General features: G+C 68.9%; 112 protein-coding genes and 9 pseudogenes (2 of these 121 running past the window's edge). 42 read left to right on the top strand and 79 right to left on the bottom strand.

Annotation, left to right across the window (positions count from 1 at the left end; translation table 11 throughout):
* The 4 genes from ACFWHU_RS24675 to ACFWHU_RS24660 all read left to right on the top strand — a co-directional run.
* Positions 1-466 carry the 3' portion of an SDR family NAD(P)-dependent oxidoreductase gene (locus ACFWHU_RS24675; protein ID WP_387227207.1) on the top strand. It extends 380 nt beyond the left edge of the window, so only the last 466 of its 846 coding nucleotides appear in the window; the start codon falls outside the window, past its left edge; it ends in the stop codon at positions 464-466.
* Positions 467-644: 178 nt separating this feature from the next.
* A complete protein-coding gene (locus ACFWHU_RS24670) occupies positions 645-1013 on the top strand; it encodes a CAP domain-containing protein (protein WP_387227205.1) in 369 nt (122 codons plus the stop codon).
* Positions 1014-1265: 252 nt separating this feature from the next.
* Positions 1266-2033, top strand: a complete 768-nt coding sequence (locus tag ACFWHU_RS24665) for an alpha/beta fold hydrolase (protein WP_387227203.1) — start codon at positions 1266-1268, stop codon at positions 2031-2033.
* A complete protein-coding gene (locus tag ACFWHU_RS24660) occupies positions 2026-2487 on the top strand; it encodes a MarR family winged helix-turn-helix transcriptional regulator (RefSeq protein ID WP_387227201.1) in 462 nt (153 codons plus the stop codon). The genes ACFWHU_RS24665 and ACFWHU_RS24660 overlap by 8 nt, the downstream gene beginning before the upstream one ends.
* Positions 2488-2696: 209 nt before the next feature.
* On the opposite strand, the gene ACFWHU_RS24655 is transcribed toward ACFWHU_RS24660, so the two are convergent.
* On the bottom strand, positions 2697-3113 hold the full coding sequence (locus ACFWHU_RS24655; RefSeq protein WP_387227199.1) for an SRPBCC domain-containing protein: 417 nt from the start codon (positions 3111-3113) through the stop codon (positions 2697-2699).
* Between the two features lie 308 nt (positions 3114-3421).
* Here ACFWHU_RS24655 and ACFWHU_RS24650 point away from each other — a divergent pair, with 308 nt between their 5' ends.
* The 3 genes from ACFWHU_RS24650 (at position 3422) to ACFWHU_RS24640 (ending at position 8319) form a co-directional block, all read left to right on the top strand.
* On the top strand, positions 3422-3808 hold the full coding sequence (locus tag ACFWHU_RS24650) for an SH3 domain-containing protein (protein ID WP_387227197.1): 387 nt from the start codon (positions 3422-3424) through the stop codon (positions 3806-3808).
* Between the two features lie 171 nt (positions 3809-3979).
* On the top strand, positions 3980-4396 hold the full coding sequence (locus tag ACFWHU_RS24645; RefSeq protein ID WP_387227195.1) for a hypothetical protein: 417 nt from the start codon (positions 3980-3982) through the stop codon (positions 4394-4396).
* Positions 4393-8319 (top strand): AAA family ATPase, encoded by a 3927-nt coding sequence (locus tag ACFWHU_RS24640; RefSeq protein ID WP_387227193.1) that lies wholly within the window; start codon positions 4393-4395, stop codon positions 8317-8319. Before ACFWHU_RS24645 ends, ACFWHU_RS24640 begins: the two co-directional genes overlap by 4 nt.
* A gap of 109 nt (positions 8320-8428) precedes the next feature.
* On the opposite strand, the gene ACFWHU_RS24635 is transcribed toward ACFWHU_RS24640, so the two are convergent.
* Positions 8429-9088, bottom strand: a complete 660-nt coding sequence (locus tag ACFWHU_RS24635; protein ID WP_387227191.1) for a class I SAM-dependent methyltransferase — start codon at positions 9086-9088, stop codon at positions 8429-8431.
* A gap of 152 nt (positions 9089-9240) precedes the next feature.
* On the opposite strand from ACFWHU_RS24635, the gene ACFWHU_RS24630 reads away from it, so the two are divergent.
* Positions 9241-9744 (top strand): GNAT family N-acetyltransferase, encoded by a 504-nt coding sequence (locus tag ACFWHU_RS24630; RefSeq protein ID WP_387227189.1) that lies wholly within the window; start codon positions 9241-9243, stop codon positions 9742-9744.
* A 63-nt stretch (positions 9745-9807) separates the two neighbouring features.
* Here the strand turns inward: ACFWHU_RS24630 and ACFWHU_RS24625 are convergent, their stop codons facing one another.
* Positions 9808-10980: an epoxide hydrolase family protein gene (locus ACFWHU_RS24625; protein ID WP_387227187.1), complete on the bottom strand. Its 1173-nt coding sequence runs from the start codon at positions 10978-10980 to the stop codon at positions 9808-9810.
* Between the two features lie 82 nt (positions 10981-11062).
* Between ACFWHU_RS24625 and ACFWHU_RS24620 the strand changes: the two genes are divergently transcribed.
* Positions 11063-11638, top strand: coding sequence for a CGNR zinc finger domain-containing protein (locus tag ACFWHU_RS24620; RefSeq protein WP_387227185.1), 576 nt, complete (start codon positions 11063-11065; stop codon positions 11636-11638).
* 76 nt (positions 11639-11714) lie between these two features.
* Here ACFWHU_RS24620 and ACFWHU_RS24615 read toward each other — a convergent pair whose 3' ends face one another.
* The 8 genes from ACFWHU_RS24615 to tal form a co-directional block, all read right to left on the bottom strand.
* Positions 11715-12461 (bottom strand): phosphotransferase family protein, encoded by a 747-nt coding sequence (locus ACFWHU_RS24615; RefSeq protein WP_387227183.1) that lies wholly within the window; start codon positions 12459-12461, stop codon positions 11715-11717.
* Positions 12462-12626: 165 nt separating this feature from the next.
* On the bottom strand, positions 12627-12842 hold the full coding sequence (locus ACFWHU_RS24610) for a DUF6243 family protein (protein WP_381802988.1): 216 nt from the start codon (positions 12840-12842) through the stop codon (positions 12627-12629).
* A 343-nt stretch (positions 12843-13185) separates the two neighbouring features.
* Positions 13186-13785 carry a MarR family winged helix-turn-helix transcriptional regulator gene (locus ACFWHU_RS24605; RefSeq protein ID WP_387227180.1) on the bottom strand — a complete coding sequence of 200 codons (600 nt, stop codon included), beginning with the start codon at positions 13783-13785 and terminating at the stop codon, positions 13186-13188.
* Positions 13786-13975: 190 nt separating this feature from the next.
* Positions 13976-14365 (bottom strand): nuclear transport factor 2 family protein, encoded by a 390-nt coding sequence (locus ACFWHU_RS24600; RefSeq protein WP_385792709.1) that lies wholly within the window; start codon positions 14363-14365, stop codon positions 13976-13978.
* Complete coding sequence (locus tag ACFWHU_RS24595; RefSeq protein ID WP_385792711.1) at positions 14362-14679, bottom strand: hypothetical protein; 318 nt, start codon at positions 14677-14679, stop codon at positions 14362-14364. The genes ACFWHU_RS24600 and ACFWHU_RS24595 overlap by 4 nt, the downstream gene beginning before the upstream one ends.
* Positions 14680-14760: 81 nt before the next feature.
* Positions 14761-15714, bottom strand: a complete 954-nt coding sequence (gene opcA / locus ACFWHU_RS24590; RefSeq protein ID WP_387227176.1) for a glucose-6-phosphate dehydrogenase assembly protein OpcA — start codon at positions 15712-15714, stop codon at positions 14761-14763.
* On the bottom strand, positions 15711-17255 hold the full coding sequence (zwf, locus tag ACFWHU_RS24585) for a glucose-6-phosphate dehydrogenase (protein ID WP_387227174.1): 1545 nt from the start codon (positions 17253-17255) through the stop codon (positions 15711-15713). Before zwf ends, opcA begins: the two co-directional genes overlap by 4 nt.
* 13 nt (positions 17256-17268) lie before the next feature.
* A complete protein-coding gene (gene tal / locus ACFWHU_RS24580) occupies positions 17269-18396 on the bottom strand; it encodes a transaldolase (RefSeq protein WP_387227172.1) in 1128 nt (375 codons plus the stop codon).
* A gap of 206 nt (positions 18397-18602) precedes the next feature.
* On the opposite strand from tal, the pseudogene ACFWHU_RS24575 reads away from it, so the two are divergent.
* A pseudogene (locus ACFWHU_RS24575) lies at positions 18603-19067 on the top strand (MarR family winged helix-turn-helix transcriptional regulator); the annotation flags it as partial.
* 63 nt (positions 19068-19130) lie between these two features.
* On the opposite strand, the gene ACFWHU_RS24570 reads toward ACFWHU_RS24575, so the two are convergent.
* Genes ACFWHU_RS24570 through ACFWHU_RS24560 form a run of 3 tightly spaced genes read right to left on the bottom strand, consistent with a single transcriptional unit; the run spans position 19131 to position 20919 of the window.
* Entirely contained in the window at positions 19131-20093 is a 963-nt protein-coding gene (locus tag ACFWHU_RS24570; RefSeq protein WP_387227170.1) for a pirin family protein, read from the bottom strand.
* A complete protein-coding gene (locus ACFWHU_RS24565) occupies positions 20090-20617 on the bottom strand; it encodes an OsmC family protein (protein WP_387227168.1) in 528 nt (175 codons plus the stop codon). Before ACFWHU_RS24565 ends, ACFWHU_RS24570 begins: the two co-directional genes overlap by 4 nt.
* Positions 20614-20919, bottom strand: a complete 306-nt coding sequence (locus ACFWHU_RS24560; protein ID WP_385792723.1) for a GNAT family N-acetyltransferase — start codon at positions 20917-20919, stop codon at positions 20614-20616. The genes ACFWHU_RS24565 and ACFWHU_RS24560 overlap by 4 nt, the downstream gene beginning before the upstream one ends.
* A gap of 211 nt (positions 20920-21130) precedes the next feature.
* Between ACFWHU_RS24560 and ACFWHU_RS24555 the strand changes: the two are divergent.
* Both ACFWHU_RS24555 and ACFWHU_RS24550 read left to right on the top strand, forming a co-directional pair.
* A pseudogene (locus tag ACFWHU_RS24555) lies at positions 21131-21293 on the top strand (5,10-methylene tetrahydromethanopterin reductase); the annotation flags it as partial.
* 65 nt (positions 21294-21358) lie between these two features.
* Positions 21359-22246 carry an alpha/beta fold hydrolase gene (locus tag ACFWHU_RS24550; RefSeq protein WP_387227165.1) on the top strand — a complete coding sequence of 296 codons (888 nt, stop codon included), beginning with the start codon at positions 21359-21361 and terminating at the stop codon, positions 22244-22246.
* A gap of 232 nt (positions 22247-22478) precedes the next feature.
* On the opposite strand, the gene ACFWHU_RS24545 is transcribed toward ACFWHU_RS24550, so the two are convergent.
* The 7 genes from ACFWHU_RS24545 to ACFWHU_RS24515 form a co-directional block, all read right to left on the bottom strand.
* A complete protein-coding gene (locus ACFWHU_RS24545; protein ID WP_387227163.1) occupies positions 22479-23711 on the bottom strand; it encodes a glutaminase in 1233 nt (410 codons plus the stop codon).
* A gap of 343 nt (positions 23712-24054) precedes the next feature.
* Positions 24055-24894, bottom strand: coding sequence for an alpha/beta fold hydrolase (locus tag ACFWHU_RS24540; RefSeq protein ID WP_387227161.1), 840 nt, complete (start codon positions 24892-24894; stop codon positions 24055-24057).
* 348 nt (positions 24895-25242) lie between these two features.
* Positions 25243-25497, bottom strand: a complete 255-nt coding sequence (locus ACFWHU_RS24535) for a (4Fe-4S)-binding protein (protein ID WP_387227159.1) — start codon at positions 25495-25497, stop codon at positions 25243-25245.
* Positions 25498-25537: 40 nt separating this feature from the next.
* The gene (locus ACFWHU_RS24530) at positions 25538-25846 is read right to left on the bottom strand and encodes a GNAT family N-acetyltransferase (RefSeq protein ID WP_385792733.1); all 309 of its coding nucleotides are present in this window, start codon (positions 25844-25846) and stop codon (positions 25538-25540) included.
* A 70-nt stretch (positions 25847-25916) separates the two neighbouring features.
* Positions 25917-26294, bottom strand: a complete 378-nt coding sequence (locus ACFWHU_RS24525) for an ABC transporter substrate-binding protein (RefSeq protein WP_387227157.1) — start codon at positions 26292-26294, stop codon at positions 25917-25919.
* Entirely contained in the window at positions 26236-26892 is a 657-nt protein-coding gene (locus ACFWHU_RS24520; RefSeq protein WP_385792734.1) for a hydrolase, read from the bottom strand. Before ACFWHU_RS24520 ends, ACFWHU_RS24525 begins: the two co-directional genes overlap by 59 nt.
* Before the next feature lie 281 nt (positions 26893-27173).
* Complete coding sequence (locus ACFWHU_RS24515; protein WP_387227155.1) at positions 27174-27407, bottom strand: transposase family protein; 234 nt, start codon at positions 27405-27407, stop codon at positions 27174-27176.
* A gap of 137 nt (positions 27408-27544) precedes the next feature.
* On the opposite strand from ACFWHU_RS24515, the gene ACFWHU_RS24510 reads away from it, so the two are divergent.
* The 3 genes from ACFWHU_RS24510 to ACFWHU_RS24500 all read left to right on the top strand — a co-directional run bounded on the left by ACFWHU_RS24510 (position 27545) and on the right by ACFWHU_RS24500 (position 29382).
* Complete coding sequence (locus ACFWHU_RS24510; protein WP_385792736.1) at positions 27545-28012, top strand: MarR family winged helix-turn-helix transcriptional regulator; 468 nt, start codon at positions 27545-27547, stop codon at positions 28010-28012.
* A gap of 144 nt (positions 28013-28156) precedes the next feature.
* On the top strand, positions 28157-28333 hold the full coding sequence (locus ACFWHU_RS24505) for a hypothetical protein (RefSeq protein ID WP_385792738.1): 177 nt from the start codon (positions 28157-28159) through the stop codon (positions 28331-28333).
* Positions 28334-28338: 5 nt separating this feature from the next.
* Positions 28339-29382, top strand: coding sequence for a hypothetical protein (locus tag ACFWHU_RS24500; RefSeq protein ID WP_387227152.1), 1044 nt, complete (start codon positions 28339-28341; stop codon positions 29380-29382).
* A 70-nt stretch (positions 29383-29452) separates the two neighbouring features.
* Here ACFWHU_RS24500 and ACFWHU_RS24495 read toward each other — a convergent pair whose 3' ends face one another.
* The gene (locus tag ACFWHU_RS24495; protein WP_387227150.1) at positions 29453-30259 is read right to left on the bottom strand and encodes an HAD-IIA family hydrolase; all 807 of its coding nucleotides are present in this window, start codon (positions 30257-30259) and stop codon (positions 29453-29455) included.
* Positions 30260-30423: 164 nt separating this feature from the next.
* Complete coding sequence (locus ACFWHU_RS24490; RefSeq protein ID WP_387227148.1) at positions 30424-34701, bottom strand: trypsin-like peptidase domain-containing protein; 4278 nt, start codon at positions 34699-34701, stop codon at positions 30424-30426.
* Positions 34702-34951: 250 nt separating this feature from the next.
* Here ACFWHU_RS24490 and ACFWHU_RS24485 point away from each other — a divergent pair, with 250 nt between their 5' ends.
* The 3 genes from ACFWHU_RS24485 (at position 34952) to ACFWHU_RS24475 (ending at position 37783) form a co-directional block, all read left to right on the top strand.
* Complete coding sequence (locus tag ACFWHU_RS24485; RefSeq protein ID WP_387227146.1) at positions 34952-35335, top strand: hypothetical protein; 384 nt, start codon at positions 34952-34954, stop codon at positions 35333-35335.
* A 108-nt stretch (positions 35336-35443) separates the two neighbouring features.
* Entirely contained in the window at positions 35444-36706 is a 1263-nt protein-coding gene (locus ACFWHU_RS24480; protein ID WP_387227144.1) for a DUF6357 family protein, read from the top strand.
* A 450-nt stretch (positions 36707-37156) separates the two neighbouring features.
* Complete coding sequence (locus ACFWHU_RS24475) at positions 37157-37783, top strand: LysE family translocator (protein ID WP_387227141.1); 627 nt, start codon at positions 37157-37159, stop codon at positions 37781-37783.
* A gap of 225 nt (positions 37784-38008) precedes the next feature.
* Here ACFWHU_RS24475 and ACFWHU_RS24470 read toward each other — a convergent pair whose 3' ends face one another.
* Positions 38009-38920, bottom strand: coding sequence for a LysR family transcriptional regulator (locus tag ACFWHU_RS24470; RefSeq protein WP_385792753.1), 912 nt, complete (start codon positions 38918-38920; stop codon positions 38009-38011).
* 181 nt (positions 38921-39101) lie between these two features.
* Here ACFWHU_RS24470 and ACFWHU_RS24465 point away from each other — a divergent pair, with 181 nt between their 5' ends.
* The 3 genes from ACFWHU_RS24465 to ACFWHU_RS24455 all read left to right on the top strand — a co-directional run bounded on the left by ACFWHU_RS24465 (position 39102) and on the right by ACFWHU_RS24455 (position 41499).
* Positions 39102-39734 carry an NADPH-dependent F420 reductase gene (locus tag ACFWHU_RS24465; protein ID WP_387227139.1) on the top strand — a complete coding sequence of 211 codons (633 nt, stop codon included), beginning with the start codon at positions 39102-39104 and terminating at the stop codon, positions 39732-39734.
* Between the two features lie 91 nt (positions 39735-39825).
* Complete coding sequence (locus ACFWHU_RS24460) at positions 39826-40761, top strand: SDR family oxidoreductase (RefSeq protein WP_387227137.1); 936 nt, start codon at positions 39826-39828, stop codon at positions 40759-40761.
* Positions 40762-40839: 78 nt separating this feature from the next.
* Positions 40840-41499 (top strand): NADPH-dependent F420 reductase, encoded by a 660-nt coding sequence (locus ACFWHU_RS24455; protein ID WP_387227283.1) that lies wholly within the window; start codon positions 40840-40842, stop codon positions 41497-41499.
* A 231-nt stretch (positions 41500-41730) separates the two neighbouring features.
* Here ACFWHU_RS24455 and ACFWHU_RS24450 read toward each other — a convergent pair whose 3' ends face one another.
* From ACFWHU_RS24450 to ACFWHU_RS24435, 4 genes are all read right to left on the bottom strand, one after another.
* Entirely contained in the window at positions 41731-42180 is a 450-nt protein-coding gene (locus ACFWHU_RS24450) for an SgcJ/EcaC family oxidoreductase (RefSeq protein WP_387227135.1), read from the bottom strand.
* A gap of 464 nt (positions 42181-42644) precedes the next feature.
* Complete coding sequence (locus ACFWHU_RS24445) at positions 42645-43145, bottom strand: hypothetical protein (protein ID WP_387227133.1); 501 nt, start codon at positions 43143-43145, stop codon at positions 42645-42647.
* A 48-nt stretch (positions 43146-43193) separates the two neighbouring features.
* Positions 43194-43844, bottom strand: a complete 651-nt coding sequence (locus ACFWHU_RS24440; protein WP_387227131.1) for a dihydrofolate reductase family protein — start codon at positions 43842-43844, stop codon at positions 43194-43196.
* 113 nt (positions 43845-43957) lie between these two features.
* A complete protein-coding gene (locus ACFWHU_RS24435; RefSeq protein ID WP_387227129.1) occupies positions 43958-44725 on the bottom strand; it encodes a helix-turn-helix domain-containing protein in 768 nt (255 codons plus the stop codon).
* A 476-nt stretch (positions 44726-45201) separates the two neighbouring features.
* On the opposite strand from ACFWHU_RS24435, the gene ACFWHU_RS24430 reads away from it, so the two are divergent.
* A complete protein-coding gene (locus ACFWHU_RS24430) occupies positions 45202-46245 on the top strand; it encodes an SGNH/GDSL hydrolase family protein (protein WP_387227126.1) in 1044 nt (347 codons plus the stop codon).
* Positions 46246-46453: 208 nt separating this feature from the next.
* On the opposite strand, the pseudogene ACFWHU_RS24425 reads toward ACFWHU_RS24430, so the two are convergent.
* Positions 46454-46648, bottom strand: a pseudogene (locus tag ACFWHU_RS24425) (GlcNAc-PI de-N-acetylase); the annotation flags it as partial.
* A 296-nt stretch (positions 46649-46944) separates the two neighbouring features.
* The gene (locus tag ACFWHU_RS24420) at positions 46945-48237 is read right to left on the bottom strand and encodes a vanadium-dependent haloperoxidase (RefSeq protein WP_387227124.1); all 1293 of its coding nucleotides are present in this window, start codon (positions 48235-48237) and stop codon (positions 46945-46947) included.
* A 278-nt stretch (positions 48238-48515) separates the two neighbouring features.
* On the opposite strand from ACFWHU_RS24420, the pseudogene ACFWHU_RS24415 reads away from it, so the two are divergent.
* Positions 48516-48736, top strand: a pseudogene (locus ACFWHU_RS24415) (transposase); the annotation flags it as partial.
* A gap of 109 nt (positions 48737-48845) precedes the next feature.
* Here the strand turns inward: ACFWHU_RS24415 and ACFWHU_RS24410 are convergent.
* The gene (locus ACFWHU_RS24410) at positions 48846-49442 is read right to left on the bottom strand and encodes a hypothetical protein (protein WP_387227121.1); all 597 of its coding nucleotides are present in this window, start codon (positions 49440-49442) and stop codon (positions 48846-48848) included.
* Between the two features lie 348 nt (positions 49443-49790).
* Positions 49791-50507, bottom strand: coding sequence for a TetR/AcrR family transcriptional regulator (locus tag ACFWHU_RS24405; RefSeq protein WP_387227119.1), 717 nt, complete (start codon positions 50505-50507; stop codon positions 49791-49793).
* A 110-nt stretch (positions 50508-50617) separates the two neighbouring features.
* Here ACFWHU_RS24405 and ACFWHU_RS24400 point away from each other — a divergent pair, with 110 nt between their 5' ends.
* The 3 genes from ACFWHU_RS24400 to ACFWHU_RS24390 all read left to right on the top strand — a co-directional run bounded on the left by ACFWHU_RS24400 (position 50618) and on the right by ACFWHU_RS24390 (position 55180).
* Positions 50618-52153, top strand: coding sequence for an MFS transporter (locus tag ACFWHU_RS24400; protein WP_387227117.1), 1536 nt, complete (start codon positions 50618-50620; stop codon positions 52151-52153).
* 39 nt (positions 52154-52192) lie between these two features.
* On the top strand, positions 52193-52801 hold the full coding sequence (locus ACFWHU_RS24395; RefSeq protein WP_387227115.1) for an NADPH-dependent FMN reductase: 609 nt from the start codon (positions 52193-52195) through the stop codon (positions 52799-52801).
* A 738-nt stretch (positions 52802-53539) separates the two neighbouring features.
* Positions 53540-55180 (top strand): hypothetical protein, encoded by a 1641-nt coding sequence (locus ACFWHU_RS24390; protein ID WP_387227113.1) that lies wholly within the window; start codon positions 53540-53542, stop codon positions 55178-55180.
* Positions 55181-55317: 137 nt separating this feature from the next.
* Here the strand turns inward: ACFWHU_RS24390 and ACFWHU_RS24385 are convergent, their stop codons facing one another.
* Positions 55318-56004, bottom strand: a complete 687-nt coding sequence (locus ACFWHU_RS24385) for a PP2C family protein-serine/threonine phosphatase (RefSeq protein ID WP_387227110.1) — start codon at positions 56002-56004, stop codon at positions 55318-55320.
* Between ACFWHU_RS24385 and ACFWHU_RS24380 the strand changes: the two genes are divergently transcribed.
* The 3 genes and pseudogenes from ACFWHU_RS24380 to ACFWHU_RS24370 all read left to right on the top strand — a co-directional run bounded on the left by ACFWHU_RS24380 (position 55993) and on the right by ACFWHU_RS24370 (position 58242).
* Positions 55993-56625 (top strand): hypothetical protein, encoded by a 633-nt coding sequence (locus ACFWHU_RS24380; protein ID WP_387227108.1) that lies wholly within the window; start codon positions 55993-55995, stop codon positions 56623-56625. The genes ACFWHU_RS24385 and ACFWHU_RS24380 overlap by 12 nt on opposite strands.
* 321 nt (positions 56626-56946) lie before the next feature.
* Positions 56947-57057, top strand: a pseudogene (locus ACFWHU_RS24375) (DUF6191 domain-containing protein); the annotation flags it as partial.
* Between the two features lie 87 nt (positions 57058-57144).
* Positions 57145-58242: an IS630 family transposase gene (locus ACFWHU_RS24370; protein ID WP_387227106.1), complete on the top strand. Its 1098-nt coding sequence runs from the start codon at positions 57145-57147 to the stop codon at positions 58240-58242.
* 251 nt (positions 58243-58493) lie between these two features.
* On the opposite strand, the gene ACFWHU_RS24365 is transcribed toward ACFWHU_RS24370, so the two are convergent.
* Positions 58494-59129: a DUF2238 domain-containing protein gene (locus tag ACFWHU_RS24365; RefSeq protein WP_387227280.1), complete on the bottom strand. Its 636-nt coding sequence runs from the start codon at positions 59127-59129 to the stop codon at positions 58494-58496.
* A 294-nt stretch (positions 59130-59423) separates the two neighbouring features.
* Positions 59424-59897 carry a hypothetical protein gene (locus ACFWHU_RS24360; protein ID WP_387227104.1) on the bottom strand — a complete coding sequence of 158 codons (474 nt, stop codon included), beginning with the start codon at positions 59895-59897 and terminating at the stop codon, positions 59424-59426.
* 455 nt (positions 59898-60352) lie between these two features.
* Here ACFWHU_RS24360 and ACFWHU_RS24355 point away from each other — a divergent pair, with 455 nt between their 5' ends.
* Positions 60353-60508: a hypothetical protein gene (locus ACFWHU_RS24355; RefSeq protein ID WP_387227101.1), complete on the top strand. Its 156-nt coding sequence runs from the start codon at positions 60353-60355 to the stop codon at positions 60506-60508.
* 137 nt (positions 60509-60645) lie between these two features.
* Here ACFWHU_RS24355 and ACFWHU_RS24350 read toward each other — a convergent pair whose 3' ends face one another.
* Entirely contained in the window at positions 60646-61404 is a 759-nt protein-coding gene (locus ACFWHU_RS24350; protein WP_387227099.1) for a hypothetical protein, read from the bottom strand.
* 588 nt (positions 61405-61992) lie between these two features.
* Between ACFWHU_RS24350 and ACFWHU_RS24345 the strand changes: the two are divergent.
* Positions 61993-62249, top strand: a pseudogene (locus ACFWHU_RS24345) (transposase); the annotation flags it as partial.
* A gap of 130 nt (positions 62250-62379) precedes the next feature.
* Here ACFWHU_RS24345 and ACFWHU_RS24340 read toward each other — a convergent pair.
* Positions 62380-63327 carry a lytic polysaccharide monooxygenase gene (locus tag ACFWHU_RS24340; protein ID WP_385792781.1) on the bottom strand — a complete coding sequence of 316 codons (948 nt, stop codon included), beginning with the start codon at positions 63325-63327 and terminating at the stop codon, positions 62380-62382.
* A 353-nt stretch (positions 63328-63680) separates the two neighbouring features.
* Here ACFWHU_RS24340 and ACFWHU_RS24335 point away from each other — a divergent pair, with 353 nt between their 5' ends.
* Together ACFWHU_RS24335 and ACFWHU_RS24330 are read left to right on the top strand one after the other, a co-directional pair.
* The gene (locus ACFWHU_RS24335; RefSeq protein WP_387227096.1) at positions 63681-65084 is read left to right on the top strand and encodes a glycoside hydrolase family 6 protein; all 1404 of its coding nucleotides are present in this window, start codon (positions 63681-63683) and stop codon (positions 65082-65084) included.
* Positions 65085-65300: 216 nt separating this feature from the next.
* Positions 65301-65600 (top strand): annotated as a pseudogene (locus tag ACFWHU_RS24330) (N-acetyltransferase); the annotation flags it as partial.
* Positions 65601-65906: 306 nt separating this feature from the next.
* Here the strand turns inward: ACFWHU_RS24330 and ACFWHU_RS24325 are convergent.
* Positions 65907-66476 carry a class I SAM-dependent methyltransferase gene (locus ACFWHU_RS24325; RefSeq protein WP_387227094.1) on the bottom strand — a complete coding sequence of 190 codons (570 nt, stop codon included), beginning with the start codon at positions 66474-66476 and terminating at the stop codon, positions 65907-65909.
* 116 nt (positions 66477-66592) lie between these two features.
* On the opposite strand from ACFWHU_RS24325, the gene ACFWHU_RS24320 reads away from it, so the two are divergent.
* The 3 genes and pseudogenes from ACFWHU_RS24320 to ACFWHU_RS24310 all read left to right on the top strand — a co-directional run bounded on the left by ACFWHU_RS24320 (position 66593) and on the right by ACFWHU_RS24310 (position 68398).
* Entirely contained in the window at positions 66593-67255 is a 663-nt protein-coding gene (locus ACFWHU_RS24320) for a TetR/AcrR family transcriptional regulator (protein WP_387227092.1), read from the top strand.
* 412 nt (positions 67256-67667) lie between these two features.
* A pseudogene (locus tag ACFWHU_RS24315) lies at positions 67668-67955 on the top strand (DUF1524 domain-containing protein); the annotation flags it as partial.
* A gap of 95 nt (positions 67956-68050) precedes the next feature.
* Positions 68051-68398, top strand: coding sequence for a hypothetical protein (locus tag ACFWHU_RS24310; RefSeq protein ID WP_385792786.1), 348 nt, complete (start codon positions 68051-68053; stop codon positions 68396-68398).
* Between the two features lie 50 nt (positions 68399-68448).
* Here the strand turns inward: ACFWHU_RS24310 and ACFWHU_RS24305 are convergent, their stop codons facing one another.
* The 5 genes from ACFWHU_RS24305 to uppS form a co-directional block, all read right to left on the bottom strand.
* The gene (locus ACFWHU_RS24305; RefSeq protein WP_387227090.1) at positions 68449-68655 is read right to left on the bottom strand and encodes a hypothetical protein; all 207 of its coding nucleotides are present in this window, start codon (positions 68653-68655) and stop codon (positions 68449-68451) included.
* Between the two features lie 23 nt (positions 68656-68678).
* Positions 68679-69011: a DUF6233 domain-containing protein gene (locus ACFWHU_RS24300; protein WP_387227088.1), complete on the bottom strand. Its 333-nt coding sequence runs from the start codon at positions 69009-69011 to the stop codon at positions 68679-68681.
* A gap of 114 nt (positions 69012-69125) precedes the next feature.
* Entirely contained in the window at positions 69126-69263 is a 138-nt protein-coding gene (locus ACFWHU_RS24295) for a hypothetical protein (RefSeq protein WP_385792790.1), read from the bottom strand.
* A 788-nt stretch (positions 69264-70051) separates the two neighbouring features.
* Positions 70052-71521, bottom strand: coding sequence for an oxygenase MpaB family protein (locus ACFWHU_RS24290; protein WP_387227086.1), 1470 nt, complete (start codon positions 71519-71521; stop codon positions 70052-70054).
* Positions 71518-72237 carry a polyprenyl diphosphate synthase gene (gene uppS / locus ACFWHU_RS24285; RefSeq protein WP_385792817.1) on the bottom strand — a complete coding sequence of 240 codons (720 nt, stop codon included), beginning with the start codon at positions 72235-72237 and terminating at the stop codon, positions 71518-71520. Before uppS ends, ACFWHU_RS24290 begins: the two co-directional genes overlap by 4 nt.
* A gap of 432 nt (positions 72238-72669) precedes the next feature.
* Between uppS and ACFWHU_RS24280 the strand changes: the two genes are divergently transcribed.
* Positions 72670-73200 (top strand): hypothetical protein, encoded by a 531-nt coding sequence (locus ACFWHU_RS24280; RefSeq protein WP_387227084.1) that lies wholly within the window; start codon positions 72670-72672, stop codon positions 73198-73200.
* 615 nt (positions 73201-73815) lie between these two features.
* Here ACFWHU_RS24280 and ACFWHU_RS24275 read toward each other — a convergent pair.
* Positions 73816-74655, bottom strand: a complete 840-nt coding sequence (locus ACFWHU_RS24275; protein ID WP_385792798.1) for an alpha/beta fold hydrolase — start codon at positions 74653-74655, stop codon at positions 73816-73818.
* A 582-nt stretch (positions 74656-75237) separates the two neighbouring features.
* Here ACFWHU_RS24275 and ACFWHU_RS24270 point away from each other — a divergent pair.
* Entirely contained in the window at positions 75238-75408 is a 171-nt protein-coding gene (locus ACFWHU_RS24270; RefSeq protein ID WP_385792799.1) for a hypothetical protein, read from the top strand.
* 256 nt (positions 75409-75664) lie between these two features.
* Here the strand turns inward: ACFWHU_RS24270 and ACFWHU_RS24265 are convergent.
* The 4 genes and pseudogenes from ACFWHU_RS24265 to ACFWHU_RS24250 form a co-directional block, all read right to left on the bottom strand.
* Positions 75665-75798: pseudogene (locus ACFWHU_RS24265) on the bottom strand (ATP-binding protein); the annotation flags it as partial.
* Positions 75799-75816: 18 nt separating this feature from the next.
* Positions 75817-77241, bottom strand: a complete 1425-nt coding sequence (locus ACFWHU_RS24260; RefSeq protein WP_387227082.1) for an MFS transporter — start codon at positions 77239-77241, stop codon at positions 75817-75819.
* Positions 77242-77374: 133 nt separating this feature from the next.
* Entirely contained in the window at positions 77375-77575 is a 201-nt protein-coding gene (locus ACFWHU_RS24255) for a hypothetical protein (protein ID WP_387227080.1), read from the bottom strand.
* Between the two features lie 216 nt (positions 77576-77791).
* A complete protein-coding gene (locus ACFWHU_RS24250; RefSeq protein WP_385792801.1) occupies positions 77792-77989 on the bottom strand; it encodes a hypothetical protein in 198 nt (65 codons plus the stop codon).
* A gap of 502 nt (positions 77990-78491) precedes the next feature.
* Here ACFWHU_RS24250 and ACFWHU_RS24245 point away from each other — a divergent pair.
* Together ACFWHU_RS24245 and ACFWHU_RS24240 are read left to right on the top strand one after the other, a co-directional pair.
* Entirely contained in the window at positions 78492-79004 is a 513-nt protein-coding gene (locus tag ACFWHU_RS24245; protein ID WP_387227078.1) for an SMI1/KNR4 family protein, read from the top strand.
* A 12-nt stretch (positions 79005-79016) separates the two neighbouring features.
* Positions 79017-79697: an SMI1/KNR4 family protein gene (locus ACFWHU_RS24240; protein ID WP_387227076.1), complete on the top strand. Its 681-nt coding sequence runs from the start codon at positions 79017-79019 to the stop codon at positions 79695-79697.
* A 70-nt stretch (positions 79698-79767) separates the two neighbouring features.
* On the opposite strand, the gene ACFWHU_RS24235 is transcribed toward ACFWHU_RS24240, so the two are convergent.
* Both ACFWHU_RS24235 and ACFWHU_RS24230 read right to left on the bottom strand, forming a co-directional pair.
* Positions 79768-80624 (bottom strand): IS5 family transposase gene (locus ACFWHU_RS24235; RefSeq protein ID WP_387227278.1). Its coding sequence is split into 2 segments (ribosomal slippage): positions 79768-80279 and positions 80279-80624, totalling 858 coding nucleotides; the frame shifts between segments, so codons are not numbered across the junction.
* A gap of 494 nt (positions 80625-81118) precedes the next feature.
* Entirely contained in the window at positions 81119-82066 is a 948-nt protein-coding gene (locus tag ACFWHU_RS24230; protein WP_385804354.1) for an SDR family NAD(P)-dependent oxidoreductase, read from the bottom strand.
* Between the two features lie 109 nt (positions 82067-82175).
* On the opposite strand from ACFWHU_RS24230, the gene ACFWHU_RS24225 reads away from it, so the two are divergent.
* The gene (locus ACFWHU_RS24225; RefSeq protein ID WP_385804366.1) at positions 82176-82841 is read left to right on the top strand and encodes a TetR/AcrR family transcriptional regulator; all 666 of its coding nucleotides are present in this window, start codon (positions 82176-82178) and stop codon (positions 82839-82841) included.
* A gap of 126 nt (positions 82842-82967) precedes the next feature.
* On the opposite strand, the gene ACFWHU_RS24220 is transcribed toward ACFWHU_RS24225, so the two are convergent.
* The 25 genes from ACFWHU_RS24220 to ACFWHU_RS24100 all read right to left on the bottom strand — a co-directional run bounded on the left by ACFWHU_RS24220 (position 82968) and on the right by ACFWHU_RS24100 (position 108113).
* Positions 82968-84065 carry a CapA family protein gene (locus ACFWHU_RS24220; protein ID WP_387227275.1) on the bottom strand — a complete coding sequence of 366 codons (1098 nt, stop codon included), beginning with the start codon at positions 84063-84065 and terminating at the stop codon, positions 82968-82970.
* 38 nt (positions 84066-84103) lie between these two features.
* The gene (locus ACFWHU_RS24215) at positions 84104-84934 is read right to left on the bottom strand and encodes a PP2C family protein-serine/threonine phosphatase (RefSeq protein WP_387227074.1); all 831 of its coding nucleotides are present in this window, start codon (positions 84932-84934) and stop codon (positions 84104-84106) included.
* A 70-nt stretch (positions 84935-85004) separates the two neighbouring features.
* Entirely contained in the window at positions 85005-85733 is a 729-nt protein-coding gene (locus ACFWHU_RS24210; protein ID WP_387227072.1) for an HAD hydrolase-like protein, read from the bottom strand.
* Positions 85734-85750: 17 nt separating this feature from the next.
* The gene (locus ACFWHU_RS24205; RefSeq protein ID WP_387227070.1) at positions 85751-86284 is read right to left on the bottom strand and encodes a hypothetical protein; all 534 of its coding nucleotides are present in this window, start codon (positions 86282-86284) and stop codon (positions 85751-85753) included.
* 267 nt (positions 86285-86551) lie between these two features.
* On the bottom strand, positions 86552-87307 hold the full coding sequence (locus ACFWHU_RS24200; protein WP_387227068.1) for a hypothetical protein: 756 nt from the start codon (positions 87305-87307) through the stop codon (positions 86552-86554).
* Between the two features lie 51 nt (positions 87308-87358).
* Positions 87359-88405, bottom strand: coding sequence for a helix-turn-helix domain-containing protein (locus tag ACFWHU_RS24195; protein WP_387227066.1), 1047 nt, complete (start codon positions 88403-88405; stop codon positions 87359-87361).
* Positions 88406-88469: 64 nt separating this feature from the next.
* Positions 88470-88715, bottom strand: coding sequence for a DnaJ C-terminal domain-containing protein (locus ACFWHU_RS24190; protein WP_387227064.1), 246 nt, complete (start codon positions 88713-88715; stop codon positions 88470-88472).
* Positions 88716-88945: 230 nt separating this feature from the next.
* Positions 88946-89161 (bottom strand): hypothetical protein, encoded by a 216-nt coding sequence (locus ACFWHU_RS24185; protein WP_387227061.1) that lies wholly within the window; start codon positions 89159-89161, stop codon positions 88946-88948.
* 41 nt (positions 89162-89202) lie between these two features.
* The gene (locus tag ACFWHU_RS24180; RefSeq protein ID WP_385804342.1) at positions 89203-90075 is read right to left on the bottom strand and encodes an HpcH/HpaI aldolase/citrate lyase family protein; all 873 of its coding nucleotides are present in this window, start codon (positions 90073-90075) and stop codon (positions 89203-89205) included.
* A 49-nt stretch (positions 90076-90124) separates the two neighbouring features.
* Positions 90125-91594 (bottom strand): dihydroorotase family protein, encoded by a 1470-nt coding sequence (locus ACFWHU_RS24175; protein ID WP_387227059.1) that lies wholly within the window; start codon positions 91592-91594, stop codon positions 90125-90127.
* A 1-nt stretch (position 91595) separates the two neighbouring features.
* Positions 91596-93032 carry an MmgE/PrpD family protein gene (locus ACFWHU_RS24170; protein WP_385804339.1) on the bottom strand — a complete coding sequence of 479 codons (1437 nt, stop codon included), beginning with the start codon at positions 93030-93032 and terminating at the stop codon, positions 91596-91598.
* The gene (locus ACFWHU_RS24165; protein WP_387227056.1) at positions 93025-93918 is read right to left on the bottom strand and encodes a cyclase family protein; all 894 of its coding nucleotides are present in this window, start codon (positions 93916-93918) and stop codon (positions 93025-93027) included. Before ACFWHU_RS24165 ends, ACFWHU_RS24170 begins: the two co-directional genes overlap by 8 nt.
* 95 nt (positions 93919-94013) lie before the next feature.
* Positions 94014-95264 (bottom strand): CaiB/BaiF CoA transferase family protein, encoded by a 1251-nt coding sequence (locus ACFWHU_RS24160; protein WP_385804335.1) that lies wholly within the window; start codon positions 95262-95264, stop codon positions 94014-94016.
* Entirely contained in the window at positions 95257-96135 is an 879-nt protein-coding gene (locus tag ACFWHU_RS24155) for an IclR family transcriptional regulator (protein ID WP_387227054.1), read from the bottom strand. The genes ACFWHU_RS24160 and ACFWHU_RS24155 overlap by 8 nt, the downstream gene beginning before the upstream one ends.
* A gap of 69 nt (positions 96136-96204) precedes the next feature.
* Positions 96205-97530 carry an Ohr family peroxiredoxin gene (locus tag ACFWHU_RS24150; protein ID WP_387227052.1) on the bottom strand — a complete coding sequence of 442 codons (1326 nt, stop codon included), beginning with the start codon at positions 97528-97530 and terminating at the stop codon, positions 96205-96207.
* Complete coding sequence (locus ACFWHU_RS24145; RefSeq protein ID WP_385804329.1) at positions 97527-98897, bottom strand: M20/M25/M40 family metallo-hydrolase; 1371 nt, start codon at positions 98895-98897, stop codon at positions 97527-97529. The genes ACFWHU_RS24150 and ACFWHU_RS24145 overlap by 4 nt, the downstream gene beginning before the upstream one ends.
* Positions 98898-98968: 71 nt before the next feature.
* Positions 98969-99721, bottom strand: a complete 753-nt coding sequence (locus ACFWHU_RS24140) for an SDR family NAD(P)-dependent oxidoreductase (protein ID WP_387227049.1) — start codon at positions 99719-99721, stop codon at positions 98969-98971.
* On the bottom strand, positions 99718-100587 hold the full coding sequence (locus tag ACFWHU_RS24135; protein ID WP_385804325.1) for an ABC transporter permease: 870 nt from the start codon (positions 100585-100587) through the stop codon (positions 99718-99720). Before ACFWHU_RS24135 ends, ACFWHU_RS24140 begins: the two co-directional genes overlap by 4 nt.
* Positions 100588-100598: 11 nt before the next feature.
* The gene (locus ACFWHU_RS24130; protein ID WP_385804323.1) at positions 100599-101429 is read right to left on the bottom strand and encodes an ABC transporter ATP-binding protein; all 831 of its coding nucleotides are present in this window, start codon (positions 101427-101429) and stop codon (positions 100599-100601) included.
* A 50-nt stretch (positions 101430-101479) separates the two neighbouring features.
* Complete coding sequence (locus ACFWHU_RS24125) at positions 101480-102601, bottom strand: ABC transporter substrate-binding protein (RefSeq protein ID WP_387227046.1); 1122 nt, start codon at positions 102599-102601, stop codon at positions 101480-101482.
* The gene (locus ACFWHU_RS24120) at positions 102598-103047 is read right to left on the bottom strand and encodes a nuclear transport factor 2 family protein (protein ID WP_385804319.1); all 450 of its coding nucleotides are present in this window, start codon (positions 103045-103047) and stop codon (positions 102598-102600) included. Before ACFWHU_RS24120 ends, ACFWHU_RS24125 begins: the two co-directional genes overlap by 4 nt.
* On the bottom strand, positions 103047-103358 hold the full coding sequence (locus ACFWHU_RS24115; RefSeq protein ID WP_387227044.1) for a hypothetical protein: 312 nt from the start codon (positions 103356-103358) through the stop codon (positions 103047-103049). Before ACFWHU_RS24115 ends, ACFWHU_RS24120 begins: the two co-directional genes overlap by 1 nt.
* Positions 103355-104437: a class I SAM-dependent methyltransferase gene (locus tag ACFWHU_RS24110; RefSeq protein ID WP_385804315.1), complete on the bottom strand. Its 1083-nt coding sequence runs from the start codon at positions 104435-104437 to the stop codon at positions 103355-103357. The genes ACFWHU_RS24115 and ACFWHU_RS24110 overlap by 4 nt, the downstream gene beginning before the upstream one ends.
* Before the next feature lie 93 nt (positions 104438-104530).
* Positions 104531-106594 (bottom strand): FAD-dependent oxidoreductase, encoded by a 2064-nt coding sequence (locus ACFWHU_RS24105; RefSeq protein ID WP_387227041.1) that lies wholly within the window; start codon positions 106592-106594, stop codon positions 104531-104533.
* Positions 106595-107147: 553 nt separating this feature from the next.
* Complete coding sequence (locus tag ACFWHU_RS24100) at positions 107148-108113, bottom strand: pirin family protein (protein WP_387227039.1); 966 nt, start codon at positions 108111-108113, stop codon at positions 107148-107150.
* Between the two features lie 148 nt (positions 108114-108261).
* Here ACFWHU_RS24100 and ACFWHU_RS24095 point away from each other — a divergent pair, with 148 nt between their 5' ends.
* Positions 108262-108615, top strand: coding sequence for a tetratricopeptide repeat protein (locus ACFWHU_RS24095; RefSeq protein ID WP_387227037.1), 354 nt, complete (start codon positions 108262-108264; stop codon positions 108613-108615).
* Between the two features lie 31 nt (positions 108616-108646).
* On the opposite strand, the gene ligD is transcribed toward ACFWHU_RS24095, so the two are convergent.
* The 4 genes from ligD to ACFWHU_RS24075 form a co-directional block, all read right to left on the bottom strand.
* On the bottom strand, positions 108647-109606 hold the full coding sequence (gene ligD / locus ACFWHU_RS24090) for a non-homologous end-joining DNA ligase (RefSeq protein ID WP_387227035.1): 960 nt from the start codon (positions 109604-109606) through the stop codon (positions 108647-108649).
* Between the two features lie 52 nt (positions 109607-109658).
* A complete protein-coding gene (locus ACFWHU_RS24085) occupies positions 109659-110018 on the bottom strand; it encodes a WhiB family transcriptional regulator (RefSeq protein WP_385800218.1) in 360 nt (119 codons plus the stop codon).
* A 17-nt stretch (positions 110019-110035) separates the two neighbouring features.
* Positions 110036-110212 (bottom strand): hypothetical protein, encoded by a 177-nt coding sequence (locus ACFWHU_RS24080; RefSeq protein WP_385800194.1) that lies wholly within the window; start codon positions 110210-110212, stop codon positions 110036-110038.
* Positions 110213-110456: 244 nt separating this feature from the next.
* Positions 110457-110810, bottom strand: the 3' portion of a protein-coding gene (locus ACFWHU_RS24075; protein WP_387227033.1) for an ATP-binding protein. It continues 144 nt past the right edge of the window; 354 of the gene's 498 nt are visible here — the last part of the coding sequence; its start codon lies beyond the right edge, outside the window; its stop codon occupies positions 110457-110459.

The following is a 110810-nucleotide window of genomic DNA, read 5'->3' as shown; positions in this document are numbered from 1 at the left end:
GCTCATCGAACCGCTGCGCTCCGCCGGCACCGACATCCTCGTCAATGTCGCGAGCATGGCGGCTTACACACCGGCCCCGGGCATGGCGGTCTACGCGGCGAGCAAGGCGTTCGTGCTCAACTTCACCGAGGCCCTGTGGTCCGAATCCCGCGGAACCGGCCTGCGGGTCCTCTGCCTCGCACCCGGCCTCACCCGCACCGAGTTCTTCGACTCTCTCAGCGGCGGCACCTACAAGGGCAGGTACCAGACCCCGGAGCAGGTGGTCAGGACCGCCATGCGGGTGCTCGACCGCGGCCGGCGTCCGAGCGTGGCGTCAGGGCGGCTCAACGCGTTCACCACGACGCTTCCCCGTCTCCTCACCCGACGGCGCTCAGCGATCATCAGCGGCGCGATCTCGGCCCGATCGGGCGCCGCACGGGTTACAGGCCGGGACTCGTCCGCATCGCCGGGGGCCCGGAGTCGTTGAGTTCGAGGGGGAGGGGGATGGCCGCCGGAGTACGTCTGCCGCACTCCGAACCGATGAGGAGAGAACCATTTCAATTCCCCGTTTCCTGGGCGCGGTTCTGGCCGCCGCCACCGTGACCCTCGCGTTGTCTGCCGCCCCTGCGGGGTCGGCGCGTTCACCGCGGGCCACCGTCATCAAGTTGACCAATGAAGAACGTGCCCGAGCCGGCTGTCCGAAACTGAACAGCGACGTCGCCCTCGGCAGGGCCGCCCAGCGGCACTCCATGGACATGGCCAAACATGACTTCGTCGGCCACACCGGTTCGCACGGCAGCACCATGGAGACCAGGGCGCAGGACGCCGGCTACTCCGGCTGGAGGTCGCTCGCGGAGAACGTCGCAGCGGGCCAGAGGAGCCCCGCGGCGGTGGTCCGGAGCTGGATGGACTCGCCGGACCACCGAGCCAACATGCTCAACTGCTCACTCACCCACATGGGCGTCGGCTACGTGAAGAAGGACGGCACCGCCCACGGCCGGTACTGGACACAGGACCTCGGCAAGAAGCCCTGACCACCGGACGGTGGAGTACGAACCCGCCGCGCAACCACCGCCGATCCGCCCCGGGCAGGCCGAGGCCCTCGCACTGGCCACTCATTCGGCCGGGACGCCTCGGCGGGGGTCGCGGAGCCGTTCGCTCTCTCGCTCAGCTCCCGGCCCTGGACCGCACGGGAGGCAGCCGCCTCACGCCGAGAACACTCTGGGGATCTCCGCGTGACCCAGGTCACATGTTACACGACATATATGTCGTGTAACTTATCTGGCATGAATACTGACGTGAATACTGCGGAGAGAAACCCGACCCTCGTCTTCATCCCCTGCCTTTCGGGCGCCCCGTGGAGTGCCGAACAGCTCGCCCCCTACGGCGAGGCGCCCAAGCGCGCGCTGCGCCTGCCCGAAGGCGTGAACGACATCGAGCGCTACGCCGACCACATCGAGACCGCGATCGCGGACCTCGACGACTACGTGCTGGTCGGCGACTCGTTCGGCGCGAACATCGCGCTCGCGCTGGCCACCCGCCGCCCGCAGGGCCTGCGCGCCCTGATCCTGTCCGGCGGATTCGCGGCCAACCCGGTCGACTCGAAGCCGTGGAAGGCCCTGATGCGGGCGATCGGCAAGGCCCGCGGGCCGTTCTACCGGCAGTTGGCGCTACGAGCCCATGCCCATCGCCTCGCCTCCCCGTTCGACGGCGAGGGACAGGTGCCCTGGAGCGAGGCGCGCAGCCGGGAACTGTTCCTCACCGGCACCCCCGCCGCCTCCTTCGGCGCGCGAGTGGAGGCCAGTCTTACCGCCGACTACGTCGACGTGCTCGGCCAGGTCCAGGTCCCAACCCTGATCCTGACCCCGTCGCACGACGTGCTGATCGGCGAGAACGCTTCCAAGATCATGCTCGCGGGCATCTCCGACGCCCGGGAGGTCGTGCTGCCACGCACCGGCCACATGTTCCGCTTCTCCCACCCGGCCACCTACGCCGCCGCGGTCAAGGGCTACCTCGCCGCCCTGCCGACCACCCGACAGAGCGCCGATGCGTAAGGCCGAACACCTGCGCTTCGCGATCCTGGCAGCCCAACGCGAAGGCAACCGGCTGCTGATCCAGGCCCTCAAACCCCACGGCATCACCCCGTCGCAGGCCGAGGTGCTGCGCCTGCTCCAGCAGCACGGCACCTTGAGCCTCAACGGGCTCGGACAGCTCCTGGTGTGCGAGAGCGGCACCAACCCCAGCCGGCTGGTCGATCGCGCCGTCGCGGCCGGGCTGGTCGAGCGCCGTACCGACGCCGAGGACCGCCGCTACCTCCAACTCAGCCTCACCCCCGAGGGCGAACGCCTGGCCATTGCGGTGGCCAGGATCGAAGAAGACCTCTACACGTCGATCGACGCCGCCTCCGAGGGCCTGGAGACCGACGCGCTCCTCGAGTTCCTGCACAACTTCGTCGACACCCTGCCTTCGGGCAAGGCCCTCAACAAACGCCTCAGCCTCGAAGGTTGACGGTCCCGACCGGGTCCTGAAGGCGGCGACGGTCCCAGCCGAAGGTGCCGGTCGGCTCGGACCGGTGGCGCCTGGGGGACTTCCGCAGCCGTCTGACGGGGCTCGACCCGGCCGGCCCGCCGGGGCGGGCGCGTTGTACATGCGCTGCGCCGGCGGACCGTTGTCGTCGTGCCCGGGTGTTCAAGCCGGCCTTCACTCACCGGTGGGCATCAGGCTGCTGCCAGGAAGGCGGTCAGGCCGTCCAGGAGCATGTTGCTGCCGAACTCGGACTGGTCACGCTCCTCGACGCTTCCGAGCGTCTGGGACAGGGTGATCCGGGTGTGGTCGCCGTCGGCGGCCAGGTCGACGGTCATCAGCACGAGCTCCTCGCTACCCGGAACACTCATGCCGACCACCAGTCGCTTGTTCTCCACGACCTCGGTGTAGCGGCCGGACAGCGGAACGCGGGTGCCGCCGGGGATGACCATGACGGAGCTCCAGGCACCGCCGGGCCGGACATCCAGGACGACCTCCTCGGCGCTTGCCCACTGCCCGTACTCCTCGGCGCGGGTCCAAGCGGCCCAGACCTGCCCGACCGGCGCCTCCAGGGTGCGGGTGATGACGTAGTCGAAACCGGCGGTGCTCATATCCGTCTCCTTCTGTTCGACCCCGCAAGTACGGGGCCAGGACTCTCTTTCAAAGAGAACGTCGGAGCCGACGGCACCTTCTCGACACCGCCCCGAAGAAACTTTTCCCAGTTGCCCGCCGCCGCCCGTCGCACGGCCCACCCGCCGACCGGTCAGCGGCGGGACAAACCCCCCGGCCTGCACACCCATCCGGGTGAGAGTCGGCGTTTCCTCCACAGGAACAAGGCCCCGTCGCGTCCCGCCTGTGCCATGAAGGTGTCAGAACCGGGGAGTCCCCGGATGCTCACCGACAACACGAGGAAATCACCATGAGCGCACCGCACGCCCGGCACGGAATCGTCTCCGTGCTCGCCGGGGTCCTGCTGGCCGGCACGGCCCTTGCCGCCCCCGCCGTCGCCGCCGACCAGGAGGCAGGCACGGGACCGGCCTCCTTCACCGCGCAGACGGACCAGGCCCCGGCGGCCGTCGTCTTCAGGGGCCGGGTCATCGCCCACCCGGCGCTCAACGTGCGCAAGACCCCGAACACGAAATACAAGCCGATCCGCTCGATCCCGTACGGCACCGTCGTCGACATCAAATGCAAGTCCAACGGCGAGGTCGTGGACGGCAATCCCCGCTGGTACCTGCTGAAGAACGGCGGCTGGGTCGCCGCCCGCTGGGTCGAGAACATCAACGGCACCCCTCCGTGGTGCTGAACACGACACACTGACCGCCACCCAAGAGCCCGGCGCTTCCCCCTGACCAGGTGCGGAGCGCCGGGCTCTTTCGTTGCCCCGGATCTTCGAGGTCCAGGGCACTTCTGTGCAGCCACCTGTCCTTTGGTGGTCCCTTTGAGATGATGGGCGGCCGACAGAGGTGAGGTTGACATGGACCCAATGGTCTTAGCCGCGGGGACGGCGTTGGTGAGCGCGATGGCCACGGATTCCTGGCAGCAGGTCCGAGACGCGACGGTGAGATGGTGGCGCGGGGCTGACGCGACGGACGCCGACGCTGTCGGGGCTCAGCTCGACGAGGTCAGGCCGCAGGTTCTGACGGCACGGCAGGCGGGCGACGAGGACAGCGAGCGGGTACTGGCGGAGGCCTGGCGGGTTCGGCTCCAGCAAGCGCTGCGTGACCGGCCGGACTTGGCCGCCGAACTGCGCGGCCTCCTGGACGAGCAGGTGATACCCGCGCTGCCGGACAGCGAGCGGCCTCAACTGGGTTCGCCGGTGATGAAGGCCACGGCATCGGGCAACGGGCGGGTGTACCAGGCGGGCCGAGACCAGCACATCACCGAACGTTGAGCGCGGAAGCCGACGAACCGAGGGACGACGGGCAGGACAGTGGCCCCCGACTGCGGGCCGAGGCGTCCGGCGAGGCCCGGATCTTCCAGGCGGCCAGAGACCAGGTCATCGCGGAGCAGGGCGACGTTCACCTGCACTATCTGGACGGTGTGCGCGAGACCCGGCGGGTCTCCGCGGGGACGACCGCTCCCCCGGACTGCCCCTACCCCGGCCTGGCGGCGTTCCAGCGGGACGACGCCCGGTGGTTCTTCGGCCGGGACTCCCTGATCGCCGATGTATTGACGGTTTTGGACGAACGGTCCGGCGGCGGTGGCCCGTTGGTGATCGTCGCCCCCTCGGGCGCCGGCAAGTCCTCCCTCCTGAGGGCCGGTGTACTGCCCGCTCTCGATCGCGGCATGGTGCCGGGCTCCGCCGGTTGGCCGCAGTTGCTGTTCACTCCCTCGGCGACTCCGCTCGCGGCCCTGGCCGGGCAACTGGCAGAGGTCACCGGCGTCGATACCGAACGAGCCGAAGCAGCCGTGGCCGCGGGGCCGGCGGCCTGTGCCGCCCTGGTGCGTGAAGCCTCTCCCCGCCGGTTCGTGGTCGTGGTCGACCAGCTAGAGGAGCTTTTCACGCTGTGTGAGAACGAACCCGAGCGGCGGACGTTCCTTGACGTACTGGCCTCGATGGCCGTCGGCCCCGACCCGGCGGCACTCGTTGTCTACGGATTGCGGTCGGACTTCTACACCCGCTGCACCGACTACCCACAGCTCCGGTCGGCCTTGCAGAACCGGCAGATCGTCGTCGGCCCGCTGTCGGCGACCGGCGTGCGAGAAGCAATCATCTTCCCCGCCCGGCAGGTTGGTCTGACGATCGAACCCGGGCTCGTCGAACTGCTCCTGACAGACCTGGGCGGTCCCACCTACGAGGCCGGGCGGCTGCCGCTGCTGGCCCATGCGCTGCGTACGACGTGGCAGCAGCGGCACGGCAGCACGCTGACCGTCGACGGCTACCGGGCGACCGGTGGCATCCGGCACGCGGTCGCCACCAGCGCGGAGCGGGTCTTCTCCGGTCTGGACCCGTCGGTCCAGCAGGGCGCGCGGGCCATGTTCCTGCGGCTGGTCAGAATCGGTGACAGCGCCGACGGTACGGACGACACCCGCCGCCGCCTTCCCGTGGGCGACGACCTGTCCCCCGCCGCACTGGAGGCGTTCACCGCCGGCCGTCAGCTGACCCGTGAAGGCGACACCGCCACCATCACTCACGAGGTCCTGATCCACGCCTGGCCCCGGCTGCGTACCTGGATCGAAAGGGACCGGGAAGAGCGCCTGGTCCGCCAGCGACTCGAAGAGGCGGCGGCCGCCTGGGAGAACAGCGCTCGCGACCCGGACATGCTGCACCGCGGCAGCCAGCTCGAGGCGGCCCGCGGGTGGGCCGGCCACACCAGTTCGGTCGCGGCCGCCTTCCTCGCAGCCTCTGTGCGACGCGCGCGCCGCACCACCCTGCTGGCCCGCGCCGTCATCGCCGCGCTGACCGCCCTGACCCTGATCGCCGGTGCCGCCGCCGTTGTCGCCTTCGCTCAGCGTGGAACCGCCGAGGCCGAACGGGACACCGCCCGCTTCCGCCAGCTCATGGCCACGGCCGAGGAACTCCGCGACAGCGATCCCTCCCTGGCGGCGCAATTCGACCTCGCGGCCCATCGCGCGAACCCGAACAATCCCGACGCCTACACACGGGTACTCAACGATGCCAACGCCACACTGTCCACCGCGCTCACAGGATTCCCCGATCCCGTGTACGAGGTGGCGTTCAGTCCGAACGGACGCACGCTGGCCGCCGTCGGTGGGAACGGGGCTATCCGCTTGTGGGACACGAGCGATCCGAAGCGCCCGGTGTCCTTGGGAGACCCGCTGCCCGGACGCGACAAAGGCATCACCGGGCTGGCGTTCAGCCCGCAAGGAGACAAGCTGGTCGCCGCCGGCAGTGAGGAGACGGGCTGGCTCTGGGACGTCACCGACCCGACCCGCCCGGTGCGCCTGGGCGCGCCCCTCACGGGACATTCCGGCGGTGTGTTCGCCATCGCGTTCAGCCCGGACGGCGACATGGTGGCGACCACCGATGAACTGACCATCCGGCTCTGGGACGTGAGCACTCCAAGCGGCCCCGAGCTCGTCGGCGGCCCGCTGACCGGGCACGGCGAAACCATCGCGTCGGCGGTGTTCACCCCGGACGGCAACACACTGATAACCGGTAGTTTCGACGGCACAGTACGGTTGTGGGACACCACGGAGCCGTCCGACGCGGCCCAGTTGGGACGCCCGCTACGGGGAGACGACCACTTCTACAGCTGGCTGAGCCAGAACGGCGAAACCCTGGCCGTTCCCGACAACGCCGGGAAAGTCTGGCTCTGGGACATCACCGAGCCGGCCAAGCCGAAACCGCTGGGCAAGTCCCTGCCGGGTCACGGCAAGAGCGCGACGTCGTTGGTCTTCAGCCCGGACGGCAACATACTCGCCGTGGCCGGAGACGACCGTACGATCCGGCTCTGGGACATCACCAATCCCGCCCGACCCAAACTGCGGGGTAACCCTCTGCCCGGCGCCGCTCTGGCCAACGGCGAACTGCCCAGCGAATCGTGGGGATACGGACATGAGCTGGTGTTCAGTCCGGACGGCAAGACGCTCGCCGCAGGCGGCAACGACGGAACCGTGCGTCTGTGGAACGTGGCGCTGCCGGACAAGACCACCCCGCTCGGCAACCTTCTGACCGGACACACCGACGACATCCGGTCGATGGCGTTCAATCCCAACGGCACCACACTGGCCACGGGCAGTACGGACGCCACAGTTCGGCTGTGGAGCGTTCCCGACCCCGGACTGACCGGACACGTCGGCTTCGGCGACTCCACCATGTTCAGCCACAGCGGAAAGACACTGGCTACTGACCACTTCGGCGACAACTGGGCTGTCTCCATGTGGGACGTCGACGATCCGGCAGCGCCTGAATCGCTGGACAACAGATTGACCGGCTACACCAAGGACGTCGGATCGGTACTCTTCAGCCCGGACGGCACCACGCTCGCCGCCGCGACCTATGAAGCGACAGTACAACTGTGGGACGCCCGCGACCCCGAGCACCCGAAACTCACCGGCGCCCCCCTGACCGGCCACACGAATCATGTGGCCTACATGGCATTCACTCCGGGCGGCACCACACTCGCCACGAGTGACGGTGCAACGGTGCGTCTGTGGGACACAAGCGAGCCGGCCCATCCCACGGCGCTCGACGAGATCGTCACCGAAGAGGAGTTGATCCATGTCAGTGACCTGTCGATCAGTCCGGACGGCGCCACCCTGGCCGTAGCGACCGAAAAGGCATGGGCCTCGCGAGTGCAGTTGTGGGACATCAGCAACCCTGCCCACCCGAAGCCCTTGAACGAGCCCGTCACACTGAACGACGCCAAGCCGGGCAACTCCGACGGATTCAGACGACTGTTGATCACCGGCAGCACGCTGGTGACCGGTGGCTCCGACGGGACCGTACGGTTGTGGGACATCAGCAACCCGGCCCGCCCGCAGGCGCTGGGTGATCCCCTGACCGGCCACGCGGACAAGGTGACGTCCATGGCCCTCAGTCCGGACGGCCGCACACTGGCCACCGCCGGCCAGGACCACACGGTACGGCTGTGGGACATCAGCGACCCGACCCACCCCGCAGCACACGGTGAACCCCTGAACGGCCACGCCGGCCCCGTGAGCTCGGTGGTGTTCAATCCCGACGGCAACCTCCTCGCCAGCACAAGCGAGGACGGGACGATCCGACTCTGGACGATGGACGCCGATCGAGCCACCGACCGGATCTGCAACGCCACCCGTGCCGCCCTCACCCCCGAGACATGGAAACGGCACCTGCCCGGGCTTTCCTACGAGCCTCCGTGCGACTGAGAAGGAGCACCACACGGCGGTATGCCCGCTCCCCCGTCCGCACATCCGCGCCCAGCGGGGGACGATGCCAAGCTCCACGATGCTCAACCGTTGACGGACATCAACAACCTCATGGCCGTTCGGGCTTGTGGGCAAGAAAGGTGGCGAAAAGCCTCTCAGTCCCTTCGACGGGTTCCTCCACCAGGCGTGCCGTGAGGACGAGCCCGGCCTGCTTCAGGAGTTCGGCGATCCGATCAGGCGGCAGCAGGTAGGACTCGTAAGACACGGGATGACCGCCGTACGCCTGTGTCGGACGGAGATGCAGGTCGGCACCGGCGTGACCGGCCAGCATCAGAGAGCCGCCGGGCGCGAGAGTGCGGTGGAACTCGCCGAACACCACCGGCAGCAGCGTCGGCGGTGTGTGGTGGGTGGAGTAGTACGCGAGGACGCCTCCGAGGCTGTTGTCCGCGATCGGGAGCGAGGTCATCGAGCCGACGCTGAAACGCAAGTTCGGGTACGCACTGCGAGCCAGCCCGACCATGGCGGGCGACAGGTCCATCCCGAACACGGGCAATTGCCGCTCGGCGAGGTACGCCGTGACTCTGCCGGGCCCACATCCCACGTCTGCGACGGGCCCGAGGCCGGCCGTTCGCACCACCTCCGTGAAGACGCCCAGCATCCCTCGTGACAGCGGATCCAACTCCGCCGGAGACTTGACCCGTTCGACGTAGTCGGAGGCGACCGTGTCGTACGACTCCCGGACAGCGGCGAGGTAGGAGAGATCAGGCATACGGGCGACTCTAGTGAGGGCCCGCGGCCCACGTGGCCTCCGGGACCGCCGACGGGCAGCCGAGAGGAGCCCCCCCCAACCACCCAAGCAGACCACCGGGTGCCTGCTGCTCCTGCTGTAGTTCGTGATGATCCGTGGGGCAGAGTGGAGGCATGACTACGTACGACACGATGCCCTTCCACCTTGAGACCGAGCGGCTGATACTGCGGCCGTGGAACGAGTCGGACGCCGCCGAGTTCTGCGCCCTCCTCTCCGAACGCGGCAAGGGAACTCCCACGGTTGAGCACATCCGTACGTCCATCACGGAGCTGCTCACCGCGACGGCGACAACGGGGATCGCTCTGCTGCCCATCCAGCGCCGTGACGAAGGCGACTTCATCGGCTACTGCGGGTTGATCACCGGCCGCTCCACGTTGGAGGAGCCCGAAATCGCGTATGAGCTGTTCCAGCGCGCGCATGGGCGTGGCTACGCCACCGAGGCGGCCGGCGCGGTGCTCGATGCCGCAATCGCGACCGGGCGGAAACGGCTCTGGTCGACCGTCGGCACGTGGAACACGCCGTCGCTCCGCGTCCTTGAGAAGCTCGGGTTCGAGCGGGATCACGTTTCCATGGAAGACAACGGTGAAGTGGTCTGGCTCACACGCTCGTTGCCGTGACTCGGGAGCACACCTCCGATGCTTCATGCCCGCATGATCGAGTGCCGGGTCGCCGAGCCGCGTTCACCGATTGGCGGCCAGCACCGCCGCGAGGCCCTCTTGTAGATCTTTGACGAAATACTCGGGAACCTCCAGCGACGGGAAATGTCCCCCGTTTTCGGGCGACCCCCATCGGACGATCTGTCGATATCGCTCCTGTGCCCAGGGGCGCGGACACTTCTCGACATCGCGGGGATACATACTGATCGCCGACGGGACGTCGACCCGAAGTTCGGGATCGAGCGAGTTGTGGCTTTCGTAGTAAATTCGAGCCGCCGACGCCCCGGTCCGGGTCAGCCAATACAGGGTGACATCGTCAAGAATGCGGTCTCTGGAAATCGTCTCGAACGGGCTGTCCTCGGTGTCCGACCACTCGGCGAACTTGTCGAGGATCCAGGCAAGAAGCCCGATCGGTGAGTCGACGAGCGAGTAGCCGATGGTCTGCGGTCGGGTCGCCTGCTGCTTCGCGTACGCCGCGCGGTGGTGCCAGAAATCGCGGGTCTCCTCGGTCCACTCTCGCTCATCCGCCGTCAGCCCGTCCGTCGTCAAACCGGGCGGTCCCTCCGCGAACGTTGTGTGGATGCCGAGAACGTGCTCCGGGAACCTGCCGCCGAGAACGGTGGTGATATTGCCTCCCCAGTCGCCGCCGTGGGCTGCGAACTTGCCGTAGCCGAGCCTTCCCATCAGTTCCACCCATGCGGCCGCGATCTTCTCGGTTCCCCACCCGGTGGTGGCCGGCTTGTCGCTGTAACCGAAGCCCGGTAGCGACGGGATCACGACGTGGAACGCCGGCGCGTCCGCATCTTTCGGATCTGCCAGCTCGTCCACCACATCGATGAACTCGGCAATGCTGCCCGGCCAGCCGTGCGTCAAGATCAGAGGAGTGGCATCCGCGCGCGCGGATCGGCGGTGCAGGAAGTGGATTCCCAGATCGTCAATGGTCGTGCGGAACTGGCCGATCCGGTTGATGCGATCTTCGAACGACCGCCAGTTGTACCCGGTGCGCCAGTAGTTCACGACGTCCACGAGGTCGGCGAGAGGAACGCCCTGCTCCCATCGGCGAGGGTCGGGCGCGGCGCGACAGACCGTCTCGGCCTCCGGCAGCCGCGCCGCGGCCAGTCGCGCGCGCAGATCGTCGAGGTCGGCGTCAGTTGCGTGGGCTTCAAATGCTTGTACGTCGCTGGTTGGACGGGGCATGAGACCTCCTGGCCATCGCGGAACCGGCTAAGACGGTTCTAACAGTTCCCCGAGCCACGCTGCAACCCCCTAAGGTGGTTCCATGCACGCTCGGTTCCCTGACTTCCGCCTCGGCAATGTGCTGGCGACCAGCTTCACGGGGACTCTGTCGGAGCGTCATGGCAGCGCTGTGGAGCGCATTCCCGTGCCGCACCGACTCGTCGACTGGCTGGCGGTGAACGGCCTCGCCGTGGACTCCTGTACCGCTGCCCAGCTCGACCTCGCCCGGGAACTGAGGGAGTCGATTCACGCCGCCGCGACGGCGGCCGCGATCCAGGACGCTCTCCCCGCGCCTGCTGTCCAAGTCATCAATGACCGCAGCGCTCAGGGTCGGGCCGCGGCCATCCTGACGCCCGAGGGCCAGCGGCGATGGCTACTTGGCTCGGCTTCCTGCGTGGAGGATGCCCTCAGCGTGATCGCCGCCGACGCGATCAGCATCATCGCAGGCGAACGAGACGGAAAATTGGCCCTGTGTGCATCACCAACCTGCCGAGCCGCCTTCTTCGACACCAGCCAAAGCCGCACCCGCAAATGGTGTGACATGAACACGTGCGGGAATCGTCAGAAGAAAGCACGCTTCAATGCCAACCAGCGCAAAAAGCCCAGATCAGCGGAGTGATCGTTACCTCGGTCCATCCAAGTGGGTGGCCTGCTCGATTTGCCAGAGCGCACTCACAGCAGTCAGGAGCGCAGCCTCACATCCGGGATCTCAGCACGTCGACCTCACAGCCCGGCGCGAACGGGTCGAAGCCGTGCTCGGCCAGCCAGCGAACCACCAGCAGGCTTCGCACCGACCACCACGCGTGGATCACGTCGAGGTCGACGTCGGTGCCGTAGCCGGCGATGACGTCGGCGAGGTGCTCCTCGTGTCCGAGCGTGAAGGTGGCGAGGTCGTACAGGGCGTCACCCCGGCCCGCCTCGGACCAGTCGATGATGCCGGTGACCTCGTCGCCGTCGACGAACACATGAGTGACCTGAAGGTCGCCGTGCGTGAACGCCGGAGTCCACGGCCGGAGCGCGGCCTCGGCAACCTGGCGGTTGCGGGTGACCAGGTCGGCGGGCAGGGAGCCGTTCGTCACGAGCCGCTCGCACTCGCTGTCGAGATCGGCCGCCAACTCGGCGAGGTCCCGGCCGGCCCCGCCGGTCCAGGGCGGCAACGGCGCGTCGTGCAACTTCCGGATGGCGGCACCTGCCGCGGCCCACGCCGCAGGCGGCGCGGTCGACGGCTCGCCGAGGCGGCCGAGCGCCGTCCCTGGGACAGCGGCGATCGCGAGCACAGGCGGCTTGCGCCAGAGAACCTCCGGAGTCGGGACCGGCACCAGGGCCATCGCCTGGACCTCGACGTCAATGCGTGCCTGATCGGCGTCCACCTTCAGGAACACGTCACCGACGCGCAGGGTCGCGCGCTCGGAATGGGCGACGACGAGTTCGACCTCATCCATGGTGACCAGTATTCCGGGGATGATTGCCGACGTCACCGGGTTTATCGCGTGCGATGGCGCGGCTGACCGCGTCCCGATACCCGGCAACCTCGTGCGCGACATCGCACTCTGCGCAGGTCAAGTCCACCACTGCCCCGTGCGGTGCCGCCCTGCTGCGGCGATGCGTCAGCTCTGTGCGGTGTCGTCGCCCGCCTGCCCGGCGCCCTCAGCTGTGCCCGTCTTCTCGCGCATCTTGCGCACCAGCTCCGCCTTTTGGTCGGCTGCACCCTTGCGGTCGAGGTTGCGGTGCGGGCCGTTGTTCTGCCGTTCGGCGCGGGACAGCCTCTTGCGCTGGCCGCCGCCCATGCCCACGGGGTTGTTGATGTTCTTGCTCACGGTCACGGGTTCTCCCGGTAATGATGTGAAGTGATCTACGGATTCATCGGCGGGGGACGGGCGGCGACGTCGAAGGATGTCAGCAGGGGCCCATCACGCTCTCACTCGGAAATCGGCGTCCGGAAGAACATGACAAAGACGTTACCCGGTTCCGCCGACCCTGCACACCAACCCTTTCGCCGCCCCGGCGTCGGCCGGGGCCTTCGGCGAGCGACCGGGGCAGGTCCAGATGGCGTTACCGGGCCGCCGCGGGCGTTGTCAGTGGTCGCGAGCACACCGCGTACTCAGCCGCGAGGCAAGACCGTGCCTGCTTCATCCCGCTGTTGCCGCCGGCACACCCCGACCAGGATCAGTCCTTGGCCGAGGTGTCCTGATCGTCGTCCAGGAGAGTGATGAGGCGGCCAGTGATGTCACCGAGCGCGAAGGTGCCGAGGGCGCCGAGGCCGTCGAAGATCGGGTCACGGATCTCGCGGCGCTGGGCGCGGAGCACGCGGACCACGAGCAGACGTCCATCGGGTGTGAGTGTGGCTTCGGAGGCGCGCCTGCCGCCTGTCGTGGGGCGGCGGGTGACAAGGCCTTGGGCCTCGAGGGTGGTGAGGGCGTGGCTGATGCGGCTCTGGGAGAACCGGAGGGTGTCGGCGAGGCTTTTCAGGGCGAGGGTCTGGTTTGCGGCTGCGCTGAGAAGGACGAGGAGCTTGAAGTGTCCGTGGGTGAGGCCGCCGTCGCGCTGGGCTTGCCGCTCGAGGGCTGTCTCGAGCAGGTGGGTGGCGAGGATCAGGTCTTGCCACACCGCAATACGGTCCAAGCGGTTGTCGTCCTCGGTTCCGGCATGCAGGCCACGCTCGGGGTCCGATGATCTCGTCATGCTTCTTGTCCTCCCCGGCGGATCCTCGGACACGTGTGGTGCCGCTGCGGTGAGCGCGACGATGCTGCCGGGCGCGCGGCGCATCGCCGCCAATCTATCCGGTGATCACCACGCGTCGTCGCGGAGCCGGCGGTCGGCAAGGCCCCCCTCGGCATGACGCGCCTTGCAGCGGTCCCCCCTCAGCGGCGCCACACAGCATCGCGAGACACCGAACGCCGTTCGGCAGGGAGGAACGGCGCTGGTGTGCCGTTCCTGCCTGCCTGCCTGCCTGGTGTCAGACCATCGGGTTGCCGTCGACGGTCGCCTCGGGGGAGGTGAGGTCCTGGATGACGTCCCAGTGCTCGACGATACGGCCGTTGTCCAGCCGGAATATGTCGACGATGACGACGGGGTTCGGTGCCCAGCCGTGGACGATGCTGTGGGTGAATACGAGGTCGCCCTGCGCGGCGATCCGCTGAGGCTCCCACGAGAAGCCCTCCAGGCCCGGCACCGCAGCACGGAGCGTGTCCAGACCGCTGGGCATCTGAGGACTGTGCTGTACGTAGGGCTCGGCCCAGTACCGGTCGAGCGCGGTGATGTCCTTCTCGGTGAAGAGCTCCCGCATGGCGGTGAGCACGATATCGGTGTTGCGCTGAGCCTGGTCGGCTGCGGTATTGCCAGTCACGGTCGTGCCTCCTCGATAGTTCCGACAAACCTGTGAAGAGTGCCGCCGACAGTCACGTTGGAATGCAGCGTCCCGTTGGCGAAGTCCTCGACGTGGGTGACGGTGGCGCCGCCGGCCTCGGTCCACGAGTTCAGGTAGACGCCGTCGCGGATCTTCTTCAGGTCGATCTTTACGGTCTCCGCGTGACCGTCGGGCGCGAGCCCGCCGCCCTCCTCGACGACGAAGCTGCCCTGCGTCTGCGAGTCGAAGGTGAACCGCACCTTCAGTGCGCCCAGGTCGAACTTGTAGCTCTTGCCGACCACCTGCTCGGTCATGGCGCTCCTTCCATCTTGTTGCCGGAACCCCCGACTATTGACTTGAACGTTCAAGTCATGAAATGCATTCCCGGACACGTGTCAGGGGCGCTCCGGCTCCTGACTCGTGCGCGGCGGCGATGGCGGTGTCACAGCGGTGCGCAGCGCCGCCGCGTACGCGTCGTCCGGGTCGAGACGGCGCAGTTCCTCGGCGATCAGCTCGGCCGTGCTCCGCACGCGCAGGGCGAGGGTGCGGGTGGGCCGGCCGGTGATGGAAAGGGTCGCCACCACTCCGACCGGGCGATCGATGTGGATCTCGCCCAACCCGGTGTACAGCCGGACCCCTGTCACCACGGGGCCGTCGGTGTCCAGCTGCTCGACCGGTACGCGGAGGCGGTCGGTGAGCCAGCGGGCCAGCAACTCGGCGCTGGGGTTGCCGGGTTCGCTCTCCACCACCGCCGAAGTGACGGTGGTGCGGACCTGGTCGAGGGCGGCGGCCAGCATGGAACGCCACGGGGTGAGGCGTGTCCAGGCCAGATCCGTGTCGCCGGGGGCGTAGGAGGCCGCACGCGCGGCCGGTTCCCGCAGCGGTTCCCCGACGGCGTGCATGTCGGTGATCCGGCGCTGCGCGAGCGCGCCCAGCGGGTCTTTGGCGGGCGCCGCCGGCGCGTCGGTCGGCCACCAGACGACGACGGGGGCGTCCGGCAACAGCAGCGGCAGGACCACCGACTCGGCGTGGTCGACCGCCTCGTCGTACAACCGGAGCAGCACGGTCTCACCGCTGCCGGCGTCGGCGCCGATACGGACCTCGGCGTCGACGCGGGGCTCGCTGCGGTGCCGGAAGCCGTGGGCCGGCCGCTTGATGACGGCCAGGATCCGGGAGGGATGTTCACGGGAAGCCTCGGTCGCGGCCTTCACCGCGTCATGTGCGTTCTCCTCGTCGGTGACGATGACGAGAGTGAGCACCATGCCGAAAGCGGCGGTGCCGTTGGCCCTGCCCTCGATCAGGGCCTTGTTGATCCGGCCGGCCGTCGTGTACGTGAGGTCGGTGATCATGGCCTGCGCCACCTCCGTCCGTCTCGTGCGAGCATCTGGTCGGCCTCGGCAGGGCCCCAGCCGCCCGAGGTATACTGCGCGGGCCTGGCGTGCGTCTCCCAGTGCTCCTCGATCGGGTCGAGGATCCGCCAGGACTCCTCGACCTCCTCGGTACGCGGGAAGAGGTTCGCGTCGCCGAGCAGGACGTCGAGGATCAGGCGCTCGTACGCCTCGGGGCTCTCCTCGGTGAAGGACTCGCCGTAGGTGAAGTCCATCGTCACGTCACGGATCTCCATCGAGGTGCCGGGCACCTTCGAACCGAATCGGATGGTCATGCCCTCGTCGGGCTGCACCCGGATGACCAGGACGTTCGTGCCGAGTTCCGCGGTCGCGGTCGAGTCGAACGGCGAGTGCGGGGCACGCTGGAAGACCACCGCGATCTCCGTGACCCGGCGGCCCAGTCGCTTGCCGGTGCGCAGGTAGAACGGGACACCCGCCCAGCGGCGGTTGTCCACCTCCAGCTTGACGGCCGCGTACGTGTCGGTCTTCGACGCGGGATCGATGCCGTCTTCCTGGAGATAGCCGAGGGCCTTCTCGCCGCCCTGCCAGCCGGCCGCGTACTGGCCGAACACGGTGTGCGCGCCGAGTTCTTCCGGCAGCCGCACGGACTTCAGGACCTTGAGCTTCTCGGTGAGCAGCGACTCGGCGTCGAAAGCGATGGGCTCCTCCATGGCGGTCAGGGCGAGGAGTTGGAGGAGGTGGTTCTGGATGACGTCACGCGCCGCGCCGATGCCGTCGTAGTAGCCGGCCCGGCCGCCGATGCCGATGTCCTCGGCCATCGTGATCTGCACGTGGTCGACGTACGACCGGTTCCAGATCGGCTCGTACATCTGGTTGGCGAAGCGCAGCGCCAGGATGTTCTGGACGGTCTCCTTGCCCAGGTAGTGGTCGATGCGGAACACCTGGTCCGGCTCGAACACGTCGTGCACGAGCGCGTTCAGCTCACGGGCGCTCCTCAGATCGTGTCCGAAGGGCTTCTCGATCACCGCCCGCCGCCAGGAGTCCTCGGGTGCGTCGGCCAGCCCGTGCTTCTTCAGCTGCCGGACGACGTCGGGGAAGAATTTCGGCGGCACGGACAGGTAGAAAGCGAAGTTGCCGCTGGTGCCCCGGGACGCGTCAAGGTCGTCGACGGTCTCCCGGAGCTTCTTGAACGCCTCGTCATCACCGAAGTCGCCCACGATGAAACGCATGCCCTCGGCGAGCTGCCGCCAGGTTTCCTCCCGGAACTCCGTACGGGCGTGCTCACGCACCGAGTCGTGGACCAACTGTGCGAAGTCCTCGTCCTCCCGGTCCCGCCGGGCGAAGCCGATGAGCGAGAAGCCCGGCGGCAGCAGCCCGCGGTTGGCGAGGTCGTACACGGCGGGCATCAGCTTCTTGCGGGACAGGTCACCGGTGACACCAAAAATGACCAGGCCCGACGGGCCCGCGATACGCGGCAGACGGCGGTCGGAGGCAGTGCGCAGAGGGTTCGTCCAACTGTCCGCCCCAGGCGTCGGGGTCATGTCCGGCATCGCGTCAATCCCCTTTCGCGGCAAGGCGCTTCAGCTCCTTCTCGGTGGACGCGAGCAGTTCGATCCAGGCCTCCTCGAACTTCGCGACGCCCTCGTCCTCCAGCGTCTGTACGACATCGGCGTAGGAGATACCGAGCCGCTCGACGGCATCGAGGGCGGCGCGGGCCTGGTCATAGGTGCCGGCGATGGTGTCGCCCGTGACCTCGCCATGGTGGGCGGTGGCGTGGAGCGTGGCCTCCGGCATCGTGTTGACCGTGTTCGGCGCGACCAGCTCGACGACGTAGAGAGTGTCCTTGTACGCGGGGTCCTTGACGCCGGTCGAAGCCCAGAGGGGGCGCTGCTTGTTGGCTCCCGCCTGCTCCAGGGCGGCCCAGCGCTCCTCCGCGAACGTCTCCTCGTAGGCCTGATGGGCGAGCCGGGCATTGGCCAGCGCGGCGGTGCCCTTGAGTGCCTTGGCCTCATGAGTGCCGAGCGTCTCCAGCCTCTTGTCGACCTCGCTGTCGACACGGGAGACGAAGAAGGAAGCGACGGAGTGGATGGCCGCGAGATTGGCGCCTGCGGCCCGCGCCTTCTCCAGGCCCGCCAGGTAGGCGTCCATGACCTCGCGGTAGCGCTCCAGGGAGAAGATCAGCGTGACGTTGACGCTGATGCCGCTACCGATGACCTCGGTGATCGCGGGCAGGCCCGCCTTGGTCGCCGGGATCTTGATGAGAGTGTTGGGGCGGTCCACCAGCCAGGCCAGCTGCTTGGCCTCGGCCACGGTCGCGGCGGTGTTGTGCGCCAGACGCGGGTCCACCTCGATGGAGACGCGGCCGTCCCGGCCCTGTGCCGAATCGTGGACCGGGCGCAGGATATCGGCGGCGTCGCGGACGTCCGCCGTGGTGATCATGCGGAGGGCTTCTTCGACGGTGACCTCGCGGGCAGCGAGGTCGGTGAGCTGCTGCTCGTAACCATCGCCGCCACTGATGGCCTTCTGGAAGATCGACGGGTTGGTGGTGACGCCCACGACGTACTGCCGGTCGATCAGTTCGGCGAGGCTGCCGGATGTGATTCGCCGGCGCGACAGGTCGTCCAACCAGATCGAGACGCCTTCCTCCGAGAGGCGCTTCAGTGCACTCACGTTGTCAGTCATCGAATAGAACTCCTGCTCGGCGTAAGGGGGTTCAGCGCGCGACGGCGAGGGGCTCGCGAGCAGCTTCGGCCACAGATCCGGGGTGAGGCCGAACTCGCGGAACAGCACCTGGCCCGGCTCAGAGATTAGATGACGCATCAACCGTTACCGAGGCTCAACCTACATGACTGGGTGACACGTCAACAAACCCCTCTACCCTTGCACGTATGAATGAGGAACCAAGCCGACTCACCCCGGCCGAGGAGCACGCCTGGCGCAACTTCGTCCGGCTGCAGAGCAAGCTCATCGGCCGGCTCTCCCGCGATCTGCAGACCGAGTCCAACCTGTCCGCCGCCGACTACACGGTCCTCGTCAATCTCACCGAGGTACCCGAGGGCCGACTCCGCTTCCTGGACCTGACCAGAGCGGTGGAATGGGAGAAGAGCCGTATGTCCCACCACATAGCCCGGATGACGAAACGTGGGCTGGTGGCTCGTGAGGCGTGCCCCGAGGACGGCCGCGGCGCTTATGTGGTCGCCACCCCGGCCGGCCGGGAGGCGATCGCGGCAGCGGCCCCACGTCACGCCGGAGCCGTGCGCCGCCTGTTCATCGCCCCCTTCACACCACAGGAGCTGAACACGTTCAGCGAACTCTCGAAGTGCCTTCTGGAGCAGCTGGAAAAGGATGACGACGACAGGGAATTCACCGCCGCCGGCGACGAGACCTCTGCGGAAAGAACGCCCCGCCGTGCGCGGTCAGCGAGTACGGCCGCGTGGCTTGAGCGGGGTCGCCGGCAGTTCGGGAGCGGGCAACGGCGAGCCGTCGTAGCCGCGGACCGTCCCGAAACGGTCACCTGACATCCAGGCCGCACGCCCCTCGGCGATCTCCTCCTGAGTTCGTCCGATGAGGTTCCACCACATGATGATCTTCTCCTGGAACGGCTCTCCCCCGATGAGCAGCAGCCCCGAGTCGTTGAGGGCGCGCAGCGGCAGCTCGGTACGTCCGGACCCCAGATAGAGCATGGAGCCGGGGTCGAGGCGCGCGCCGTCCACCTCGGTGGCTCCGGACATCGTCAGCACGGCGTACTCGAAGTCCGGCTCCACAGGCAGCCGTACGTCCGCGCCTTCGGCGAGCGCGAGGTCCGCGCCGACCAGCGGCGTATACGTCGTACCCGGCGATACCGCACCGTCCAGTCCGCCCAGGACGACGGTGGCTGTCAGCCCCGGACCCGTGACGACCGGCAGGTCGGCGTGGTGCTCGAAGGCGGGCGCGGTGTGCCGGTGGGCGTCGGGCAGCGCGACCCACAACTGGGCGCCGTGAAGCAGCCGGGGATGTGGCGCGGTGCTCTGCTCGGCGTGCGCGATGGCCCGCCCCGACGTCATCAGACCGAGTTGGCGAGGACGCAGGACCTGCACGCTGCCGACGCTGTCGCGGTGCAGGACCTCGCCCTCGTGCAGCCAGCTCACCGTCTGCAGGCCCATGTGCGGGTGGGGCGGTACCTGCATGCCGGGCTCGTCGGCGATGTCGTCGGGCCCGTAGTGGTCGACGAAGCACCAGGCGCCCACCATGCGCCGCCCCAGATTCGGCAGCAGTCTGCGCACGACCGTGGCGCCCACGCTTGCCTCGCGGGGGTTCAGCAGCTCCCTGACGGGCCGCCCTGACACATCGGCCCGGCCTCCGCACTCACGGAGGCTGGGCTGGAGGTCGAGGTCGCTCATGACGACTGCGTCCCTTCTGTTGCGGCGGGCCGCGGCACGGAGTTGTGCCGTCCCGGGCGTTCGGGCGCGGGCACGATGGGCACTTCACCCCGTACCGCCCGCGTGACGGGGGTCCGGTCGGCGATCTCCAGCAGCCGGGCGCGCCGGGCATCGTCGAGGTCGCCCGTCAGCTCGATGCGCCGGGTGATGCGGGCCGCCCGGTCCGGCCCTTTCTCGTACGCCAGGTGCACCCGGACTTCGGGCAGGGGCCACTGCTTGCGCTGGGCGTACATGCGCAGGGTGATGACCGTGCAGGAGCCCAGGGCCGACAACAGCAGGCCGACGGGAGTGGGCGCGGTGTCGGCCCCACCGACGGACTCCGGCTCATCGGCGGCGAGCGGGTGGCGACCCGCGCGTATGTCTACTCGGTAGTCCGACTCGGAACTGGTGGCGACCACGGCCGCGGCTCGTACGTAGACGGGCCGGCCGGCGTCGGTTGTCTCGGTCCGCTCCGCCTGCTCCGCCTGCGGCACGGTCCGGCTCACAGTCCGAACCGCGCCCGCTGCCCCTGCGGCACCAGGTCGGCGTACTCCAAGTGCTTGCCGATCCAGCCACGGATGAAAGGGCAGAAGGGAAGCACCCCGAGCCCTTGCTCCCTGGCCGCGCCGAGGGCCGCGCGGGCGAGTACGCCGCCGAGGCCGCGGCCCGCGAACCGCGGATCGATTTCCGTATGGATGAAGGCGATCTCGTCCTGGTACCGGTGGTACTCGGCAAAGCCGGCGAGTTCGTCGCCGTCGAAGACCTCGAAACGTGATCGGCCGGGGTTGTCCGCCACGCGGGATTCCATCGCTCCTCCTCGGGATGGTCGCTGCGCAGTCGCTCCTCCGCACGAGGAGGAGACTTCCGCGGCAAGACAACCACCAGGGTAGTTGATTAGTCAACCGAGTCCCATGGCGACGACCCGCGAGTCGCCAACGCGCCCGCCGGGCGGCGCAAATGGATACGCGACGACTCCTGTTGCGGCATGATGTTGACACATCCACCACATGAAGGTGACCATGCGGTTCGGGATCACCGCCGTCGGCGATGTCACGCCGGACCCGGTGACGGGCCGTTCGCCGACCGAGCGTGAGGCGGATCAAGGCCATGGCCGCTATCGCGCTGAAGGCCGAGGAGGTCGGGCTCGACGTGTTCGCGATCGGCCGGGCACGTGCCCGCCCGGTCACAGCGGCCGGTTGCGACCTGGCCCTTGCTCTATTCGATCTCAGAAGTTGACGGAGACTCCGATGCCACTGTTGCGGCTGCCCGACGGGCGCGATCTCGAGTACGAAGTCCGAGGACCGAGCACGGGACCGGTCGCCCTGTTCCATCACGGCATGCCGGGCTCGGCCGTCCCGATGGACACGGTCCTGGATTCGATGACAGCGCGCGGGTTCCGGGTGATCACGTACTCGAGGGCGGGTTACGGCGCATCAAGCCACGCCACCGGCAGGACTGTTGCCGATACGGCCGCCGACTGTGCCTTCCTGCTCGGCCGACTTGGCGTCGAGCGGTACCTCGTTGTCGGGTGGTCCGCCGGCGGACCACATGCGCTGGCCGGCGCGGCGGTGGCCCCTGAGAGCGTTGAAGGCGTACTGCTCGTCTCCTCGTTCGCGCCGTTCGACGCCGACGGCCTCGACTACACCGAGGGCATGGGCGCACAGAACGTCGCGCAGTTCGGGACGGTCGGACACGGCGAATCGGCTATGCGCGAGCTCGTGGCGCAGATGGCTTCGGCTGTCCGGGGCAACAAGTCGGCGGATGTCGCGACCGAGATGGCCTCCTTGCTTCCACCCGTGGACCTGGCGGTACTGACCGCCGAGTACGGTGCGGACAACGCGGCCAACATGGACCACGGTCTGTCCCGAGGGGACGAGGGGTGGGTCGCGGACCTGGCCGCGCTCACCAGCCCGTGGGGTTTCGACTTCGGTGGTGTCGTGGCGCCGATCGAGCTGTGGCACGGCGCCGTGGACCAGATGGTCCCTGTCACGCACGGCCAGTGGTTGGGCGAGCACCTGCCCACGGCTGAGGTTCATCTGGAACCCGGGCAGGGACACCTCTCCATTGCGATCGGCAGTCTGGGAGAGAAGCTCGAGGTTCTGCGAGGGCGCGTCGCCGACCACGCCACGTCCTGACCGACTCTTCCGGTACGGCGACGCCGACCGGGTCGACCGGGTCGACCGGCGTCGGCGGTCGACGGCACGGTCCTGGGTGGTGTGGCCACCGAGCAGTGCGAGTTGCTCGGCGGCCACAGCACCGGGCGCGGGTGTGAACCACTCGGGGTGAGCTCGCTTGCGGCGGCCTGTGCGGCACACCAGGCACACGACCGAGGCGGTCTTCCCCGGGGATCCAGAGGGATGGGGCCGGTCAGACCAAGTCCGGGTAACTGCCGTCTCCCAGATCGGGGTCCGGCAGCACGCCCGAGGGGTCGCGGACGGCGACCTTGCGTCCGTCCAGGCGCAGTCGGCGCAGCCCTTCGAGCGACATGCGACGGCCGAGATCGGAGAAGGAATGCACCCGGGTGACGTCCAGAACCACGTCGGCCGCGCCGTCCGAGTCGGCCATCAGATCCAAGAGCTCCGACGCGGCGGTGAGTTGGACGTTGCCTTGCAGGGCGAAGGTGACCGTGCCCCGTGTCTCGCTCACGTCGACGGCGTCGAGCCGGCCCCGGTCGGAGGAAAACAGGTGCATCCCCATGTCGCGGGAGAGCCGCTCGAAGACGAGACGCCCTCTCTTGCTGTTGCCGTAGGAGTCCAGGCGCGGGGAGAAAGTTCCGATGCCCACCATGTCGGGCAGGACGCCGACGATGCCCCCGGCGACCCCGCTCTTGGCGGGGATGCCCACGCGGGTGAGCCAGTCGCCTGCCGCGTCGTACATCCCGGCGGTGGCCATCACGGCCATGACGTGCCGGGCGATGGCGGGGTCCATCACCCGTTCGCCGGTGACGGGCTGGATTCCTCCGGTGGCGAGCGTCGCGGCCATCACGGAGAGGTCCCGGACGCTGACCAGGATCGAGCACTGGCGCGTATACCCCTCAACGACGGCGGGCACGTCCCCGTCGAGAATGCCGTAGGTGCGCAGCATGTAGGCGAGGGCAAGGTTGCGGTGCGCGGAGCCGAGCTCCGAGGCGCACACACGCTCGTCGACGCGCAGATCCCGGCCCGCGAGGCGGGAGAAGAACGTCACGGTACGGTCGACGCGATCGTCCTGGCCGGCCTCCGCGCCGACCAGGAGCGAATGCGCGGTGATGGCTCCGGCGTTGATCATGGGATTCTTGGGCCGGTGGGTGCCCCCTTCGAGGGAGAGCTCGTTGAAGGCCTCGCCGGACGGCTCGACCCCGACGGCATCCAGGACGCGGTCGAGGCCACGATCGATGATGGCGGCCGCATAGGCGAACGGCTTGGAGATCGACTGGATGGAGAACTCCGTGTCGGCGTCCCCGGCGGCGTAGGTGCGACCGAGCGTCGTGGTCAGCGCCATGCCGAAACGTTCCGGATCGGCTTCGGCGAGCTCGGGGATGTAGTCGGCGTTGGCGCCGCTGGTGTCGTCACGCAGGCTGTCGAGCACTTCGTCCAGGTAGTCGGGCACGGGAGTCTTCATAAGGCAGGTCCTTGGCTTCGGTGCGCGCTATTGCGGTTCAGCGCAGAGTCGCGGTGCGTGGAGAACTACTTCTTGACGTAGGGACGGACTGTCGCGCGCCGATACCGCTCCGAGGTCCTTCGCTCGTCCATGCGGGAACAACACATCGAAGGGGATGGCGAGTTGATCGATGGTTGGCGGTTCCAGGCAAGCGGCCCCCCGTAGCGGCGCTCCCCGGGCGAAGACGCGATACCCGAGACGCCCTCGACAAAGAAATGCCCAATAGCAAACCTGCCAACATTCGTTGCCCAACTGCCCCCGCTCCCATTGGAAGCGGGGGTAACCGTTCTCGTCACGGATGAATCTAGCCGAGGAAGGAGCGCAGGGCTGAATTGACCTCATCCGCGTGCGTCCAGAGCAACCCGTGCGGGGCACCCTCGATCTCCACATACTGCGCCTCGGGCAAGTCCCGTCGAAAGCGGCGGGCGGTAGCGTCGATGGGCAGGATCTTGTCGGCTGTGCCGTGCAAGATCAGAGCGGGCTTACCGCTGTCGCGGACCGCTTCGACGTCGGCGCGGAAGTCTTCGATCCAAGCGGAAACGACCGCGTAGGCCGCCACGGGGGCACTCGACGTCGCCACGTTCCAGCTCGCGGTGACGGCCTCCTGGCTGATCCGACTACCCAGGTTCTCCTCAAGATTGTAGAAGTTCGAGAAGAATTGCGTGTACCAGGCGTACCGATCGCCTTTCGCCGCCGCCTCGATTCCGTCGAAGACTTCCTGCGGTACACCCTCGGGGTTGTCGTCCCGGGCGACGAGGAAAGGCTCCAGCGAGGCCAGGAACGCGAGCTTGGCGACCCTCTCATGTCCGAATCTTGAGACGTAACGGGCGACCTCGCCGGTACCCATCGAGAAGCCCACCAGAACGACGTCGCGAAGGTCGAGCGTCTCCAGCACGGTGTTCAGGTCTGCGGCGAAGGTGTCGTAGTCATACCCGGAATTCACCTTCGACGACTTGCCGAAGCCCCGGCGGTCGTAGGTGATGACGCGATATCCGGCGGCCAGGAGATTCCGCGTCTGGCGCTCCCAGCTGTGACCGTTCAGTGGGTATCCGTGGATAAGGACGACGGCCTGACCCGCGCCCTGATCCTCGTAGTAGAGATCGACCGGAGTGCTGTTCTCATTCCCTACGGTGATGTACCCCATTTGCTTGTACCTTCCTAGTCGCTGTGGGCGTCAAGGCCCGGAGACGTGGGTGACGGTTGCACCGCCGGCCTTGGTCCGGACGCCGTCGCGGATCTTCAGGTCGCGCGCTCCACGGTGCCGCAACCCCCGACTGTTGACTTGAATGCTCAAGTCGGAGTGAGAGCGGTACGAGCTTGCCGCCCAGGTGCCCCGACCGGCCGACCTCCAGTGCGGCCGCCACCTCGCCGAGGGGGTACGTCCGCTGGACCGGCACCCGCAGCCGCACAGGAGGACCCTGGTCTCGACGCGCCGGCCTTCCGGCGTGCTCCGCGCTCAACTCGCCGCGCTCGATCAGCTGTTGCGCGCGATCTACGCGGGCCGGTCCGGGGTCTCCATCCCGCCGTCCGCGAGTTCGTACCGCAGCGCACCCGAGGGGCAGCGCCGCACCACTTCGGCCAGGCGCTCGGCCTCGGCACCGTCGGGCCGGATCCACGGGCGCTTGGCCGTGTCGAAGACCTCCGGCAGGCCGTTGACGCATTCGGCGGCGTGCAAGCAGCGCCTGGCTTCGAAGGTCACGGTGATCGACCGGCCCTCGTACGCCTTCTTCTCGGTTCCGCCGCCCATACCGGCCTCCGTCGATTCTGTCGCTTCCGTGCCCGGCTGTTCAGTCGCTGACCTTGCTGCGGGACTGGTACAGCAGGTCCTGATAGTCGGGGTGCCGGGCGATCCACCCCGCGAAGAACGGGCAGGTGGCCAGCACCCGCAGGTTCGCGGCGCGCGCCTCGTCGAGTGCGGTGCGGGCGAGCGCCGACCCGACTCCCCTGCCCTCGTACTCCGGCGAGACCTCGGTGTGTACGAACGCGACGAGTTCCGTCGTACGGATGTACTGCGCGACACCCGCGACCTCGGCCTTTCCGTCGACCCGGGCCTCGTACCGCTTGGCTTCGGGAACGTCACTCACTTCCACGGCCATGTCGTGTCCTCCACTACTTCCTCCGTATGAGCCGTGCTCCACACTAGCCCCATTCGGTTGACGCATCAACTTATTCATGCCGTGAGCGTCGAAGTAGGTACTCACGAAATGCCGGTGCACCTACTGCGCCGAAGAAGCGCTCCCGCTCCACCATCAACGGCATGGCCGGCAGCACGGTGTTGGTGCCGTATCCACCGATGACGAGATCCGCGTTCCCCTGATCGTCGTAGCAGACGAGTTCGACCGGGCGGCCGAGCAGGCCGCCCCGGCTGTTGATCGCTTCCCGCCAGATCTCATGGGCGAGACGGGCCGACCGGCTGTTGTCCGCGAGCGGACCGCTCAGCGACAGGCAGTACCCGATACGGATCGGTGCCGGGGCGGCAGCGTTGTCAGGCCCCGCTTCCGGTGGGCGTGGCCAGGAGCTGCATCTCCCAGGCGAAGGCCACACCGGTGGCACCGCCGTGCTGGAGCTGGACCTCGGCGGCGCCCGCCACGGTCTTCTCACGGGCCCAGTCGCGCTGCCACTCGCCCAGCACGGCCATCCAGGTGATCGGAACCACGCCCGCCTGGACCATGCGCCGCACGGCCATGTCGTGGGCCTCCTTCGAGACACCGCCCGAGGCATCGGTGACGGCAAAGACCTCGAAGCCCTCCCCCGCGGCCTGTATGGCCGGCATCGCCAGACAGATCTCCGTCCAGAGGCCGGCGAGGATCAGTTTCTTGCGCCCGGTCGCCTTGACGGCATCCACGACCCGCTCGTCCTCCCAGGTGTTGATGAAGGTCCTGTTGATCGGTTTCTGCTCCGGGAACACGTCCTGCAGACCCTGGACGAGCAGGCCGCCACGCTCCTCCAGGACGGTCGTCAGAATGGTCGGGACGTCGAACACCTTGGCGCTCTTGGCGAGTCCGACGACGTTGTTGACGACCATCGTCGGTTCGTGGCTGTTCAGGTTGGCGAACTGGAACGGCTGGTGGTCGATCAGTACGAGGACGCTCTCCTCGGGCGTCAGCAGTGCGTTGAGTCCGGCCTTGTTCTCAGTGCTCATGGGATCTCTCTCCGGGTGTTCGTGTCTGCGGGCATGGACGGGACACCGTCGATCTCACGCCGGCGATACAGCCGCACGCTGAATCGGTTCATACAGCCCACTACTTGGGCGGCCTCCGCATCAGTAGCGGTCTATCCCCATCCGATTAGGTGATGCGTCACCTAAATTAATGACGATGTGTTGATGTGTCAACCAGATGCCGACCTGCGGGCGTTCGGGCCCGCTGGGGCACTGACGCGTGGTGAAGGACGAGGACGGCTTTCACCACGTCGTTGACGCGGCTACCTGCGCCGACAAGGGCCCCGATGACCCCGCGCTGTCGCGCGGCGGTGTGGCTCCGAGCCGCCCGAACGGATCGGCGAGGCCTGGACGGCTTCGCGTATGCAGCGGCAGGCGGTCGCGGCCCCGATGCCGAATCCGGCGGCAAGCCGGGCGCAGGCATCCCGGCACCGCAGGTGGACCAGAGCGAGGAGGACCTGACGTACCGAGGAGAGACAGTCCGGAGCGGAGGACACCTTCCGTGACCGACCGCAAGCCGTGAGGCGTCAAGGATGCCGACGCTCGCAGAGCCCCCGGACATTCCGGGCATCGGTCGGAATCGGCCACGTCAACGGAATAGATGAGCTGTCAACGTTCTCGTTAGACTCTCTCCATGAACGCAACGCCTCGCTGGCTGACCTCGGAGCAGAAGGCCGCCTGGGACAGTTTCATCCGCATGCAGGAGACGCTCATCGGACGACTCTCCCGCCGGATCCAGGCCGACTCCCGTATGTCCGCCTCCGACTACATCGTGTTGGCGAGTCTCACCGAAAGGGGCGGCGGCCGGATGCGCTTCCTGGACCTCGCCAAGCTGGTGGAGTGGGAGAAGAGCCGCATGTCCCACCAGGTCGGGCGGATGACGAAGCGCGGGCTCCTGACCAGGGAGGAATGTCCCGACGACGGACGCGGAGCGTTCATCGTGGCCACCCCGGCCGGCTACAAGGCGATCGAAGACGCCGCACCCATGCACGTCGCACACGTCCGCCGACTGTTCGTCGACGCCCTCACCCAGCAAGAACTCGACACGCTCGCCCGGATCTCGAACCGCATCCTCGCGCATATGGAGAAGCAGCCCGACTGACCGATCAGAGTCCCGACGAGTTCACGGCCGGGCGAAGTCAGTCCCACACCGGCCCAGCCGCTTGCGCCCGCACGCCAGTAGAGGTGAACGACCGGACCCACCGGCTGAGTCCGATGTCAGAGGGGTCCCCTAGTGTCAGTCGGCATGAGGAAGATGACTTTCGCCGACGAGACGACCAGAGGTGGCCGCTCCGACGGCTGGGAGCTGGAGATCACCGAAGAGCGGCTGACCGTACGTGAGCTGATCCGGCGGCGGGTCTTCCAGAAGCCCGAGGACGCCGAGGTGACCCTTCCGAACCTGGTTCCGCTGGTGGGGGGTTGAGCGAGATGCAAGATGTTCCGAACCACATCGCCGCAGGTGACATCGGGCTCGCGGACAGGACTCTCAACGCCATGGGAGTCACCGACAGCGGCTATCGGGGCGTCGGCTGGTCGGTGCAGCTTCTGGACCAGCTGCGCGATCTCCCTCAAGAGCGTCGTCGCGGCCTCGCCCGTTCCCTGATCGAGCGTTACCACCGCCTCGATGAGGCCGCCGAGTTCAGGGCGCGGACACTGCTTCTGGCGGGGATCCTCGCCGCGGATCTCCCCGAGGACCCACTGTCCGCCGAGCGCATCGAGGTGCTCGACGACCTCGGCCAATGCCACTCCTTCTGGTACGAGGACCATTTCTCGGTTCTGGTGGAGGCGGAGCTGGCCGCCGGCCGTGCCCTCACGCCGGCCGCGATTGCCGCCTTCCGCCGCAGTGGCATGGAATACGGCTTCCCGGCCGCGCCGCTCGGCCGCGCTGGTGAGAAACCCACCGACCCGGTCCTCAACGTGGGTGAGAAGTGGGCCGAGCGTGCCCTGGAGCAGGTGGGTCCCGGTCCCGACGACCCGTGGCGGGCGCTGCTCGCGCACGCCCTCACCGCCACGTCCGCCAAGCCCAGCGCGAAGTGGGACAGGCTGGCCCGTCAGCTCGTCGAGCCGCTGGGCCCTGAGCAGGTGCGGGAGAAGGTGGTGTCCTGGCTCGCTCTGGTGGGCGTTCCGCGTACCTTCCGGGTGAGAGCCGTGTTCTGCGAAGACCGGAACTTCAACGAGGTCTTCGACCCCTACAACGCCCTCGCGCTGCGTGGCCTCGCCTGGCTGTTGTCGCTGCTGCCACCGCATTCCGACTCGGCTCGTGCGCTTGGGGCGCTGGTGGAGACCTCGCTGACGAAGGTGCCCGGGCGGGGCCCGCGCAGTGCGAAGGTGGCGCATGCGGGGGCTCTCGCCCTGGGCCGGGTCGACAGTGGGCCCGCGCTGGCCGAACTGGACCGCCTCGCCGCCCGGGTGACGCACAAGGCCACCGCGAAGGTGATCGCCACCGCTTTGGAAGCACACGCGACTGCCTGACGGCGGCGGCGTGGGAGACGGCCGCGTCGAGGCGGCGCTGCGCACGAGTCGCGTCGAGAGCCGTCCCGGCTCAGCCGGAGCCCGTGGCCAGGCTTTCCAGGAGGGCGGGCAGCGCGGCGAAGGAGTCGATGACGTGGTCGGGTGTGCCCGTGGCCGCCCGGTGGGTCTCGGGCGTGTACTTGCCGGTCTTGACGAGGACGCCGGTGATCCCGCCCCGCTGTGCGGCGAGTACGTCGGACTCGATGTCGTCCCCGACCATGACCGCCGTCGACGGCTCGGCGCCGAGGTGGTCGAGCGCGGCGGCGAAGAACGCCCCCGCCGGTTTGCCGGTGATCTCCGCCTCGACCCGGGCAGCCCGCTCCAGGCCCAGGAGAAAGGCTCCGCTGTCGAGGCTGAGGCCGTCGGCGGTGCGCCAGAAGAGGTTGCGGTGCATCGCCACGAGGCGGACTCCGCGCCGCAGGTGGCGGAACACGCGGTTGAGGGCCGGGTAACCGAACTCCTCGCCGGCCCCTCCGACGACGATCACGTCCACGTCGGCGTCCGGATCCGTGTCGTCGACGAGCGTCACACCCCGCAGATCGTCCCGGATGTCACCGGCGTTGAGCAGCAGACAACGAGCGCGCGGACAGTGCTCGCGCAGATACACGGCGGTGACGGCCGGCGCGGTGAGGATGTCGTCGACCGTGACAGGGAACCCCGCCCCGGCCAGACGCTCGGCAATCGAGGCACGAGTCCGCGAGGTCGTGTTCGTGACCAGTGCGAAGGGGCGCCCCGAGGCGCGCAGCCGCTCCATGGCCGCGACGGTGCCGGGCAGCGGCTCCCAGGACACCGTGAGTACTCCGTCGATGTCGATCAGGACCGCGCCGCCTCGTTCCATACGATCGACGGTAGCCACCCTCGTACGGCATCGCAGCGCGTACGGAACCCGCGGCACATTCCGCCCCGCGTTGCGGAACACCGCGAACAGAGTCAATGTCCCAGACCCCGGACAGGGCCTGGGCCCCTGACGAGCCCTGCACGTTGCCACCGGCGTCGCGACCGTCAGGAAGGGCAGATGTCGGTGGGCACGCTGAGGACGAGTCCGCGGCGCTCGTCCGCGGTGAGTTCCCGGCCGAGGACCTTGCACACATGGCGTTTCCAGAGGGCGGGGTCGAGGCGGAGCAGGTCGTGGGGTTCAAGGTTCGCGGGGTCGCGGAGTATCGCCTTGCCGTCACTGGTCGCTGCCGGGAAAGCTTGTTCTTCGCCGAATTCGTAGATGTCCTGGTATCCGGGTTCGTCCGCCTTGAGGAAGTGGATGGAGCCCTTGTAGGCGAGGAGGAATCCGGTTCCCTCGGTAGGGCGCAGCGACCACTCCTGTGACCACTCGTGGTCGGTGAGTGGCCCGAACGGCCCCACTACTCTCCTCGCCGGCTGCCCGGGGTGGACCGACCAGAGCTCCGCCATCTGGGCCGTGGTCAGGACGGTTACGTACTCCGGGTCAGCCAGGAAGGATGCCGAATAGAGGTCATCGGCGAGACGTACGCGGAGCTTTTTCTCGGGTTTTCCTGTACGGAGGTCGACGGCGTGCATGTACGGCTCACCGGCCACCGTTACGCTCACAAACCCCGGCTTGGGATGGTCTCGCACAGTGAAGGTGGACCGGTTCTTCTTGGTCAGGCGTACATCGCGCAGATCAATGGGCCGCGACAGACGTCGACCACTTCGGGCGTCCCAGCTTTCCACGACGGAACCGGACGTTGTAACGACCCGGTTGTCGCCATGGAAGCTGAGAAAGATCGCCTGCCGTTTCCGTGATTCCGGAGCGGGGGGCTTCGCGGTGCGAAACTCCGCCACCCGGCGTAGAGATGGAAGCGCACGGACCACGACCCGGTGCCTTTCCAAGACATCCGCCACTAGCGTCCCTGGCGCGTTTACTTCAAGGGGCACATATGGTTCTGGAACGGGGCTGGACTTGACCTCGGACAGAGTCCCCCCTTCGCCCTCGGTCTCCACGACCCGCAGCAGATCGGCTTCGTCTTTTCTTGCCCTTATGACCATCCTGCTGCCGTCGCCGAGCAGCTGCGGCTCCGGGTCCGTGCTGTCGTTGTACAGCGTTCGCGCCCACCCTTTGAGCGCGTTTCCTTCGTTCGTCACCAAGGTTGGTGTATGAGGAGTCCCGACAAGGAAGGGGGGAGCGTCGACGGTCGCGGAGTACTCGGCGCGGTTGGAGTAACTCAGCGGATCGGGGCCGAGGAAATACGTCCGCGTCGCGATACCGGGGTGAGTACCGACAAGGTCCCAGTAGTTGGAAGATTTGTTCACGACCGCGAAGTAGTCACCGGTGCCGTCGACAGCGATGTCGGAGAGCGTGCAGTCATACCTATATTTGTCCATGCTGACGGTTCTCAATACCTGTCCGTCCGATACACGAACAACGCGAAACCGTGCCTGCGGACCCGTACCCGTGCAGAAGACCGCCACGGCGGCGTTCCCCGAAACTGCGACTGCTGCTCCACGGGACAACTCGTGTATGGCGCCTGTGGCGATGTCGACCTTCACCAGCGAGGGGCGGGGAAGAAGTCGTTTGGCCACAACCGTGTTCTCGTCGGGCCCGAACCACACGCTGTCCAGGCCACGGAATTGCTTGGGCAGGGCCCGGGGCCGCCCGGTCGTCAGGTCCCACAGTCGCACGGGCCGTGTCGACACGGACGCGGCAACCAGGAAACGGGAGTCCCGAGAGAAGTCCATGGTGTTACGGCGGTCCGCGTCAGGCAGCGATTCGGGCTCCATGAGCGCGCCTCGGAGGACGCCCATCGGTCCCGCCAGTCGCTTTCCCGTGGGTGTCACGTCGTGCCAGACCACCACGCCGTCCTCGCCACGCACGTAGGCGATCCGGCTGCCGTCGGAGCTGACCACAGGGGACAGGAGGTCGTCCGCGAAACGGAGTTGCTCATGCCGGACGCTGCCGTCGGCCGTACGGACGAACAACGTCGCGCGGCCCGTCACGCTCGTCACGAGGGCCACCGTTCCCTCATCGCTGACGTCCGCCTCCACTATCTTTCCCTGAGTTCCCGCCAGCACCCACGCCGCACCCTTCAGCTCCGCGTACCGCCGCATCAGCGCGCTGCGGGCCTCCTGTGTGGGTGCGATGTCGTACGCCGCGAGAGCTGCCAGGCCTGCCTGAGCGGGGTTGCTGTCCGTCAGTTCGTCCGACTGAATCGCAAGAGACCTCGACTGGCCCTCCGCCGCCCGTTTCGCGCTCACCTGAGACTGTTGTATGAGGAATGTGCCGAGCCCGGCGATCAGCACGAGGGTCAACGCCACCACGATCCACCCCGTTCGCACCCGGGCGCGCCGCGCCTGCCGGCGTCGGCGGGCAAGCGCGAGGAAATCCCGTTGCTCCTCGGTCAGGTCCGCCTCGCGACCCCGTAACCTCACCTTCAGGGCGGCGAGTTGAAGGTCGCCGGGCAGCAGGTCCGCCGAGCTGTCCGCCTTCTTCCACCGCTCCAGGTCGTGCTGCACCTCCGCCCGGGAGGCGAGGAAGTCGGCGTCGGCACGGACCAGATCGGCCAGTGTCGGCCATGCGGTGATCAGTGCCTCGTGCGCCAACTCGGCGCTCTCCGGGCGCCCTTCGTCCCCGTGCAGGACCAGCAGGCGCCGCTCCGCCAGCGCCTGTGCCAGGCGCCAGCGTCCCTCTCCGGCCTCGTCGCGGGTCAGCCGGCGGCGCAGTGGAGCCTCGCCACCCGGCAGCACCCGCACCAGCCCGGTCAGCAGCGCCAGCGCCTCAGCCTCGTTCCCGGACGGGACGCAGTGCCGCCACGCCGTCTCCGCGTGGCGGCGCAGCGCACCGGACACCCCGCCGATGTCGTCGTACGTCGTGGCCAGAAGACGGCCGGCCACCTGGTGCTCCCACAACTGCTCCAGGACGAAGCCGAGCAGCGGGAGGACGCCTGGTTCGCCGCCTGTGTCGTTCAGTACGCGCCCGGCGAGCCCCGGGTCGTACTCCACCGCCGGTACGGTCTCGACCGGCTTGGTGATCACCTCTCGGAGCTGGTCACGGGACATCGGCGTGAGCGGCAGCGTGGTGCCACCACGCAGGACAGGTCCCAGGCGCGGGTGTTCGAGGGCGGCGTTCATGAAGTCCGCGCGGAGGGTGAGCAGCACTCGTCCGGCCGTGGCCGGCAGACGGTCGGGGAAGAGCAGTTCCACGAGTTCGCCGAGTTCGGCTTCCGTGCGGTCCAGGAGCGCCTCGGCCTGATCGAGGACGATCAGCAGCTTGCCGGCGGCCGTGCCGCGGAGCCGGTGGAGCGTGTCCGTGAGCCCCTTGTCCGCGAGCCACGCCTCCACCTGGTCCACGCTGTCCGCCCGCGCCGGCCCGAACCGGCCGGTACGGACGGCCTCGTGGAGTTCGGTGGCGAGCGCGGAACGAAGGGACGAGACCTGTCCGGCGTTCACCACGAACACCTCGTACCCGGCCCGCCGCATCCGCGGAGCCACCCCGGCCAGCGCCAGTGACGACTTCCCGCAGCCCGACGGCCCGTACAGGGTGACAGCGGTGTCGGCACCGTGCAGTGCGGTGACTACGCGCTCGATGTCGCCGTCACGGCCGAAGTAGACGTCCGCGTCGTGTTCCTGGAAGGGCGCCAGGCCGCGGAAAGGTGTGGGCGGACTCACGACGGCGGCGAGCGAGGGAACCTCCTGCAGCACGCTCCTGGTACGCAGCACGTACGCCTGCTGCGCGTCCTGCTGCGGCTGTGCGGCCACGAGCAGCCCGACCACCGCGCCCAGTTCGTTGTCCCAGACCGGGCTGCCGCTGAATCCGCGCTGGACGTACGCGGCCTGCCCGTCCGCCCGGGAGAGCTGGAGCCAGCCCTCGCTGGTGGCACCGCTGAGCTTTCCGCGGAACCAGGTCTCCCCGGGCTCGCCACCCGTGAACCCCACCGCACGCGCTCCGTGATCCCATACGCTCGCCGCGTCGACCATCGGCAGGGGACGGGCGGAGGGGATCGCCTCTCGAAGCCGCAGCACCGCGATGTCGCCCGCGTGGCCGGTCCTGATCGGCACCCACTGCTCGACCTCGGCCGGCCATACCCCGGGTCCGGCATCCTCCCGGCGCTCGGCCAGCGGCAGCTCGACGTTGACCACCCTCCCGGCGGGCACCGTCTCGTGACGGGGCTGGTCCAACGCGTCCGACACCACGTGGGCGCAGGTCAGCACCAGATCCGCGGCGACGAGGAAACCCGCGCCGCTCGGCGACCCGTTCTGCCCCGTGATCCGGACGACCGACGAGGCCAGGGCCTCGTCCGGACTCGACGACGCCCCGTACGCGGTCCCTGACATCGTGCCCCCGGTCTGGACGTCTCGGTCAACTCCTCCGAGGATCCTCTCCAGTTGATTCCTCGGTGTCACGGCGGCTCCAGCTCAGACTCACCGTGAAATTGGCCGTGGTCGCCGTGCGTACACCCGGTGCGCGGCGACCAGCAGGACCCGGTCCGACGCCGTGATCGCACCGGCCGTGCGGCAGATCATTTCAGTTGCCGGCGTGCTTCCTACGCCCGATCCTGGGCACCGGACGAACGGGGAGGGCAGGATGGGGATCGTGCTCTTCCCCGGAGACGGGGATGTGACCAGCCCCGACGTCTCGTGGTCCTACACAGGATTCGGCGTGTTCAGGGAGTGGCTGGCCCGGGCCGAGGGGTTCAGCCTCCCCAAGAAGTGCGGCTTCGGCGGAGACCGCCCGTGGAGCAGCGTCTCCACAACATTGGCTCCACTTCTCGACCATCCAGATGACGACGGTCCGGACCTTACGCCCGCTCAATGCGCGGCCATGCTGCCCCCGCTGGAAGCAATCATCTGCCGGCGGCAACACGATGACAGCGAACCCGTTCTCCAAGGACGCTTCGACGACACCCGCCGGCTGGTCACCGTCATGGAGTTCTGCTTGGACAGGGACGTTGAGCTCGTCTTCGGCTGACCATGACGAGCCCGCTCGCTCTGGACGGCGTGGGTGTACACGAAAGCGGCCGGTCAGATCGGGGCAGGCAGGACTCGCCGGTCTCGTCTGATGGGGAAGACTGAGTCCATGAGAGACATCGTTTTCACCCGTAGGAGCGGCTGGATCCCGAACGTGATCCGCGAGGACGGTGAGTTGAAGCTGATGCTCGGTGCCGGGGCCGACGCCAACCATGAGCCTCGCACGTTCACGTTCTCGATCGGGGAAGCCCATCTCGCGGTGATCCGGGAGGACCTGGCCAGACACCTGCTGCTGTGGAGTGCGGTCCTTCCGCTGTGCGACGACGCCGGAACCCGGGGCCGGCTCGACGAGAACGCCGCCGTCGCGCTCCTGGACCCGATCCTCATTGCCGCGCCCGCGGACGTCGACGCGCTCCTCCAACGCATCCGGTGGGACAGGGGCCGGCTCATCGCCCACGGCGCCGACATCGGTCTGCTCGAGCGCGGTCAGGTCTACGCGGCGATGCGCGCGGCGACAGAGACGTCCAACGGGAAACGAGCTCAGGAATACCAATCGAACCGCCGTCGCGCCGAGCGGGGAGCAGTACTCGGTCCACTCGACGCCGCGATTCTGAAGTACACGGGCCAGTACCTGCACGGCGCGACGGTTCCGAGGCGGATGCCCGATGCCGTCGACCCCGCGCTGCTGCCCGAGGTCATGCGGGTGATCGCCACCGCGGAGCAGGCGTGCGCCGGGATGCGGATCGGCCGCGATCCGCGACGGGGAAAGCGCGCCACGGACAAGCGCGACTGGGACCGGATGGCGACGACGGTCGACGCGGCCGTGCGCCGTGCACACCCTGAGCTCGTCGACGACGCGGTGCGTACCGTGAGCTTCCTGATGTGCTCGGAGGCCACGGACCGCTCCAGGAGCACACCCATGGAAGACGACGAGGAGGCCGGCGGCGACCGCGCCGGCTTCGGCGAGAGTGCGAGGAAGACGATCCTGTCGTTCACCGACGACAAGGGTGTCGAGAAGAAGTGGCTCTCGGACGGTCCCCGCACTGCCTCCGCGGAGTTCTGGGAGTTCGTCGGCGATCGCTCCGCCGGAGACAACGAAGTGTTCACCATCGAGGACGAGGAGATGGGCGAAGGGATCCAGCTCCACTTCTACGCGGACTCCATCGCCCGGATCACGACGGTGCACGAGGGTGAAGGCGGGTCGGATCCCGAGTACCGGGTCGAGTACAGCCTGGTCGACGGAATCGGCGGGTACCGGAACCTGGTGAGCACCTTCGTCCGCGGCGGCTGCGCCGCACTCGAACAGCACGGCCCCTGGATATCGGATGTCGATGAGTTCGAGCGCGCGCGCCGCCGGCGCGACGCCCAGTAGTCCCAGCGGGAGCCCGCGCACCTGTCGCTGTCCTGCATCAGGACATCGCGGGCAACTCCTGCCGCTGGAGACTCGAAGGCCGTACACCGGGAACTGCGGAGTCGCACGATCATGCCGGTGATCTCCCGGAGGGGCGCCCCGAACATCAAGGGCGTGGGGAAGCTCCACTACGTCGTCGAGCAGTCCCCCGCCCTGCTGCACCAGTTCAAGCGCCTGGCCGTGCGCTGGAGCGGCGCGCCTCGAACTCCACCAAACGTTCGCCTCGTTGGCCTGCAACATCATCTGCCGGCTGCGACTGAAGAAGCACCGATCGTGATCGTGTGGCGAGCTCTGAGGCTTGTCCCGTAATGAACTTCAAGTCGAGGTAGACGCCGCGGTCCCCCCGCCCAGGCTGGAAGAGCCGCCGGGGAAGGGGTGGTTGGGGGTGCTACCGCCGCCTATGCTCGTTGTGTGCAGTGGCAACAGGTACTCGGCTTCGTGGCCGCAGTCACACCTCTCACGTTGATTCCCGGCACCAGCTTCACCCTTGTCACACAGCGGGTGATCGCTGGCTCGCGGTCCGACGGTGTGCTCGTCACGTACGGCTCAGCGTGTGGGCTCCTGGTGCATGCAGCGTTCGCCGCAGTGGGCTTGTCGGCCCTTGTCATGTCGTCGGCGCACGCGTTGACGGTGGTGAAGATCCTGGGCGGGATCTATCTCATCTGGTTGGGCGTGACCACGTGGCGCTCAGCACGTCGAGGCATCGATGCAACGAGACGGGTGCGGTGGCACCTGCCGTGGGCTCGGTTTGGGGGCTTCGGGCAAGGTCTGTGGTCCAACGTCCTCAACCCGAAGGCGGCGTCGGTCTATCTCACCCTCGTTCCGCAGTTCCTCACGTCCAGCCGTCCCATCGCGCCGCAGATCGCGGCGCTTGCGATCGCACATGTGGTCGTCGTCGTTGTCTGGCTGCTGTTCTGGACGTCTGTGGTAGCCGCCGCGCGCTCGGCAATCGACACGCCCCGGTTCCGCCGTGGGATGAGTCGTCTGGCGGGAGCTGTGCTGGTCAGCTTGGGGATTCGAACCGCAACGGCAAGGTAAGCGCCCCGCACCCATTGCCTGCCCCGTAGAACCGACTCCCGACGCTACGAACAGCAGACCGTCGGTGAACGGCGCCGCTCCGACGACAGGGCGATCAGCCGACTTGAGCCGCGTCCGCAACACATACTTCGAGTCGGTCGCAGGTGCTTCCGGGCCCCTTCAGACAACTGCCGGCCGAAGAACGGAACCGTCTCGGCGCATGATGAACGGGGTCAGTCGAACCGCTCAAGCGTGCCTTGTGGCGGCATCGCCTCCAAGCTGCCACATCTCATAGTTCCCACATTCCGCCGTGATCTCGGCCGTCGACTGAGCCGCAGTGACGAAGTCATCCACTACCAGCGAGGTGTGCGATGCCGCCACCGCGAGGCACACCTGTTCGGGCACCAGATCCGGGATGGGCACATAGACGACATCTGGATGCGAGTAGAACACGGACGCCGAACGAGCCAGGAAGGAGATTCCCCGTCCGGCCCCGACATGCTCGAGCGTCTCGTCCACCCCGCGCACCGGGTACCCGGCATTGCGGAGCGGGCGCCTGGTGGGCTGCGTGCTCGGGTCACCGTGCCAGACCAGCGGTTCACCGGCCAGGTCGGCCTCGGTGACCTCCTCCTTGCCGGCCAACCGGTGACCGGCCGGCAGTACCGCTACCCGCGGCTCGGTGTACAGCGGGGTGACGCGCAGGCCGGCCTCGTCGATGGGCAGCCGCACATAGCCGACGTCGATGCGGCCGTCGAGCAGCATCGCAGCCTGGTCGTCCCCTTCGATCCGCTGCACGTCCACGACCACGTCCGGGTGCCGGTCCTCGAACGCACGGGCCGCCGGGGTGACGGCAATGCCGGCGCGGAAACCGACCATCAGCCGCCGCTTGCCGCTGGCGGCCGCGGACACCCGGCGGCGGACCGCGTGGGTCGAGGCGAGCAACGGACCGGCGTCGGCCAGCAGTTGCCGACCCGCGTCTGTCAGCTCTACGCCGTGGCGATCCCTGGTGAAAAGCGAGGCCCCGAGATCCTGCTCAAGCGCGCGGATCTGCCGGCTGAGCACCGGCTGCGCAATATGGAGCTCATCGGCGGCGCGGCCGAAATGCAGCCGGTCGGCCACGGTGACGAAGTAACGCAGTTTCCGCAGATCGAGATCCATGGCACCTCCCGGCCCGGTGATGCCTTCAGGGTATCACCGCAGCTTAAAGAGGTCTTGGACACCCACTCGGACTCGATGGCAGCCTGAAAACAAGCGCTAGAGGGCGCCGAAGTGAATTCGACCCAAGAATTCGACAGCGGAAGTTGACAGCAGGGGCCAAGCCCGGAAAGCAGGAACACCGATGAGCAGCATCAGCATTATCGGACTGGGAAACATGGCCAGTGCTTTGGCCGGCCGGGCGCTCGCCGGCGGCAACGCCGTCGAAATCATCGGCCGTGACCCGGCCAAGGCCAAGGAATTGGCCGCCACGCTCGGCGGCGCCACTGTCGGGACGGCCGGGGCCGCCCCGACCGGGGACATCGTTATCCTCGCCACGCCGTACGCCGGCGCGGCGGCGGTGGTGAGGGAGTACGGGAACGCGCTGCGCGGCAAGGTCATCGTCGACATCACCAACCCCGTAACCCCCGACTTGCAGCGCTTCGTCGTCCCCGACGGCAGTTCCGGCGCACAGGAGATCGCCAAGGCGGCTCCCGACGACGCGCATGTCGTCAAGGCGTTCAACACCGTGTTCTCCCACGTTCTGACGGCCGACCCGGCCGAGGACCGCCCTCTGGACGTGTTCATCGCCGGCGACGACGCGCAGGCGAAGGCACGCGTGTCGGCGTTCGTCGAGAGCCTGGGGCTACGCCCCTGGGACACCGGGAAGCTGAACATGGCGCGGGCACTGGAGAACGTCGGCCTGCTGGAGCTGGGCCTCATGAACCACTCCGTCAAGCACACCAATTTCTCCCTCGGCATCACCATTCTCGGCTGAGCACACCCCTACCGCTACCTCTCGTGCCGCATTACGCCATTTCACTTACGGCACGAAAAGACCCTGCACCTACGCTCACAAGGACAGTTAGATGCGCGTTTTCGTCGCTGGGGGGACCGGCCATTCCGGTTCGTACATCATCCCCGAGCTCATCGCCGCCGGGCACGAGGTCACCGGCCTGGCCCGGTCGGACGCTTCCGCGGCGGCCGTGTCCGCGCTCGGCGCGAAGGTGCGTCGGGGCGACCTCCAGGATCTCGACGAGCTCAAGGAGGCAGCCTCGGGCTCCGACGGCGTTATCCACGTCGCGCACAGGCAGGATCTGCTGTCCTCCGGCGGGATGGACGCCGTGGCCGCTGCGGAGCTCCCGATCATGCTCGCGTACGGCGAGGCACTCGCGGGAACTGGAAAGCCGCTGATCACGGCGGGAAGCATCGGCTCGCCCGGGAACCTGGAGCGGCCGGCCACCGAGGAGGACCCGGCCCTCCCCGTCGGCGAGGAGCACAAGGGCACCCTGCTGGCCCGCAACATCGTGGAAAGGGCCGTTGTGGACCTCGCCGAGCAGGGGGTGCGGTCTTCGGTCGTGCGGATCGCCAACATCGCGCACAGCACGACCGATCGCGCCGGCTTCCTCCCCACGCTGATCGCGCTCGCGAAGGAAAAGGGGTTCGTCGGCTACCACGGCGACGGCGCGAACCTGTGGAACGCCGTGCACATCCGCGATGCCGCCGCCTTGTTCCGCCTGGCGCTGGAGAAGGGGCCCGCCGGCAAATACTGGCACGCGGTCGACGACGGGGGCATCACGTTCCGCGACATCGCCGAGGCCATCGCCAGCCGCCTGGGCCTGCCCGCCGTGAGCGTTCCCAACGATGCCCTGATGACGCCGGGGCACTTCGGGTTCCTCACGAACATCGTCACGCGGAGCTACCCGGCGTCCAACCTCATCACTCGCCGGACCCTCGGCTGGGAACCCGCCGGGCCCGGCCTGCTCGCCGATCTGGACAACGGCTATTACTTCCCCACCGGCTGACGACGGGAACCCGGATCGTAACGAGACCGGCAATCGGCAAGTTCGGCTCTTCTGAAGGACGTTGAGATTATGACGACTGTGGGATTCATCGGAAGCGGAAGCATCGGCAGGACCCTCGCGCGACTCGCTGTCGGGGCCGGGCACCAGGTGGTGCTCAGCAACTCGCGCGGTCCCGAAACGCTCGTGGACACGGCCGGGGAACTGGGACCGCGGGCGTCCGCGGCGACGAGCGAAGAGGCCGCGGCGGCCGGTGACATTGTCGTGGTCACGGTGCCGGTCAGCGCCTTCCCCCACGTGCCCGCCGCGCCACTGGCCGGGAAGACGGTCATCGACACCTGCAACTACGGCCCCGAGCGTGACGGGCACATCCCCGAGCTCGACAGCAAGTCCCTCACCTCGAGCGAGCTGCTTCTGCGGTACGTCCCGGACGCCCTGCTCATAAAGGCGTTCAACAACATCTTCTTCAAGCACCTGCTGTCACTCGCACGCCCGGCTGGGGCCGCCGACCGCTCCTACCTGCCGATCGCCGGTGACTCCGCACCGGCGAAGGCGGCGGTGACCGAATTCATCGACTCCATCGGCTACAGCGTGGTGGACGCGGGAACGCTGGCCGACAGCTGGCGGCAGGCGACGGGCACGCCGGTGTGGGGAACCCCGTACGGGCCGTTCTCGAACGAGAAGGGCCGGCCGGTCGGCGAGGACGCCATCCGCGCGGCACTGGCCACCGCAACGCGGTAACCGTCAACTATCGCGGACCGTGATGCGGTCCGGCCGTGCCAGGCCCCCGCCCGGTGGATACCGGGCGGGGGCATGTCTCGCACGCAAGGCGTCGAATCCGACGACGGGTTGCCCCTGCGTCTCGTCGCGCGGAGTCGGGTTCGACCTCGCAGGGTCAGGTCGCGACTGCTCCCTGGGGAGATTGCTTGACAAACGTGTCTTGGACCTAATCTCCAGCGAGTTGTGGCGGTCTCACCTCCTGGATCCGAAGACGGGACGATCCGGCGACATCAACTCGTCGTCGGGCACGCCGATGTTCTGGCAAGCCGTCAGGAGCCACCGTCCGTCTTCCTTCGCCATGATCCACAGCGGAGAGCCCACGTCCGGTCCTTCCGGTGTCTGGTACATCTGGCGCAGCTTGACTGCGGCGACGTCGGGGCGGATGAACAGCACGTGTTCCAACTCGAACGTCATCGTCAGGCCCTGCATCCCGCCAGGAAGCACCTGGTGCGTGAAGGCCGAGATCGCATCGTGGCCGAAGAGGCGCTTGCCATCGCCCGTTGTCCAGATCGCGTCGGCCCGGAACAGGCTGAGGAACTCGTCAGGGAGCTCGTTGTTCTGGGCGTGTTCGACCGTGGCGACGACCTGCTTGATCGCTTCGATCTCGGCCTCGCGTGTCCGTGCATCGATGTCTGTACTCATGGGGCAACGGTGAAGCGTTAACCTCACTTGAGGTCAAGGCTTCTCAGCGGCCTCAAGCAAACTGGCTCCGCGTCAGTCTCGGCGACTTCCTTACCCAGTTGACCGGACCGGACGGGCAGCGCCACCCGCCGCTCCATGCGGACCGCTACTCGGCAAACCCTGGTATTCAGTCGGTTGCGGCGACGCCCACTCCGATGGCGACTGAAGAGCCACCGGTGGTCACGTCCCACCGGTGCCCAAACACCGGTCGGCTCAACAGGACGCGCAGTCTGCCCGCGACGCTCACCAGAGCAAGCCGGTAGACGACGCCGATCAGTACATCCAGCGCCCCTGGATAGCGCCGTTCACCGGGCTGAGCCCGCGTGGTTTTCCGTTGGCGGTTCTAAGTGGCGATGGTCAGTTCGGGCCGGCGTAAGCCCCGGCAGAGCCAGATCAGCGCAGAACGGCCGCCGTTCGCCGAACGATCAGTCTTCCCCCGGATAGAAGGTGCGGTTCCCGGGGCGATACACGCCGACCTCATCACCGTTGGCAGAGCCCCAGTCGCCAGCGATAGGTACGTCCCCTCTGTTGCCGAAGGCGAGGGAGACGACACTGCCGTTGTCGCGGCGGAGGTGGAAAGTGCTGTCACTGGGCCGGTAGACGCCGACCTCATCACCCCTGCTGTTGTCCCAGCTCCCGGTGATGAGCACATCGCCGGTGTTGCCGAAGGCGATGGTGAACGTGGCGTCGGCGTCGACACGTTCATAGAAGGTGCTCGTACTCGGCCGATACACACCGATCTCGTCGCCACCGTTGCCGTCCCAGTCGCCGGCAAGGGGCACATCGCCGGGATTGCCGAAGGCGACATTCGTGAGGAGGTCGGCGCTCGCCGGCCCGGTGGACATGATGACGCCAGCCGTGATGCCGAGCGCGAAGACCGTCAGGCGTCGCGTTGCACGCAGTCTGGGCATGGTGCCTCCTTCCATCGCGGACAGTTGTCCGTCTTGCCCGAGAAGCAGTTTCTTTTTCCCGGATCATTCGGGTCCGCGGTCTGTGATGAGGGCCCTGCTCATGTGCGGGAGACGTCGTAGAGCAGGTGCGTCACCCGGTCGCCCTGGACCACGCGGGCGGGGTTTGTCCAGCGGGACGGCGGCTCCGGTATCCCTCTCACCGAAGAACGGGCGGCCCGATCCGAACACGACCGGGACGACGTTCACCACGACCTGGTCGACCAGCCCGAGCCGCAGCGCCTGGCCACCGACATGGCCGGCGGCGAGATCGACGATCCGGTCGGGCCCCGCGAACGCCCGCGCCCGTTCGATCGCCGACTCGATCCCGTCCGTGACGAACGTGAACGGGGCGGTCCCGGCGTGTTTCCAGTTCGTCGGCGGCTCGTGCGTCACGACGAAGACATGCTCACCGGCGGCCGGTGCCCCGCCCCAGCCGTCCGTGAGGTCGAACAGGCGGCGGCCGATCACCACACAGCCGATGCGCGGGTAGACGGCTCGGATGAACTCGATGGAGCTGCGAGTACTGCGCATTGGATGTTCTTCCGGGTCACCGGTCCAGGTCCACTCGGTGTCGCCGTTCCCCGCCCAGTCGAACATCGGGCCGACCGAGTCGTTCTCGTCGGCGATGAAACCGTCCACCGAGACGGCGGCACAGCCCATGATTACCTTGCTCACGGAGTCTCCTCGCGTCGTGATGTGCCGATTCTGCGGGCGAGGCCGGCCCGCGCTCTTGTAAGAAATCGAACGCCCGCGAGGGATCGAACGACCGGGCGGTGTCCGTCGTCCGATCAGGGTTTGGCGGCCTCAAGGGACCAATCGCCCGGCAGCAGCCCAACGTCCAGCGCGTTCCCCGGATGTTCCGCCAGGAACCGGCGCCGCAGCGCCAGATACTCCGTCGGCGTGCAGCCGGTGAAGGTCTGGAATTCCTTGATGAAGTGCGACTGGTCGAAGTAGCCCGCGCGAAGCGCCAGATCGGTCCAGCCGACCGCCGTCACGGTGATGTCGAGGCTCAGCGCGACCCTCGCGAACCGATAGGTGCGTGCCAGCCGCTTCGGTGTGATGCCGACGATCCGTCGGAAGCCGCGGGCCAGGTGTGTGGTGCTCACTCCGGCGTCCTCGCTCAGGCCCCGGATCGGCACCGCGCCCCAGGCGGCGGCGATTCTGCTGCTCGTGTGCCGCACCAGCCCCAGGTCCGGCACGCCCGCACCCGCGTCCCGGAACCGCCGCCGAAGTTCCCGCTCCAGCAGGGCGAGCATGTGCGCGGGGGTGGATGCCGCGTCGAGCCGGTCGCGCAGCTCGTTGCCGCGGCCTCCCCATGTCTGTTCCAGGGTCAGCTGGAGATCACGGACCTCCGAGCCCGGTATCCCGACGAACGGTGCCCAGCCCCACGGCTTGAAATGCACCCCGACCGAGCGCGTGACCGCCGGGTACGAGAAGGCGAGCCGGCGGGTGCCCGTGGTCAACAGGCATCCGTCGGTGAACTCCGCCGGCCGCGCTCCCGGTTCACCGATCAGCAAGCGGTCGCCGAGATTGAGGATCAGTACTGCGGACGGCATGGGGGGCAACGTCAGGAATGCGTAGGGCGGGGGGCCTTCGAGGTAGTAGAGGTCGTGGATCAGCTTGTCCAGCGGGGGCCTGGGACTCGCGACACGTACTTCACGGGAGCCAGTGTCCCCGGTCAGGTGAGAAAGTTGGCGGGGTTCGATGACGATCCCGGATGCGAGGTGACCCGGGTCGGGAACCGGTGCCGCGGCCTGCTCACCCAGATCCACTCGCTGGCTGGACCTAGGCCGTGTGTCGGAAGTGTTCTGAGAACGGCTACCGGCGCGAGTTTCTGGGATTGACCGCCCAGGGTGGGGTGTCGGCAGGCGGCATGTGACGGCGCGAAAGATCTGATCATTTAGCTCGATCGGGGATGGTAGATCCGATTCTCCAATCGGGCAGGCCGATGACGTGAATTCTTGGCCGAGGTGCCTTCCGCCCTGGGCCACGTTCCGGCCCTGGGGCGTCTTTTGCTGATCCTGGAGGATCCATGCGACACCCTGTCTCCCGTCTGCGCACGCGCGCGCTTGCCGTCGGGCTCGCGCTGGCGGCGTCCACGCTTGTGCCCGTGGGTTCCGCCGGCGCGGCCGATCAGTACGAGTGGGCCGCGCTGGGCGACTCGTACACCGCCGGCGTCTTCGTCGGTGACCCGCAGCCCGCACTCGGTGACGCGTCGCGCGACGGCTGCGACCGCACCACCAACGCCTACCCCGACGTCGTCGAGCGGGAGCTCGCCGAGTTCCCGCCGGGCAGGTTCGTCAGCCTGACCAACGTCAGCTGCGGCGCCGCCACCATCGCCGACATCGCCACGGCGAAGCAGACGCCGATCAGCCCTGTCCAGCCCCCGGAGGGCGGCTGGCCGGCGGTGGCCCCGCAGACCGAGCGGGCCGGCCTGGGCGACCAGACCGACGTCGTCACCATCGGCGTCGGCGGCAACAGCCTGCCCTTCGGCGGCATTCTCCTGAAGTGCCTCGAACAGGGCGTGGCCGGCAAGTCCTGCCGCGACCACTACACCAACCCGCCCGAGGGGGAGGAGAGCATCGAGGACAAGCTCGCCCGGGTCCAGGACGAGTACATCGAGATGCTGGCCAACGTGCACCAGGCCGCGCCCAACGCCAAGGTGATCACGGTGGGCTACCCGGCCGTCCTGCCGGACAGCGGCAGCGCCTGCAACCGCCTCTCCCTCACCGAAGTCGGCTCGATCACCCACGCCGACGTCGACTGGCTCCGTGACGACGTCCTCAAGAAGCTGAACAGCACGATCCGGCAGGTCACGGACTTCTTCGGTGACCGCTACGTCGACGTCTACTCCTCCAGCGTGGGCCACGACGCCTGCCAGCCCGCGGACACCAAGTGGGTCGAGGGCATCTGCGGCGACGCCGAGAACTACTGGCCCTCCAAGCTCCCCGGCACCCTGCTGAACTGCGCGATCATCGGCAAGCGCGCCACCCTGGTCCACCCCAACGCCGCTGGCCACGCCAACACCGCCGCCCACGTCGAACGGGCCATCCGCATCGCCCTCCTCGAACGCTGACCGACCGGCCCGAACCCCGGCACCGGAGCCCCGGCACCCGCGCGCAAGCGCGGCCCGGGGCATCCCGCCCGGCGAACGCGAGGGGCCGCCGCCCTTCGGCGGACGGCATCTGCCGGGCGCGCGCGCCGAGCACACCCGGCGCGCGGCGTACCCCGAAGCCCGGGCAGGCCGCGGCACGCCGACTTCGCCGCCCTCACCGGCGGCGAACGGGGTGGCCGTAGAAGCCGTTCTCGTCGTAGGTGGCGACCACATCGGGCCGGTAGTGCCGCATGAGTTCCGCGAGCCGGGTGGCGCCTTCCTCTACGAGGGTCTGCCAGAAGGACCCGGGGGCGTCGTTGCTCGGCCAGAGCGCCATCCCGGAGTCTGCATGGTCCAGCATCTCCAGATCGCTGATCTTCAGGACGCTGATCTTCAGGAGGTCACAGCTCTTGACGGCGCATCAAGGCGACGGCCGCGAACATCGTGTCCACCGGGAGACCGCGTCCCGCCACGGTGAAGGCAGATCATGTTGACGTTCTCGTGGCACTTGGCGAGGACGCCCGCCCCCGGAGTGTGTGAACCGGAGGCGGGCGTCTGTGCAGCAGGAGTGTGTGTTGGAAGTTCATCTTCGAAGGGTCGAACTGTCCGACGCTGCCACCGAGCAGCTCGACGGCCGATCACGCGGGGATGGTCCCGCTGCGGAGATCTTGAGAACGGGCGTCAGGACGTGCTGCTCTGTTCGCCCTGCCGGCACGACGGCTGGGTGAGTGGTGAGGTTTGGGGGCGTGCCGGGCGTAGTGGCTGGAAGTAGTGGGTGAGCGTCCAGGCGCCGACGTCGCTGCCGGCGTGGCACCCGTTGACGTCCGCTGTGCGGGAGTGGATTCCGGCCCAGACGCGGGCGTTGATCATGTCCTCGTTGAGCTGGTCGGCGTATTCGTAGTGCCGTGTGGTGCCGGTGGCATCGGAGGGGATGGTGAGGTCGAGGCGGGTGGTGCCGAGGATCCCGGTCAGGGTCCGGGTCACGGCGCCGGTGACCGCGGCGTGGCCGCTGAGGTAGTCGGGGTGTGGTGGCGTGACGAGCAGCGGCTCCCAGCGCGGGTCGGCTTCGGTGGCGGGGTTGCCGTCGGTGTCGGCCAGGTGGATGGCGGTGATCGGCCGCCAGAATCCGTAGTGGAGTTTGGCGTCCCATGCGGTGACAACGGCGTCACTCGCCGACGCGTTCGCGGCGGCGAACATCCGTGCTGTCTCGGCGATGCGGAAGTGGTGACGGGCGGTGTAGTCCTGGAACGCCGTCTGGAGCTGCACCACGAGGTTGCCCCCGAAGAACAGGGCGGTCTCGGTCTGATGCGCGGTACGGGCCGAGCCGGTCTTCGCCCCCATTGTCTTCACCTCGTTCACATCCTGGGCATAGCGGGCCGAGGACAGGGCGGGCGGCTTGCCGGGACGGAACTGGTCCGGTGAGGTGAGTGTCAGGGGGCGCAGTCTGGCGAGCCAGGTGTCCACGAAGGGCAGGTGTGCGGGCGGGGTGGGCCGCCAGACTCCGGGCGCGGGCGCGGCGGTGAACTCCACCGGCGCGAACCGGCCGTCTCCCTCGCGCAGCTCGATGAGGTGGTCGGCGGCGCGTTTGCCGAAGGTCACGCCTTGGGTCTTCGCGCTGCCGTCGGGGATCTTGGCGAGGGAGTCGGCGTACGCGGCGTCGAGCGGGGCCCGGGAGGCGGGAAAGTAGGTGAGCAGTACGCGGTGTGCGGCGGTCACGGCCGCCGCCTCGGGCGATGCGGTGGAGGGCCCGCGCGCCCGCCACTTGTACGGGGCGTAGTGGCCCTGGATGCCGACCACGGCGTTGTAGACGGCGGCCGAGACGAAGCCGTGCCAGATGGCGGCCTGCCCGGAGGGGTGGGTGGCGCCGAGGTTGGTGTTGATGGTGTCGGTGGCGATGGTGTTCCAGTCGCGGATTGCCTGGGGGTCGGCTGAGGGCGACGGGCGGTTGTCGGCGGTGGCTGTGGGGCCTGCCACGGCGGTGAGGGCGAGCAGTAGGAGTGATGTGACAGCGCCGATGACGGCCCGTCTGCTCGGGCGAAAAGTACGCATAATTGACTTAACAGTCAATTGGGTAGATGGTCAAGCCGATTCGCCCGGGAGCCGTGCGTGCACCGGCTGAGTGGACGAACAGCTCATCCGGTGCACGCACATGACTGAGATTGGCAAGTCTGCGCAACCGACCCTGCTGGGCGCGGACCTCGACCCGGCGACCCGATTCACGGGCACGCTTAGGGGCCCCGTACCGGTGTGACACGCCCGCCCGAGTCCGGAGGGGGTTCAGAAACCTGCGCGCGAGGACCGGCTCCCCGGCCGGTGCACCGAAACCGGCCCGCCCCGGCCAAGGCCGGGCGCTCGGCACGAAGAACCACCGCACGGCACCCGTCGCGGCGTGGGCCGAGTCCTCGCCACCGGCCAGGCATACACCCGCCCCGCCCACCACAAGAAGGGCACCGAACCACGGCGCTCTACATAAACGACGACAAGCAGAGTATGAGGTGAAGCAGGCGGCTCTCGTCGCGCCGACGACATCCGTGAGCGGCGTTTCGTCGGTGCGGAATCAGCCATGAGCATGCCGTCTTCGGTCACCAGCCGCCTATGGTGACGACGCCGTGGCCGCCGGCGGCGGCCCGCTCGAGCAGTGTGATGTGCGAGAGCGTGAATTGGTGGAAGTCGTCAAACCACAGCACCGCTCCGTGCGGTGGTTCGCGCCGCTCCAGCGGTATCGCGTCGCATTCCTCACCGAGACGGGTCAGGAGATCCCATGGCAGCCGGTGGGCCGCGTCGAGCAACTCGCGCACACCGGCGGGGCGCAAGGTGTAGTTCAGCAGGTATCGCCAGTCCTCCGGCTCCGGCTGAGCGTGAGGTCCCGCGTCTGACGCCAGGTCATCGCGGCGCTTCGGTTCCCACTCTTCGCCGAAGACATAGCCGGTGGTCAGCGTGCCGAGCACGGTATCGGTGAGTGTGCGGGCCTCTGGGGTGAGCTGTGGGCGCAGGCAGTCGCCGTAGTACCAGAGGCTGTTCCAATGGCCTTTGGTGCCGGGCATGTCCTCCACGGACAGGAACGGAGCCATCGGCTCGCACGTCTCGTCCCACAGCCACACCTTCCCCCACTCGGGTTCACGGGTGAGGGCGATCAATGGATCCCACTCGACCACCGCTCCATAGGCGTTGTATCCCATGTGGTGAGTATCGCCGAACCACTGCGCTCTACATAAAGCGGCGTTCGTCGTCTTTTCTCATGGGGTTGCGTGAGTGGGATTCCGGGCGCTGCCTGCGGCGAGCTGGACCGGCCCCGCTGCGCGATCGACTCCGTGAACATGCGAGCCCTGAAGAGGGGACCGACGGGCCGAATCCTGTGGACCGGGGCAAGTAGGACTGGAACTTGATCACCGACGAAGATGACGAATACGGAATGCCCGCGCTGGTCGCTCCGCTCCTGCGAACGGGTCCGCAACCGCTGGCCGGAACGCTGGTCGCAGCGGGAACTGCCCTTGTGGGCGCACCCCGTTCCGGGCCGTGCGACCAGGTCACTCGCCGGCGCCGCCTCCTGGCACGCCGTACAGCTTCAGGAACGCCCACACGGCGCCGCGCACGTACTCTTCGGCCTCGTCGGCGCCCATCGGCAAGGCCCCGAAGTACGTCTCCAGCATCACGCCCCCGACCAGCAGGCTCAGATGCCGCGCCGCGACCATCTCGGCGCCGGCGGCGATGTCGAGCAGCCCGGCGTCGGCGAGTTCACGCAGCCGCCGCGCCAGGTTCCGCCGTACGGCCCGCGGGCCGGTGCGCTGCCACTCGTCGATGACGGCGGCCGGCATCCGCGAACCCTCGGTGACGATCTGCCGGACGAGGGCGAAGTGGTCGGGGTGTGCGGAGCCCTGGCCGACCCAGTCACGCGCGTAGGCGAGGAAGTCGTCCTCGACGTCCTCGACCCGGCGGAGCTTGCGCAGGTGCCGGTCGAGCAGTTCCTGGGACGCCGCGGTGACCGACGCGGTGCTCTCCAGGAAGACGGAGCCGAAGAGTTCTTCCTTGTCGGCGAAGTGGTTGTAGATGGTCCGGGTGGAGACGCCGGCCTCGGCGGCGATCGCGTCGATGCTCGCCCGCGTGTAGCCCTCACGGCCGAAAACGGTGCGCGCGCCGCCCTGGATGGCCTCGCGCTTCTCCTTGAGCCCCTTTCGCAGGGCGCGTGCGGGCCTACCTGCGGCCTCCTGCTCCCGCCCCGGCGAGGGTCCGACCTGATCCACCATCTCAGCCTCTTCCGTAACCCATGGTCCGCAGCCCGTGGCCCAGAACCAGGAAAACCAAAAAAGTACAACGTGCGTTGCACTCATTGCCATGTGCGTTGTACTTTACTCGTATGTCCAGCACTCCGCAGGACCCCGATCCAACGCGGCAGCCACTACCGCGGACCCGGGCCGCCGCCACCCTCACCGTCGTACTCCTCGGCTATCTCACCCTCCCCATGGCGATGTCCGGGATCACCGTCGCCCTCCCCCGGATCGGCGCAGACCTCGACGCCTCAGGCGCCGCCCTGAACTGGGTCGTCGTCGGCTACTTCCTCGCCGCCTCGTCCTTCACACTCGTCGCGGGCTCGCTCGGCGACCTCTTCGGCCGCCGCTGCCTCTTCGCCGTCGGCGCCGCCGTCTACACGGCCGGCACCCTGACCTCCGCCTTCTCGCACCACATCCTCCTGCTCGACGCCGCCCGCGTCCTGTCCGGGGTCGGCGCGGCGGGCGTCATGGCGAGCGGCGGCGCGCTGCTCGCCGCCACCTTCACCGGCGCCGCCCGCTCCCGCGCCTTCGCCTCGGTCGCTACGGCAGTGGGCATCGGGCTCGCGACCGGCCCGACGTTCGCGGGCACGATGGTCGACGCGCTCGACTGGCGCGCCACCTTCCTCGTCTTCGCCGCCGTCGGCGTCCTGATCCTCCTCTGCACGGCCTTCGTGCCGGAGTCACGGGCCGACGTACGGCCGCGTGTCGACCACGCGGGCGCGATCACCTTCATCGGCGGTTTCGCGCTGGCCCTTTTCGCCGTCACACAGGGCTCCAGGGCCGGGTGGCTCGCCCCGCCCACCCTGCTGCCACTGACCGCCGGTGCCGCGCTGCTCGTCGCCTTCGTACGGATCGAGCGGCGCACCGCGCTCGGCACCGGGCAGCCGATCCTCGACCTCTCTCTGGCCCGTGACCGCGCCTTCGCCGGCTGGCTCGTCGGCGCCTTCGGACTCGGCGCGGGCACCACGGGCATCCTGGTCTTCCTGCCCAGCTACCTCCAGGGCACCGGCGGCAGCACGGCCAGGGACGCGGGCCTGGTGCTCCTGCTGCTCAGTACGCCGCTGCTGATCCTGCCCCCGGTCGGCGCGCGGCTCGTCAACCTCGGCGTCCCCGCCCGCCGCGTGCTCGTCCTGTCCCTCCTGCTGACGTCGTCCGGAAACGGCTGGCTCACCACGCTCCACCCCGGCATCTCCGCCCTCGCTCTCGCCGGCCCGCTGCTGACCATCGGCATCGGACAGGGCCTGTCCGTGGGCATCATCGACGCCCAGGCGCTCGGCATGATCGAACCCGCCCGGACCGGCATGGCCTCCGGCGTCCTGAACACGGTCAAGGGCGGCACCGCCGCCGCTGTCCTGGCGCTATTCGGCGCCCTGCTGCTCACCCTGCTCGAAGCCCGCACGGGCTCGGCCGACCTGGCGGGGCGGATCGCGGCGGGCAACCTCGCCCCCGGCCCCGAACAGGCCCTGCACGCGGCCCAGTTCACCGACGCGATGCGCATAGTCCTGTGGTGCGTGTCGGGCCTCGGCCTGGCAGTCGCGCTGGTCGTCCAGTTGCTGCTCAGCCCTCGGAGCCGTACGCCCGGGAAAGCCGCCGCATTCGCCGGCGGACCCCTCCCCCTCTGAACCGCCCACTCCCTCAGCCCACTTCACGAGGAGATTCCCATGTCCGACACAACCAGCACCCCTACCCCTCCCGCCGTTCCCCTCCGGATTGCCTTCATCATCGGCAGCAGTCGCGAGGGCCGCTTCGCGCCGGTCGTCGCCGACTGGTTCACCACCCAGGCGGCGGAGTACGGCGGCATCGAACTCGACACCATCGACGTGGCGGGCCTCCAACTGCCGACCGTCCACCCCGACTGGGGCACCCCACCCACCCCCGAACTGGCCGCGCTCGCCGCCCGGGTGGCCGACGCCGACGGATACGTCATACTCACGCCCGAGTACAACCACAGCTTCCCCGCCTCACTCAAGACCTTCATCGACCTGCACCACACCGAGTGGGAGGCCAAGGCGGTCGGCTTCGTCTCGTACGGCGGGGTCGGCGGCGGGCTCCGCGCGGTCGAGCAACTGCGTCTGGTTTTGACCGAGTTGCACTGCGCGAGCGTTCGGGAAATCGTCAGCTTCCATAACGGCTGGGACCACTTCGATGAGGGCGGCAAGGCATACGAGGTGGACGGCGCGATCGGTACGGCAAAGGTCATGCTGGACCAACTGACCTGGTGGGCACGGGCGTTGCGCACGGCCCGCGCCTCGCACCCGTACAAGAGCTGACAACGGACCCGCCCGCCTCAGCACTCAGGACAGGCTGCGGCGCTCAGGCTCCAGACCTCAAGTCACGTCACCGCCGGCTCGAACTCCTGCGGTCCCTTTTCAACAGCCGGTCTCCCCGGTCGGCTCGAATCCGAGCTTTCGGTACACCGCCAGCCACCGCCAGGAAGCAGTCTCTGCAAGCCGGCCCGTAACCCACTAGCAGGAGAGCAGTCGAGCGGCCGCGTCGGCAAAGGATCACACACACGGGCCGTATGTGCGCCCGATCTGCCCGAGGAGTCCTTGCGCGCCCCTCGCTCCACCCAGCTCCAGCGGCCCGCCCGGGGACCTTCACGTTGCCCAGGCGCCGAGGCCCTGAACCGGCCGGTGGACCACGGCTGTGGCTGGTGCTGAGGTCGTTCCTCGAGCGAGGAGCGTATGGAGGCAGCGGGTGGACACAGCTGATCGTCAAACGCCCGGCGAAGCAAACTGTCGGCAGGACCTCAGGCAAGTCACCCGTTGGCCGGCCCTTTCGAGGTCCGTGTCGGCGATCGAGAGAGGAGACCACGATCGGCCCCCAGCCCCGACCGAGCTGCGGCGCCACAGCACCTGAGTTCGTATCAGCCGAGTAGGCCCCGTCTGTAGCTGAATATGTCATTCCGCTGGGCCCCGGGTTGGGCCCCAGGGCCCTGCGTATAGGCCCTGACGATCCGTAGTGTTCCGGCAGCTGGGGGCGATTGGTAGGACGAAGGGGTCCAGAGGATGCGCACGCACAGCTCTCGGAGAACGCTGCGACCCAACGAGTGGGGCCAGGGCGGTGTTGAGTACGTCGCGCTCATTGGTGTCGTCGCGGCGATCGTCGGTGCGATTCTGGCTCTGACGGTCCCGACCGACACTGCCGTGGCCCTGGAGGACGCGGTGTGCCGGATCGTCAACGCGGGTGACGGCGGGGAGGGCTGTGACTCCGGCGACGGTGGCGGGGACGACGGCGGAGGGGGCGACGACGGGGACGGGGAGATACCCGAGGGGCCGCCGGGCGATCCCTTCCAGCCCGCGAAGTGCCTGCTCTCCCAGGATCAGACCAAGACCACGGTCGTGATCCAGATTATTTTCATCAAGATCAGTGGCTCTGAGCAGCTCAAGGTCCAGCAGTGGTCGGACGGCACCGTCACCCTTGAGCGGGTCACCGACAGCAGTGTGGGTGTCACGGCCAGCGTCTCGGCCGGTATTCCGGGGCTGAAGGACTGGGGCGGCAGTGCCTCGCTGAACGGCACATATAGCAAGGGCAAGGGCCAGGGCGGGCAGTGGGTGTTCGCCTCCAACAAGAGCGATGACCCGCAGGCCGACCTCGCCGCGAACCTTTCCGACGCGGAGGAGTTCGCTGCCGCGCTCAAGCAGTCGGACGTATGCGACGCGATGATCGGCTCGCCCGTTTCGCCGATCAGCCAAGTCGGGTGCAAGAACAGCGCCGTGTCGCAGATGCAGGCGGCCAACCCGGAGCGGATGCCGGACGTCGACATCACCAAGACCAGCACCGAGGTGTCGGGGGGTGTGAGCTTCGGCAAGGGGTTCAAGAAGGGCGGTGGCGGCAAGGACGAGAACGGCAAGTCCAAGGATCTCGGCAGCATCTCGGCGGACGGGCTGAGCGGTTCGATGACCGAGGACGTCGTGGTCTTGCGTACCAACACCGGGGTGGACGCGGGGAAGATCACCTTCGTCTACACCTTCAGTGTCGACGGCAAGGGTGGTCAGGGCGCCCAGGGGAAGGCGACCCGGATGCAGCAGGTGGCCGTCACGTACGACGCCGCGACGTTCGACCAGGAGGAGAAGGACGGCAAGGAGCACCGGCCGGAGAAGCTGGTGATCACGACCAGTCAGGAGAATGGTGAAGGTGCCGGTGTGCAGGTCGGTGTGGGGGCCAATGTTCCCGGTACGCCGGTGACGATCGATGTGGGCGGTGGTGGCGGCAATATCAAGTCGCAGATCCACACCGAGTCGGCCGAGGTTGTCCTCGACAACGACACCGACAGCAAGACGGTCGAGGACTGGCTGCGCGGCCGGGGCGACTTCCCCGCCAGTGACGTCCTGCCCACTCCCTCGGACGCGGCGGAAGTCCCCGGCAGCGACGCCGGACCCCTGGAGCGCCTGCTCCACGACAAGGGCAAGCTGTCGCGCCTGGACTACAACGCCAACACCGACTGGTGGAACGCCTCCCTCGGCATCGGCTTCGGCATCTCCGCCGGTCAAGTGACGATGGGCTTCAAGCTGTTCGGCATCGACATCACGCACGAGGAGAAGAACCAGACGATCACCGGCGATCCGACGTACGCCACCGGCCCGAAGAACGGCGGGGCCCGGCCGTGGGTGGAGTGGAAGAACTGCACCCGGACCACGCCGATCTAGTAGGAAGCCACACCCGGCGCCCATTGGCTGGGGCGACCATGCACGCGGTGGAGCAACCAGCCTCCGTCAAGCCTGAGTTCGACGTCGGCGACCGCCACAGCGGCTTCTCGTTGCCCTGGTAGGGGTTCCGCGTCCGATCAAGGGGCGGCCGGTGCAGAGGTGTGGCGTGTGTCCCGCTCGATGATGATCATTGCCGCGTCGTCGGCCAGACGCCCTCTTGTGTGGTGGAGGAGGGATGTGTGCAGGCGGTCCAGCAGCGCCTGTGGGGTGAAGTCGTACAGCTGTGCCAGGTGTGTGGGCAGGTCGAAGAAGCTTCTGGCGGGGTCGCGGGCCTCCAGTACTCCGTCGGTGTAAAGCAGCAGTCGGTCGCCGTGTTCGAAAGGGTATTTCTCGGCTGGCACGGGAGATGTGCTGAGGAGTCCCTCCAGGCCGAGCGGTGGCAATGGGCTGGCGGTTTCCAGGGAGGTGGTCTCACCTCTGCGGAGCAGCAGCGGTGGGGGGTGGCCGCGGCTGACGAGTTCGATGACGGGTGCGTCCGTTATCTGGGCGATGATCACCGTGACGAACTCTTCCGCCGGGTCTCTGGGGGGTTCCGTCGTTCCGCCGTGGCTCTGAGTGCGGGTCAGCTCCCGTCGTAGTGCGGCCTCGCACCGCGTTACCGTGTCGGGTAGTTCGGGTTCGTAGTCGGCCGCCTCGCGGAAGGCACCGAGTACAGCGGCGGCCCTCCTGATGGAGGACCGCCTGGGGCGGCCGGGGCGGCCGGTTACTTCGAGGGGCTCCGGCCGCCCCGACCGGCCAGTTAGGTTGGGGGAATGAACGGTCAACAGAATGTCGGGGAAGCCTGGCGCTCCCTCACCGGTTGGCTGCAGTTGAATGCTCCGGTCTCCTACGCCTCGCTGCTGCCTCCGGCCGACGAGCAGGCCATCGAGGCCGCCGACACTCAGCTGAAGCACCACCTCGGGTTTGGGCTCCCCGACGAGTTGGCCTCGTTGTGGCGGCTGTGCGGCGGCGTGGATCATCAGGAGATTGAACATGACGAGGAAGGCGAGGTCGGTTCGGGGGCATTCCTCCCCGGCGGGGTGATCATGTCGCCGGTAGATGCGCTGCGCCCGCGCCTGCCGGACCATACCGGAAAGGATTGGTGGCAAGGCGCGCCGGTGGTGCCGTGGCTGACCGGGGATGAGTCAGGGCCCGAGTCCGGCCACTGGGTGGGCGCCATCGGTGTCGGCCGGTGGGGCTTGGACAGCTTGCCCGGTGTCGGCGCCGAGCCCGCGTTCCCGTCGATCGCCGCCTACCTGGATGCCGTCTTGCGCACCGTGACCGAAGGGCCGGCCGATGCGATGGGCCCGGATGTGCCCGGCCTGGCGTGGGGCTGCCTCATCTGGGAGAACCCGGAGTATCCCCTGTTGGACGAAGCCCTCCCGCACTGGACGCCGATCCACTGACCTGCCTGCGGCCCCGTCCGGCTGACGGGGCCGCAGGGATGTGCTGCTAGTGGCTCGGCTCGCATCGTTGGCCGGGTAATCGACATGCTGCCCGGTGGTCAGCAGACTGTCGGCAGGCAAACGTCGGCGTCCGGGAGGCGACATCCTTTGCTGTTTACGATTGGCGGTATCGTCATCGCCCTTTGGCTTGTCCTCTTCACGTGGGTCGGCTGGCGTCGGCGCAATCATGGCGGCGGGGGAGCGTCGGCCGTTGAGGCGTGGGCCGAGCTTTTCCATCCATCACAGCGGCACGTCCAACAAGAGCGGTAACGCCAACTCGTCCTCCGAGACGACGCCGACTCTGGTGCACCGCCCAACTCTGTCGACCTCGACTCCGGCAAGGTGTTCATCCGCCCCGGGCAGGGCCGCGCGAGCAGGCACGACGCGTCCTAATGGCCCGCCCCGTGAACTTGGCCGGGTCATCGACGCGCTGCTCGTCGGCCAGCAGACTGTCTCCAAGTCCTGATCTTGGAGGTGGTCGTGGGACGTCGACCGAGTGTGTTCGTCCGGCCGGTCGGCATGGAGGAAGGCCGGAAGTTGCAGCGGATCAGCCGGACCGCGAAGGACCCGGTTCGGCTGCGCCGGGCGGTCGTGGTGCTGATGTCCGCCCAGGGTCAGACGGTCAAGGACATCACCACGCTGATGCAGGTCGGCGAGGACTACGTGCGCGATGTCATCCACGCTTTCAACGAGCGGGGGTTCGACGCGCTGGACCCAAAATGGAGCGGGGGACGACCCAGCACGATCAGTGACGAGGTGCGCGAGCACATCTGCCTGATCGCCCGGACGTCCCCCGCCGACTGGAAGATCGCCGCCTTCTCCACCTGGAGCCTGAGGAAGCTCGCCGAACACCTCATCAAGCAGAAGGTGACCGCGGCCATCAGCCGGGAGACCCTGCGCCGGATCCTGCGTGAAGGCAAGGTTTCCCGGAAGACCACCACCACGTGGAAGGCGTCCACTGACCCGGAGTTCATCGCCAAAATGCACCGGGTCCTGGCGCAGTACGACACCCCGCCGACGGATGGACGGGTGATATGCGTCGATGAGTTCGGGCCGCTGAACCTGATGCCCCGCAAGGGCAAGGGGTGGGGCCCGGTGCGCTGTCCGCGCCGGCTGCGAGCTACCTACAACCGGTACGGGGGTGTGATGCACATGCTCGCCGCCCTCGACCTGGCCACCGGGAAGATCTACTACCGCATCCGCAAGCGCAAACGGTGGCGCGAGTTCCGCGGCCTGCTCAAGAGCATGCGGGCCCGCTGGCCAGGCGAGAAGCTGTACGTGGTGTCGGACAACTCCTCCCCGCACAAGCACGTCGACGTCCGCACCTGGACCGTAGACAACGACGTCGACCTGGCCTTCCTGCCGACCTATGGATCCTGGCTGAACTGGATCGAGGCCGAGTTCGCGGCCCTGCGCTACTTCGCACTCAACGGCACCGACCACCGCACCCACGCAGAGCAGAACGCCGCCATCGCCGCCTATGTCCGCTGGCGCAACACCCGCGCCGAACCGAAATCCAACTTCGCGCCCGACTCCCCGATCCGCCAGTGGACCGAATACCCGGCCAAGGCAGCGTGACAAGCCACTAGGAGGCTCTCGGTGTTCATGGCGCCGTGCTCCCCGCGCCCGCGGAGATGGTCCCCGGGTCGAGGCGTACGACGTCCGGACCGGCACGTGCTCCCCGCGCCCGCGGAGATGGTCCTAGGGTGAAGCCGGGTGGGCGGGCGAGCGGATCGTGCCCCGTACGCATCGACCTCGCCCGCTCGGCCAGCACCCCAATTCCATCGGATCATGCTGAGTCTCGGCTCGGCCGTCGCTGCGGCCTCCCCTCACGGGGTGGCGGTCAGCCTGCTCCGGCCCAGACGGGCGAGGGCGCGGTCGTGGACGCGGCTCAGGAGTAGCAGGGCGCAGGTGGCGCCGATCAGGGCGCAGAACATGTCCCACTGGGTGTCCCAGACGTCTCCCTGGGTGCCCAGGAAAGCGTCTGCGGCCTCGCCTCCGGTGACCGCCGCGAACCATTCCAGCATCTCGAAGGCGGCGCTGAAGGCGAGGCAGGCGCAGACGGTGAGCGGGGCGAGCCAGCGGCTGCCGCGCAACGGGGAGGTGCGGACGAGGAGTTCGCGTACCAGGATGGCCGGGACGAAGCCCTGGACGAGGTGGCCGAAGCGGTCGTAGGGGTTGCGGTCCCATCCGAGCCAGTCGCGCACCCAGTCCCCCGCGGGCACCTCCGCGTAGGTGTAGTGACCGCCCGCGATGAGGACCAGGGCGTGCGCCGCCAGCAGCCCGCACAGCAGACCGCTCAGCGGGAAGCGGTGGCGCAGCAAGATCGCCAGCGGCAGGCCCGCCATCACCCACACTGTCTCCAGCAGCCAGGTCGTCGGATCGGCCGCGCCGAACCTCGACACGACGAGCGCCGCGGTCACCGCGACGGCCAGGGCGGCCGGCAGACGGCGCCGGGGCGACATCCTCGCGTCCAGCGTCGGGGCGGGGGCGGGGCGGGTGACGGTCACGGACTGCTCCTCGCATTCGGGGCGGGCCCTCACTATCGGGCCCGCCCGCGACCGCCCTCATGAGTACGTGTACTCAACCCACCGCGTCGCACCACCCGGTCAGGGTGAGTTAGGGCGGAAGACAACCCATGCGGGAGGCGGCGCGTCCTCTCACACGACATCGACGGTGGAAGCTGCTGCCCCGCGCCCGCGGGGATGGTCCCAGTCCCGGTTTTTCCATTCCGCCTGCTCCTCGCGCGAGTTGTCGCTTCACTGGTCATCGAGGGATGGCTGTCGGGCGAGGAACTCCTCGAACGCCGCCTTCTGCTTCGGATCCATAAAGCCCTGGCGGACGTTGCGGGCCTGCTCTTGGAGCCAGTGCGCCTCCTCGGGGCCCAGGAGCTCGGCGACGACCGCGCCTCCGCGAGCGACCGCGGTGCGCCCTCCTACGCGACGACGAAAGAGCGTAAACGCGCCGAATCCCGCTGGGTAGGCCAGTTCCGGCTTCTCCGTTTCGTCCCGGTTCTCGTCCCCAGCGTCACCCGCCGAGTAGGTGGTGGGGGCCCAATGCTCCCAGAGCGCCAGCGTGGCCGCAGGCACCAGAACGGCGCGCTCCGCCTCTTCACGCCCCTCCCAGATGAACGTGACAGTGACGGGCTCGCCGACCGCCTCGGCCAGCCCGAGCACCCTCTCAATCTCATCGTTGACCGGGTAACCCGCCACTACATCGATCTGAATTCCCATGGCGCCTGAGGCTACTGACCGCTTCCGACGCGCCAGGCCGACATCGTCCCCGGTCTGCTGCCCGCGACGCGGGGATGGCCCCGTCGCCGAGGACCGGAAGCACGTCAGGACCTACTGTCCGCCCGTGCACGCGAGGTTCTGTCCACCGTCGATCGACCTCGAAGACAGAGGTGAGTCGTATCCTTTAGCTGTCCTGAGACCAGCGTTCCGTCCAAGGCGACTTACTGCGTGAGTTCCGATTTGGCGGTTTCGGTGAAACTACGCTCAAACGACAACAGTCCCTGACGAATCGCCAGGTCACCGAGCCTGCTGCCCCGCGCCCGCGGGGATGGTCCCTCCCGCAAGTCGGTGAAGCGCGTGCGCTGCTCCTCGTAAGCGGGGGGCTCGGAGCGGGTGATCAGCGACGCCCGCCGCCCGTGTACGTCCGCGGCGAGCCATACGCGGTCATCTGCCCCGTGGCCAGCCGCGTCCCCGCCCTGCGCCGCAGCCTGGCCCCGCTCGTCCTCTTTGCCGACTCCGAGCGAGAGCGCAGCGGCATCGCCGCCCAGGCCAACGCGTCGAGATGCTCACGGTTGCGCAGGTTCCCACCCAGCGAGGACGAGGCGGTCTAACCGTCAAACAGGCCGTGATCCGGATGTCCGACCTCCACCGGATGTAGCGCCCGGCTCTTCAGGAAACCGCCGTAGCGCAGCGCGCGCCACGGCTCGCCAGGCTTCCATCCCTCGCCGCAGGGAGTCTGTTCAAGCTCTTACCACTGGCGGCTCAGCTGGACGCATTGCGTATGAATCTCGGCGAGTAGGCCGGCGTCATCGTCCGCTGTGGGACGGTTGAGACGTTGTAGCAGTTCACGGTGCAGGCGTAGCGCATCCTCGCTGCCGGTGGCGGCGAGGACGGTTGACCACAGGGGACGGTCGGAAGGAGTCTCTTTCTCTACGATCTCCAGGATCGCCAGTCTGTCCTGATTGGTGAGGCAGCCAAGTTCACGCTGACCGGTCTTGTCCTGGATCTCATGCAAGGTGGTGGCGCGCTTCTCGCGGGCCGCCTTCTTCAATGCACCCAGGAGAAAGGGCGCCAGGTAGCTGAGCTTCTCGGCCCGCTCACGCTGTTCCGCCCGCTCACGCTCCGTCCGCGCACGCTGCTCCTGTTCCCGCCGGGCCTCGCGCAGCATACGTTTTCTGTCCAGTTCGCGTTGCGCGGCTTCCTGCTCCTCGCGGAGCCGCACTCGCGCGGCACGGACCGTCTCCCGCTCCTCGGCCGTCACATCAAGGTCCCGCATCATCTGGTCGGCCCTGGCAAGGAGGATGGCGTTGGGCTGTTGCCGCAGTTGTGCCAGAACGTCCCGGCGCTCCTGGGCTCGCTTCTCGAGCGCGGCCTGACCGCGGCCGAGCGCCAGGCGCAGCCGACCGACGTTCTCCTGGAACTTCTCCTCCTCCAGCAGCCGCTGGATCGATCTCAGCGCGCTGAACAGGTGCTCCGGCTGGTCCCGCAGAGCACGGTCGAGATGCATCAGTGCACGTTTTACCGGGTCGTCCTGACGGGCGGTACTCGCCGCCTGCGAACGGGCAAGTGTCGGCAACCCTTCACAGTCGCCGCCTCGGCGCTGGGCCGACCGTGCTCACCACGACACCCATTGTGCGTCTGGCCTCGGTCGGTGGTCGCCGCTTCGAGCCGTCCGTCACAATCATCCGTGGCGGGGCCCGGCAGCCGGTAGGGCGTGGCTGGTTGAGTTCGCGGAGGGCGTGGTCCCCGGAGCCGGGAAGGCCCGGCGTCACCGTTCGCGCGTCGTCGTCTGCCAGCCGACGGCTTGCGCGGCGGCCGGTCCACCTGCCGCAGCACGGCGGCCCGGTGGGCGGAGAGCGCGGCCTCGTAGCCGGGATTCCGTGGGCAGGTGCCGGCCGGCTCGGCGGGTGCCGCCCCGGTGCGGGCAGGGGCCTTCGCGGGTGGGAGGGCGGCGGGGGCGTCGACGTGGCCGGGGGCGAGAATCATCAGGCGACGTACGGTGTCGTCGCCGGTGATCGTGTTGACTTTCCCGATGATCTGCCGCTGGTAGAGGTCTAGGCCGTTTTTTTCGGATCATCTGATCGTTGGTTGATGCGTGTCGTTGACTGACGCCCAGTGGGCGCGGATTGAGCCGCTGTTGCCGGATCGGGCTCCTCGGCGGGGTGGGCGGTGGCGTGATCATCGGCAGGTGATCGACGCGATCGTCTGGAAGTACCGGACCGGTTCGCCCTGGATGGACATGCCCGCCGAGTTCGGGCCCCGGCCGGCGAGCCGGCCGACCATGCCATCGGGCGTTCCCGCGGCGGGCTGACCACGAAGATCCACCTCGCGTCCGACGGCAACTGCCGCCCCTGACCTTCGCTCTCACCACGACATGCCGGTGACGGCCCCGGACAAACAGACGATGCTGATGCAGTGCGGTGCGACGTGAACGACCTGAACGGTGAGAGGGCCCCGGCGGCGGCGCCGGGGCCCTCGGCCGTCAGCCGAGCTGCCTTGCCCGGCGGTTCCGGTTGAAGACCAGCGCGCCACTGGCGAAGACGACTGCCCCCAGGCCCGCCACTACCGAGGGCACGGCGACGGCCGACTCGTTGCTGGAGGCTGCCAGCTTCTCGCCGGCCGCGGCGTGTTCGGTATGTCCGGCGGCGTGGATCGGGTCGGCCTTGGTGTTCTCGACGTCCGCCCCGAGCGCCTCGACCTCGGCGGCCGACCGCTCGCCGCCCGCCAGACCGGTGACCTCACCGTTGCCGCCGTCGAAGACGATGTCGGAGCAGGAGAAGAAGTTCTCCTGGCTGTCGGAGCGGATCCACTGGACGAAGAGCATGTGCTGACCGCTCCGTTGCGGTAACTGTTGGTTCCAGTAGTAGTGGCCTTCGTTCGTGCCCACACCACCGTTCTGCGGCGGGTTGGTCACCGTCTGAAGGTGGTCCAGGTCGCCCCACGCGAGGGCCTTGGTGGGGCTCCACCCGCTCTTGGTGAGGTACACCTCGAACTTGCCTGGGTGGGCGGCCCAGTTGCTGTACTTGAGCTGGATGTTCGCACCCGAGGTCAGGTGCGTCTTCGGCCAGTCGGTGCGGACCGCGTTGTACGCGGAGAAGTTGTACGGGCTGCGGTCGCCCGCACTGCACAGCTTCCCGTCCGGGACGTAACCCGCGCCCCTGCCACCGGCGTTGGAGTCCAGAACGGCGAACCAGTTGTACAGCGGGGTGGTACCGGTCTGCCGGACCGCGGCGGCGCAGGCGGGGTTGGACGGCATCTGGGTCGAGCCGTTCTGGAGCAGGTCCTTGTAGCACAGGTTGGTCCGCGAGCCGGGCATGATGCTGACGCCGTGCGCCGATGCCGGGGACGGCACGGACAGCACCGCGGCGACAACGCCCGCGGCCCCGGCTAGGGCCAGCGTGCGCCGGGCACGGACCGAGTTGATGGCCATGAGTGGTCTCCTTCGTGAAGGTTCTCTTTCGAGCACCGACCGATCGGCCGGGACCTGTCGCGGGCGTCGCCCCATGCTGCGGGAGCCGACCGTTCGGGCCCGGCGATCGACCTGCAAGAGGGTCTGGCGTGGATGGTGGGGGGTTGACGGGGCTATGGGAGCGCTCCCATCTGCAACGTAGCGCGTGGGGGTGGAGTAGTAAATGGCCTCGTCGCGTCCAAGCATTGACAGGTCTCGGTCAAGGCTTGACGATGGGAGCGCTCCCATTGTTAAGAACGTGCAACTGAACCGGGCAAATCACACGTCTTCCCCCTTAGGGGTGAAGACCCAAATCCTCCGGAGGTAGTTCGCACATGACACCCCCCACCCCCTCAGTCGCCTTACCCCAACGACGAGTCCACCGCGGCCTGGTCGCTCTCACCGTCGGCGCGATGCTGCTCACCGGCGGCGCGGTCACCCAGCTCACCACCACCCCCGCCTCCGCGTCCGCAAAGGCCGCCGCAAAGGCCGCCGCCCGCGTGGACAACCCGTACGCGGGTGCCAAGGTGTACGTGAACCCGCTGTGGTCCGCGAAGGCCGCGGCCGAGCCCGGCGGCAGCAGAATCTCCGACCAGCCCACCGCCGTGTGGCTCGACCGCATCGCCGCGATCAAGGGTGTGGCCGGCGGAATGGGCCTGGAGGCCCACCTCAACAGGGCCGTCAACCAGGGCGCGCAGACGATCCAGCTGGTCATCTACAACTTGCCCGGCCGTGACTGTTCCGCCCTCGCCTCGAACGGCGAGCTCGGCCAGACGGATCTCCCCCGGTACAAGAGCGAGTACATCGACCCGATCGCGGCGATCCTGGCCAAGCCGGCCTACGCCAACCTGCGCATCGTGAACATCGTCGAGATCGACTCGCTGCCGAACCTGGTCACCAACGTCTCGCCCCGCCCGACCGCGGTCCCGAACTGCGACACCATGAAGGCGAACGGAAACTACGTCAAGGGTGTCGGCTACGCGCTGGCCAAGCTGGGCGCGATCCCGAACGCGTACAACTACGTCGACGCGGGTCACCACGGCTGGATCGGCTGGGACGACAACTTCAACGCCTCCGCGAAGCAGATCGCCGAAGCCGCGAAGGCCGAGGGCAGCACACTGGCCAACGTGCACGGCTTCATCGCCAACACCGCGAACTACGGCGCCACCACCGAGCCGTTCTTCAAGATCGGCGACACCGCCAACGACGGTCCGATCCGCGAAAAGTCCAAGTGGATCGACTGGAACCGCTACGTGGACGAGCAGTCGTTCGCCCAGGCGTTCCGTACCGAGGTCCAGAAGGAAGGCTTCTCCCCGGACGTCGGCATGCTGATCGACACCTCCCGCAACGGCTGGGGCGGCGCGGCCCGGCCGACCGCCGCGGGCCCGAAGACCACCTCGGACACGTACGTCAACGGAGGCCGCACCGACCGCCGGATCCACCTGGGCAACTGGTGCAACCAGAAGGGCGCCGGTCTCGGCGCACGGCCACAGGCGGCCCCGGCACCCGGTATCGACGCGTACGTCTGGGTCAAGCCCCCGGGTGAGTCGGACGGCGCCAGCAAGGTGATCGAGAACGACGAGGGCAAGGGCTTCGACCGGATGTGCGACCCGACGTACACCGGTAACCCCCTCAACGGGAACAACATGTCCGGCGCCCTGCCGGACGCGCCGCTCTCCGGCCACTGGTTCCCGGCCCAGTTCCAGGAGCTCATGAGGAACGCCTACCCGGCGCTCTGACCGACGCCCCGAGCAGTTGCGATATCCGTGTCACCGCGTGAAAGCGGAAGGGTGCGGGCCCGGTCTCCGATCCGGCCCGCACCCTTCCCGGGCCGACGACCTCCCCGTCCCGGAGGCCGTACCAAATCAGAGGGGCGCCGGGCCGCAGGCCGTTAACGTGCCCGTACGGAACTGACCGTCACCACCCTCGCCGAACGTCCCGAACTCGTCGGTCCGATGTGGCGGATGCTCGACACCTGGCCCGCCTTCATGCTCCACGACCCGGTGGGCTGGGCGAACATCGGCCGGATCGTCGCCGAACTGCCCGAGTACGTCCTCGTCGGCACCGACGAGGAAGGGACCGTCGTGGCCCGCGCCTTCAGCGTCCCCTTCCAACTCCGCACCGAGGGGCGCGAGACGCTGCCGGCCACCGGCTGGGACGATCAGGAACTCCTGTGGGCGTTCTCCGATCTGCGCCACGGCAGGAAGCCCGACACCGTCGACGCCGTCGAGATCACGGTCGCCACCGGCCGGCAGATGTTCCGAAAGAAACGGCCTAGTTGGGTCCGGTAGGCGGGCGAGACGGGCCGCAGGTGCGGGGGGCGGGATGGTCCCAACGACCCCGAACTCGCAGGTCTCGGCTACGACTGCTCCCCGCGCCCGCCGGGACGGTCTCTTCACGGTCGGGTCCCACATCAGGGGGCCGAAGTGCTCCCCGCGCCCGCGGGGATGGTCGACGCCCTGCTCGGACTCGGCGCCGACCGGCGCAAGGCCACCCTTCACCGCCTCGGACATGCTCAACCTGGCGGCCCGCTCGGGTGAAATTGCCGGATGCGGCTGAGTTCATGCCGCGGCGGTGCGGCGCAGCGTGAACCAGAAGGTCGGGACCGGGTTCGTGCCGGGTGTCACGTCGGCCAGATGCCACCCAGCGAACCTGGCGCTGAGTTCGTCCGCGGTGACGCCGGACCACGAGTCGTCAAACGCCCCGGGCCCGTATCCGAACATCAGCAGTCGTGCGCCGGGGGCGGCACGCTTGGTGAGGCCGGCGGCGTAGGCGTCGCGGCGGTGCGGTGGGATCCCGCAGTAGCAGCTCAGGTCGAAGAACAGGTCGTAGGGGCCGGGCACGCCCACCTCGTCGAGTCGGGTGGCGTCCCCGCACAGCACCGTGACGTCCGCTTCGGCCGCGTCGGCCTTCTCCCTCGCCTGTCGGACCGCGCGGTCGACCAGGTCGACGGCCGTCACTCGCCAGCCGTGCCGGGCCAAATACACCGCGTTGGTCCCGGTGCCGCAGCCGAGTTCGAGTACCCGGCCCGCCATGAGCGCGCCGGGCCCCTCTATCAGGGCCACCAGCTCGGGCGGCGTGATGCCGCTGTCCCACGGCGGCTTGCCGTCCCGGTAGAAGTCCTCCAGCACGCGGCGTACAGCGGCCTCTTGGTCGAGCTCCGCAGCCGTCCGAGTTTCGCTGATCTCGACCCCTCAAGAAATTAGAGTTCATCTCTAGTGACTGACTCTAGAGATAGACTCTCGGCATGGATGCGGTCAAGGGATCCGACGGACAGAACGTCAAGCGCCCCGACAAGCGGGCCGAGCGCTCGCGGCGTACCCGCGAGAAGATCGTCGTGGCGGCGCGGGAGCTGTTCGTCGCGCAGGGGTACGGTGCGACAAGTCTTCAAGAGGTCGCGGATCGGGCGGGTGTGGCCGTCCAGACCGTGTATTTCGTGTTCCGCAACAAGCGCGCGCTGTTCAAGGACGTCGTCGACACATCCATCGCGGGCGACGTCGAACCGGTCGCCACGATGGACCGCGACTGGTTCCGCGCCGCGTGCGCCGAGCCCACCGCGGCCGGGCAACTGCGCGCCCACGTACGGGGCGTACGCGACATCCTCGGCCGTGTCGCCCCGATCGTGCCGTTGATCGCGGCTGCCGCAGCCACGGACCCGGAGATCGCAGCCCAGTGGCCCGCCGGCCCCGACCCGCGCTACACCGTCCAGCACGCCGCGGCGAAGGGACTGACCTCCAAGCCCGACGCCCGCCCCGACATCGACACCGCCCGCGCCGCCGACCTGCTCTACGGACTTCTCAGCCCGGAGCTGTACCTGATCTTCGTCCGCGACCGGGGCTGGTCCCCCGACGCCTGGGAGAAGTGGGCCTGCACAGCCCTGATTGCCCAGCTCTGCACCGAACACGAGTAAGCCACCGACCTTCGGCGGCAACTGACGAGGCAAGGCCTGCGGCCGGCTGCGGCTGGCCGAGACCAATCGGGACGCTCAACTCCGCTGCACCGTAGCCGTCGTCGCGAGCGCTGCGGCGTCCGATGCGCTTCCCGCGCCTCAGGGATGGCCTACGAGGCCGCCGGCCCTGATCCCCGTACGCGCGGGGAGGTGTCCTGGCTGCGGCTCGTCGGGCGGTTGCGGCCTGGGGCTTTCGGTCCGGTTGAGGAGTCCGGCGACGCTGGTGGTGCGGGTCGGAATAGAGTCGGAGCAACGGTCCGTGACGGTCAATCATGCCCGTGCTCTGCTGGACCCGCTCGAATCGCGCGCCGGCCCTTCGCTCACCCTCTGGCAACACGCGGTTCAACCAACTTGCCTGACCGGTAGAGAATTTTCCGGGGCGTCCGCGTGGACTGCGCAGCGGCGCGAGGCGTACGCGAACGACCTGGACGCCGACCGCAGCCTGGTCGCGGTCACCGTGAAGACAAACCGTAGCAAGTCGGATCAGGACCCGGCCGAGTGGATGCCGTCGTCGGCCGACGCGCGCTGCACGTACATCGCGGACTGGGTGTCCACCAAGCTCCGCTGGCAGCTCGCCGCCGACCAGACCGAGCGGGACGCGCTCGCCCGGATCGCCGAGGGCTGCGGCCAGCAGCAGGTGGACTACACCGTCGCACCATAGCCATCTGCGCGGTGCGCAGGAGATTCAAGATTTACCGAAGGAGTCCTCAAAGGTGTGTTGCGAGGCTTCCCTCAACCGACTCAAGGGGGAACAACATGCGCATCCGACGTGCACTTGCCGTCGCCGGTGTCACAGCCGCACTCAGCACCGGGCTCGCCGCCACGCCAGCCACTGCCGCAGATGCCGCCGCTGTCACCTGTTCTTGGCCCAAACCCACCAACACCGGGTACACCTACCACGAAGTGAACGACGAGGGCCCCATCAGAAAGGGTCCGTACGGCGTGTGCGACCCGGTGGGCACCGGTTGGCAGGGGGGTGCCCTGCAGCTCGTGTGCTATGCCGCCAACGATTACGGCAACACGTGGTCCTACGTCCGGGGTATCGGCTGGATGTTTGACGACTACTTCGACGACGGCGGTTCCCAGGAACGGTGCACCTACTAACACGCCCACGTGACTGCGCCCACCCTCGTAATGAGGTGGGGCGCTGTGCGTCATACCGTGCACTCGTGCGCCTGGCCACCCCGCCACTCCACCCACGACGGGTCGTCCAGGTTCATGTCCGGATCCGTCAGCCCAGCCGCTTCGAGGAAAACCACCAGGTCGTGGTCCGAGTGCGCCAGACCGAGGATCTGCCCACGGGCGGTGACCCGCCGGCCGCCGGATGGTGACAGATGGTGCACGACTATCGGCGCTGCCATACCTCCAGGGTGCGCTCCGCTCGTCACTCCAGCACGCCGAGTTCCTTGTCAGGCTTACACCGGGCGCAGGGCGGGACGCCGCCGCGCGTCAGGGCCTCGATCGCCTGCTCCCGGGTGATGGCCTGCATGAAGAACTCGCTCCAGCACTCGCCGGTGTGGACCAGCTTGGGGAGTGCGCGCTCTCCGCGTTCGAGTGCCCAGTCCGGTGTGGGCGAGGGTGGCCGGCGTCGGGCGTGCTCGGCGGCGCGCTGCTCGGCGTCCTGGATCCACCGGTCGGTGCGCGCGAGGTCGGCCTCTTGGACGCGGCGTAGGAAGTGGAGCGCGTCGAGGCGTTCCTCCGGATTGGATTCGGACACGCGTTCGAGTGTAGGTGGCAGGCACCCGAGCAGCACGAAGCCCCCGACCGTGATGGCCGGGGGCGGGTTCGTGTGCGCGAGCTGCGGGCGCCACACCTCGGGAAATACCAAAAGCTATTGGCCCTGACGGCGAGGCGCCTCAGAGAGACCGGCTTCGGCGAGCGCGAGCCGCAGCACTTCGGTCATGGGCACGTCGACCGCCTCGGGGGTGAGGTCGGGTTCGCGGGCACGGCCGTACCAGACATCGCTCATGTCGACGCCGTCCACAGCATCTAGCACCGCTTCAACGTGGCCCTCGAAGACCCGTTACTGCCCGTTGGACAGCATCGGGCCGCCGCGATAGATGGAGAGGCGGGTTTGCCCGGCCGCGTCCTTCCAACCAGGATCTGGGTGCCGATGCCAGGATCCGGATGGCACTCAGCACAGGGGACGGCGAAGTCTCCTTCGGCTGATGTGGAGCCGATGTCCAGGTGGTGGCGGAACCGTGAGTCCTTGCACTACCCGCACCAGAGTTTCGGCTGATCCGGTGCCTGCCCCGGCGCCATGGCGGTGGTTCGATCGGTCAGCATCGCCGCCATGCGAAGCGCGGCGGGAGCGGGGGCTTGGTAGGGCCTGCCCAGAAGGCAGCATGCGGTGGCGGGGTCGCGACCGGTCGTCTCTGCGGCGGCGGTTATGGAGAGGCGGGATATCTGGCAGCGAACTGCGAGCTGCTGAGGCGGATTTCGCTGCCCAACGGCCACGTCGAGTACCGAGAGCGGATCAGCGACCTCATCGCGAACCGAGCCGCGGCCAGCGGGGAAAGCTCCCCGTCATCTGGGCGTGGTCTCCGACCCAGTCGCCAGCACGGGAATCATTACTTCTGCGGACCGTTCTCCCGTGTTGCCGCCTGGCTGGCGGCGCTGTCAGAGCGATGAGTGCGTGGATGAGAAGCGCGTGTTGAGGAGGTCCTGCCGCTCATGGAAGTTTCGCGGGCACCTGAGCCGCAAGTCCGGACGTGGGCGCAGGAGCGTGCGGCCCTGGCCGCCACGTGCACGAGTTCGTCAGGCGTCGGCGAGAAGTGGGTCGTACGGGGTGCTTGTGCGGCGGCCCGACATGAAGGAGAGGAAGTCCCCCACGAAGGTGCTCCGGCCGTAGGCGCCGTCGGTGGGGTTGAGGTCGCGGTGGAAGGCGGTGCGGAAGAGGGTTCGGTGCTCGTCGGCATCAATGCTCCCGCTGCCGTCCTTGTCGGTGGCGTCGAAGAGCACCTCGGCGACGCGGATGAGCGCGGGTCCGGCGAGGGAGGGGATGGCGGCGGCGTACTCGTCGGCGCTGACGCGGCCGTCGCCGTCCGTGTCGAGAGCGGCCTGGAGCTCGCGCCACCAGGCGGCGAAGGCGTCGTAGAGCCGGGTCTCCTCGGGCTCGTCCAGGTCGAGGCGGGTGGACAGTTCGCGTGCCATGGCGGCGAGGTCAGGCCAGTCGAGGTAGCCGTCGCCGGTCTGGTCCAGCACTTGGCGGAAAAACTCCCCCGCTGAGCGTCGGCCCTCTCCCGTGCCCGCGGAAGGCGCCGGGCCCGGGCCTGGGCCGGCGTCGCCGCCCAGCGGTGTGAGGAGACGGAGCAGGGCCGACGCCCGCTTCATGCGGGCGCGCAGGCCGGCCACGGTCCGGGCACGGGGGTCGTCACTGCCAGGGGAGAGGGAGAGGACTTCGATGACGCTTTCGGCGCTGATCCAGCCCTCGGGCAGGAAGCGGGCGAGCCCGGCGGCGAGGTAGGCACCCTGCATGAGGGTCTGGGCGCCGGGCATCTCCGGCAGCCCGGCCCTGCGCCGGTATGGCTCGGGGAGCGAGGCGACAGTGATCGCGCCGAGGAGCGGGCCGGCGACGGCCCGGCCGGCCGCCCACAGCGTCGGCGCGCCCGCGAGCAGCGCCGGGGCGGGCAGGTGGTCGAAGAGCCGGTAGAGGATGACGCGGGCCGCTTCGGTGTTCTCGAGCTCGTTTTCGACGACCCGGTCGAAGTACCGCCAGAAGTCGTCCAGGTCCGCGGGGAGTTCTGCGGCGTCGCCGTCGAGCGCGGCGAGGAACGTGCGGTACTCGGCGTACATCCGCTCCATCGTGTCCTGGTCGAGCGGCTGGCCGCTCAGCCGGCACATGGTGACAGCGCTCTCGAAGAGGGTGGCGACCACCCAGGCCCGGGCCGCGCGGTCCATCGCGTCGTAGGCGCGGCCTCGGGAGTCGGACCCGCTCATGCGGGCGTGCAGCCGGTTGAGCCGAGCGGCCTCCCATTCGCGTACCGCGGGGTCGGCGCCGAACATGCGCCGCATGCTGAGGAAGGTGTTGCGCAGCCGGCGCCAGGGGTGGGCGACGAAGGTGGAGTTGTCGACGAGGGCGGCGCCGATCTGCGGGTGAGCGGCCTCCAGCACGGTGGCGCGGATCATGGCCAGCGCCCAGCGCGGGTCGTCGAAGAAGGCGCTGAACTGCGATTCCGGGCCGAACAGGGATGCCTCGTCGGCCGTGCCCGTGGTTTCGGTGGTCATGATGGGTCTCCGTCGGTCAGGGGCGGCACGCCGCCGAAGCGGCGGTCGCGGCACCGGTAGGTGTGCAGGCACGCGAGGAACTCGGGGGCCCGGAAGTCCGGCCAGAGCACCTCGGGGAAGACCCACTCGGCGTAGGCAACCTGCCAGAGCATGAAGTTGGAGATGCGCTGCTCGCCGGAGGTGCGGATGACGAGGTCCACGTCGGGGGTGTCGGGGAACGGCAGGTGGTCCGCGAAGAGCCGCTCGGTCACCTCATCAGCGGGCGTCCTGCTGCGGATCAGCGACCTTGCGGCCTCCACGATGTCCCGGCGCCCGCCGTGGTCGAAGGCCACGGTCAGTGTCATCCCGCGGTTGTCGGCGGTCAGCGCCGCCAGATCGTCGAAGTCCCGGGCCAGTTGACGGGGGATACGCGGGTCGGCGACCCCGAGGAAGCGACAGCGGATGCCACGGGCCAGCAGCAACGGCGCATGCTTCCGAACGACCCGGCGGACCAGGCGCATCAGATAGTCGACCTCCGCGCCAGGGCGGTTCCAGTTCTCAGTGGAGAAGGCGTACAGGCTGAGCCACTCGACACCGGCGGCCCGGGCCGCCTCGATGATGTCGATGACGGTAGTCTCCGCAGCCCGGTGGCCCGCCGTCCGGGGAAGCGAACGCCGCTGCGCCCAGCGGCCGTTGCCGTCCATCACGCAGGCAACGTGCCGCGGCACCGCACGCACCGGCCCGTCGTCCTGCCGCAGCTCGTCGCCGTACTGTCGCCCGCCCGGCCGGTCCTTCGTCGCCGGGCGGGCGTGCGGGACGCCGTGGTCCGTCACGCTCAGCCCCCTCTCCCCCGGAACGGCACGGTCGGCCCTACCGCGCTCGGCCACGCCCACCCCGTCTCGCCCATACCCACGCCCCACCGGCGCGTTCCCTCCCAAGAGCCTGACGGCGCGAAAGAGTCCTGACCGGCCAATCGGGTGACTGTCACCCTTGGCTCATATGTCCGATTCTCGCGTTCCGGCATCGGCAGCTTCTCCGCTGACCGCGATCGACAACCTCGTCCGCGCCAGCACCACCTGTCTCCCGTCGAGGTAGACGATGTGGTCCATGCGCCCTGCCCGAAGTAGGCGTAGTCGACCTGTGCTGCGATCGAGGTCGGTTCGCTCGAGGTGGACGATCTGTCCGGGAAATTGGGCGTAGAGGGCGATCATGAGACGTTCGCGGGAGCGTCGAGCGGTCCAAGGGACGCCGGCCCCCGTCAGACCGCCCCCGGCGCCCTCGGCGAACTCCTCGAACGGACCTGGTCAACCTGGCGGAAAGCCCTCCGTGAAGAAGAAGACCAGTACACCGCCCGCGTGTTCACCCCCTTCACCCGTGAGGGAAAACCCGTCGGCGCCTTCGAACTCGCCTCCGGCTCCGGACACGGCGACGGAGACGACGACGGCCTGGGCGGAATCAAAGCCCTCTCCCGCCTCGGCGACCACGACCCGTTCGGGCTGTCGCCCTTCCACCTCCACGCACTGATCCGCTCCACCATCCGCGGCGCCGAGGACGACACGGACGACCGCTGGTCGGAGCGCGACCGGAAGCGTGCCGCAGAGCGGGCTCTCGCCGCGCTGGGCGAGCGGTGGAGGGCCGGCGGCCGGAGACCGTCTGCTGCTGAGCGGCTGCCTGCGCCAAGGCCTCGCGCTGGCCCGTGACTTCGCCCTGGAGCCGGGCTGGCTCACCGACGCCGCATGGGTGTACGTCGGCGACTCCGTCTGGGAAACGCTCGCCACGCCCACCCGGAACGACGCCGACGGCATGCGGAGTACAGCGGCTGCTTGTCCAACGACTGCGGCAGACACCAAGCGCCGACCCTGCGGCTGATGGAGCGGCCCTTCGTCCGCGAGAACGCCTTCGGGCTGTGGCCGTACCACCTGCACGGACTGATCCGCTCCACCGTCCGCAGCGCCGACGACGGCGGCCCACGCCCTCGTCGAGTTCCTGGCCGTGCTCGCCCGTCGCCAGCACGAACACCGCTCGATCACCGGCTCCCGCCTCACCGCTGTGCCGAGCGCCGGATTGCTCTCGGCCGACCGGCGGGGCCTCGCACACCTGGCGCCTCTCGCGCGGCTGTGGAGCAGGCCGGTACTGCTGCATGGCCGCCCAAACTTTGAGAATGCGTCAGCCTTCAAGTGCCAAATTCGCGGGGCTCATGGGTGCTGCGCCAGGATTTCGGTCTCCACGCCCTTATTCGGAGCGTGGAGACCGAAGTCATGCGGGAGCGCGGTCTACCGACATTGCGGTGTCTCCGCTGCGATCGCGCTCGACCTTCAGCCGCTGTTCTGGACGGCTCGGATCACGACGTCGGTGACGTCCTTGGGGTTGGACACCATCGACAGGTGCGGTGCCTTCACACTGACGGTGTGGGAGCCGGCCCGTGCGGTCATGACTCTCTGCTCTGCCGGGGGGATGACCTTGTCCGCCGTGCCGATCAGGGCCCAGGACGGAATGGTCTTCCAGGCCGGTTTCCCAGAGGGCTCGTCCAGAGTGCTGGCAGCGAGGGGCCTCTGACCCGCTGCCAGCACCGCCGCCTTGTTGAGCGGGACACCTGCGGCGAAGATCTGAGGAAACAGCTTCGGCTTCACGTACAGGTCTACGTCTCCGCCTTGGTTGGGGATGGGCACGGTGTTGAATACCGTGCTGGGGTCGGCCACGGCCAGCGCCGATCCGGGCTTGGCAGCCGTCAGCTGCCCCACCGTTTCCCCCTTGTCGGGGATGTAGGCATCGATGTAGACGAGCGCCTTGACATTCTTATTGCCTGTCGCGGCGTTGGAGATGACGAATCCACCGTAGGAGTGCCCCGCCAGCACTACGGGCCCGGTGAGTGTCTGGAGGAAGGCCTTCAGATTGGCTGTGTCCGGGCGGACACCACGCAGCGTGTTGGGAGGAGCCAGGACGGTGAATCCTTGCTTCTGGAGACGCTCGGTGACCTCGGCCCAACTGGAGGCGTCCGCCCACGCTCCGTGCACCAGAACGATCGTCGGCGTCCGGCCATTTGACGGTCCACCGGCAGGCGCATGGCTGGTGCTGGCGGACGCGGAGCTTACCGCCAGAGTGAGTGCTGCGGTCGTCGCCAGCGATGCCAGAGTGAGCTGTCGCTTGTTCTTCACGTGAGTCTCTCTTTCATGGGATTCATCTGCCGAGATCCACTAGGACAGCGTCCACACCAGCCGCAGTGCTTTTGGTGAACGCGATAGCGCCGCACTCGACCTGAGTGGAAAGGCGCAGATTTCGGAACGGTCCGGTAATTCACGAACGAGATCCGAAGTCGAAGGACAGTGCCGCATCAGTGGGGTCCGGCATTTTGGCGCCGATCCGCCCTTGACCCGGCAGGCGGATTCCATAACCGCTATCCGTGTCCAGACAATTCATTGGGGACGCGAAAGTCCGGAAAACTTAACCTCCTGACTGCACCTCAACGGGGCCGCACCTTCCGATCGGCAGGGTCAGATTACTTCAGCACTCTTCAGTCTGCGCGTCGGGAAATCAAATGGAGTAGTCGACAGCCAAACGGCGCAGTAAAGCTGCAATATCGGCATTGAGAGAAGGTCTGGGTGTCGCCGCATGGAGAGCAAACCCTCGGAGTAACTGGACGCTTTGCGGACAGGGAAGCCGTCGCGGATTCGGGGCCTGCGCATCGTCCGGGACGACGAGGGATCGGCGGGCACTGCGTGACCCGGCACAATGTCCCGGTGACCCTCTTCACCTGCGCAAACTGCGAGCACCCTCTCACCGGCGATCTCCAGGAATCACAGGCCTCCCCGGCCAGCGATCACCTCTCCAACCATCACATCGCCGACCCGCGGATGGCGCAGGGCACCTACGCGATCAACTACGACGCCACGCTTCATCCTGAACCCTGACGACGTGCCAGGCACCGCTCTGCATCCCGACTCCGCGCGCCGCAGTGGCTGCTGCGGACTCCACGGCCAGGACGGCCCCAACCTCGTCTGCACAGACTGCGGGGTCGAGGTCGCCACCAAAGAATCGGACTGCTGGACCGACAACCTGGTAGCGCTGATAGGCGCCGCAGTCGTCAGCGGCTCGGAACCTCCGTCTTGAACCCGTTGACTTTCGGCGCTGCCTCGCACACGTTCGCCGGAACATGCGCGCTTTGCCGAAGGACTCGTTGGAGGCGAGGCGACGCTGTTCTTCTCTTCGCGTTCGGTCAGGACCTGGAAGAGGAGTTCGGCGCCGTGGCGGTCGAGTTCCATGTAGCCCAGCTCGTCAATGCAGAGAAGATCGACGCGGCCTCCGGCGGGTGGTCGTTCTCACCGGTTCCTGCTGGTCGGGGCACCGAGGTTCCTGAGCCTCGCCTTCGCGTCCTGCCAGCGAAGCATGTCCGGCCGGACCTTCACACCGGCGGTCCGGACGCCGACTGCCAGCAGCTGCGCGTACCGCCGGTGCGCGGCCCTGTAGAGATCCCGTCCGATGCGCGCTGCGCGCCCCGGTGGTCCATCATCGCTTGGACCAGGTTCGCAATCTGCGTCTTCCGCAGGCGCGGGCGACTTCGGCATGTTCGGTGATGAGTCCCGCAGTCCGCCGAGCGCCAGGACCGTCATCACCACCGCGGCCCCCGCCGCAATACCGAAACCGCCGTGCGCACCGCCAGCGTCCACCACCCTCCCCGCAACCGCCGCGGCGCCTGCTATTCCTGCCGCGCTTGCGGAGTTGCCCCAGGTGAACGCCTGGGTGAGGACGGCGCGCGGGACCGACGACTCTGTGAGCACGGAGGTGCGGATCAGTAGGACGGGCACGGCGAGTCCGGTCAGGGCGAGGGTGGCGCCGACCGCGAGGGGCGCGTCGAGGAATGTCAGCGGGAGGCTCGCGAGGGTGAGGCAGGCAGCGGCCGCGGCCTGGTGGCGCCGGGGTGAGCCGCCGTGGCGCCAGGCTCCGTAGGCCCAACCACCCACCAGGTTGGTGCAGTTGGAGGCGAAATAGAGCAGGGCCGCCGCGTCCGGCGTGCCGCGTCCGACAGCGTACGCGGCGACGGATACCTGCATCGCGCCGAAGAACACCCCGAGCGTGAGGCCGAGCGCGACCTGCCGCAGGAATGCGGAGCGGAGCAGGGCACGCCCGGCGTGCCGGCGTTCGGCGGGGCCGGTGAGGGGCGGCATGGTGCGGCGCTGGGCCGCGAGGGCGAGCCCGCCGACGACGACGAGCGCGGCGGCGAGCAGCACCCCGGCGCCCGGGCGGCCCGCCGCACCGAGGACGCTCACCAGGGCCGGGCCGGCCATGTAGGACACGCCGTTGGCGAGGGCCTCCAGAGCGAAGGCGGTGGGCAGCGCGGCAGCCCGTTCGCCGGACAGCAGGGCGGACCAGCGAGCGGCGGACAGGGCACTGAGCTGGGGCAGCGTTGCGCCGACGAGCACTCCGGCGACGAGGTCCGGAACGGCGCCGGCGAGCAGCAGCGCCACGGCCCCGGCATGTGCGCCCAGCGCGCAGGGAAGCACCCGCGCCTGCCCGAAACGGTCGACAAGGCGCCCGATTTGGGGCCCGGCGACGGCGTCCGCGACAGCGAATCCGCCGGTGACGAGACCCGCGGCGGCATACGACCCGGTGCGCGCGTGCACCAGCCAGACGATGCCGATCCCCGTCATGGCGATGCCCAGACGCCCGACAACGGCGGGAAGGAAGAAGGCCGCAGCACCCGAAGTGCGCAGCAGAGTACGGTAGTTCGCCGAAGCCGAAGGCACGACGCATCCCTTTCGCCGCCCGGCGGGACGCGCCACACGAGGTCGTCGGCGTCCGGATGTGCCGACCCGTGGCTGCGCCTGAAGCCGTCCAGTGGTGGCGTGGAGCGGGGACGCGCACCCCACGCCGACTCCGTCACCGGGCAGATGTCATGCGGTAGTTGATGACCTCAACGAGCGTAGAGGAACGGCGGAGCCCGTGGTCCTCGATCGTCCAGTTCCAGCGGGAGAGCTGTTGGCTGCGCTTCTGCGAGCAGGTGCGTTCGGAGGTCGGCGGCAGGGGGCTCTCGCAGACAGCACAGATGTGGGGTTCGTCCGCGAGCACCCGGTCGAGCACTCGGTCGAACGGGCGGTCCTCGCGAGCTGCCCACGGCCGACCACGGTGACGGCCCCCCGGTCGCGCAGTGCGCGTCTGGCCGGACGACCCGCCGCGCGCCGAACCGGCGGGCACCGCGGCGGCGTCGACGACGGCCCGAGGCTCCGGCGGGCGTCTGGCCGGGCTTGATCCGCTCGACCACCGGGGCGAGCGCGGTTTGGAGTGGGGTGGGTGCTGTCAGTCGGGTCGTGCGATCGTGTCGAGCTGGGCCTCGAGGGCGGCGAGGTCGGGATGGTCCCGGAGCTCGGCCGTCATCCGCTCGCGCATCTCGCCGGTGTACGCGGCGGTCAGCTCTTCCTCCGTCACCGCGAGCGTGCGGGCCAGGTCAGCGATCAGTTCGGGACTCAGGCCGTCGGACAGGGCGATGGACGCCACGATGATGACCGATCCGTGAACGCCGGCGCGCAGCCGGGCGACGACCGCGTCGTCCTCCTCGTCGGCGGTCGTCGTGGACAGCGACCGCCATGCGACGACCAGCTGCAGCCGGTCCGCCGGCGCCGCCCCGATCTCCGCCAGACGCTGCGGGTCACCGCCCAGCGCCTCGCGTACGCCGTCGATCGTCGCCGGAATCCGTACGGGTTCACCACCGATCGACGTCGTCCACGTCGCCGTGGACCGCGCCTTCTATCGCTACCGCGATCTCACTCGACGCCCTTCACGCAGTCGCGCGGACACCCGCCGGGGCACGGGGACGGGTCGGCCGTCACGCGGGCCTTGCTCCAGGCTGACCTCGGCCTGGCCGTGTTGTCGCTCGGGGCCGGTGCGGTGTCCTTGTGCGCAACACCCTCGTCCTGGGCACTGCCTGACGGGCAGTGGACCGAAGCAGCTGTCGGGCCGAGCACGATGTGCGCGAGGTGCTGTGTGCCAGGATGTGCTGGTGGACGACCTCAGTCGCGCCTGGGAGCACATCGAGACCTGGCTTCGAGGGCACCAGTGCACCGTTGCCCTGTACGAGCTGCATCCGGCTGCCTCCGAAGAGGCCGTCCAGGCCCTCCAGGACGCGATCCCGTACCCGCTCCATCCCCACCTCGTGCAGTGGCTCCGAATCCACGGCGGCGCCCCCATGTATGACGCACCCATCTGGCCGGGCGGCCACGTCCCGTACGACGTCGAAGCGCTCAAGGGCGGTCCGGATTACATGCGGGAGATGCTCGAAGAGTTCCACGACCAATTTGGCGAGGACCCCGAGGAATGGGCGATGAGCCCGTGGGCAGACCCGCTGTGGCTCCCCATCGCCGGTACGAACACCGGCGAGAGTCTCCTCATCGACCACCGGCCCGGCGCCACCTACGGCGACATCATCGAGATCGACTACGAGGGCAACGAGGTCACCGCGGTCCGCTGGAAGAGCCTGGGAGAGATGATCAGGCTGATGGCCCAGTCGCTGTAGACCGGCACCCCCATGCCGTACTCGCGCCGGTACTCGCGCGTTCCTCAACTGAACGATGGCCCGCCCAGCCATCTCACCTGGGTGCTGGAGGAAACCCGGGCCCATCAGCCCGAGGGCGAGCGGGCCACTCCCGAGGACCAGCTGGTCACCGCGGCGTGGGAGCGGCTGAGGGTCTGGCTGAGGCTGCGCGCGCCGGAGTCCTATGCATCGCTGCGGCCGGGCGCCTCCGGTCGCCGGATCGAGCAGGCCGAGCAGCGGCTGGGCTTCCCACTACCCGCTCCCCTGCGTGCCCTGTGGACGCTGAACGATGGTGTCACCGGCTCAGGTGCGGGCGCGTTCCTCAACGGGCTGGCGCTGATGCCGATCGAAACCGCCCTGGAGACCCGTGAGTTCCTCGCCGACGAGATGCCGGGCTGGGGCCCACGTTGGGTTCCCTTCACCGCCGACACGGTGGACGAGCCAAGGGCCGGCGATTTCATCGACTGCGACACCGGCCTGACCGGTACCTGGGCCAGGGACGAAGAACCTCGCATGCACCACACACCCGAGGGCGGTTTGACTCTGCCGGGGGCACTGGCACACATCGTTGAGGTTGTGATGGCGGGACCGGACCTGTCGATGCCGTTGATGGGCCGGGGCGGCGCCCGCACTGTGGCGGTGGGCCTACTTTTGGTGAAAGAGCCCCGGGATTAGGACATGGAAAGCCCCCTCCCGCTCGTCTGCGGGAGGGGGCTTTCCCTACTAGGGCGTTTCGTTCGGATCATCAGGCGGACCAGAGGAAGATGCCTGCGATGTGGAGTCCGGCGAGGTAGATGGTGGCGGTCTTGTCGTAGCGGGTGGCGATGCCGCGCCATTGCTTCAGCTTGTTGATGCAGCGCTCGACGGTGTTTCGCTGCTTGTATGCGTTGCGGTCGAAGGCAGGTGGCCTGCCGCCCTGGCTTCCCCGGCGAAGCCGGTGGCCCTGCTGGTCCGCCGGGACGGGGATCACCGCCCGGATGCCGCGCTTGCGCAGGTGGTCGCGGATGGCGCGTGATGAGTACGCCTTGTCGGCCAGGACCACGTCTGGCCTGGTGCGGGGCCGTCCTCGTCGGCGGGGAACGCGCAGACGGGCCATTACGTCGGTGAAGGCGGGCGCGTCGCCGGCCTGGCCGGCGGTGAGGACGAAGGCCAGGGGGCGGCAGTGGCCGTCGGCGGCAAGGTGGATCTTCGTGGTCAGTCCGCCGCGGGACCGACCGATGGCGCGGTCGTGCGGTTCGCCGGCCGGGGCCCCTTTTCGCGGGCACCGGCGGAGTGCTGGTGAGCGCGCACAATCGTGGAGTCCACCGAGACGGCCCAGTTGAGGTCCTCATCCGCGTCGGCCTGGGCCATCAGCGCGGTGAAGACCCGCTCCCAGGTGCCGTCAATGGCCCACATCCGCAGCCGGTTGTAGACGCCTCTCCAGTTGCCGTACTTCTCCGGCAGGTGGACCCACTGTGTTCCGGTCTGGAACTTGAAGGCGATCGCGTCGATCACCTCCCGGTGATCCCTCCATCGACCACCCCGCTTCGGCGTCCGGTCCGGGAGCAACGGCTCAATCCGCGCCCACTGCGCGTCAGTCAACGGCACACCCGGACCAACGATCAGATGATCCGAACGACAGGCCCTAGGCCGCCCAGAACACGACGCGGTCGCCGGGGGCGTCGGTGGATTGCTCCGCCGAGGTGACACCGGGCCGGAGGGCCCGGTGTCTTCCCGTTTCGCTGTCTCGTGCTCCCGGTCCCGAGGGGCCGGAAGTCTGACGGAGACTCCACGGGCGTTTTGCGTCTCCCCTGCACCGGGGGCGACGGGTCAAGCGGGTCAGCGACGGCAAGGAAGGACCGCCTGCGGCTGCCCCGCAGTCGAACCGTTTCGATCAAAGTCGGCCGACTTCGCTGGTCCACCTCGGCGGGACGTTCAGCTCCATCGGTGCGCGCGAGGGGGCGGCATGACACGGAGTCACAGGACGAGCCCGAGTACGGGCCCAACAGCCCCGACTACGGCCTGTCGTACGAGCCGGACACGTGGGCCGACCCTGAACCCATCGACGATCCGGCCCGCCCCCGCCGCGACAAGCCGGCGCCTCCTGCCGGCGCGGGCTACATCGTGGTGGCCGATCCGGAGGGAAACGAGTTCTGCTTGAACTGAACGACGGGGAACTTCACCCCGGTGAGGTCTTCGGAGACCGCCCACAGCCGCTGCTGGACGGCCACCTCGTACGACTGCGGGCTGGAGGTGACCAGCCGGGGGTGGCCCATGACCTCGTTGCGCCCGCCGGGACCGTAGTACTGGCCGCCGAGCGCGGCGGGATCGGTGGCGGCGCGCAGGGTCGGCAGCGCGCCCATCGCCGGCGTCTGGGTGATCAGCGGCGCGAGCCAGGTGAGGGGAAGCCGGAGGGCCGCAGGGGTGTTCCGTGCGAGCTCGGTGCTGGACATGCCGGGGTGCGCGGCCACCGCGACGGTGGTGCCGTGCGTGGCGAGCCGGCGCTGCAGCTCGTACGTGAACATCAGGTTGGCCAGCTTGGACTGACCATAGGCGGCGGCCCGGCCGTACGACCGCTCCCACTGCAGGTCGTCGAAGTGGATCGCGGCCCGGATGCGGTGGCCGGTGCTGCTGACCGTCACCACGCGCGAGCCGGGCACCGGCAGCATCAGGTCCAGCAGCAGCCCGGTGAACGCGAAGTGGCCGAGGTGGTTGGTGCCGAACTGCATCTCGAAGCCGTCCCGCGTGGTCTGCTTCGGGGTGTACATCACGCCGGCGTTGTTGATCAGCAGGTCGATCCGGTCGAACCGGGACCGCAGCGCCGCCGCCGAGGTCCGGACGGAGTCGAGCGAGGTCAGGTCCAGCGCCTGCACGGTCACGTCGCCGGTCATGCGGGCCGCGGCCTGCTCGCCCTTCTCGACGTTGCGCACGGCGAGCACCACGGACGCCCCGCGCTCGGCGAGCGCCTTGGCGGTCTCGTACCCCAGTCCGGTGTTGGCCCCGGTCACCACGGCCACCCGCCCGCGCTGGTCCGGAATGTTCGCCGTCGTCCACTTCTCGCTCATGTCAGGCTCCCAAATAGCTAACGTACCGAAGGTATCTTGTGTCGACGACGTTAAAGTACTTTCGGTACGTTGTCAACGTACCGCCGGTACCTAAGCTAGGCTGGTGATCGTGACTTTCCAGCGGGCGCGAACCGAAGAGCAGCGGGAGATCCGCCGACGGGCGATCCTCGACATGGCGTCGGCGATGCTCGACGAGATGCCTGTGGCCGCGGTCACCCTGAACGAGCTCAGCCGCCGCGTAGGCCTGGCGAAGCCGAACGTGCTGCGCTACTTCGAGTCTCGCGAGGCGGTGCTGCTGGAGCTGCTGGACCACTTCCTACAGGAGTGGCTGACGGAACTGGCAGGCGAGTTGGCCGCCGACATCGACGAGAATCTGCCCATGGCCGAGCGAGCGGCAGCGGTGGCCGAGGTCCTCAGCCGCTCACTCTCCGCCCGAGTGGTGATGTGCGACCTCTTCGGCGCACAGGGCAGCGTCCTGGAACACAACGTCTCCGTCGAGGTCGTGGCACGCTACAAGCGCGCCTCCCTGGACCGCCTGACAACCATGACCGCCCTCATCCAGAAGTACCTGCCGGAGCTGGGCGAGAACGCAACACTGTTCAGCCTGCAGACCATGGTCATGGCCGGCGCACTGTCGGCATACAGCACACCCCCGCCCAGCCTCCAGGCGGCCTACCAGGCCGAGCCCGACCTGGCCCGCTTCCACTTGGAGCTGGAGGACTCCTTGAAGCTGGCCCTGACCGCAACCCTCCTGGGCGTGCTACCCCGCCGCTGACCTGCGTTGCACAAACCAGGCCAGAACCTCTGCATTTCTCGCGCTCGGACGGTGGAGGGGCCAGGGCTCCTCTCGGGTCGATCTCCGCGGGCGCGGGAAGCACGTGCGGAGCCCAGGGCTGGTCCATCAGGCCGCCCGGAGCGTCAAGGTGCCCTCCGGGTCCGGCGCGGCGCACGGGCGGAAACCGTCGGAGAGCCGGTCGAGGAGGGATCGCAGCCACCGGCAGTCGTCGGATGGGGCGTGGCACAGGCGCATGCGCCGGGTCTGCAGCGGAGTGATGCGCAGCTCGGTGAGCTTGCCCGTGCCGGGCTCGAGCGAGGGGAGGTAGAGGAGCCGCAGGTCGTCACGGTACTGCTCGTGGCCGGTGATTCCCTCGTAGTCGTTGATGAGGTCGCCGCAGCCGTAAAGGATGAGCTTGCCCCGGTACAACTCCAGGGGGCGGGGGTGGTGCGAGGAGTGGCCGTGCACGAGGTCCGCTCCGGCGTCGATCAGGGCGTGGGCGGAGGCGACTTGGTCCCGGGGTATGCGATAGCCCCAGTTGGAGCCCCAGTGGACCGAGATCACCGCGATGTCGCCGGGACGCTTCATCCGCCGTATACGGTCGGCCACTTCGGCCGCGGCGGCGTCCGAAGGACCGGTCACGAAGCCGACTCCGCCGCGCGACCCGGTCGCGGCCCAGGACTGCGGGACGCCGCCGGACGGCATGCCGAAGGAGAAGACCAGGAGCCGTCGGCCCCCTTCGAGGAGGACGATCGCCGGGCGGCTCGCCCCGGCGGCGTCCCGGCCCGCGCCGGCCGTCCGCAGGTCCGCGCCGGCCAGCGAGTCGAGTGTCTCCGCGAGGCCGCGGCGGCCGAAGTCCAGGACGTGGTTGTTGGCCAGTACGCAGACATCGGGGCGGGCGGCCGACAGACAGGGGAGGTTGGCGGGGTGCATCCGGTAGTGGATCTCCTTGCCGGGGGCGAACGAGTCGCTGCGCGTGACGCTGGTCTCCAGATTGATCACGCGGGCGTCGGGCGCGGCCGACTCGAGGACCTCCAGTGCGTCCCCCCAGGGCCAGGAGAAGTCGACCGGACGCGGGATGGGGCCATTCGCCGCCTCCGCCAGACCGACGTACTCCCGGGCGTCCCTTACGTACCTCTCGCGGAGTTCCGGGTCACCGGGGTGCGGCAGGATCTGGTCCACGCCGCGGCCGAGCATGACGTCGCCGCAGACGAACAGCGTGATCAAGCCGGTCCTCCGTTCTGTCGTGTACGTCGTGTCTTTCAGGTGTCTGCTGTGTCGGCTGTCTCGGCGTGTCTGGCATGTCTGACGTGGGGCCCCGGCGTCGGCTGTTCGAGGAGGTCGATCAGCGCGAGCGTGATGTTGTCGGGGGCGCCTGCCTCGATGGCGGATTTCCACAGTTCGAAGACCGCCCGGCCGTCGTCGTGGGTGCTCAGCAGGTCGTCGAGCTTTTCCTCGGGCACGGGGTCGGTGAGTCCGTCGGTGCACACCAAGTAGCGCTTCCCCGCGGTGAGCGGCGCCGTGCTGACGTGCGGCACGATCCGGCTGAACCGCGGAGCGCCGCCGAGCGCCTGCGTGATGACCGACGTGGTGCGCCGGCCCGGCGCCAAGGGCGGGCTGTCGTCGACACTCACCCGGTGGAGGGTTGTGCCTCCGCCCTCGCCGGGCCCGTTCGGACTCGCGTCGAGCACTCTGCTGTCGCCGACGTTGAACACCAGCAGTTCCTTCGCGAGGACCACGACACCCGCGACCGTCGTGCCCATGGTGGCCAGCTCCGGATCACGCTCGGCAGCCGCGTACACGGCGTGATTGCAGACGTCCAGGGCGTCCCGCACGGCCTGTTCGCTGTCCAGCGCCGGCCCGAGCGACGCGAGGTGCCGGACGACGAGGCCACTGGCCACCTCGCCGGCCGGCTGGCCGCCGATGCCATCGGCGACCGCGACGACGAGTGGGCTGCCGAGCGGGAACCCCAGCGTCTGAGCTCTCTCGGTCATGGTCCCGCACAGCGTCCACGGCCCGACAACCAGACTGTCCTCGTTGTGATCGCGTACAAGACCTCGATGACTCAGGGCACTGACGGTTATATACGGCATTTCCGTCCCGCCTCTCCGTAACGGCAGGCGTGCTCCACACCACCATTGTCGCGCCGAGAGCCGTCCCGGCTCAGCCGGAGCCCGTGGCCAGGCGTCCCAGGAGGGCGGGCAGCGCGGCGAAGGAGTCGATGACATGGTCGGGTGTGCCCGTGGCCGCCCGGTGGGTCTCGGGCGTGTACTTGCCGGTCTTGACGAGGACGCCGGTGATCCCGCCCCGCTGTGCGGCGAGTACGTCGGACTCGATGTCGTCCCCGACCATGACCGCCGCCGACGGCTCCGCGCCGAGGTGGTCGAGCGCGGCGGCGAAGAACGCCCCCGCCGGTTTGCCGGTGATCTCCGCCTCGACCCGGGCAGCCCGCTCCAGGCCCAGGAGAAAGGCCCCGCTGTCGAGGCTGAGGCCGTCGGCGGTGCGCCAGAACAGGTTGCGGTGCATCGCCACGAGGCGCACTCCGCGCCGCAGGTGGCGGAACACGCGGTTGAGGGCCGGGTAACCGAACTCCTCGCCGGCCCCTCCGACGACGATCACGTCCACACCGGCGTCCGGATCCGTGTCGTCGACGAGCGTCACACCCCACAGATCGTCCCGGATGTCACCGGCGTTGAGCAGCAGACAACGAGCACGCGGACAGTGCTCGCGCAGATACACGGCGGTGACGGCCGGCGCGGTGAGGATGTCGTCGACGGTGACAGGGAACCCCGCCCCGGCCAGACGCTCGGCAATCGAGGCACGAGTCCGCGAGATCGTGTTCGCGACCAGCGCGAAGGGGCCAGAAACCTCTGGATCAGCGGAACCGACCACATTCTCCCAGCACCGCCTCAGGGCGCCTCGTGGGTCTCCACTCGGACGCAGGTGACCACCCGGGGCCCGTCGTCCGTGTACTCGGGGAACGTCAGCATCAATTTGTCCTTGCCACCGCTGACCTGCATCTTCGAGTAGCCCGCGTCCTGGCCGTCGATCAGTCCCCCTGACAGGGTGTGCCCGCCCTCGATCGTCTTCTCCACCCTTTCGGGAACGTCGTGGACCACGTACGAGGGGCGCTGGTCGAACGTCACGGAGAGGCGTCCGCCCTCAAAGGACCAGCTGCCTTCCTCCGACCACGCAGTCTCCGTGCTCGTCAGTAGGAACGGGCCGTCTTCGGATACGTCAATCCGGGCCCCCATGCCGTTCTCTGCCTCGAACTGCCAACTGCCCTTGAGGAACGCCCCCAAGGTCTGGGATCTGACGCTGGTGGAACCATTACCCGAACAGGCAGCCACGGCCGCGGCCGCGACGCCCGCCAGCGCGTATCGGAGCGCCGCACGGCGCCCGACCACCCGGACGAATCCCTCGGTGCCCATTGGATTTCCCATCCTGTCTCCTCTCTCGCGTCCGAGGGTGGCGTGTACCCGACAACATTGCAGCATTGCCAGTCTCAAGCCGGAGGAATAACCGGCCATGACCTCCCCGGGGTAGGCCTCGGGCCGCTGTCCCGTCCGTCGATGGGGTAGACCCCTGCCCGGACGCCGGGCTGTCCCTGGCCCACAAGGGAGGACATCGCACCGGGTGTCATCGCGACCGTACGACGCCGGCCGGGCCGGACCCGCGCTCGCCAAGATCGCCTGGGCGACGCGGACACCTCACCGCAGGGTGGCGCGGGCTGTCGGAGTACTTCCCTCCAATACGGCCCGGACACGCTGCTCCAGAACACTGGCCCACTCCTGTGCTGTCGGCTTGCCGTCGACGGGCGCATGGACAACTACCTCCACCGGTCCCACGGGTACGAAAATGTGGGTGAAGCGTTGCGTGTCGAAGGTCAGCCCGTTGCCGCCATCGTCGGCAGCCGGCTTCGGGCCCCAGCAGGCATACAGCTTCTGTTTCAGCGGGAGGTTTTCCTCGATCATCCTGGTTGCCTCGGCAACGCTCGACGGGGGTTCAATGCCGTCCTCACCGGTAGGCACGTTGAGCTGGAAGAACGCGCCGTCGCCCTTGTCCTCATTGCCGGCACTGATGGCGTCCTCGATCCGTAGGCCGACTTCAGCAGCCTCCAACGGGCTCGCACCGCACCCGAAAGGCCCGGCAGCGTTCTGAGCTTCGGCGGCGTCCCGCCAGCCCACCGAATCCGCCCCTGAGAGCTTCCAGCCGGCGGGAAGCTCCTCCGCGGTGGGCAGCATGCTATTGACCTCGTCCGAACTGGGCAGACCGTTGCCGGAAGGGGTGACCAACTCCGGCGTCTGCTCGCCCTGGTGGTCGTCCATCTCCTGGGATGGCGCGGATGGCTCGGCGTTGCCGCCGTCGGAACAAGCGGCGACGGATGCGGTGAGCAGGACAGCGAGGGCTGCCCCGGCGATCATCCGAGTCGCGACGGTGCCTTTGCGCCACATCTTCATACCCATCCACGCATCGTGACGGGCGCCATCGGTCGCGAGTTGGCGATGCGTGCGGCCTTACTTGTCGCTCAGCGCAGCCCATTGCTCATCCGGCTGACTGAGCGACGCCGCCTGCCGGAGCTCTCTGGGCGTCATGCCGTACGCGGCGCGGAACGCCCGGCTGAAGTCCGCCGGGCGCGGGATCCCCCACCGGGCGGCGATGGCGCTGATGGACCGCCGCCGCAGCCGGGGGTCGGTGAGGTCGGCATGGCAGCGTTCCAGGCGGCGCCGGCGTATCGAGGCGCTGACGGTTTCCGGTTCGCTTCGGAACAGCAGGTGGAGGGTGCGTACGGAGACGTGGTGGTGGGCGGCGATGGCCGCAGGGTTCAACTCGGGGTCGCCCAGCTGGTGGTCGATGAAGGCGTTGATCCGGGCCAGCAGAACCGCATTGCGTGTCTCGGCGGGCAGGGTGTCCTGGGCTCCGAGCCTGGCCGCCACCAGGGTGGCGGCCAGGTCCACCCCGATGGCGCCGAGCCGGGCCAGCTCCACCGGACCGCAGGTGCGGGCGGCCTGCGGCAGCTGTGCCAGGTACAGGCCGAGCAGGGCCGCCGACCCGGCCAGGGGCGGCAGCGGCTCGGCCAGCAGCCGGTCGGCCCGGCCGTCGGCCAGCGGCGGGACGGGGCGCGGCAGCCGCATCAGCGTCAGGCGGGTCTGCCGACCGTGGTCGAGGAACTCGCAGACCAGCGGACGCGATGTGGAGAACAGGGCCATGTCGCCGGCTTGGAGGCAGGCGACGCCGCGCGCCTGCTCCAGCCGGACCGAGCTGTCTCGAACCAGGAGCAGATAGTAGTTCTCGGGGTCGTGGCGGCGGATGTGGACCGGCGAGCGGCGGGCAGTCATCGGGGAGAAATCGAAGGTCGTCACCTGACTGTGCGGCAGCACGACGGCTTCCGCCCGGCCCCGGAAGACGGCCGTGTGCGCGCTGCGTACCGCCACGGGCATGACTTCGTGGCCGACCATTTCGGACCACCAACCAAACCGCTCCAGCGCCGGGACGGAATCGGTGCCCACCGTCACCACCGGCCCCGTGCCGCCCTGGCCTGGCATCTCCGCGAAAACGGGCATGCAACTGATACTGCCTGGCAGGACATCGATCGAGAAGACCCCCCGCTCGCCCGCGCCCGGCCGATCAGCCGGTGACGTACAGGTCCCCCGGCGCTCCGCCGTGCTTTCCCGGCGCGCCGAGTTCCCTGATTCGGACCACCTGCCCGCCCTTGACGCCGACGGGGATACGGACCTTGTAGGTGTGCTGCTTCCGAACGACCCTCCGGGTCCTTGGCCAGGAGCCGGCTGGCCGCCATCGCGCCGAGATACACCGCGATCTGGTGGTGTTCCATCCGCTCGACCAGACCTGGTCATGGAACTGCTCCAGCACCCCCCTGGCGGAAAGGGCGCCCGGCTCTGCCGGACGCCCTGTACATCGCAGCGGTCGCCTACGTCCGCCTCATCCCCCACCTCGTCCCGGCGGCAAAAAAGCCACCGCGCTGACCAGGAAAAACGCAGGTCATGGGCCTCTGGATGACCAACGCATGACCAACTCGTAGCCTGAAAGGCCATGGAATGGCTCCAGCGAAGCACCTGCCGGTCCGCACCCGAGCCGAACGCCTATCGCCGGTCAGCGCCCCAGCCAGACGTTGTGAGGACCGGCGACCAGAAGACGATGAGCCCCGCCTCCTCGAGTCGGGTCAGCCGGCGTCGAACGACAACGGGGCTCCAGGGAAAGCCGGTGCGGAACTTGAAGACGATGCCGTCAAGAATTTGACGGTGACCCCGCCACCGGCCACGAGCCCGCCCCGCAGGCGGCAGCAACGGCTCGATCACCGCGAAATGCTCACCGGGCCGTCCGGTGGGACGGTTCGTCCTCAAGCGCCGGACGGGCCTGCTGTGTCCTCGGTCGCCCCGCGATCGAGGACCGGCACCGGTGTCTCGGAGAGCAGGCGGCGGGCTCGTCGGACGACCGCCTCGTCGACCATGCGGCCCCCCTCGTCCAACATCGCTCCGCCATGGGCGGATTCGAAGCGGGCTACAAGATCGCGGGCGCGGGCCAGTTCGTCGGGGGTCGGGGTGAACACCCCGTGGACCACCGGCAATTGGGCGGGATGCACACAGGTACGTCCGCGGAAGCCGAGCCGTTTCAACGCCTCCGTGCTGGCCTTCAGCGCCCCGAGGTCACGTACGTCTGTGCTGGCCGGTGCCATGGGTGGGGCGAGGCCCGCCGCCGCCGATGCGAGGACCACATGGGACCGGGCCCAGAGCAGTTCGGGCTCTCCGGGGCCGGGCGAGACCCCGAGGTCCGCCCGTAGATCGGCCTCCCCCAGCTGAAGACGCGCGACGCGTGGACAGCTGGCGATGCGGGGGGCCGCCAGGACGGCCGCCGCGCTTTCCAGGACGGGGCAGAGCACCGCCGACGGGTCGTCCGCGAGCAGGCCGGCCACGGCATCGATGTCCTCCGGCGACTCCGCCTTGGCCACGAAGAAGCCGGTGACTCCCCTGCCGAGCAGGGCACGAACGTCGTCGTGCCCGCGCTCCCCGGGGTTGACCCGTACCCAGATCCCGGGTCCCGCCGGGTCGGTCTTCCGCCCGGCGAGCCAGGCCGCGACCGTCGATCTGGCCCGGTCCTTGCCCGCGGGCGGGACGGCGTCCTCCAGGTCGACAATGAGGGCGTCGGCGCCCCGGGACGGCGCCTTGGCCAGCATGTCCGGCCGGTCGCCTGGGACGTACAGTGCGGATCTCACGGCCCGGCCCCCTCCCGCGCCATTCCGCGCGGCAGGGCCGCTTGGCGTGTCACGGCCGTGCCACCGGCCGATGCAGGTAGCGACCGGACGGTTCGCCGACCGGCTTGCCCGCCCGGAGGATTTGGCGGCCCCTCAGGAAGGTGTCGGTGACCTGTGCAGTGAGACCGAAGCCCTCGAACGGCGTGTACTCCTGGGCCGATTCGGAATCCGCGGCCCGTACGGTCCAGTGCGCGTCAGGGTCCACCAGACAGAAGTCGGCGTCGTGGCCCGCGGCGATCGCTCCTTTGGTACCGAGACCGTAGCGCTGGGCCGGGTTCCAGGAAGTAAGAGCGGCTATCCGGCCGTAGGACAGGCCCCGTTTGCTCCCTTCGGTGATCAGTCCGGGCAGCAGGTACTCGGCGCCGCCGAAACCGGACTTGGCGAGGAACACGTCGTCCTTCGGCTCGCCGAATTTCAGCTCCTCGCGGCAGCAGGCGTGGTCGCTCACGACCCAGTCGACGGTGCCGTCCAGGACGTACTCCCACAGCGCCTCGACGTCCTCGCGAGGCCGCAGCGGCGGGTTGACCTTGCCACCGATCCCATGTGCGGTGGTGATGTCGGCGAGCAGGTGTCCGACCGTGACCTCGCGGCGGAAGTCGATGTGCGGGAAGGCCCGCGCCATCCGGACGGCCGCGTCCACCGCCTTGCGCGAGGAGAGGTGCAGCAGGTTGATCGTCGGCAGCTCGGTCTCGTGCGCCAGGTAGGCGGCGATGGAGACGGCCAGCCCTTCCGAGTGCGGGGGCCGGGACGCGTGGTAGGCGGCCAGGCCGGTCAACTCCCCCGCTTCCTCGACCAGTTGGGTATACGCGCTCATGATTTCCGCCGTCTCGCAGTGCAGCGACAGCGAGATCCGGTCGGCGAGATCCGGGAAGCGCTCGCGCGCCGCCTGGATGCCGCGCATCACGAATTCGAAGTGCGCGTAGTCGTAACGCTCGCCCTCCGGAGTCATCAGGAAGGAGTTCTGGTCGGCGGAGCGCCCGTGCAGTCCGTGGCTGCCGTAGAACATGAAGATTTTGAACGAACTCACCCCGAACCGCTCGATGAGATCGGGGATCTCGTCGATGTGGCCGCGGCTCATCGGCGCCAGATGGAACGCGTAGTCGATGTGGGCGCGCCCCTCAGCCGCCGCGAGCACCTCTGGGAAGAAGTCCGCGTACGGGCCTCCCTTGTTGAGGTAGTACTGCCCGGTCCGCATATAGGTGAGCGCCGTGGTCACACCGCCCTGCGCGCCGGCCCGGCTCTCCGAAGCGGCGTCCTGCGCCAGCTCGTTGTAAATGCCCCAGTGCTGGTGCGCGTCCACCACACCGGGGAAGGCGAGCCTGCCGCCGGCGTCGACCACCTCGGTGCCGGGACCGGCGCCTGTCTCAGGCGCCACCAGGGCGATACGGCCGTCGCGGACCGCGATGTCCGCCGTGACGGGCTCGTCCCGCTCGTGGCTGACCACTCGGGCGTTCTTCACCACAAGGTCGTAGTCGCTCATCTCACTGCCTCCCGCTGTCGCTGTCGAACTCCGCCAAGAGGCGGGTGAGTTCATGGATGTCGTCAAGCTTTTCGAGCCCCCGGGCCCGCGCCGTCACGGCGTCGGCGGTGGCCGGGGACAGCCGACCCGCCGTGTTGTCCCGGAACTTCGTCTCCAGCTCACCGTCGGTGAGCGGACGGTCGGTGCCGCCCCGGTTGGTGAGCATCTCCGTGTGCCAGGTCCGGCCGCGGGTGTCGCGGACGGTCAGCGTGGCGGGGAACTGGTACGGGAAGCCGGCGGTGGCCCGCGCGTCAGCCACCACGTCGATCTTCGCCATCAGTGCGCGCCGCCGCGGCTCGCGGGCCAGCGTGTCGGTGTAGTCGCCGAGGCCGACACCCAGCCCCTCGCCCGCTCCGTAGAGCGCGGCGGCCACGGCGTAGGGGCCGCTGAACTGAGCCTCGTATCCGTTCTCCGGCGCGCGCTTGCGCTCCAGGGGCTGGCCGATGGTCCGCAGGACCGGGGAGGGCACCCCGAGGACGGCGGACTCCACCTCGTCGGGGACCAGTCCCCGGCGGCGCAGTTCCAGGGCCGCGTCCACTGCGGTATGGGTGAAGTGGTTGGCGGGGTAGGGCTTGAAGAAGATGCCGGGTACGGCCCAGTCGGTGCCGAGGCCGCGGGTGATCTCCTGCGGCGCGTAGACACCGTGCAGGAACGCCTGGAAGAAGCCGAACCTGCCCTCCAGTACGGTCGGCGGTCCGGTGAAGCCCCGGGCCACCAACTGTGCCGCGGTGACGGCGGAGTGCGCCGCCCACCCGCAGTGCAGCCGTTTGACGGTGCCGCCGGTGCGGTTGGCCTCGATGATGCCGGACGCGGTGGACGCGGCGATGCCCAGCACATCCGTGAGACCGCGCTCGTCCAGGCCGAGCAGGGTCCCCGCGGCGACGGCACCGCCCAGTGTCCCGCAGATGGACGTCGCGTGCTGGCCGTGCTCGAAGAAAGTCGAGTTGCCCGCTTCCGGGTCGTAGCCGGCCATCCCGAGCCGGACGCACACCTCCAGGCCGATGGCGACGGCGCGTACGGTCTCCCGGCCAGAGGCACCGGCCAGTTCGGCGGCGGCGAGCGCGGCGGGAACGACGGAGGCGCTGGGGTGCAGCACGGACGGCAGATGGGTGTCGTCGTAGTCCAGGGAGTGGGCGAGTACGCCGTTGGCGAGCGCGGCCAGCGGGGCCGGCAGCGCCTCTGGACCGCCGCCGACCGCGTGGGCCTGCGGGCGTCCGCCCTGCTCGGTGACGTGCGCGATGATCGCGCCGCTGGTGGGCAGGCGGTGGGCGGCGACGCACAGTCCGAGGATGTCCAGGACCCGTCGCCCGACGCTGTGGGTCACATCGGCGGGCAGCGCGTCGTACGGGGTGCCCGCGGCGAAGGCCGCCAGCTCACCGGCGAGTGTCGGCTCAGCCATCGGTGGCCCTCCCGGTCGTCGGCCGGTCGTCACCGACCAGCGCCAGCGGACGCACCGGCGACCCGGTGGCGCCGTACAGCGGCAGTGGCGCGAGGACGAACGTGAACTCGTACACCCGCTTTTCGGCGATCTCCTCCAGCGCCAGCGTCTCGATGATGTAGATGCCGGACTCCACCAGGAGCACCCGGTGCGCGGGCAGCACGCTGTGTCCCTGACCGGGCGCCAGCCTTTCGAAGGCGATGGTGTCGGCGCCCGCCGCGTGGACGCGCCGGGCGGCCAGCAGGCGCGCTCCCGCCTCCGAGATCCCCGGCACACCCGACTCCCCTCCTGTGTAGGTGCGGGTGTCGGGGTCGTGGAAGTGGCGCCCCCAGCCGCTGCGGATCAGCACCACGTCGCCTTCGCCGATCGCGGTGCCCTGCCGCCGCGCGGCCGCTTCGAGATCGGCCGGGGTGATCTCGTAACCCGGCGGGCAGCACTCCTCCCCGCGCACGGCGGGGATGTCGAGCAGGACGCCGCGGCGGACCATGGGCTCGATGGTGTGGACACCGTGGTCGGCGTAGAACCCGCCGGCTCCCGCCTCCGCCGCGTCGGCCCCGCCGTGCAGCAGGCCGTTGTGGGAGACATGGGCGAGTGCGTCGATATGGGTGCCCACGTGCGTGCCCATCACGAGCATGTCGTTGGCGGCCGAGCCCCCGTCGGATCTGATCCGGTCCCCGTGGCGGCGCGGCAGGGTGTGCCAGTAGGCCGGGTGGTTGGGGGACTGCGGCATACCGATGAACATCGGCCGCGCAAGGTCGTAGGCCCGTACACCGTCCCGCAGCGCGTCCAGGAGGCGGTCCCTCCCGGGTCGGGCCAGCGGGCCCGATGATGTCGTGGTGCTGCTCACTGGAGTATCCGTTTCTGATCGAAGTGCGGCTCCCGGCACGGGGCCGGGTACGTGCGGTCGTTGGCGGCCGGGGCGCCCGGCCTCCCCGACGTTGTTCAGGCGACGGTGCGTTCCTCCCGGAGCCGCGCCACCTCGGCGGGGTCCAGGCCGAGTTCGTCCACCAGGACGCTCTCCGTGTCCGCCCCCAGGGACCGGCCGGTGAAGCGGATCGATCCAGGCGAACGCGACATGCGCCACATGACGTTGTGCATCAGCAGCGGTCCGAGGTCGTCGTCGGCCACCTCGGTGATCATCCGGGTCTCCCGGATGTGCTGGTCCTCGACGATGTCGCGGGCGTCGTAGACGGGTGCCACCGCCGCGCCGGCGGCCGTGAACTCCTCGATCACCTTGTCGCGGGTACGGGCCGCGATCCAGTCGCCGACCATGCCGTCGAGGAGATCGGCGTGCGCGGCCCGGCCACCCCCGGAGGCGAACCACGGCTCGTCGATGACCTCCGGGTGGCCGACGAGGCGCAGTACTCGCTCGGCGATGACCTGGGCGCTGGTGGACACCGCGACCCAGTGGCCGTCGGAGGTGAGATAGGTGTTGCGGGGCGCGTTGTTGGTGGAGCGGTTGCCGTGCCGCCTTTCCACCAGGCCGAGTTGGTCGTAGACCGTGGGCGAGGGACCGACCGCGGCCATCAGCGGCTCCAGCAGACTCATGTCCACGACCTGGCCGCGGCGGTGCGGGTCGCGTTCACGGGCGAAGAGGGCCATGGCCGCCGCCGACGACGCGGCGATACCGCAGAGGCTGTCGGCGAGCCCGAACGCCGGCAGGGTGGGCGGCCCGTCGTCCGCCCCGGTCAGATGGGCGAAACCGCTCATGGCCTCGGCCAGGGTGCCGAATCCCGCCCGGCCGGCGTAGGGGCCGGTCTGTCCGAAGCCGGTGATCCGGACGATGACGAGACCCGGGTTGACGCGATGCAGTTCCTCGGGGCCCAGGCCCCAGCGCTCCAACGTGCCGGGGCGGAAGTTCTCGACAAGGACGTCGGCACGGGCGATCAGGGAGCGGAAGATCTTCGCTCCCCCGGGAACGGAGAGACTGAGGCCGACCGTGCGCTTGTTCCGGGATATCTCCTTCCACCACAGGGAGTGGCCGTCCTTGGTGTGGCCGTGCCCGCGCATGCCGTCGCCGGCGACAGGGTGCTCGATCTTGATGACGTCCGCGCCGTAGTCGCCCAGCAGTTGGGCGCAGAGCGGGCCGGCGAGGATGGTCGACGCGTCGACCACCAGCAATCCGTGGAGCGGTCCCGGCGGAGCCACCGGGACCTCGGCGGAGCCCTCCGCCGGGGCGGTCGGGTCACTCATGGTGCTCCTCTCGTGGGACGGCGGACAGACCTGCCTGCCCCTTCTGCTGCCGTACGGGCGCCACACCCGCCGGGCCGCGGTGCCCGGCACCCAGATCGGCGGAGACCGCCGCCGCCGCCCTGGCCACCGCTTCGCCCAGCCGTTCCTGGCTGCTGCCGTCGCCGTCGAACATCGCCTTGGTGCCGCAGACCGACAAGGAGGCGACCACCTGCCCGGTGGCCCCGTGCACGGCGGCGGCGACACTTGCCGCCTCGGTCTGCCGCTCCCCGTAACTGGCCGCGTAGCCGAGCCTCCTGATCCGGGCGATCTCCTCCCTGAGCAGATCGGCGGAGGTGATCGTGGCCGCCGTGACGCTGTCCAGCTCGTGGTGGCCGATGTAGTCCTCCACCTCCGAGTCGGGCAGCGCCGCGAGGATCGCCTTGGACGACGATCCGGCGTGCAGCGGATGACTGGTGCCGAGCGCGACGGACATCCGGATCTCGTGACGGGAGAGCACCTGGTCGACGTAGACGCGGGACCAGCCCTGGCGCACGGACAGGGTGCTCGTCTGGCCGGTCAGCTCGGACAGCGTCGCGAGATGACGGTGCGCGACAGCGGGTATGTCCAGCTCACGCATGGCGGCGAGGCCGATGTTCAGGGCCCCGGGGCCGAGACCGTAGAGCTTGGTCTCCTCGTCGAAGCGCAGGAACTGACCCGACACCAGTTCCCGCAGGATGCGGTAGGCCACCGCTTTGGACAGACCGGTCTCCCGGGCGATCGTCGACACCCCGTGCTTCTGCGGCGAACGGCCGATGGCGTCGATGACCGCCAAGGCGCGGGCGATGCCCGATCGGGGCTGGTCCGGGTGGGCGAGACTGTCCTCGGTAGTCATGGGGTCCTCGGTCGTGTCGTGGCCGGCGGCGCGGCCTGGTGGGGGGACGGGGGCAAGGGAACAAGCCGCTCAGCCTTTCCCTGTCACCTGTGTGGACACCGGTATGTTGCCGCGTATCGCGTTGGCGTAGGGGCAGATCCGGTCGGCGTCCGCGACCAGTTCCGCCAGCTCGTCGGTCGGTACGCCGGGGTCGCTGACGTGGAGCGCGACGACGAGCCCGTAGCTGTCGGGGCCTGAGATGCCCGCAGGGCTGGTGATGCCCAGGGTGACCGAGGCGCTGACCGTCGTCGCAGCGAGCGCGGTACGGCGCCGCCGGGCCGCCACTTCCAGCGCGCTGCGGAAGCAGGCGGCGAAACCGGCGGCGAAGAGTTCCTCCGGGTCGCTGCCCGGATCTCCCTCACCACGGTCTGCTGGGCGGGACAGCGGCAGGTCCAGTGCGCCGGTCAGGGAGCGGACCCGGCCCGCCCGGCCGCCTTCGGCCTCGACTGTCGCCGTGTACAAGGGCTTTGACAGCGGTACGGGGGCGGGGCCCCGGTCTTGCGCGCCGGGCGCGCGGGCCTCGTCGGCCGGTGCCTGGGGGCCGGCGGCGCAGGCCCGTACGTGGGCGGAGAGCGCGGACGCGAACTCCTCCGGCTGTTCCTCGGCGACGAAGTCCGTGCCGCCGGAGATCACCGTCAGAGGCGCGTTGGGGAAAGCGGCTTGGACCTCCTTGTTCATCCGGTTGAGCACGTCGTCGCCGCCGTGCAGCAGCAGGGTGGGGATGCCTGCGAGGGCGGCCGTGTCGAGTCGGTGGTCGAAGACCGCGCGGTAGGCCACCGCGTAGTCGGGGCCGACGCTGAGGTATTCGGCGACCTGGCGGCTGGCGGACTCCGCGCCGATCGTCGGGTACAGCCATCGCACGCGGTCCCAGATCACCCGCAGATGGCCGCCGCCGTGGGCGGGTGTGTAACCGGGCGCGTACGAGGCGGACTTCTCGGCCCGTTCCTCGTCGGAGTAGAGCGGGATGCCCTGGAAGACCAGTCCGCGGACCCGTTGACGCTGTTGCAGCGCGGCCTCGGCAGCCACGATCGCCCCGGTGTGCTGACCCAGCAGATGGACGCTGTCCAGGCCGATCGCGTCGGCAATCTGCCAGACGGCCCGCGCGTACTCCGGTATCGACCAGGGTCCGGGAGCCGCGTCCGACATGCCGAATCCGGGGGTGTCCACGGCCACGGCCCGTACGCCCCGGGCCGCCAGCGGGGCCAGGGCCGGCTCGTAGGTGGCGGAGGAGAGTGGCGACTGATGCAGCATCAGGATCACCGGTGCGTCCTGGTCACCGGCGTGGCGGTAGTGGACCCGGCCCCACGGCAGGGTGACGTATTCGCGGCGGGCGGAGCCCCGCAGATGGGTGGTCATCGGTTCTCCTCCGTCGCGGCCAGGGCGGCCATCACCTCGATGACGTGCTTGACGCCCGTGCGGTAGTCCTCCAGGCGGATGTGCTCGTCGGGGCCGTCGATCCCCGCATCCGCGCGGGACACGCCGATACCGACGATGGGGCGATCACCGAAGGCGCCCTGGTTGCCGATCCACTGGGTGAAGGGCTCAACCATCGGTTCGGTGCCGTACGCCCGCCGGGCCGCGTCGGCCACCAGCGCGACGAACGGGTCCCGGTGGTCCGTCAGATGGGGGCGGCTGGCTGCCATGATCTCCAGAGCCAGATCACCGAATCCGTGCTCCACCAGGTGTTTGCGCAAGATGGTGAAGACCCGCTGCGGGTCCTGGCCCGCGATCAGCCGGATCTCGATCTTCGCGGTCGCGGTGGCGGGCAGCCCGAGGGTGATGTCGTCGCGGGTGTCGCCGCCCTCGATCCCGGTGACCGTCAGGGTGGGCCGGGTACGGATGGCGATCGCGGCCTCGGTGTCGTCAAGACCGCCGACGAAGGTCTGGACTCCAGCCCGCTCCCGCAGGAAGGCTCCGTCGAAGGGCAGCTGCCGCAGCAGTTCCCGCTCGTGCTCGGTCGGCTGCCGCGCGTCGTCGGCGAATCCCTCGACCGTGACCGTGCCGTCCGGCCGTTGGAGGCTGCAGAGCGCAGCGGCGAGGCGGGCGGTGGCCGTCGGCAGCAACGCGGCGTTCTGGCTGGTCAGTTCGCGACTGAGGGTGGTGGCGGTGAGCCGGAGGTATAGGACGCCCTTCTCACCGAGTTTGAGGAGCGGACGGCCCTGTCCGTCGACCCAGGAGTTCTCCCACAGCGCCCCGTCGCAGCCGAGCCGGTCGCGGTGGGCGGCGACGAACGAGTCCAGGCCGGGGCTGTGCAGCCACTTCTTGCCTTCCATGATGAAACGGCTGGTAACCGGGGCTTCCAGGCCGGCCAGCCGCCACGCGGCGGCGGCGTGCACCCGGGAGAGCAGCGCCCCCTTGTCGTCGGCGACGCCCCGGGCGTACAGCTTTCCGTCGCGGACGTCCGCCGCGTACGGAGGGCTGGTCCAGGCGTCGTCGTCGCCGGTCGGCTCGACCTCGACGTCGTAGTGGTTGAAGTGCAGCAGGGACCGCCGGCCGCCGGGCATCTCGCCGAGGACGTAGGGATGTGATTCCTCCCAGGGGATGACCTCGGCGCTGCCGCCCCAGCGCCCGAGAGAACCGGCGAGGAAGTCGGCCGTGGCACGCATCTGGTCCGCCTCCTGGCGGCGGCTGCGGATGCGGCACAGTTCCTGGAGTTCGGTCACGAAGGTGTCGAAGTGGGTGTCGACCGCAGCGAGTGCGGCGGAGAGGTCCGGTTCGGGCATCGGCTCTTCTCTTCCTTCTTGTCAGTTGGGGCAGTCGTCACGGGGCCTCGCGGTCCTGAGGCGGCGGTCGGTCAGTGGATCGTGGCGCCGCCGTCGACGAACAAGGTGTGGCCGGTGGTCATCGCCGCGGCGGGGCTGAGTAGATGGGCGACCGCATTGGCCACGTCATCCCGGTCGGCCATGCGCCCCAGCGGAATGGAGGCGAGCTTGTCCCGGAAGTAGTCCGCGTCGCTGCGGACGTCCGCCGTCATGTCGGTGCTCACGATGGTGGGGGCGACGGCGTTGACCCTGATCCCGTCGGGTGCCCACTCCAGGGCGAGGACCCTGGCCATGTGCATCACGGCCGCCTTGCTGACGCAGTAGCCGAGCGAGTCGAGGACCGCGATCCGGCCGTTGGTGGAGCCGATGTTGACGACACTGGCCGAACCGGCGGCCTTCAGCGCCGGGTAAGCGGCGCGGGTGACCCGGAAGGTGCCGCAGAGGTTGACGTCCACGACGGTGGTGAAGTCCTCGTCGGTCATCTCTGCCGCCGGTCCTCTGCGGACGATTCCCGCGTTGTTCACCAGGTGGTCCAGCCTGCCGTGCGCCGCGAGCACCTCCGCGAGAAGTTCCTGGCAGGACGCAGTGGAACGGACATCGACACGGTGGCGGGTGTGACCGCCCCCGTCCGGCCCTTCGGGCTCCCAGTCGGCGGGAGCCGCCAGGTCCGCGCGGGCGACCCGGCAGCCGAGTCCGGCCAGCCGGCGGGCCACGGCCGCGCCGATGCCGCCTGCCGCTCCGGTGACCAGGGCGACATGGCCGTCGAGCCGGACGGGGTCGTTCATGACGCGATCACCCGGTTCTCCTCGGACCAGAAGGCGAGACGGCGCTGGGCGAATCGGATGACGAAGTGCGCCAGCAGGCCGAGCACCGACAGGACCAGCAGCACCGCGAACATGCCTGCGATGTCGAAGTTGTAGTTCGTCTGGAGCAGCAGGTAGCCGAGGCCCTCCTTGGCACCGATGAACTCGCCGACGACGGCGCCGAGGATCGCGAACACGATCCCGATGTCGAGCCCGGCGAAGATGAACGGCAGCGCGTTGGGGAGCTGGACCATCCGGAACACCTGGGCCCGGCTCGCGCCGAAGACGGTCAGCATCTGGATCCGTTCGGCGTCCGCCGACCGCAGCCCTTCGATCACGTTGACGAGAACCGGGAAGAACGAGATGACCGCGGCCATCACGACTTTGCTGGTCATGCCGAAGCCGAACCAGACGACGAACAGCGGGGCCAGTGCCACCTTCGGAACGGTCTGGAACGCCACTATGTACGGCATGAAGGTGCGCTCGATGATCCGTACCTGGCTGATCGCGGTACCGAGGATCATCGCGGCGCTCACACCGAGCAGGAAGCCGAGCACGGACTCCTGGAGCGTGACCCTGAAGTGGGACCAGAACAGCGGGTCGTTGAGCTGTGTCCACAGCGCGTCGGCGATCTGCGAGGGGCGCGGCAGGACGTACTCGTCGATCCCGAGGGGCCTGATGGCGTACTCCCACACCAGGACGACCAGGACGAACACGCCGGGGACCAGGATGAATTCGGGGCGCTCGCGCAGGTCGGGCAGGTGCGGCCGGCGGCGCCCGCGCTTCGGCGGCCCCGGGTCGGTGGCCGACGGTGAGGTGCCGTCGGTGCCGGTCTTGGTGATCGTCATCGGAGGCCTCCTCAGCCCATCACGCCGGTGGCATGGAAATGACGGCGGATCCGGTCCACGTACACCCCGGCCCGGTCGGAGGCCATCACGCCGAGGTCGCGCGGCCGTTCCAGATCGATGTCCACGACCTCGGCGATGCTTCCGGGCCGGGGGGTGAGCACGATGACCCTGTCCGAGAGGAACACGGCCTCGGGTATGGAGTGGGTGACGAAGATGATGGTCTGCCCGCTCTCCCGCCAGATGCGCAGGAGTTCGACGTTCATGTACTCGCGGGTCATGGCGTCGAGGGCACCGAACGGCTCGTCCATGAGCAGTACCGCCGGATCGTGCACCAACGCCCGGCAGATACCGGCCCGTTGCTGCATGCCGCCGCTCAGCTCATGCGGGTACTTGCCCTCGAATCCATCGAGGCCGACCATGTTCAGCAGTCGGCGGGCCTGTTCGCGGTAGCGCGTCCGGTCCAGCCGCTGGACCTCCACGGGCACCATTACGTTCTCCAGGATGGTGCGCCAGGGCAGGAGCGTCGCCGCCTGGAAGACCATGCCGATCTCCGGCAGCGGCCCCGTCACCTCGCGCCCGGCCACGCGCACCGTGCCCGCGGTCCTGGGAATGAGGCCGGCGAGGATCTTGAGCATCGTGGTCTTGCCGCAGCCGGAGGGGCCGACGACGGAGACGAATTCCCCCCGCCGCACCTGGAAATCGATGTCCGACAGGGCCCGGGTCGGTTCCGACCTGCGGGGGCGGTACAGCTTCTCCAGGCCGGCCACCTCGATCCAGGCCGTTTCGTCAGCCGTGGGGGCCGGTGCGGCCGCCTGTCGGCGGCCGAGTGTTCTGATGGCCATGCTGGCGTCCTTAACTCTCGGTCCATTCGGTACTGAGGGGTCGGCCGGTACTAGCCGGTGGTGGTCCCGGCCTTCTGCGCGCGGGCGACGACGGCCGCGGAGTCGAAGTCGTTCGCCTCCTTGAGGAGGCTGCCGTCCCAGACGTCCTCGATCCGGACGTCCTTGGTGATCTGTCCGGACTCCTTGGTGTACGCCGCGGTCTTCTGCCACTCCTGGTCACTGATTGCGCCCCAGTCGGCGAAGTCCTGGGGGTTCCCGCTGCTGGGGGTGGCCGACTTCATCCAGGTTTCGAAGATCTTGGTGTCGCCGGCGATGCGGTCGTCGGCCGACTTGCCGGCGAGGACCTGGGGGAAGACCTTGTATCCGTCCCTCATCGCCGCCTCCGGGCTGACCGCCGAGAAGAGCATCGACTGGTAGGAGGCCCGCAGGAACCGGACGAGTTCGTCCCTGCGCTTGTCGAGCGTGTCCTCGCGCACCGCGAAGGTGATGGAGCGGATGCCCTGGAACATGTCCGGGTTGTCGAGGTAGCGGTAGGTCGTGCCGGTGTTCTCGATCGTGGTGTACGCCTGGGTGTAGAGGGCGAGGGCGTCGACCTTGCCGTCCTTGAGGGTGGAAGCGGCCTGCGCCCCCACCCCGACCGGGAGCAGTTCGATGTCCTTCTCGTCCAGTCCGGCGTTCGCCGCGTACGCCCTCGCGTACATCGCCGATCCCGAGGCGAGACTGATCACGCCGATCTTCTTGCCCTTGAGGTCGGCCGCCGTCTTGATGCCGCTGCCGGGCGGAACGGCCATCACCCAGGGCCAGTTCTGTACCAGTCCGCCGATCGCCTTGACCGGTACGCCCTTCTCGCGGGCCGCGAGGATCGCGCCGACGTCGGCGGCGGTGATGTCGGCGCTGCCCGACGCGACCGCTTGGAGCGCGGCCACCGAGCCGTCCGCGTTGGAAGTCTCGACCTTGATCCGCTCCTTGTCGAGGAAGCCCTCCTCCTTGCCGACGGCATAGGTGGCGACCTCTTCCTTGGGACCGATCACGGCTGAGGCGATGGAGAACTCGATCGTCGCCGTGCCGCCCTTCTCCTTGCTGGAGGAGGCTGATCCGCCGCCGCAGGCGGCGGTCGCCGAGAGGGTGGCGACGGCGATCGCCGCGCAGCCGATTCGTAGGGAACGCTTCATGTCCGACACCTCGTTCGGATCGGTGGGTCTGAGGGTGCGCCGATGGCGGTGGAGCGGGATGTTCCGGCGAGAGCGAGATCGTTGTAGACGTGCTGCTCGGTGATGAGTCCGTCCTGGACGACGAAGACGTCCGCGTAGCGGATGCCTTCGAACGGGATGCCCGCGAGGTCTTCCCCGTAGAGCGTGCCGAGGGAGGTGACGGCGGCGGCACCGGAGCCGTCCGGCAGGGGGCCTGCGAAGTACCGCTCGCGCCGTTTTCGCACCCAGCGATAGTCGCCTCGAGCGTTCGCCGCCATCGCGGCGAGCGAGGCGTACCGCTGCCCGCCGGGGAAGACCAGGACCACGCCCGGTGCCAGCAGACCGGCCGCGGCGTCGAGGTCCCGGTCCTCGCACAGCCGCAGATAGCGGTCCACCAGAGCGGTGGGCTGTTCGTGCCGGGCGTCCATCAGCCGGCCCGCCTCGTCAGGAGCTCTTCCCACTGGTCGCGCAGCGGGTGCTCGGCGGGTCCCGCCTCGGAGAGGATGCTGACGAGGCGGCCCAGCATCTCCTCCCGCCCACGGTCGAGGATGTCCTGCTCGGCGGGCTCGGGGAGGAAGGAGTCCAACTCCCCTTGTTTCAGCGTCCCGTTCCTGATTAGCAGCGCCTCCAGGGCGAGGGTCCGCTGGGCGGTGACATGGACGTCGGTACTGAGTTGCAGGACCAGGTCGAGCAGTTTGCCGATGCGCGGGTCCTTGAAGTAGTCGAACTCGTCACTCATCGTTCCTCCGGCTTGTTCGCCGCCAGTACGGCCCAGGGAAAGTGCCATTCGCGACGGTCGCCCCAGCCGTCCTCGCGGACGCCGTCGTTGCGCTCGTCGAAGGGGGCCCAGGAGGCGCCGGTCAGCCCGGCCTCCCGGCACATCGCGAGCAGGTCGGACCCGAAAAGGTCGTGGAAGAAGGGCTCGTTGTTCCGTTCGGCGTGCTCGAAGACGGTGGCGTCGCGGAACGGGTCGCCGGTCGGCTGGAACTCCAGGAATCGGAGCGCCCCGCCGGGCTTGAGGAGCCGCACGGCCTCGTGGATGGTTTCGCGGACCGCGTCGGTCGGCATCTCGTGCAGCACCATCGTGCCGGTGACGACGTCGCAGGACCCGGACTCCAGTCCGGTCGCGCGCCCGTCGGCCTGGCGGTAGCTGAGAGCGAGGCCCTCGGCGGCTGCCTCGGCGTGTGCCAGGCGCAGCCCCGGTGCCGCGAGGTCGATCCCGATGATCTCCGCGCCGGGGTACTTGCCCGCGAGCGGCCGGGTGCTCTTCCCGAAGCCGCAGCCGATGTCCACGACCCGTTCGGCGGCCGGGAGTTCGGGGAGGGCCGTCTGCGTGAACAGCTTGTGGAACTTGTAGCCGTCGTTGTCCCGCAGCATCACGATGCGGGCGCCGAACTCGTAGACGTAGGCGGACATGTCGTCGGAGTAGAAGCCGCCGGGCTGGATGTGGATGTCGAAGTCCGTGTACCAGGAGGGCAGTTCGACGGACGAGTTGAGGGTGAGCGTGCCCGCGCCGTCCCCTGCGGCCTCGGCCAGCTGCTCGGTGAGCTGTGCGCGGCGGCTGAGCACCGCCTCGCCGGCCGCCTTCCACAGCATCTTCTGCTGGACCCGCTCCAGATGGCTGAACCATGGGTAGAGGCTGAGCTCGTGGAGCCGGTTCGCCGCCTGCTCGACGGTCTCCGCCGGCGGTTCGCCGTCCGCGGCGTACTCCCGCGTCAGCGCGGGATAGACGGTGTTGGCCCACTGCTTGCGCAGGGCCAGGATGTAGTCGACTCGGGAGCGCTCGTCGAGCGTCAGCCGGTCCTCGATATCGATCATGACGACTCCTTCTCGGTACGTGTGCGGCGGAGCTTCGCGGTACGCGGATCGGGTGGAGTGGTGCGGTAGTGGGGCGGGGGCGGTGGCGCCTGTTCAGTGGGCCGGGACGGCTGCGCCGCCCGCGGCGGCCAGGGTTGCGGCACCGCTCGCCGCACTGGAAAGAAACGTTCCTGCCATGCGTCCTTCGTAGATGGCTTCGAGCGCGGTCCGTGGCGCGTTGGCATCTCCCACCACCAGCACCGGTGGCGCGTCGGGGTGCCCGTCGAGTACGCGGTAGAGGTCGTCGGCCGCGGTCGGCAGGCCCGCATCGACGATGGCGGTGACGCCGTGGAGCTCCTCGGTGTCGCCGTTCAGGGTGTCCTGCAGAGTGACCCGGTCGCCGACGGCGTCCACGACCGTACGCAGCGGCCGGGCCTTTACCCCCAGGGCGCCCAGCCGCCCGGTGAGGCCGAGCCTGGAGTAGGTGGTGATACGCGGGAAGAGGGCCGCCGACGGGGTCACCAGGTGGACGACGGCCCCCTCGCGTGCCAGGCATTCGGTGAGCGACGCGGCCGGCCAGTCGCCTCCGTCGTCACGGATGACCACCGTGCCGAGCAGAGCTGACGGGACGTCAGAATTTTTGCCCGAGACCGCGTCTGTCGCCTGCCAGAGGTCGAACACCTCTGGTCCCAGGGGGAGTTCGCGCCTTCGGGGCAGCGACCCGGTCGCCAGGATCACCTCGTCGAAGCCTCCGTGCCGTCCCCCGGGCAGCAGGTCGGCCGCGATGACGCGCTCGCCGGTCCGTACGGTCACACCCGCTCGGGCGATGTCTCTGGCGAGTTCGTCCGTCATCAGGGTCAGCCGCTCCCGGCCCGGGACGGATCCGGCGCGGACGATCTGGCCGCCGAGGTGGTCACCGGCCTCGACAAGGGTCACCTCGTGACCGGCCCGCCGGGCGGACAGGGCGGCCTGCATCCCCGCCGGTCCCCCGCCGACGACCACAACCCGCCGGGCGGGGGCCGGTCCGGCGAGGCGTACGGCGATCCACTCGCGCTCCGCCCCGACCTCGGGGTTCACCACGCAGGAGATCGGCAGGCTCGCTTCCAGCCGCCCCACGCACCCCTGGTTGCAGGCAAGGCAGGACCGGATCTCGTGCGCGCGGCCGTCCAGTGTCTTGCGGACCAGATGGGGGTCGGCGATATGCGGCCTGGCGAGCCCCACCAGATCGGCCTCGCCCTCCTCGACCAGCACCGCCGCCTCCGCCAGGCTGTCCAGCCGGCAGACGGCGAGCACCGGCAGATCGGGAAACGCCCGCTTGAACTGGGCCGCGTGGTGCCGGAACGGCGCGTGCCCGAAGCTCATGTCGGCCATCTGCGTGGCCAGTGAGGAACTGCCGTGGTACGCGGAATGGCTCACATGGACGTATGCGAGTGGGTGTTCGGCGCGCAACTCGCCGACGGCGGCCATGACCTCGGCCGGTCCCAGGCCGCCCGGCAGGAACTCGTCGGCGCTCACCCTGATGCCCAGCGGCAGGTCCGGGGCGCGCTCACGCACCCGGTCCAGAACCTCCCGGACGAGCCGGAGCCGGTTCTCCTCGCTGCCGCCGTAGCGGTCGGTGCGCCGGTTGGTGAAGGGCGAGAGGAACTGCTGGAGCAGATGACCGTGTCCGAGATGGATCTCGACGCCGTCGAATCCGGCCTCGCCCATCCGGCGGGCCGCCTCACCGAACGCCGCGACGACCACCGCTATGTCACTGGGTCCCATGGCATGGGGTATTGCGGCGCCCGATGCCCAGGGCACATCCATCGGCGCCCAGGCTGCCGTGCGGGTGGCGTCGCCGTTCGCCTGCCGACCCGCGTGCATGAGCTGTGCGAAGACCAGGGCCCCGTGTGCGTGGACGGCCTCGGTGACCGCCGCGTAGGCGGGGACCGAGGTGTCGTCGAAACAGCCGAGGCTGATGTGACGGCCCGCGCTGGTGGGGTGGACCCGTACCGCTTCGGTGATGATCAACCCGACACCGCCCCGCGCCCGTTCGGCGTGGTAGTGCACGTGGCGCTGAGTCGGATGATTCGCATGGCCGAAGTTCGTCGTATGTCCTGGGACGAACACACGGTTGCGAACGTCGAGACCACCTATACGGAATGGCGTGATTAGTTGCTTTATGCCTGCGTTCTTCACCACGACTCCTCGGGTGGATCCACACAGCCAAGCCTGATGACGTTCCAGTGAGCGAAACGCTGTTGCCTTGGCCGGAACATTAGAAGTCGGGCACACAGAGAGTCAATGGATGGCCAGTAAGTTTTTGGACACCAACCTGTCGGCTCTCGTGTCGCGATGAACGCGGGAAGCCCGGTGGCAGTACGCACTCGACCTCGCGATCACCGGCCGAACGCGCCGTATCCACCGCGCTCAACGCGGGGTGGCCCGGTCCGGCTCGGCGGCGAATGGTGGGCCAGGTCGGCCCTTCAGGCTCTGCGCCTCCGGCCGGAGCAAGATCCGTTCGGCCCGGATCGTTCTTCAGCGGGGACCACTAGCGGGAGCCTCAACTCTCCGTCAGCCGGGCCACGAAACCGGGGCCGCCGCCTTCATTGACGACGAGGGGACACTGGGCCGCCCCTGCCGCTACCGCCACCGCGCCCAACAACGGGCACAACTGCGCCCCCTCACCAGCCTGGTGAGGGGGCACGGCGAAGGCCACACTGCGGGCCGTCGCAGGATCAATCGGGCCAGGTCAGCGCACCCGGCCGCGTGGTTTCAGGGCTACCGGGGGGAGTTCCGGGGCCGGGAGGCGGGTGCCGTCGTAGCCCTTTACCTCGCCGAAGCGGGGGCCCTCCATCCAGTCCTTGCGCGCCGCCTCGATCTCCTCGTGGGACCGGCCGATGAAGTTCCACCACATCACGATCTCCTCCTCGAACGGCTCGCCGCCCAGCAGCATCAGGCCCGCCGGCGAGTCCGTGCGCAGGGGGAGTTCCGTGCGGCCGCAGCCGAGGTAGAGCATCGAGCCCGCCGGGACCGGGACGCCGTCGACCTCCGCCTCGCCCGACATCGCCAGCACCGCGTACTCGAAGTCCGGGTCGAGGGGCAGTCGAGCGTCCGCGCCCGGGGTGAGTGTGAGGTCCGCGCCGACCAGGGGGGTGTACGTCGTGCCCGGTGAGGTGGTGCCGTCCAGGGTGCCGAGGATGACGGTGGCCGTCAGGCCCGGGGCCGTGACCACCGGGAGGTCCGCGTGGTGCTGGAAGTGCGGGTCCACGTCGCGGTGGGCGTCGGGGAGCGCGACCCACAGCTGGGCGCCGTGCAGGAGGCGGGCGTGGGGGCGGGGGCTCTCCTCCGAGTGGCTGATCGCCCGGCCCGAGGTCATGAGGCCGAGCTCCCGGGGGCGTACGGTCTGGAGGCTGCCCAGGCTGTCGCGGTGCAGGACCTCGCCGTCGTGGAGCCAGCTGACCGTCTGGAGTCCCATGTGCGGGTGGGGCGGCACCTGCATGCCGGGCTCGTCGGCGATGTCGTCGGGGCCGTAGTGATCGACGAAGGCCCACGCGCCGACCATGCGGCGCCCGAGGTTGGGCAGCAGCCGGCGTACCTCGGTGGACTCGCCGAGCTTGACGTGACGGGGGCTGAGGAGTTCACGCACCGGCTCGGCGACGACGAAGCCGCGGCCGCCGCAGACGGAGAGCGTCGCCTGACGATCAAGATTGCTCATGGCGCACAACTTAATCCCGACCGGCGCCTCACGGCAGCATCCACGCGATAACGGTCGAGGAGATTGTAGAAGTTTCAACCATCGGAATGTTCGAGCGCCTGGCGCTGTTGTGGGCTGGTGAACAGCACGAGGACCAGGAGGAGAGCCAGTGGACACCAGCACGTACTACGACTTCGGAACCGCCGCCGAGCGCTGGGGACGCGCCCAGCAGTTCTTCGAGGCGCGGGAGTACGTCACGGCGGCCGGCATCCTCGAAGGGCTCGTCGCGGAGGTCCCGGAGCAGGTCGCGCCGCGGCTGCTGCTCGCCCGGGCCTACTACCACTCCGCCCGGCTCCGGAAGGCCGAGACGGAACTGCTCGCCGTACTGGACCGTGACCCCGTCGAGCAGTACGCGCGCCTCATGCTGGGCCGCACGCTGGAGCGGCAGGGACGTGCCGCCGACGCCGGGCCGCATCTGCGGATGGCCGCCGCGCTGGCGGGAGAGTTCCCCGACAGCGCCTGAACACGGCGCGAACACGGCGCGGAATGACCCGCTACGGCGACAGCGCGTCAAGTCTCCGCCGTGCCGGGCCGAGCGCCCTGCCCCTGGCCGCGACTCCGGACCAGGGGCGGGTGCGCGCCTGCTCCAGTACGTTCGTCACCGTCCAGCGCCGTGCCGTGACCTCGGGATCCTTCAACTGGTCCCAGCTGATGGGTGTCGCGACCGGCGCGCCCTCTCGCGGGCGTACCGAGAAGGGCGCGACCGCCGTCTGCGCGTACGCGTTGCGCTGGACGTCCAGATAGAGCCGGCCGCCACGGGCGTCCGTGCGCTGCTCCGTGGTCAATCGGTCCGGAGCACGGGCCGCCAGTACACGCGCCACGTCGGTGGCGAAGCCCCGTACCTCGTCGAACCCCGCGGCTCTGTCCAGCCGGACGATCACGTGCAGCCCCTTGGACCCGGTCGTCATCAGCGTGGCCGGCAGGCTCAGTTCGTCGAGCAGCTCGCCGAGCAGCAGCGCGGCGTCGCGTACGGGCTCGAAGTCGTCCTCGGCCGGGTCGAGATCGAACACCAGCCGGTCCGGGAAGTCCGGGCGGTCCTCCCGTGACAGCCAGCGGTGGAAGGTGATGCTCGCCTGGTCCGCGAGGTGAACGAGCGTCGCGGTGTCGTCGCACACCGGGTGTGTGACGGTCCCGCCCTTCTTCGCCATCTCGGCCCGCCGCGCCCAGTCGGGGTAGTTGCCGGGAATGTTCTTCTGCATGAAGCGGGGACCGTCGACTCCGTCCGGATGCCGCTCCAACATCAGTGGCCTGTCCCTGAGTTCAGGCAGCATGTACCGGGCGACGGAGCGGTAGTACTCGACGAGATCCGTCTTCGTGAGGTCGGCTCCGCCGCCGGAGGCGGGGAAGAGGACCTTGTCCGGCCGGTGGATCCGTACGGTCCGACCGCCCGCCCGGACGCTGTCCTCTGCCGCCGGAGCGGAGTCCGCGGACCCGGCTCCTCGGATGCTGCTCATCGAGCTCATGCCTCCTTGAACCGGGCGTTGGATCGCGGTTGTCGAACCGGCCTCAGTGCCCGCGGGGGCGACGTGTGCCGCCCGGCCCCGACGCCTGCGTCTGCCTGCCGCGCGGCGCGGGCACCCGGCGTCGGCCGTTGCGCCGCAGCCGACGGCGTTCCTCGTCGTCCGTACCGCCCCAAACCCCCGACGTACGACCGGTGTTGAGCGCCCATTCGAGGCACTGGCTCTCCACCGGGCAGCTGTGGCACACCGCCTTCGCGCGCTCCGCCTGTTCGGCGGCGGGACCGGAGTCCCCCACCGGGAAGAAGAGTTCGGGATCGGCTTGCGCGCAGGCCGCGTCCCGCAGCCATTCCCACTCGTCGGCACCGGATCCCGTCCGGGTCTCGTCCGCCGTACCTGTCTGATCGATGTGCAGCCTCGCAGTCATCAGTCCTCTCCCCGCACCACGTTCCACTCCTGATCCACCGTCTCCGGCCTTCCCTGGCCGGCGTCTCTCGGTTCACCGTCGCGGATCGTGACGCGCGCCGGGAGGCACGTACGCAACTGCCCCTCGCGCTCGGTCGATCGGCCGCGGGACGTCCGCGTGCCCTGGTCGGTTTCCATCTCTGACTCCTTGTCTCCGCGCCACACCGACGCGGGCTCTCGTCCGAGCGCGTACCCGACGTTTCCGGACCGAAAAGCACGGACCGGGACGGGGACCGGAACACGGCCCGCGAGGCGGACCGAAGGACGGACCGGAAGGTGGTCCGAAACGCGGGCCCGGAATGGCCGCCCGCGAGGCCGGTGATACGGCTTCGGGCCCGGCCCGAAGCCGTCCTGCCCCGAGATACGGGATACGGCGCCGTCGTCAGGCCGTGGCCAGGGACGGTACGAACGCGGGCACCGGCGTCAGCGCCGGAACCGGCTCCTTCGCCGCCGCGTCGGTCCCGCCCACCGGGACGCCGGGCAGCCGCAGGACGTTCTGCGGCGCCTCGACGCTCCTGGTGAACCAGACGACCTTGCCCTCCACCGTGCCACAGGTACCCCAGCTGTCGCTCAGTGAGGCGAGGCGGGCGAGCCCGCCGCCACCGGCCGAGGGCAGTCGGGGCAGCTCAGGTCCGTTGTCCGAGACGGCGGCCGTGAGATACCGGCCGGTCCAGCGGAGTTCGACCAGGCACTTGTTGTCCCCACCGACATGACGGTGGACATTGGTCAGCAGTTC

The organism is Streptomyces sp. NPDC060366, from assembly GCF_042725135.1.
GTDB lineage: Bacteria > Actinomycetota > Actinomycetes > Streptomycetales > Streptomycetaceae > Streptomyces.
The sequence above is the reverse complement of the archived record's forward strand: the minus strand, read 5'-3'. Positions and strand labels throughout refer to the sequence as shown.

Coding starts and splice junctions, on each gene's coding strand:
- ACFWHU_RS24665 (WP_387227203.1), top strand. CDS start 1,266: ATGAATACTGACGTGAATACTGCGGAGAGAAACCCGACCCTCGTCTTC.
- ACFWHU_RS24660 (WP_387227201.1), top strand. CDS start 2,026: ATGCGTAAGGCCGAACACCTGCGCTTCGCGATCCTGGCAGCCCAACGC.
- ACFWHU_RS24655 (WP_387227199.1), bottom strand. CDS start 3,113: ATGAGCACCGCCGGTTTCGACTACGTCATCACCCGCACCCTGGAGGCG.
- ACFWHU_RS24650 (WP_387227197.1), top strand. CDS start 3,422: ATGAGCGCACCGCACGCCCGGCACGGAATCGTCTCCGTGCTCGCCGGG.
- ACFWHU_RS24645 (WP_387227195.1), top strand. CDS start 3,980: ATGGACCCAATGGTCTTAGCCGCGGGGACGGCGTTGGTGAGCGCGATG.
- ACFWHU_RS24635 (WP_387227191.1), bottom strand. CDS start 9,088: ATGCCTGATCTCTCCTACCTCGCCGCTGTCCGGGAGTCGTACGACACG.
- ACFWHU_RS24630 (WP_387227189.1), top strand. CDS start 9,241: ATGACTACGTACGACACGATGCCCTTCCACCTTGAGACCGAGCGGCTG.
- ACFWHU_RS24625 (WP_387227187.1), bottom strand. CDS start 10,980: ATGCCCCGTCCAACCAGCGACGTACAAGCATTTGAAGCCCACGCAACT.
- ACFWHU_RS24620 (WP_387227185.1), top strand. CDS start 11,063: ATGCACGCTCGGTTCCCTGACTTCCGCCTCGGCAATGTGCTGGCGACC.
- ACFWHU_RS24615 (WP_387227183.1), bottom strand. CDS start 12,461: ATGGATGAGGTCGAACTCGTCGTCGCCCATTCCGAGCGCGCGACCCTG.
- ACFWHU_RS24605 (WP_387227180.1), bottom strand. CDS start 13,785: ATGCGCCGCGCGCCCGGCAGCATCGTCGCGCTCACCGCAGCGGCACCA.
- ACFWHU_RS24595 (WP_385792711.1), bottom strand. CDS start 14,679: ATGACCGAGCAGGTGGTCGGCAAGAGCTACAAGTTCGACCTGGGCGCA.
- opcA (WP_387227176.1), bottom strand. CDS start 15,714: ATGATCACCGACCTCACGTACACGACGGCCGGCCGGATCAACAAGGCC.
- zwf (WP_387227174.1), bottom strand. CDS start 17,255: ATGACCCCGACGCCTGGGGCGGACAGTTGGACGAACCCTCTGCGCACT.
- tal (WP_387227172.1), bottom strand. CDS start 18,396: ATGACTGACAACGTGAGTGCACTGAAGCGCCTCTCGGAGGAAGGCGTC.
- ACFWHU_RS24570 (WP_387227170.1), bottom strand. CDS start 20,093: ATGAGCGACCTCGACCTCCAGCCCAGCCTCCGTGAGTGCGGAGGCCGG.
- ACFWHU_RS24560 (WP_385792723.1), bottom strand. CDS start 20,919: ATGGAATCCCGCGTGGCGGACAACCCCGGCCGATCACGTTTCGAGGTC.
- ACFWHU_RS24550 (WP_387227165.1), top strand. CDS start 21,359: ATGCCACTGTTGCGGCTGCCCGACGGGCGCGATCTCGAGTACGAAGTC.
- ACFWHU_RS24545 (WP_387227163.1), bottom strand. CDS start 23,711: ATGAAGACTCCCGTGCCCGACTACCTGGACGAAGTGCTCGACAGCCTG.
- ACFWHU_RS24540 (WP_387227161.1), bottom strand. CDS start 24,894: ATGGGGTACATCACCGTAGGGAATGAGAACAGCACTCCGGTCGATCTC.
- ACFWHU_RS24535 (WP_387227159.1), bottom strand. CDS start 25,497: ATGGGCGGCGGAACCGAGAAGAAGGCGTACGAGGGCCGGTCGATCACC.
- ACFWHU_RS24530 (WP_385792733.1), bottom strand. CDS start 25,846: ATGGCCGTGGAAGTGAGTGACGTTCCCGAAGCCAAGCGGTACGAGGCC.
- ACFWHU_RS24520 (WP_385792734.1), bottom strand. CDS start 26,892: ATGAGCACTGAGAACAAGGCCGGACTCAACGCACTGCTGACGCCCGAG.
- ACFWHU_RS24510 (WP_385792736.1), top strand. CDS start 27,545: ATGAACGCAACGCCTCGCTGGCTGACCTCGGAGCAGAAGGCCGCCTGG.
- ACFWHU_RS24505 (WP_385792738.1), top strand. CDS start 28,157: ATGAGGAAGATGACTTTCGCCGACGAGACGACCAGAGGTGGCCGCTCC.
- ACFWHU_RS24500 (WP_387227152.1), top strand. CDS start 28,339: ATGCAAGATGTTCCGAACCACATCGCCGCAGGTGACATCGGGCTCGCG.
- ACFWHU_RS24495 (WP_387227150.1), bottom strand. CDS start 30,259: ATGGAACGAGGCGGCGCGGTCCTGATCGACATCGACGGAGTACTCACG.
- ACFWHU_RS24490 (WP_387227148.1), bottom strand. CDS start 34,701: ATGTCAGGGACCGCGTACGGGGCGTCGTCGAGTCCGGACGAGGCCCTG.
- ACFWHU_RS24485 (WP_387227146.1), top strand. CDS start 34,952: ATGGGGATCGTGCTCTTCCCCGGAGACGGGGATGTGACCAGCCCCGAC.
- ACFWHU_RS24480 (WP_387227144.1), top strand. CDS start 35,444: ATGAGAGACATCGTTTTCACCCGTAGGAGCGGCTGGATCCCGAACGTG.
- ACFWHU_RS24470 (WP_385792753.1), bottom strand. CDS start 38,920: ATGGATCTCGATCTGCGGAAACTGCGTTACTTCGTCACCGTGGCCGAC.
- ACFWHU_RS24465 (WP_387227139.1), top strand. CDS start 39,102: ATGAGCAGCATCAGCATTATCGGACTGGGAAACATGGCCAGTGCTTTG.
- ACFWHU_RS24460 (WP_387227137.1), top strand. CDS start 39,826: ATGCGCGTTTTCGTCGCTGGGGGGACCGGCCATTCCGGTTCGTACATC.
- ACFWHU_RS24450 (WP_387227135.1), bottom strand. CDS start 42,180: ATGAGTACAGACATCGATGCACGGACACGCGAGGCCGAGATCGAAGCG.
- ACFWHU_RS24445 (WP_387227133.1), bottom strand. CDS start 43,145: ATGGAAGGAGGCACCATGCCCAGACTGCGTGCAACGCGACGCCTGACG.
- ACFWHU_RS24435 (WP_387227129.1), bottom strand. CDS start 44,725: ATGCCGTCCGCAGTACTGATCCTCAATCTCGGCGACCGCTTGCTGATC.
- ACFWHU_RS24430 (WP_387227126.1), top strand. CDS start 45,202: ATGCGACACCCTGTCTCCCGTCTGCGCACGCGCGCGCTTGCCGTCGGG.
- ACFWHU_RS24410 (WP_387227121.1), bottom strand. CDS start 49,442: ATGGGATACAACGCCTATGGAGCGGTGGTCGAGTGGGATCCATTGATC.
- ACFWHU_RS24405 (WP_387227119.1), bottom strand. CDS start 50,507: ATGGTGGATCAGGTCGGACCCTCGCCGGGGCGGGAGCAGGAGGCCGCA.
- ACFWHU_RS24400 (WP_387227117.1), top strand. CDS start 50,618: ATGTCCAGCACTCCGCAGGACCCCGATCCAACGCGGCAGCCACTACCG.
- ACFWHU_RS24395 (WP_387227115.1), top strand. CDS start 52,193: ATGTCCGACACAACCAGCACCCCTACCCCTCCCGCCGTTCCCCTCCGG.
- ACFWHU_RS24390 (WP_387227113.1), top strand. CDS start 53,540: ATGCGCACGCACAGCTCTCGGAGAACGCTGCGACCCAACGAGTGGGGC.
- ACFWHU_RS24380 (WP_387227108.1), top strand. CDS start 55,993: ATGAACGGTCAACAGAATGTCGGGGAAGCCTGGCGCTCCCTCACCGGT.
- ACFWHU_RS24365 (WP_387227280.1), bottom strand. CDS start 59,129: ATGTCGCCCCGGCGCCGTCTGCCGGCCGCCCTGGCCGTCGCGGTGACC.
- ACFWHU_RS24360 (WP_387227104.1), bottom strand. CDS start 59,897: ATGGGAATTCAGATCGATGTAGTGGCGGGTTACCCGGTCAACGATGAG.
- ACFWHU_RS24350 (WP_387227099.1), bottom strand. CDS start 61,404: ATGCATCTCGACCGTGCTCTGCGGGACCAGCCGGAGCACCTGTTCAGC.
- ACFWHU_RS24340 (WP_385792781.1), bottom strand. CDS start 63,327: ATGGCCATCAACTCGGTCCGTGCCCGGCGCACGCTGGCCCTAGCCGGG.
- ACFWHU_RS24335 (WP_387227096.1), top strand. CDS start 63,681: ATGACACCCCCCACCCCCTCAGTCGCCTTACCCCAACGACGAGTCCAC.
- ACFWHU_RS24320 (WP_387227092.1), top strand. CDS start 66,593: ATGGATGCGGTCAAGGGATCCGACGGACAGAACGTCAAGCGCCCCGAC.
- ACFWHU_RS24310 (WP_385792786.1), top strand. CDS start 68,051: ATGCGCATCCGACGTGCACTTGCCGTCGCCGGTGTCACAGCCGCACTC.
- ACFWHU_RS24305 (WP_387227090.1), bottom strand. CDS start 68,655: ATGGCAGCGCCGATAGTCGTGCACCATCTGTCACCATCCGGCGGCCGG.
- ACFWHU_RS24295 (WP_385792790.1), bottom strand. CDS start 69,263: ATGAGCGATGTCTGGTACGGCCGTGCCCGCGAACCCGACCTCACCCCC.
- ACFWHU_RS24290 (WP_387227086.1), bottom strand. CDS start 71,521: ATGACCACCGAAACCACGGGCACGGCCGACGAGGCATCCCTGTTCGGC.
- ACFWHU_RS24240 (WP_387227076.1), top strand. CDS start 79,017: ATGCCGTACTCGCGCCGGTACTCGCGCGTTCCTCAACTGAACGATGGC.
- ACFWHU_RS24230 (WP_385804354.1), bottom strand. CDS start 82,066: ATGAGCGAGAAGTGGACGACGGCGAACATTCCGGACCAGCGCGGGCGG.
- ACFWHU_RS24215 (WP_387227074.1), bottom strand. CDS start 84,934: ATGCCGTATATAACCGTCAGTGCCCTGAGTCATCGAGGTCTTGTACGC.
- ACFWHU_RS24205 (WP_387227070.1), bottom strand. CDS start 86,284: ATGGGAAATCCAATGGGCACCGAGGGATTCGTCCGGGTGGTCGGGCGC.
- ACFWHU_RS24200 (WP_387227068.1), bottom strand. CDS start 87,307: ATGGGTATGAAGATGTGGCGCAAAGGCACCGTCGCGACTCGGATGATC.
- ACFWHU_RS24195 (WP_387227066.1), bottom strand. CDS start 88,405: ATGCCCGTTTTCGCGGAGATGCCAGGCCAGGGCGGCACGGGGCCGGTG.
- ACFWHU_RS24175 (WP_387227059.1), bottom strand. CDS start 91,594: ATGAGCGACTACGACCTTGTGGTGAAGAACGCCCGAGTGGTCAGCCAC.
- ACFWHU_RS24170 (WP_385804339.1), bottom strand. CDS start 93,032: ATGGCTGAGCCGACACTCGCCGGTGAGCTGGCGGCCTTCGCCGCGGGC.
- ACFWHU_RS24160 (WP_385804335.1), bottom strand. CDS start 95,264: ATGAGTGACCCGACCGCCCCGGCGGAGGGCTCCGCCGAGGTCCCGGTG.
- ACFWHU_RS24155 (WP_387227054.1), bottom strand. CDS start 96,135: ATGACTACCGAGGACAGTCTCGCCCACCCGGACCAGCCCCGATCGGGC.
- ACFWHU_RS24150 (WP_387227052.1), bottom strand. CDS start 97,530: ATGACCACCCATCTGCGGGGCTCCGCCCGCCGCGAATACGTCACCCTG.
- ACFWHU_RS24145 (WP_385804329.1), bottom strand. CDS start 98,897: ATGCCCGAACCGGACCTCTCCGCCGCACTCGCTGCGGTCGACACCCAC.
- ACFWHU_RS24140 (WP_387227049.1), bottom strand. CDS start 99,721: ATGAACGACCCCGTCCGGCTCGACGGCCATGTCGCCCTGGTCACCGGA.
- ACFWHU_RS24135 (WP_385804325.1), bottom strand. CDS start 100,587: ATGACGATCACCAAGACCGGCACCGACGGCACCTCACCGTCGGCCACC.
- ACFWHU_RS24130 (WP_385804323.1), bottom strand. CDS start 101,429: ATGGCCATCAGAACACTCGGCCGCCGACAGGCGGCCGCACCGGCCCCC.
- ACFWHU_RS24125 (WP_387227046.1), bottom strand. CDS start 102,601: ATGAAGCGTTCCCTACGAATCGGCTGCGCGGCGATCGCCGTCGCCACC.
- ACFWHU_RS24120 (WP_385804319.1), bottom strand. CDS start 103,047: ATGGACGCCCGGCACGAACAGCCCACCGCTCTGGTGGACCGCTATCTG.
- ACFWHU_RS24115 (WP_387227044.1), bottom strand. CDS start 103,358: ATGAGTGACGAGTTCGACTACTTCAAGGACCCGCGCATCGGCAAACTG.
- ACFWHU_RS24110 (WP_385804315.1), bottom strand. CDS start 104,437: ATGATCGATATCGAGGACCGGCTGACGCTCGACGAGCGCTCCCGAGTC.
- ACFWHU_RS24100 (WP_387227039.1), bottom strand. CDS start 108,113: ATGAGCAATCTTGATCGTCAGGCGACGCTCTCCGTCTGCGGCGGCCGC.
- ligD (WP_387227035.1), bottom strand. CDS start 109,606: ATGAGCAGCATCCGAGGAGCCGGGTCCGCGGACTCCGCTCCGGCGGCA.
- ACFWHU_RS24080 (WP_385800194.1), bottom strand. CDS start 110,212: ATGGAAACCGACCAGGGCACGCGGACGTCCCGCGGCCGATCGACCGAG.